This window comes from Clostridium sp. LBM24168, assembly GCF_052953915.1.
This window is the reverse complement of sequence record NZ_CP196861.1, coordinates 692,057-807,399: the sequence shown is the minus strand read 5'-3', so window position 1 is coordinate 807,399 and position 115,343 is coordinate 692,057. Positions and strand designations below refer to the sequence as shown.

At 31.4% G+C, this 115,343-nt stretch carries 104 protein-coding genes, 2 pseudogenes, 1 CRISPR repeat array and 2 riboswitches (2 of these 109 running past the window's edge); of the genes and pseudogenes, 35 read left to right on the top strand and 71 right to left on the bottom strand.

Annotated elements, in window-relative coordinates:
* The 14 genes from preA to ACSVC9_RS03860 all read right to left on the bottom strand — a co-directional run.
* Positions 1-55: the start of an NAD-dependent dihydropyrimidine dehydrogenase subunit PreA gene (gene preA / locus ACSVC9_RS03925; RefSeq protein ID WP_446899053.1), read on the bottom strand. Its footprint begins 1,178 nt before the window's first position; 55 of the gene's 1,233 nt are visible here — the first part of the coding sequence; it begins with the start codon at positions 53-55; its stop codon lies off the left edge, out of view.
* A gap of 3 nt (positions 56-58) precedes the next feature.
* A complete protein-coding gene (locus ACSVC9_RS03920) occupies positions 59-376 on the bottom strand; it encodes a hypothetical protein (protein WP_446899052.1) in 318 nt (105 codons plus the stop codon).
* 24 nt (positions 377-400) lie between these two features.
* Positions 401-1,768: a dihydropyrimidinase gene (gene hydA / locus ACSVC9_RS03915; protein WP_446899051.1), complete on the bottom strand. Its 1,368-nt coding sequence runs from the start codon at positions 1,766-1,768 to the stop codon at positions 401-403.
* Between the two features lie 47 nt (positions 1,769-1,815).
* Complete coding sequence (locus ACSVC9_RS03910; protein ID WP_446899050.1) at positions 1,816-3,303, bottom strand: NCS1 family nucleobase:cation symporter-1; 1,488 nt, start codon at positions 3,301-3,303, stop codon at positions 1,816-1,818.
* Between the two features lie 92 nt (positions 3,304-3,395).
* Positions 3,396-4,622, bottom strand: a complete 1,227-nt coding sequence (locus tag ACSVC9_RS03905) for an allantoate amidohydrolase (protein WP_446899049.1) — start codon at positions 4,620-4,622, stop codon at positions 3,396-3,398.
* Between the two features lie 60 nt (positions 4,623-4,682).
* The gene (locus ACSVC9_RS03900; protein WP_446899048.1) at positions 4,683-6,044 is read right to left on the bottom strand and encodes an aminotransferase class III-fold pyridoxal phosphate-dependent enzyme; all 1,362 of its coding nucleotides are present in this window, start codon (positions 6,042-6,044) and stop codon (positions 4,683-4,685) included.
* A gap of 31 nt (positions 6,045-6,075) precedes the next feature.
* The gene (locus tag ACSVC9_RS03895) at positions 6,076-7,224 is read right to left on the bottom strand and encodes an iron-containing alcohol dehydrogenase (protein ID WP_446899047.1); all 1,149 of its coding nucleotides are present in this window, start codon (positions 7,222-7,224) and stop codon (positions 6,076-6,078) included.
* 161 nt (positions 7,225-7,385) lie between these two features.
* Complete coding sequence (locus ACSVC9_RS03890) at positions 7,386-8,627, bottom strand: PucR family transcriptional regulator (protein ID WP_446899046.1); 1,242 nt, start codon at positions 8,625-8,627, stop codon at positions 7,386-7,388.
* 143 nt (positions 8,628-8,770) lie between these two features.
* On the bottom strand, positions 8,771-9,358 hold the full coding sequence (locus ACSVC9_RS03885; RefSeq protein WP_446899045.1) for a protein kinase: 588 nt from the start codon (positions 9,356-9,358) through the stop codon (positions 8,771-8,773).
* Between the two features lie 67 nt (positions 9,359-9,425).
* Positions 9,426-12,632 (bottom strand): carbamoyl-phosphate synthase large subunit, encoded by a 3,207-nt coding sequence (carB, locus tag ACSVC9_RS03880; RefSeq protein ID WP_446899044.1) that lies wholly within the window; start codon positions 12,630-12,632, stop codon positions 9,426-9,428.
* The gene (locus ACSVC9_RS03875) at positions 12,619-13,698 is read right to left on the bottom strand and encodes a carbamoyl phosphate synthase small subunit (protein ID WP_446899043.1); all 1,080 of its coding nucleotides are present in this window, start codon (positions 13,696-13,698) and stop codon (positions 12,619-12,621) included. Before ACSVC9_RS03875 ends, carB begins: the two co-directional genes overlap by 14 nt.
* Positions 13,699-14,030: 332 nt before the next feature.
* A complete protein-coding gene (locus ACSVC9_RS03870; RefSeq protein WP_446899042.1) occupies positions 14,031-14,375 on the bottom strand; it encodes a hypothetical protein in 345 nt (114 codons plus the stop codon).
* A gap of 129 nt (positions 14,376-14,504) precedes the next feature.
* Positions 14,505-15,953: an MDR family MFS transporter gene (locus ACSVC9_RS03865; RefSeq protein WP_446899041.1), complete on the bottom strand. Its 1,449-nt coding sequence runs from the start codon at positions 15,951-15,953 to the stop codon at positions 14,505-14,507.
* A gap of 25 nt (positions 15,954-15,978) precedes the next feature.
* Positions 15,979-16,887, bottom strand: a complete 909-nt coding sequence (locus ACSVC9_RS03860; protein WP_446899040.1) for a ribonuclease Z — start codon at positions 16,885-16,887, stop codon at positions 15,979-15,981.
* 122 nt (positions 16,888-17,009) lie between these two features.
* On the opposite strand from ACSVC9_RS03860, the gene ACSVC9_RS03855 reads away from it, so the two are divergent.
* Positions 17,010-17,999, top strand: a complete 990-nt coding sequence (locus tag ACSVC9_RS03855) for a biotin--[acetyl-CoA-carboxylase] ligase (protein WP_446899039.1) — start codon at positions 17,010-17,012, stop codon at positions 17,997-17,999.
* 64 nt (positions 18,000-18,063) lie between these two features.
* On the top strand, positions 18,064-19,236 hold the full coding sequence (gene iadA, locus ACSVC9_RS03850) for a beta-aspartyl-peptidase (protein ID WP_446899038.1): 1,173 nt from the start codon (positions 18,064-18,066) through the stop codon (positions 19,234-19,236).
* On the opposite strand, the gene ACSVC9_RS03845 is transcribed toward iadA, so the two are convergent.
* Positions 19,226-19,939, bottom strand: coding sequence for an ATP-binding protein (locus ACSVC9_RS03845; protein ID WP_446899037.1), 714 nt, complete (start codon positions 19,937-19,939; stop codon positions 19,226-19,228). The two genes, iadA and ACSVC9_RS03845, sit on opposite strands and share 11 nt — an antisense overlap.
* A 120-nt stretch (positions 19,940-20,059) precedes the next feature.
* Here ACSVC9_RS03845 and ACSVC9_RS03840 point away from each other — a divergent pair, with 120 nt between their 5' ends.
* The 4 genes from ACSVC9_RS03840 (at position 20,060) to ACSVC9_RS03825 (ending at position 24,871) form a co-directional block, all read left to right on the top strand.
* Complete coding sequence (locus ACSVC9_RS03840; protein ID WP_446899036.1) at positions 20,060-20,737, top strand: Crp/Fnr family transcriptional regulator; 678 nt, start codon at positions 20,060-20,062, stop codon at positions 20,735-20,737.
* An 860-nt stretch (positions 20,738-21,597) separates the two neighbouring features.
* Entirely contained in the window at positions 21,598-22,428 is an 831-nt protein-coding gene (locus tag ACSVC9_RS03835) for a methyl-accepting chemotaxis protein (protein WP_446899035.1), read from the top strand.
* Positions 22,429-22,478: 50 nt separating this feature from the next.
* A complete protein-coding gene (locus ACSVC9_RS03830) occupies positions 22,479-23,132 on the top strand; it encodes an HAD family hydrolase (protein WP_446899034.1) in 654 nt (217 codons plus the stop codon).
* Positions 23,133-23,242: 110 nt separating this feature from the next.
* Positions 23,243-24,871, top strand: coding sequence for an IS1182 family transposase (locus tag ACSVC9_RS03825; protein WP_446897624.1), 1,629 nt, complete (start codon positions 23,243-23,245; stop codon positions 24,869-24,871).
* Between the two features lie 182 nt (positions 24,872-25,053).
* Here the strand turns inward: ACSVC9_RS03825 and ACSVC9_RS03820 are convergent, their stop codons facing one another.
* Genes ACSVC9_RS03820 through thiS form a run of 4 tightly spaced genes read right to left on the bottom strand, consistent with a single transcriptional unit; the run spans position 25,054 to position 27,804 of the window.
* Positions 25,054-25,671 (bottom strand): thiamine phosphate synthase, encoded by a 618-nt coding sequence (locus ACSVC9_RS03820; RefSeq protein ID WP_446899033.1) that lies wholly within the window; start codon positions 25,669-25,671, stop codon positions 25,054-25,056.
* Positions 25,672-26,781 carry a 2-iminoacetate synthase ThiH gene (thiH, locus tag ACSVC9_RS03815; RefSeq protein ID WP_446899032.1) on the bottom strand — a complete coding sequence of 370 codons (1,110 nt, stop codon included), beginning with the start codon at positions 26,779-26,781 and terminating at the stop codon, positions 25,672-25,674.
* A gap of 11 nt (positions 26,782-26,792) precedes the next feature.
* Positions 26,793-27,557, bottom strand: a complete 765-nt coding sequence (locus ACSVC9_RS03810) for a HisA/HisF-related TIM barrel protein (RefSeq protein WP_446899031.1) — start codon at positions 27,555-27,557, stop codon at positions 26,793-26,795.
* A gap of 52 nt (positions 27,558-27,609) precedes the next feature.
* Positions 27,610-27,804: a sulfur carrier protein ThiS gene (gene thiS / locus ACSVC9_RS03805; protein ID WP_446899030.1), complete on the bottom strand. Its 195-nt coding sequence runs from the start codon at positions 27,802-27,804 to the stop codon at positions 27,610-27,612.
* A 163-nt stretch (positions 27,805-27,967) separates the two neighbouring features.
* A riboswitch (TPP riboswitch) is annotated at positions 27,968-28,076 on the bottom strand.
* Positions 28,077-28,251: 175 nt separating this feature from the next.
* Between thiS and ACSVC9_RS03800 the strand changes: the two genes are divergently transcribed.
* Entirely contained in the window at positions 28,252-28,830 is a 579-nt protein-coding gene (locus ACSVC9_RS03800; protein ID WP_446899029.1) for a GNAT family N-acetyltransferase, read from the top strand.
* A gap of 14 nt (positions 28,831-28,844) precedes the next feature.
* Positions 28,845-29,738: a DUF2156 domain-containing protein gene (locus ACSVC9_RS03795; protein ID WP_446899028.1), complete on the top strand. Its 894-nt coding sequence runs from the start codon at positions 28,845-28,847 to the stop codon at positions 29,736-29,738.
* 48 nt (positions 29,739-29,786) lie between these two features.
* On the opposite strand, the gene ACSVC9_RS03790 is transcribed toward ACSVC9_RS03795, so the two are convergent.
* From ACSVC9_RS03790 to ACSVC9_RS03775, 4 genes are all read right to left on the bottom strand, one after another.
* The gene (locus ACSVC9_RS03790; protein WP_446899027.1) at positions 29,787-31,445 is read right to left on the bottom strand and encodes a glutamine--tRNA ligase/YqeY domain fusion protein; all 1,659 of its coding nucleotides are present in this window, start codon (positions 31,443-31,445) and stop codon (positions 29,787-29,789) included.
* 161 nt (positions 31,446-31,606) lie between these two features.
* Entirely contained in the window at positions 31,607-32,248 is a 642-nt protein-coding gene (yidC, locus tag ACSVC9_RS03785; protein WP_446899026.1) for a membrane protein insertase YidC, read from the bottom strand.
* 38 nt (positions 32,249-32,286) lie between these two features.
* The gene (locus tag ACSVC9_RS03780) at positions 32,287-32,523 is read right to left on the bottom strand and encodes a hypothetical protein (RefSeq protein WP_446899025.1); all 237 of its coding nucleotides are present in this window, start codon (positions 32,521-32,523) and stop codon (positions 32,287-32,289) included.
* Positions 32,524-32,611: 88 nt separating this feature from the next.
* Positions 32,612-33,688: a M24 family metallopeptidase gene (locus ACSVC9_RS03775; RefSeq protein WP_446899024.1), complete on the bottom strand. Its 1,077-nt coding sequence runs from the start codon at positions 33,686-33,688 to the stop codon at positions 32,612-32,614.
* 520 nt (positions 33,689-34,208) lie between these two features.
* Here ACSVC9_RS03775 and ACSVC9_RS03770 point away from each other — a divergent pair.
* The 5 genes from ACSVC9_RS03770 to ACSVC9_RS03750 all read left to right on the top strand — a co-directional run bounded on the left by ACSVC9_RS03770 (position 34,209) and on the right by ACSVC9_RS03750 (position 40,191).
* The gene (locus ACSVC9_RS03770) at positions 34,209-34,763 is read left to right on the top strand and encodes a hypothetical protein (protein WP_446899023.1); all 555 of its coding nucleotides are present in this window, start codon (positions 34,209-34,211) and stop codon (positions 34,761-34,763) included.
* A 1,300-nt stretch (positions 34,764-36,063) separates the two neighbouring features.
* Entirely contained in the window at positions 36,064-37,263 is a 1,200-nt protein-coding gene (locus ACSVC9_RS03765) for a MerR family transcriptional regulator (RefSeq protein WP_446899022.1), read from the top strand.
* 42 nt (positions 37,264-37,305) lie between these two features.
* A complete protein-coding gene (locus ACSVC9_RS03760; RefSeq protein ID WP_446899021.1) occupies positions 37,306-38,484 on the top strand; it encodes a DegT/DnrJ/EryC1/StrS family aminotransferase in 1,179 nt (392 codons plus the stop codon).
* 22 nt (positions 38,485-38,506) lie between these two features.
* The gene (locus ACSVC9_RS03755; protein WP_446899020.1) at positions 38,507-39,628 is read left to right on the top strand and encodes a DegT/DnrJ/EryC1/StrS family aminotransferase; all 1,122 of its coding nucleotides are present in this window, start codon (positions 38,507-38,509) and stop codon (positions 39,626-39,628) included.
* Positions 39,629-39,882: 254 nt separating this feature from the next.
* The gene (locus ACSVC9_RS03750; protein ID WP_446899019.1) at positions 39,883-40,191 is read left to right on the top strand and encodes a hypothetical protein; all 309 of its coding nucleotides are present in this window, start codon (positions 39,883-39,885) and stop codon (positions 40,189-40,191) included.
* Between the two features lie 587 nt (positions 40,192-40,778).
* Positions 40,779-43,116: direct repeats of the CRISPR family, unit length 30 nt; unit sequence ATTTAAATACATCTCATGTTAAGGTTCAAC.
* Between the two features lie 422 nt (positions 43,117-43,538).
* Here ACSVC9_RS03750 and ACSVC9_RS03745 read toward each other — a convergent pair.
* The 8 genes from ACSVC9_RS03745 to ACSVC9_RS03710 all read right to left on the bottom strand — a co-directional run bounded on the left by ACSVC9_RS03745 (position 43,539) and on the right by ACSVC9_RS03710 (position 51,969).
* Positions 43,539-43,685: a hypothetical protein gene (locus ACSVC9_RS03745; protein ID WP_446899018.1), complete on the bottom strand. Its 147-nt coding sequence runs from the start codon at positions 43,683-43,685 to the stop codon at positions 43,539-43,541.
* 362 nt (positions 43,686-44,047) lie between these two features.
* Complete coding sequence (gene cas2, locus ACSVC9_RS03740) at positions 44,048-44,332, bottom strand: CRISPR-associated endonuclease Cas2 (RefSeq protein ID WP_446899017.1); 285 nt, start codon at positions 44,330-44,332, stop codon at positions 44,048-44,050.
* A gap of 19 nt (positions 44,333-44,351) precedes the next feature.
* Positions 44,352-45,356 (bottom strand): type I-B CRISPR-associated endonuclease Cas1b, encoded by a 1,005-nt coding sequence (cas1b, locus tag ACSVC9_RS03735; protein ID WP_446899016.1) that lies wholly within the window; start codon positions 45,354-45,356, stop codon positions 44,352-44,354.
* Positions 45,357-45,382: 26 nt separating this feature from the next.
* Positions 45,383-45,877 carry a CRISPR-associated protein Cas4 gene (gene cas4 / locus ACSVC9_RS03730; protein ID WP_446899015.1) on the bottom strand — a complete coding sequence of 165 codons (495 nt, stop codon included), beginning with the start codon at positions 45,875-45,877 and terminating at the stop codon, positions 45,383-45,385.
* 17 nt (positions 45,878-45,894) lie between these two features.
* Positions 45,895-48,483 carry a CRISPR-associated helicase Cas3' gene (gene cas3 / locus ACSVC9_RS03725; RefSeq protein ID WP_446899014.1) on the bottom strand — a complete coding sequence of 863 codons (2,589 nt, stop codon included), beginning with the start codon at positions 48,481-48,483 and terminating at the stop codon, positions 45,895-45,897.
* A gap of 18 nt (positions 48,484-48,501) precedes the next feature.
* Complete coding sequence (cas5b, locus tag ACSVC9_RS03720) at positions 48,502-49,242, bottom strand: type I-B CRISPR-associated protein Cas5b (protein ID WP_446899013.1); 741 nt, start codon at positions 49,240-49,242, stop codon at positions 48,502-48,504.
* A 3-nt stretch (positions 49,243-49,245) separates the two neighbouring features.
* On the bottom strand, positions 49,246-50,184 hold the full coding sequence (locus ACSVC9_RS03715) for a type I CRISPR-associated protein Cas7 (protein WP_446899012.1): 939 nt from the start codon (positions 50,182-50,184) through the stop codon (positions 49,246-49,248).
* A complete protein-coding gene (locus ACSVC9_RS03710; protein ID WP_446899011.1) occupies positions 50,185-51,969 on the bottom strand; it encodes a hypothetical protein in 1,785 nt (594 codons plus the stop codon).
* A gap of 181 nt (positions 51,970-52,150) precedes the next feature.
* Here ACSVC9_RS03710 and ACSVC9_RS03705 point away from each other — a divergent pair, with 181 nt between their 5' ends.
* Together ACSVC9_RS03705 and ACSVC9_RS03700 are read left to right on the top strand one after the other, a co-directional pair.
* Complete coding sequence (locus tag ACSVC9_RS03705; RefSeq protein WP_446899010.1) at positions 52,151-53,005, top strand: transposase; 855 nt, start codon at positions 52,151-52,153, stop codon at positions 53,003-53,005.
* 38 nt (positions 53,006-53,043) lie between these two features.
* Positions 53,044-53,457, top strand: a complete 414-nt coding sequence (locus ACSVC9_RS03700; RefSeq protein ID WP_446899009.1) for a transposase — start codon at positions 53,044-53,046, stop codon at positions 53,455-53,457.
* A 168-nt stretch (positions 53,458-53,625) separates the two neighbouring features.
* Here ACSVC9_RS03700 and ACSVC9_RS03695 read toward each other — a convergent pair whose 3' ends face one another.
* From ACSVC9_RS03695 to ACSVC9_RS03680, 4 genes are all read right to left on the bottom strand, one after another.
* Entirely contained in the window at positions 53,626-54,336 is a 711-nt protein-coding gene (locus ACSVC9_RS03695) for a CRISPR-associated endoribonuclease Cas6 (protein WP_446899008.1), read from the bottom strand.
* Between the two features lie 1,071 nt (positions 54,337-55,407).
* Positions 55,408-55,746 carry an HI0074 family nucleotidyltransferase substrate-binding subunit gene (locus ACSVC9_RS03690; RefSeq protein ID WP_446899007.1) on the bottom strand — a complete coding sequence of 113 codons (339 nt, stop codon included), beginning with the start codon at positions 55,744-55,746 and terminating at the stop codon, positions 55,408-55,410.
* Between the two features lie 227 nt (positions 55,747-55,973).
* A complete protein-coding gene (locus ACSVC9_RS03685; RefSeq protein WP_446899006.1) occupies positions 55,974-56,561 on the bottom strand; it encodes an EAL and HDOD domain-containing protein in 588 nt (195 codons plus the stop codon).
* A gap of 32 nt (positions 56,562-56,593) precedes the next feature.
* On the bottom strand, positions 56,594-57,202 hold the full coding sequence (locus ACSVC9_RS03680; RefSeq protein ID WP_446899005.1) for an EAL and HDOD domain-containing protein: 609 nt from the start codon (positions 57,200-57,202) through the stop codon (positions 56,594-56,596).
* Positions 57,203-57,492: 290 nt separating this feature from the next.
* Here ACSVC9_RS03680 and ACSVC9_RS03675 point away from each other — a divergent pair, with 290 nt between their 5' ends.
* Entirely contained in the window at positions 57,493-58,686 is a 1,194-nt protein-coding gene (locus ACSVC9_RS03675) for a multidrug effflux MFS transporter (protein WP_446899004.1), read from the top strand.
* Positions 58,687-58,812: 126 nt separating this feature from the next.
* Here ACSVC9_RS03675 and ACSVC9_RS03670 read toward each other — a convergent pair whose 3' ends face one another.
* Positions 58,813-59,220, bottom strand: a complete 408-nt coding sequence (locus ACSVC9_RS03670) for a GNAT family N-acetyltransferase (protein WP_446899003.1) — start codon at positions 59,218-59,220, stop codon at positions 58,813-58,815.
* A 340-nt stretch (positions 59,221-59,560) separates the two neighbouring features.
* Here ACSVC9_RS03670 and ACSVC9_RS03665 point away from each other — a divergent pair, with 340 nt between their 5' ends.
* Positions 59,561-59,944, top strand: coding sequence for a helix-turn-helix domain-containing protein (locus ACSVC9_RS03665; protein WP_446899002.1), 384 nt, complete (start codon positions 59,561-59,563; stop codon positions 59,942-59,944).
* 865 nt (positions 59,945-60,809) lie between these two features.
* Here ACSVC9_RS03665 and cas6 read toward each other — a convergent pair.
* The 3 genes from cas6 to ACSVC9_RS03650 all read right to left on the bottom strand — a co-directional run bounded on the left by cas6 (position 60,810) and on the right by ACSVC9_RS03650 (position 61,886).
* Positions 60,810-61,217, bottom strand: coding sequence for a CRISPR-associated endoribonuclease Cas6 (gene cas6, locus ACSVC9_RS03660; protein ID WP_446899001.1), 408 nt, complete (start codon positions 61,215-61,217; stop codon positions 60,810-60,812).
* 30 nt (positions 61,218-61,247) lie between these two features.
* Entirely contained in the window at positions 61,248-61,547 is a 300-nt protein-coding gene (locus tag ACSVC9_RS03655; protein WP_446899000.1) for a hypothetical protein, read from the bottom strand.
* 213 nt (positions 61,548-61,760) lie between these two features.
* Entirely contained in the window at positions 61,761-61,886 is a 126-nt protein-coding gene (locus ACSVC9_RS03650; protein WP_446898999.1) for a hypothetical protein, read from the bottom strand.
* A gap of 10 nt (positions 61,887-61,896) precedes the next feature.
* Between ACSVC9_RS03650 and ACSVC9_RS03645 the strand changes: the two genes are divergently transcribed.
* Positions 61,897-62,505 (top strand): Ig-like domain-containing protein, encoded by a 609-nt coding sequence (locus tag ACSVC9_RS03645; RefSeq protein ID WP_446898998.1) that lies wholly within the window; start codon positions 61,897-61,899, stop codon positions 62,503-62,505.
* A gap of 51 nt (positions 62,506-62,556) precedes the next feature.
* On the opposite strand, the gene ACSVC9_RS03640 is transcribed toward ACSVC9_RS03645, so the two are convergent.
* The gene (locus tag ACSVC9_RS03640) at positions 62,557-63,327 is read right to left on the bottom strand and encodes an alpha/beta hydrolase family protein (RefSeq protein ID WP_446898997.1); all 771 of its coding nucleotides are present in this window, start codon (positions 63,325-63,327) and stop codon (positions 62,557-62,559) included.
* 60 nt (positions 63,328-63,387) lie between these two features.
* Entirely contained in the window at positions 63,388-64,566 is a 1,179-nt protein-coding gene (locus ACSVC9_RS03635) for a PucR family transcriptional regulator (RefSeq protein WP_446898996.1), read from the bottom strand.
* A gap of 443 nt (positions 64,567-65,009) precedes the next feature.
* On the opposite strand from ACSVC9_RS03635, the gene ACSVC9_RS03630 reads away from it, so the two are divergent.
* The gene (locus ACSVC9_RS03630) at positions 65,010-66,425 is read left to right on the top strand and encodes an MFS transporter (protein ID WP_446898995.1); all 1,416 of its coding nucleotides are present in this window, start codon (positions 65,010-65,012) and stop codon (positions 66,423-66,425) included.
* A 66-nt stretch (positions 66,426-66,491) separates the two neighbouring features.
* Here ACSVC9_RS03630 and ACSVC9_RS03625 read toward each other — a convergent pair whose 3' ends face one another.
* Both ACSVC9_RS03625 and ACSVC9_RS03620 read right to left on the bottom strand, forming a co-directional pair.
* The gene (locus ACSVC9_RS03625; RefSeq protein WP_446898994.1) at positions 66,492-67,877 is read right to left on the bottom strand and encodes a hypothetical protein; all 1,386 of its coding nucleotides are present in this window, start codon (positions 67,875-67,877) and stop codon (positions 66,492-66,494) included.
* Positions 67,878-68,017: 140 nt separating this feature from the next.
* Positions 68,018-69,316: an FAD-dependent oxidoreductase gene (locus ACSVC9_RS03620; protein ID WP_446898993.1), complete on the bottom strand. Its 1,299-nt coding sequence runs from the start codon at positions 69,314-69,316 to the stop codon at positions 68,018-68,020.
* A gap of 663 nt (positions 69,317-69,979) precedes the next feature.
* Between ACSVC9_RS03620 and ACSVC9_RS03615 the strand changes: the two genes are divergently transcribed.
* The 3 genes from ACSVC9_RS03615 (at position 69,980) to ACSVC9_RS03605 (ending at position 73,142) form a co-directional block, all read left to right on the top strand.
* Positions 69,980-71,128 carry a pyridoxal phosphate-dependent aminotransferase gene (locus ACSVC9_RS03615; RefSeq protein WP_446898992.1) on the top strand — a complete coding sequence of 383 codons (1,149 nt, stop codon included), beginning with the start codon at positions 69,980-69,982 and terminating at the stop codon, positions 71,126-71,128.
* 15 nt (positions 71,129-71,143) lie between these two features.
* A complete protein-coding gene (locus ACSVC9_RS03610) occupies positions 71,144-72,124 on the top strand; it encodes a hydroxyacid dehydrogenase (RefSeq protein WP_446898991.1) in 981 nt (326 codons plus the stop codon).
* Positions 72,125-72,200: 76 nt separating this feature from the next.
* Positions 72,201-73,142, top strand: a complete 942-nt coding sequence (locus tag ACSVC9_RS03605) for an AEC family transporter (protein ID WP_446898990.1) — start codon at positions 72,201-72,203, stop codon at positions 73,140-73,142.
* 39 nt (positions 73,143-73,181) lie between these two features.
* Here ACSVC9_RS03605 and ACSVC9_RS03600 read toward each other — a convergent pair whose 3' ends face one another.
* From ACSVC9_RS03600 to ACSVC9_RS03525, 16 genes and pseudogenes are all read right to left on the bottom strand, one after another.
* Positions 73,182-73,877 carry a metallophosphoesterase family protein gene (locus ACSVC9_RS03600; protein WP_446898989.1) on the bottom strand — a complete coding sequence of 232 codons (696 nt, stop codon included), beginning with the start codon at positions 73,875-73,877 and terminating at the stop codon, positions 73,182-73,184.
* A 60-nt stretch (positions 73,878-73,937) separates the two neighbouring features.
* Positions 73,938-74,645, bottom strand: coding sequence for an arginase (locus tag ACSVC9_RS03595; RefSeq protein ID WP_446898988.1), 708 nt, complete (start codon positions 74,643-74,645; stop codon positions 73,938-73,940).
* Positions 74,646-74,746: 101 nt separating this feature from the next.
* Positions 74,747-74,896 carry a hypothetical protein gene (locus tag ACSVC9_RS03590; protein WP_446898987.1) on the bottom strand — a complete coding sequence of 50 codons (150 nt, stop codon included), beginning with the start codon at positions 74,894-74,896 and terminating at the stop codon, positions 74,747-74,749.
* Between the two features lie 68 nt (positions 74,897-74,964).
* Positions 74,965-75,714, bottom strand: a complete 750-nt coding sequence (locus ACSVC9_RS03585) for an alcohol dehydrogenase catalytic domain-containing protein (protein WP_446898986.1) — start codon at positions 75,712-75,714, stop codon at positions 74,965-74,967.
* Positions 75,715-75,760: 46 nt separating this feature from the next.
* The gene (locus ACSVC9_RS03580) at positions 75,761-76,171 is read right to left on the bottom strand and encodes a class II aldolase/adducin family protein (RefSeq protein ID WP_446898985.1); all 411 of its coding nucleotides are present in this window, start codon (positions 76,169-76,171) and stop codon (positions 75,761-75,763) included.
* Positions 76,172-76,214: 43 nt separating this feature from the next.
* Entirely contained in the window at positions 76,215-77,024 is an 810-nt protein-coding gene (locus ACSVC9_RS03575) for an HAD-IIA family hydrolase (RefSeq protein ID WP_446898984.1), read from the bottom strand.
* Between the two features lie 78 nt (positions 77,025-77,102).
* Positions 77,103-77,798 carry a hypothetical protein gene (locus ACSVC9_RS03570; RefSeq protein WP_446898983.1) on the bottom strand — a complete coding sequence of 232 codons (696 nt, stop codon included), beginning with the start codon at positions 77,796-77,798 and terminating at the stop codon, positions 77,103-77,105.
* 38 nt (positions 77,799-77,836) lie between these two features.
* Positions 77,837-78,394 carry an iron-containing alcohol dehydrogenase gene (locus ACSVC9_RS03565; RefSeq protein WP_446898982.1) on the bottom strand — a complete coding sequence of 186 codons (558 nt, stop codon included), beginning with the start codon at positions 78,392-78,394 and terminating at the stop codon, positions 77,837-77,839.
* Positions 78,395-78,415: 21 nt separating this feature from the next.
* Positions 78,416-79,407: pseudogene (locus tag ACSVC9_RS03560) on the bottom strand (glycerol-3-phosphate dehydrogenase).
* 79 nt (positions 79,408-79,486) lie between these two features.
* On the bottom strand, positions 79,487-79,876 hold the full coding sequence (locus tag ACSVC9_RS03555) for a hypothetical protein (protein ID WP_446898981.1): 390 nt from the start codon (positions 79,874-79,876) through the stop codon (positions 79,487-79,489).
* A 17-nt stretch (positions 79,877-79,893) separates the two neighbouring features.
* Positions 79,894-81,723: a sigma 54-interacting transcriptional regulator gene (locus tag ACSVC9_RS03550; RefSeq protein WP_446898980.1), complete on the bottom strand. Its 1,830-nt coding sequence runs from the start codon at positions 81,721-81,723 to the stop codon at positions 79,894-79,896.
* A gap of 203 nt (positions 81,724-81,926) precedes the next feature.
* Entirely contained in the window at positions 81,927-83,201 is a 1,275-nt protein-coding gene (locus ACSVC9_RS03545; protein ID WP_446899794.1) for a LysM peptidoglycan-binding domain-containing protein, read from the bottom strand.
* 98 nt (positions 83,202-83,299) lie between these two features.
* On the bottom strand, positions 83,300-84,220 hold the full coding sequence (gene cysK / locus ACSVC9_RS03540; protein ID WP_446898979.1) for a cysteine synthase A: 921 nt from the start codon (positions 84,218-84,220) through the stop codon (positions 83,300-83,302).
* A gap of 20 nt (positions 84,221-84,240) precedes the next feature.
* Complete coding sequence (locus ACSVC9_RS03535; protein ID WP_446898978.1) at positions 84,241-85,383, bottom strand: trans-sulfuration enzyme family protein; 1,143 nt, start codon at positions 85,381-85,383, stop codon at positions 84,241-84,243.
* Position 85,384: 1 nt separating this feature from the next.
* The gene (locus ACSVC9_RS03530; protein WP_446898977.1) at positions 85,385-86,017 is read right to left on the bottom strand and encodes a class I SAM-dependent methyltransferase; all 633 of its coding nucleotides are present in this window, start codon (positions 86,015-86,017) and stop codon (positions 85,385-85,387) included.
* 466 nt (positions 86,018-86,483) lie between these two features.
* Positions 86,484-88,253, bottom strand: a complete 1,770-nt coding sequence (locus tag ACSVC9_RS03525) for a methyl-accepting chemotaxis protein (protein ID WP_446898976.1) — start codon at positions 88,251-88,253, stop codon at positions 86,484-86,486.
* 75 nt (positions 88,254-88,328) lie between these two features.
* Positions 88,329-88,412, bottom strand: a riboswitch (cyclic di-GMP riboswitch).
* Between the two features lie 250 nt (positions 88,413-88,662).
* On the opposite strand from ACSVC9_RS03525, the gene ACSVC9_RS03520 reads away from it, so the two are divergent.
* The 5 genes and pseudogenes from ACSVC9_RS03520 to ACSVC9_RS03500 all read left to right on the top strand — a co-directional run bounded on the left by ACSVC9_RS03520 (position 88,663) and on the right by ACSVC9_RS03500 (position 92,244).
* On the top strand, positions 88,663-89,184 hold the full coding sequence (locus ACSVC9_RS03520; protein ID WP_446898975.1) for a sigma-70 family RNA polymerase sigma factor: 522 nt from the start codon (positions 88,663-88,665) through the stop codon (positions 89,182-89,184).
* Complete coding sequence (locus tag ACSVC9_RS03515) at positions 89,174-90,190, top strand: DUF4367 domain-containing protein (RefSeq protein WP_446898974.1); 1,017 nt, start codon at positions 89,174-89,176, stop codon at positions 90,188-90,190. Before ACSVC9_RS03520 ends, ACSVC9_RS03515 begins: the two co-directional genes overlap by 11 nt.
* A 172-nt stretch (positions 90,191-90,362) precedes the next feature.
* A complete protein-coding gene (locus ACSVC9_RS03510) occupies positions 90,363-90,737 on the top strand; it encodes a GntR family transcriptional regulator (RefSeq protein WP_446898973.1) in 375 nt (124 codons plus the stop codon).
* Between the two features lie 15 nt (positions 90,738-90,752).
* Positions 90,753-91,621, top strand: a pseudogene (locus tag ACSVC9_RS03505) (ABC transporter ATP-binding protein).
* A gap of 215 nt (positions 91,622-91,836) precedes the next feature.
* Positions 91,837-92,244, top strand: a complete 408-nt coding sequence (locus ACSVC9_RS03500) for an ABC-2 transporter permease (protein WP_446898972.1) — start codon at positions 91,837-91,839, stop codon at positions 92,242-92,244.
* Between the two features lie 12 nt (positions 92,245-92,256).
* Here the strand turns inward: ACSVC9_RS03500 and ACSVC9_RS03495 are convergent, their stop codons facing one another.
* Positions 92,257-95,502, bottom strand: coding sequence for a DEAD/DEAH box helicase (locus ACSVC9_RS03495; RefSeq protein ID WP_446898971.1), 3,246 nt, complete (start codon positions 95,500-95,502; stop codon positions 92,257-92,259).
* 123 nt (positions 95,503-95,625) lie between these two features.
* Here ACSVC9_RS03495 and ACSVC9_RS03490 point away from each other — a divergent pair, with 123 nt between their 5' ends.
* The 3 genes from ACSVC9_RS03490 to add all read left to right on the top strand — a co-directional run bounded on the left by ACSVC9_RS03490 (position 95,626) and on the right by add (position 98,222).
* The gene (locus ACSVC9_RS03490; protein WP_446898970.1) at positions 95,626-96,570 is read left to right on the top strand and encodes a TerC/Alx family metal homeostasis membrane protein; all 945 of its coding nucleotides are present in this window, start codon (positions 95,626-95,628) and stop codon (positions 96,568-96,570) included.
* 53 nt (positions 96,571-96,623) lie between these two features.
* Positions 96,624-97,124 carry an amidase domain-containing protein gene (locus tag ACSVC9_RS03485; protein ID WP_446898969.1) on the top strand — a complete coding sequence of 167 codons (501 nt, stop codon included), beginning with the start codon at positions 96,624-96,626 and terminating at the stop codon, positions 97,122-97,124.
* A 69-nt stretch (positions 97,125-97,193) separates the two neighbouring features.
* Complete coding sequence (gene add, locus ACSVC9_RS03480) at positions 97,194-98,222, top strand: adenosine deaminase (RefSeq protein WP_446898968.1); 1,029 nt, start codon at positions 97,194-97,196, stop codon at positions 98,220-98,222.
* A gap of 31 nt (positions 98,223-98,253) precedes the next feature.
* Here add and ACSVC9_RS03475 read toward each other — a convergent pair whose 3' ends face one another.
* The 7 genes from ACSVC9_RS03475 to ACSVC9_RS03445 form a co-directional block, all read right to left on the bottom strand.
* Positions 98,254-99,771: a phosphomannomutase/phosphoglucomutase gene (locus tag ACSVC9_RS03475; RefSeq protein ID WP_446898967.1), complete on the bottom strand. Its 1,518-nt coding sequence runs from the start codon at positions 99,769-99,771 to the stop codon at positions 98,254-98,256.
* Between the two features lie 138 nt (positions 99,772-99,909).
* Positions 99,910-100,353 (bottom strand): Fe-S cluster assembly sulfur transfer protein SufU, encoded by a 444-nt coding sequence (gene sufU, locus ACSVC9_RS03470; RefSeq protein WP_446898966.1) that lies wholly within the window; start codon positions 100,351-100,353, stop codon positions 99,910-99,912.
* Positions 100,340-101,602 carry a cysteine desulfurase gene (locus tag ACSVC9_RS03465; RefSeq protein ID WP_446898965.1) on the bottom strand — a complete coding sequence of 421 codons (1,263 nt, stop codon included), beginning with the start codon at positions 101,600-101,602 and terminating at the stop codon, positions 100,340-100,342. The genes sufU and ACSVC9_RS03465 overlap by 14 nt, the downstream gene beginning before the upstream one ends.
* On the bottom strand, positions 101,599-102,771 hold the full coding sequence (sufD, locus tag ACSVC9_RS03460) for a Fe-S cluster assembly protein SufD (RefSeq protein ID WP_446898964.1): 1,173 nt from the start codon (positions 102,769-102,771) through the stop codon (positions 101,599-101,601). The genes ACSVC9_RS03465 and sufD overlap by 4 nt, the downstream gene beginning before the upstream one ends.
* 13 nt (positions 102,772-102,784) lie before the next feature.
* A complete protein-coding gene (gene sufB, locus ACSVC9_RS03455) occupies positions 102,785-104,191 on the bottom strand; it encodes a Fe-S cluster assembly protein SufB (protein ID WP_446898963.1) in 1,407 nt (468 codons plus the stop codon).
* 30 nt (positions 104,192-104,221) lie between these two features.
* Positions 104,222-104,968 (bottom strand): Fe-S cluster assembly ATPase SufC, encoded by a 747-nt coding sequence (gene sufC / locus ACSVC9_RS03450; protein WP_446898962.1) that lies wholly within the window; start codon positions 104,966-104,968, stop codon positions 104,222-104,224.
* Between the two features lie 170 nt (positions 104,969-105,138).
* The gene (locus ACSVC9_RS03445; RefSeq protein WP_446898961.1) at positions 105,139-106,296 is read right to left on the bottom strand and encodes a DUF4317 family protein; all 1,158 of its coding nucleotides are present in this window, start codon (positions 106,294-106,296) and stop codon (positions 105,139-105,141) included.
* Between the two features lie 300 nt (positions 106,297-106,596).
* On the opposite strand from ACSVC9_RS03445, the gene argC reads away from it, so the two are divergent.
* The 4 genes from argC to ACSVC9_RS03425 are packed head-to-tail and all read left to right on the top strand — an operon-like array spanning position 106,597 to position 110,967.
* Positions 106,597-107,637, top strand: a complete 1,041-nt coding sequence (argC, locus tag ACSVC9_RS03440) for an N-acetyl-gamma-glutamyl-phosphate reductase (protein WP_446899793.1) — start codon at positions 106,597-106,599, stop codon at positions 107,635-107,637.
* Positions 107,638-107,661: 24 nt separating this feature from the next.
* A complete protein-coding gene (argJ, locus tag ACSVC9_RS03435) occupies positions 107,662-108,882 on the top strand; it encodes a bifunctional glutamate N-acetyltransferase/amino-acid acetyltransferase ArgJ (RefSeq protein ID WP_446898960.1) in 1,221 nt (406 codons plus the stop codon).
* Positions 108,883-108,921: 39 nt separating this feature from the next.
* Positions 108,922-109,773 carry an acetylglutamate kinase gene (gene argB / locus ACSVC9_RS03430; RefSeq protein WP_446898959.1) on the top strand — a complete coding sequence of 284 codons (852 nt, stop codon included), beginning with the start codon at positions 108,922-108,924 and terminating at the stop codon, positions 109,771-109,773.
* Positions 109,774-109,785: 12 nt separating this feature from the next.
* Positions 109,786-110,967: an acetylornithine/succinylornithine family transaminase gene (locus ACSVC9_RS03425; protein ID WP_446898958.1), complete on the top strand. Its 1,182-nt coding sequence runs from the start codon at positions 109,786-109,788 to the stop codon at positions 110,965-110,967.
* A gap of 242 nt (positions 110,968-111,209) precedes the next feature.
* Here ACSVC9_RS03425 and thiI read toward each other — a convergent pair whose 3' ends face one another.
* Both thiI and ACSVC9_RS03415 read right to left on the bottom strand, forming a co-directional pair.
* Positions 111,210-112,352: a tRNA uracil 4-sulfurtransferase ThiI gene (thiI, locus tag ACSVC9_RS03420; RefSeq protein ID WP_446898957.1), complete on the bottom strand. Its 1,143-nt coding sequence runs from the start codon at positions 112,350-112,352 to the stop codon at positions 111,210-111,212.
* On the bottom strand, positions 112,349-113,485 hold the full coding sequence (locus tag ACSVC9_RS03415) for a cysteine desulfurase family protein (protein ID WP_446898956.1): 1,137 nt from the start codon (positions 113,483-113,485) through the stop codon (positions 112,349-112,351). The genes thiI and ACSVC9_RS03415 overlap by 4 nt, the downstream gene beginning before the upstream one ends.
* A gap of 155 nt (positions 113,486-113,640) precedes the next feature.
* On the opposite strand from ACSVC9_RS03415, the gene ACSVC9_RS03410 reads away from it, so the two are divergent.
* Positions 113,641-114,360 (top strand): polysaccharide deacetylase family protein, encoded by a 720-nt coding sequence (locus tag ACSVC9_RS03410; protein WP_446898955.1) that lies wholly within the window; start codon positions 113,641-113,643, stop codon positions 114,358-114,360.
* Here ACSVC9_RS03410 and ACSVC9_RS03405 read toward each other — a convergent pair.
* Positions 114,344-114,820, bottom strand: coding sequence for a hypothetical protein (locus ACSVC9_RS03405; protein ID WP_446898954.1), 477 nt, complete (start codon positions 114,818-114,820; stop codon positions 114,344-114,346). The genes ACSVC9_RS03410 and ACSVC9_RS03405 overlap by 17 nt on opposite strands.
* 21 nt (positions 114,821-114,841) lie before the next feature.
* On the bottom strand, positions 114,842-115,343 hold the 3' portion of the coding sequence (locus ACSVC9_RS03400) for an HAD family hydrolase (RefSeq protein ID WP_446898953.1). Its footprint extends 155 nt past the window's final position; only the last 502 of its 657 coding nucleotides appear in the window; the start codon falls outside the window, past its right edge — the gene reads right to left on this strand; it ends in the stop codon at positions 114,842-114,844.

Genomic DNA, 115,343 nt, shown 5'->3' with positions numbered 1-115,343 from the left:
AAAAAAATGGGTTTTTACATTCTATTCCACAGAACTCTATAGAAATATCATTCATTTTTTATACCTCCTCTAATAATTTTCCATTGCACAAAATTTCTTGTACTATTCTCAATTTTATAGAGCCGTCAATTTTACCCCTTATACAATTTCTTTGGCAATACATTACATTATTGCAAGCTTCGCCACAAGGTCCTTTCTTTTTGAAGCTTTCAATAGACTTCATTAAAGCTCCTTTGTAATTTTTAAATCTCAAGGACATTATAATAGAAGCAGGATCTTTTCCTGCAGGACACATCTTACTGCAAGGTGGATCATAGCATAAAAGACATCTTGATGATTCTTCTATTAATTTAGTAAATCTCATATTATTTGCCATATTGAAAGCCTCCTAAAATCTACATTAATTTCTTCTTTTTCTTTTTATAAATTTTCCCCATCCAGGTTGTCCAATAAATTTTCCATCTTTAAATATCAATTTTCCTCTAGAAAATGTCATTACAGGGTATCCTTTTAGCTCAACGCCTTCCCATATCGTATAATCCACATCAGAGTGCATATTGTCTTTTGAAATAATAAAATCTTTATTTGGATCATATATTACTATGTCAGCATCTCCTCCTACAATAATACTTCCTTTTTGTGGCGAACAACCATATATTTTAGCAGGATTTGAGGAACAAATTTCAACTACCTTATTAAATGAAATCCTACCTTTGTTTGCTTCACTAAGCATATAAGGATACATATTTTCTATACCCATACATCCATTTGGTATCTTTGTAAAATCATCTTTTCCCCAGTCCTTTTCATATGATTGGAAAGGACAATGGTCTGTAGCAATAGTAGAAATATCTCCACTCTTTATTCCGTCCCATAATGCTTTCTGACTTTCAATTCCTTTCATTGGCGGTGAGCATACAAAATTCCTTCCATCTTCCCTTTTAAAAACTTCATTTGTAAAATACAGGTACTGTGGACAGGTTTCTGCATATATTTCATATCCCTCATCTCTTGCTTTCTTAACTTCCTCCATACCTTCTTTATTTGCAAGATGAACTATATAAAGAGGAGCTTTCAATTCCTTTGCCCAATGTATTGCTCTCTTATCTGCTTCAGCTTCTACAAATTCTGGCCTTGAAAGATAATGATACCAGGCAGAAGTTTTTCCTTCTTTCAAAAATTTTTCTGTTCGTATATCTATAAGATCAGGATTTTCAGCATGAACTGCTATTATAGCCCCTACTTCTTTAGATTTTTCTAATACTTTATATAACAGGCCATCATCTGCCATTAATCCTTCTTTTTTATAAACCATATATACTTTAAAACTAGGTATGCCATAATCTACGGCTTCTTTAAATTCATTTAAAACCTCTTGTCTTAGATCAGATATTACAACATGGAAAGCATAATCAACACAAGCTTGTGGTGCACACAGTTCATTTCTTTCCTCAGCTGTTTGGATTATACCATGACCTTTTTGTTGAAGCGCAAAATCAAATACAGTAGTAGTTCCTCCACAAGCTGCAGCTCTAGTACCCGCTTCATAACTATCAGCAGATATGGTGCCACCAAAAGGCATTTGGAGATGTGTATGCCCATCTATAGCTCCAGGAAGTACATATTTTCCTTTTGCATCAACAAGCTTCGCCTTACTATCAACTAAATTTGAAGCTATAGCTACAACTTTTCCTTTTTCTATACCTATATCAGCTTTATAAGTATCTAATGCAGTTATTACAGTACCATTTTTTATAATTGTATCCATAATTTATCACCCCTATTTAATAAAATGAATTACATTGTATTAGTCTTTTATTTCTCTGAAAATTCAACTTCACCTTGATCATTCTTTGAAAGTACATTCAACAAATAATAAACTACAAAGGAGACTCCAAAACCTACAAACCAAGCATAACTAAACAGTCCACTTAAACTAGGAACAATTTTTCCTATGAGTGCTGCAAAGATTCCCGCAACTAATGCAATAATTGCCTTTGGATTAAAGCCTTTATTATAGACATAGGAACCTTTTGTAAGATAAAGATCTTTAAGATATAACTTTTTCTTCTTTATGATCCAGTAATCACATATGATTATGGCAGCTACCGGTCCTAAAATCCCTGAATAAGTATCAAGCCAAGCATAAATATAACCACTCGGATCAGCCAGAAGTTTCCATGGCATTATGAGTATTCCTATTATTCCCGTAATAAGTGCACCTGTTTTAAAACTTATATGTTTCGGAGCTACATTTGAAAAATCATTTGCTGGAGATACAATGTTAGCAGCTATATTAACTGAAAGCGAAGCAACTACTATACCAAAAAAACCAATTAATATTACTATAGGATTAGTAAATTTAGATATTATTTCCACTGGATCCCAAATACTTTTACCATATATTACAGCTGTAGCAGAAGTTATTATTATTCCCATAGCGGAAAAAATTGTCATAGTTACTGGAAGTCCTATAGCTTGACCTATCATTTGCTCTTTTTGACCTTTCGCATATCTTGTAAAATCAGGTATATTCAATGAAAGAGTTGCCCAAAATCCAACCATACTTGTAAGAGCTGCCGGAAATACTTTCATAAAATCTTTCGTAGTACTTAATTTCCCACTTTCACTTAAAAGGGGACCAAATCCATGTGCAGATACCACCGCCCATGCCATTAAAATCAGTGCAAGGATTAATACAATAGGAGCCGCCCAATTTTCAAATTTTTTGAGCTGTTCCATTCCCTTGAATATAATCAGCATTTCCAAAGACCAAAATATCATAAAAGTTATCGCATTAGGTAAACTCAACCCAGCTATTTGAAAATTTCCTCCCAAGGCTTTCCATCCAGGTATCAAAGATGATACCAGCACATTCAATGCACTTCCACCAATATAGGTATTTATTCCAAACCATCCACATGCTACAACTGCCCTGAGTATTGCAGGTATATTGGCACCAAATACTCCAAAAGCTGCTCTTGAAAATACAGGAAAATTAATACCATATTTAGTGCCAGGATGAGCATTTAATAAAATTGGTATTAAAACTATTAGATTTCCAAGAGTAATAGTAAATAGGGATTGCTTCCAATTCATTCCCAGGGATATCAAGCTTCCTGCAAGCATATACGTAGGTATACAGTGAGCCATTCCAACCCAAAGGGCAGTAAAATTATAGGTGTTCCACGTTCTTTCTTTAGAAGGTATGGGAGCATTGTCATCATTGTACAATTTGCTTTCTTTTACTTCCGTATCTTGTATATCCAATTCATACATTTCCTTTTCTACTGGCTGTTCCATAATAAATCCCTTCTTTCCATATTTTTATTGCAACTCATAATATCTGTGTTAAGCAAAATTATGAGTTGCAGTTATTTTAATTTATAAAGTATCTACTTTTTATCGATATCAAGTATAGTTTGCAGCAGTACATTGGCACCCTTTAAGCAATTATCAAGTGGGGTTTTTTCTATTTCACAATGGCTGTGCCCACCAATGCTTGGAACAAATATCATAGTTACAGGAAGCATATCGGCTGCAAACTGGGCATCATGTCCAGGCCCACTGTACATTCTCATATTAGAATATCCATAAAGATTTGCATTTTTTTCAACTAAATTTACCAATTCTTTGTTGAAGCTAATAGTTTTACGTGCCCACAATTCCTTATAGCTAACTTTACACTTTGCAATTTCGGAGGGAATTTCTTTAATAATTTCAACTACTTGTTTTATAACCGCTGGATCTTGATGTCTTGCATCCAATGTAAACTTGACATTATCTGGTATGATAGTATGTACATTTGGTGAACAGTTAATCCTACCAGTAGTATAAACAAGCTTATCATCAAGCTTATCAAGTTCTCTGTGAAGGTATTGGATAGCTTCTGAAGCTGCTAAAAGAGCATCTTTCCTCATTTTTTGCGGAACAGTTCCTGCATGGCCAGCCTGACCTATGAATTCAAATTCATAGGTGACCATTCCAACAACACCTTCCACAACACCGATATCTTTTTTTGCAGCCTCAAGCACAGGTCCCTGTTCAATATGAAGTTCCAAAAGGGCCTTATAATCCTTAGGATTTATTCTGTTGCTTTTGTCACCTTTATATCCACTTTTATCCAAAGCTTCACCGAAAGTCACACCTTCAGTATCCGTTGAGGCTAGCATTTCCGTTTTATTAAATTTGCCTGTAATAACACCGGATGACATCATGGCAGGATCAAAACGTGCCCCCTCTTCATTGGTCCAAATCATCACTGTTATTGGATGTCGATGCGGGATCTTCTCCGTAACAATAGTTTCAGCTGCTTCCATTGCAGTCATTACACCCAAGATGCCATCATAATTTCCACCTTGTACCACCGAATCACAATGTGATCCCATTGCAATATGTGGAAGATTTTCTGACCCTTCAAAAGTTGCATATATATTTGCCATATCATCTGTTACAATCTTTCCCCCTAGCTTTTTCATGCGTTTGCAGAATTCTGCTCTTGCCTTAAGGTCTGCTTCTGATAAAGATAATCTTGTTATTCCACCTTTTCCTGTATCACCAAATTTGCTAAATGTAGTAATTTTATCTTCCATTCTTTTTTTATCACAGCTAATATTTTTCATTGCAATACACACTCCTTTTTACTTTTTTATTTAATCGTGAGAATTTTCTGTAAAATATTATTAATTATTTTCTATATATTTATCTACAAAATAAAGTATTTCATCTAAAATGCTCATTGCCTCTTCAAGTTCGTTTCTCTTTATGATAAGTGGCGGTGCTATCATAATACAGCTTTCATGGGAATAAGTTGAAAATCCTTTTTCCTTAAGCATACCTATAATTTTAGGCATTATTTCCTCTGGATCCTTCCCATATGGTACAAGTGGCTCTCTGGTTTCTCTATTCTTAACGAGCTCTATAGCTGAAAATAAACCTATATACCTTACATCCCCTACACTTACATGTTTATTCTTTATTTTTTCCAGCATTTCACCTAAGACAACACCCATTTTTTTCGAATTTTGTATCAATCCTTCTTGCTCATATACATCTATTGTCGCACATCCCGCTGCACATCCTAGTGGATGGGCATTATAAGTAAGTCCGCACATTAAGGTATTATTGTCAAAATATTCAGCTATTTTTTTGCTAACAATTACACCTCCGAGAGGAACATATCCACAAGTAATTCCCTTTGCAAATGTAATGATATCTGGCTCTACATTCCAATTATTACAAGCAAACCATTCTCCTGTTCTACCCCATCCAGTCATAACCTCATCACATACCATGATTATTCCAAATTCGTCACATAATTTTCTTATTCCTTGAAGGTATCCTTTAGGTGGGATAATTACACCATTGCTCCCTGTTATAGTTTCAAGAAAAATAGCTGCAATGTTCTCTGTACCCTCATATATCAATTGTTCTCTCAATTTACTTAAATAAAATTTAGAAGCTTCCTCTTCACTTTCAAATCTTATACTCTCTCTATAAATATATGGATCAAAAAATTTCACAAATCCAGGTATTCCAGGTTCACAAGTGTATCTTCTTGGTTCACCGCTTAAATTTGCAGCCCCAAAGCTTGCACCATGGTAAGATCTGTATCTTGAAAAAACTTTAAATCTTCCAGTAACCATCTTCGCTATTTTTATTGCATTTTCATTAGAATCTGCTCCTCCAAGAGTAAAAAATACTTTTCCCATATTTTTAGGTGCCTTTTCTACTACTTTAGCAGCTAACCTTGCCCTTACATCAACTGCATATGCAGGTCCCATAAATGGCATTTTTTCTGCCTGCTTTTTTATTGCATCTATAACAATTTTATTGCCATGTCCTATATTCAAATTCACAAGTTGTGAAGACATATCCATATATTTCTTTCCATTATTATCCCAAAAATAAATTCCTTTAGCCTTTGTGATAACAAGTGGATCAATCTTTTTCTGCGCACTCCATGAATGCATATTATATTTCTTATCATATTTTTTTATATTTTCTGCACTTATTTCTAATTCTTTGTTTTGTACTGTCTCCATTTTGTTCCTCCTCAATATACAAATTAAGATTTTAATATATTTTTTTATATATTTCTACAAGCTGTTCAACTCGAGGTTTTCTAGGATTAAGTTCAGTAGTCCTACTTTTCATAGCGTCTTGAGCCATTTTTTCAAAATTTTCTCTATCAACTCCAATCTCTTTCAATCTAGTCGGAAGTCCGGTTTCTAGAAATATATTTTTTATAGCCTCTATAGCCAAATAACTAGCCTCTCTTGTAGATTTACCAGATACATTTTCTCCCATAGCAGATGCCATAACTTTAAGTTTTTCCGCACATGCTGCTCTATTAAATTTCATGACTTCTGGAAGCAATAAGGCATTAGCAAGCCCATGTGGTATTCCATAATAAGCTCCAAGAGGCCTTGACATAGAATGAACAAGTGCGGTAGATGAATTACTAAAAGCAAGTCCAGCATACATTTGTCCAATAAGCATATTGCTTCTTGCTTCTATATCATCTCCTTTTAACACAGCCTTAGTAAGGCTATTGCTTATAATCTTTATTGCCTTTATGGCATATAACTCTGACATAGGCTGGGTTGCCTTTGATATATACGCTTCTATAGCATGAGTAAATGCATCCATGCCGGTTGCCGCTGTAACAGATTGTGGCATCATCAAAGTTAATTTTGGATCAAGAATTGCAACTTTAGGAATAATAAAATCACTAGAAATTAGCATTTTAATTTTTCTTTCATTATCTGTTATTATAGAAAACTTACTCACCTCACTACCAGTACCCGCTGTAGTTGGAACAGCTATTATCGGTACCGCGTCTTTTTGTGGAATTTTATCTTCATAATCAGTAATATCTCCGCCATTGGTAATTACCATGCTTATAGCTTTAGCTGCATCTAATGCACTTCCACCCCCAATTGCTACTATTACATCTATACTATTTTCTTTTGCAATTTTTACCCCATATCTTACAGTATCTACACCTGGATCGGATTCTACTTTATCAAAAACCACACAATCCAAATTTTCATCTTTCAAGCTATGTAACACCTTTTCCAAGGCTCCCGACTCCTTAGATGAGTGTCTACCTGTAACTATCATAACTTCTTTGCCAAATTTTTTAGTTTGCTTTCCAACCAGCCCTATCGAATCCTTACCATAAATTATATTTCTAGGACTTTGGAATATAGAATAGTTCAAAATATCACCTCAATTTAATTTACATTATTAATTATGCACATTATTAATTGATAAATTAATAATTAACATACATATAATTTATCACATTGTAAAATAAAATTATATGTCCACAGTGTACAAAGATATATACAAATTTTTGTACACTATAATTTTAGTGAAAGCTATATTTCCAGTAAATTTAAGAATATTCCAATACTCATACACAGTTTAATGTTAAATACTGTTTCTTCATCTTTTAAATTACATTGTAATATTTCTTCTATTCTTTTAACTCTATATTTCATCGTATTTCTATGAATATATAGCTCTTCTGATGTCTTTCCTAAATTTCTATTATTTTTTAAATATGCATTGAGAGTTTTAATTAGATAAGATGAATTTTTTTCATCATATTCCTTTAGTTTTAACAAATTTTCATTGAACAATTTTTTCATTTCATTATACGTATTCATCTCAAAAAATAGCCTAAATATACCTAGATCGCTATAGCTTACAATACAATTGCTTTTATTTAACCTCTTTAATATTTCTAAAACTTTTTTTCCTTCTGAAATAGCAGTTTTAAAATCGCTTAAATCATTACATAATCCGCCTATACCTATACTTACCGTAATATGATTTAATTTCTTATTAATTTCTTTCTTTATGGAATCTGCAATATGAACCATTTTATTTCTAATTGAACTATCCAACATTTTCTCGTTTTTATCCAAGGATACCATAAGGAAAAAGCTGTCACTTTGTACAACACAAAAATATTTTTTATTGTTCTTATATATTATTTCATCTATAATAGCCTGAATATAATTTTTTATATCCAAAACAACATCTTCATCCCCTAACTTATTAAATTTTATATATGAGCCGAAATCATCAATATTCACTACAATCGCACAATAATACATGTTTATACTATATCCATATAAAATAGCTCTATTTAAAACTTCATCAGTAATATCTATATCTTCAAAAATTATTTCTTTCATAAAATTATTCATGGACTCTTTTTGAATTTTTTTTGTAAAAATAGACCTGCAAATATTTTGAGTCACATCTATAAGCCTGATCTCAAATGGAAGCTCGAATATAGGAAAATCGATTTTATCCGCAAATTCTATAACTTCTTTGGGAGTTGATTTAATATAAGGTCCGACATTTATAACGAGTCCGGATAACTTCCTTAGATTTATCTCTCTCACAAATTTAAGTAATACTTCAGTATCATTGCCTATTACTACTCCTGTCATAAATAAAAGTTCTCCACCTTTTACATAGTCCACCGCATTAGGTATCTCAATAACATGTACCCAACTAATCACTTTATCCAGTCCACCAGCCCCTGCTACTATTTTCATTCTTTCAAGTCCCGGTAACTCCAATATATTTCTACAGGTTACAAACATATTTGTCACTCCTATATAAATCAAAAAAATTGTATATAAAATAAAAATATATCAATAATATTAAAAAATATTATTGATTATTTAAAATAATACACCATTTTATTATAACATAATAAAATGGTGTATAAAATGATCTTCCATATCTACTTTATGCCGCGTTTTAAATATCTTTCTATCCTGAAGCTCCAATCATCATAGACTTCGTCATATTCCTTATAGACAATATTTAAAAAATTTCCAAGTACTCCCAATTTGTTAAGTCCTTTCATCAAATGTCTTGGATAAATACAATTTTTTGAATAATTGTTTTTAGGATCAATGACATTCAAAAAAAATTTTTTATCTAAGTACAGATCCTTGCATCTTATGTCCAGTTTAGTAAACTTAAGTTTTTTAAATTCCTTTAAAAGTTCCACAATACTGTGCGCAGTATTGTAATCCAGCCCATTCTTCTTAATATAATAGTCCAATCTCTCACCTTTAGCATAGCTCCTCACAATATAGTGAGATCCATGAGAATAAATAGTTGGAAAATGCTTGCTTTTAGAAGTTTTTTTCAATATACTGTATTCATTTTCACATACAATTTTATTTTTAAAAATCTTAATTACCTTGTTATTTGGAAGTAAATACACTATACCATTGTGCCCTGCCCCTAAAAATTCCCCTTTTCTCAACAGCATCTCAGCCTTATTATCCAATTGAATATAGTAACCAGCTTTTTTACTCATAAAATTACCCTTTCCGATTACTGTTACTATATTCTATGAATAAATAGAGATTTAATTTACTAATACATCACTTATATTCTGAAAAAACCTCAATATCTTTTTCATCCCAATTGTTAGCATTGATATAAGCCATAGCTTTAAAGGTATCAAGGGATGTTATAACTTCTATATTTCTCTCAATTGCAGCTCTCCTTATGTGAAATCCATCCCGTCTGGAATCATTCCCCTTGGTAGGAGTATTTATAACCAAATCCACTTCTTCATTTTTTATGACATCTATTATATTAGGTCTTTTTTCTTTCATCTTTCTAACTTCTTTTACATTTATGCCGTTATTCCTCAAAAGCTTTGCTGTATTTTCAGTGGCAATAAATTTCCAACCCAATTTGTCAATTTCCTTAGCTATAGGTAAAAATTCCTGTTTGTCATGGTCGCTTATAGTTGCAAGTATAGTTTTAAATTTACTGTCAGAAAACATTTTTGCAGCCACAAATCCCTTATAAAGGGCTTCCGTAAGATTTCTCCCAACACCAAGCACTTCACCCGTGGATCTCATCTCCGGTCCAAGGGATACTTCTACATTGGGTAATTTCTGTGTTGAAAAAACAGGTACTTTTACTGCAGTAATATTAGGTTCCCTGAAGATACCAGTTCCATATTCCATATCTCTGAGTTTTTCTCCAAGCATTACTCTAGTTGCTATGTCTACAATGGGGACACAGCTCACCTTACTTATATAAGGCACTGTCCTGGATGCCCTCGGGTTCACCTCTATTACATAGAGATTATTTTTATATTCTATGAACTGTATATTTATCATTCCATGTATTCCTATTCCAATTGCCAGCTTTTTAGTATAGTCCAGTATTTTACTTTTCATTTCATTATTTATATTCGGGCTCGGGTACATTGTTATGCTGTCTCCAGAATGAACTCCTGCCCTTTCAAGATGTTCCATAATACCAGGTATTAAAATATCTTCTCCATCACATATGGCATCTACTTCTATCTCTCTCCCCATCAGGTACTTGTCTATCAATATTGGATTTTTCTTGTCTTTTAAAAATGCCTTTTCTAAATAGTAGGTTAATTCATTTTTGTTGTAGGTTATCTCCATACCCTGTCCACCAAGTACATAAGATGGCCTTACAAGTACAGGATATTCAAGTCTTTCAGCTTCCTTCAAGCCTTCCTCTATAGACCAGATTCCCTTTCCTTTAGGTCTTGATATTTCAAGCTTTTCAAGCAAATCATCAAATTTTTCCCTGTTTTCCGCAGTGTCTATCTGATCAGCCGTAGTACCAAGAGTCACTATATTCTTTTCCTTTAAAAATTCTGCCAACTTTATAGCAGTTTCACCACCGAATTGGAGTATTACACCATTAGGTTTTTCTTTCTCAATTACATTCAATACTTCTTCTTCTGTTATTGGTTCAAAATACAACTTATCTGAGATATCAAAATCTGTACTGACCGTTTCAGGATTATTATTTATTATAATAGTTTCCATGTTTAATTTTCTAAGTATTTTTATGCAGTGTACAGAAGCATAGTCAAATTCTATTCCCTGGCCTATCCTTATAGGACCGGAACCTATAACAAGTACTTTTTTATTGTTGGATACCTCAACTTCATCTTTCTCCTCATAGGTTGAATAATAATAAGGTGATAGTGCTTCAAATTCTCCTCCACAAGTATCAACCATTTTATAAGAAGGTCTTATATTCCATATAGTTCTCAATTTATATATTTCGTCAGGAGATACTTTAAGCATGTCAGCTATGCCTTTGTCAGAAAAGCCCTTTTTCTTCAGGATTTCAAGATACTTTTTATCCAGGTCATCTATTGTACTGTTTTTCAATTTTTCTTCCTGGTCTATTATCCATTTGAATTTGTATATAAAAAACTTATCTATTCCTGTTATTTCCGAAAGTTTATCTATCCTGTAGCCTCTTCTAATCATTTCAGCAAGTGCAAATATTCTCTCATCATCAGGATAGAATATTCTGTTTTTAAGTTTCTCCAGAGTAAATTCTCTAAATTTTTTATAATCCAGAGAATATGCCCCAATTTCAAGAGATCTTATACCTTTTAAAAATGCAGCCTCAAAATTACTTCCTATAGCCATAATTTCACCTGTTGCCATCATTTTTGTACCAAGTTTCCTATTTGCCCCCTGAAATTTATCAAAAGGCCACTTTGGTATTTTTACAACCACATAATCCAGTGAAGGCTCAAAACATGCAAGTGTCTTTTTTGTAACTGCATTTTCTATTTCATCTAATCCGTAGCCAAGTGCTATCTTTGCGGCAACCTTTGCGATTGGATATCCTGTTGCTTTTGATGCAAGCGCAGAAGATCTGCTTACCCTGGGATTTATTTCTATTACAGCATATTGAAAGGAATTCGGATTTAAAGCCAGTTGCACATTGCATCCGCCTTCTATTCCAACTTCATTTATTATATCTATTGAGGCAGTCCTAAGCATCTGATACTCTTTATCTGAAAGAGTCTGGCTTGGAGCTGTAACTATACTGTCACCTGTATGAATTCCAACAGGATCAATATTTTCCATATTACAAACAGTTATACAATTTCCAAAGCTGTCCCTCATAACTTCATATTCTATTTCCTTCCATCCTTTTATACTCTTTTCAATCAACACCTGACCTATAGAACTCAACTCAAGTCCCGACTCAAGTATATCTTCAAGCTGTTCTTCATTTTCAGCTATCCCCCCACCTGTTCCACCAAGAGTATACGCAGGCCTCACTATAACCGGATATCCTATCTTTTCAGCAAATTTTTTGCCACTTTTTACATCTGTTATAATATCACTTTCCACTATAGGTTGATCTATTTTATTCATGGTATTTCTAAATAATTCCCTGTCTTCACCTTTTTTTATGGATTCTATTGAAGTACCTATTATATTTACATTGTATTTTTCAAGTACTTTCTTTTCATGCAGTTCAACTGCAAGATTCAGTGCAGTTTGTCCTCCCATTCCCGCCAAAATGCTATCAGGTCTTTCAATTTCTATAACCTTCTCTACAAATTCCAAAGTAAGAGGCTCAATATATATTTTGTCTGCAACTTCCCTATCTGTCATTATAGTTGCAGGATTGCTATTTATAAGTACAACTTCTATTCCTTCTTCTCTCAAAGATTCACAGGCCTGTGTTCCCGAATAGTCAAATTCTGCGGCCTGACCTATAATTATTGGTCCCGATCCTATAACTAGTACTTTTTTAATGTTCTTATTTAATGGCATGACATTCAGTACCTCCCTTGGATGCATAACTTGCAAATTCATCAAATATATAATTATTATCCACAGGTCCTGGAGATGCCTCCGGATGGAACTGTATGGAATATACAGGCAGTTTACTGTGTTTCATGCCTTCTATAGTACCATCATTCAGACTTATATGAGTCATTTCCATATTTTCTGGAAGCTCACTAACATAATAGCCATGATTTTGAGAAGTTATATGAACCCTTCCACTTTTAAGGTCTTTTACAGGATGGTTACATCCTCTATGTCCAAATTTCAATTTTGCAGTACTTCCTCCAAAGGCAAGTGCAAGGAGTTGATGTCCAAGACATATTCCAACAGTAGGTTTACTAACTGCAAGTTCCTTTATATTCTTGATTTCATTTTTTAAATCACATGGGTCTCCTGGTCCATTGGATAGAAATATTAAATCCGGATCTATTCCAAGCACGGTTTCTACATCTGTATTTGCCGGAAAAACAGTTACTTTAAATCCTCTATCTACAAAATTCTTTATTATACTTTTTTTTACTCCGAAGTCCAAAACAGCAACATGTTTTCCTTCTCTACCCATTGAATATATATTTTTAGTTGTAACTTTTGATACAGCATCCCTATTTGAGAAAGAATTTATCTCGTCCTTAACCATGGGAAAATCCACATCTTTAATTGTTATAATTCCCTTCATAGTACCATTATTTCTCAGCAATTTTGTAAGGGCACGGGTATCAATTCCACATATACCCACAATCTTATTTAATTTCAAATAGTCATCAAGTTCCAGTTCTGATCTAAAATTACTGGATATATTACAATTCTCCCTGACTATGAATCCTTTTACTTTTGGAGTTTTAGATTCCATATCACTTAAGTTTATTCCGTAATTTCCTATAAGTGGATAGGTCATCGTAACAATCTGACCATAATAAGAGGGATCTGTAAGTATTTCCTCATAACCCGTCATGCCAGTATTGAATACCACTTCACCTACAGTATCTTTTAGATATCCAAAAGCTCTGCCCTCAAAGCTATCTCCATTTTCTAATATCAATTTTGCCTTCATAATATACCTCCTGTATTTTTACAGTAAAAATACACCCGAACATTAAAAAACAAAAAAGGCAATAGAAAAATCATTTAAAATAATTCTCCTATTGCCTAAACATCACTTAAATTTTTATATTTGGATATAAAATTATTAATTCCTTTAAATATATAAAAATAATTGACCATACATATACCTCTTTCTGGCCTCACAGGACCAATTTAAAGTGTATTTTTTACTTAAATTCTAATGACTATTCTAATTTAAAAACAAGTTAATGTCAAGTATAAAAAAGATAAAAAATAATCCAGGATAGAATCTATCTATCCTGGATAATAATAATCATATTTTTATACTTCGCAGCATTTTTCACTCTTGTTTACATTCTTAATTGTTGTTATATTTATAATCTCAGCCTGAAATGCTTTGAGTAATGCTTTTTCAAGAACTTTTTCATGATCAAAATTAGTCACATCAGTACAAATTGCAAACACTCTGTTTATATCACCATAAAGATTCTGATAAGTTAATGTAACATTAGGCTTATCATATTGGACATCTATTATTTTCAGTCCCCAGGAGATTTGAGCAAAATTGTCCTTCACTTCTAACCTAGTTAAATTTTCCAGTTTCTTTGCATCTTCAGAAGGATTTGTCACCATTATTAATTCATCTCCAACTTTGTATTTACTCATTCCAATCAACTCCTCTATATATTTTTAGCTTTATAAACTGCAATTACAATTGAGGTATTTCTTTAGTCTTATTATACACCCTACTATAGATCTAAGACAAGCTTTTTTGAGAAATTTTTAACAAAGTTTTTATATTTTTTTTAGCCCATTGGATAAATTAAGCGATAGAACAAGAATCACAACATCCAAAGCACACATAAATAAAAATATAGTATGCAATCCAAAATTCAATGAATTCTCTACAAGATGTTTTGATATAGTTGGCACTGATATCAAAGATGAACATATATTATTTGGATTTATATTGTAAGTACCCATTTTGCCAAGATATCTAATTATACTTAAATTAAAGATACTTCCAAAAATACTTACACCTATAGTTTGTCCCAAGTTACGTACAAGGGCGTTTGAAGCCGTAGCCGCTCCCCTCATATCATAATCCACTGAATCCTGTATTGCTATGGTAAGAATAGTAAAATTCAATCCAAATCCAATTCCAAGTATTGCTGAAAACAATATTACAAACAATGGAGAAGAATTTAGACCGAGAGTAACTAGACAGGCTGTTCCTAAAATTATAATAAAACTACTAAATATCACTATAACCTTTTCTCCGTATTTAACTATTTTATCCCCTATTAAAAATGAAACTAGAAACCATGTAACAGACATTGGTGCCATAGAAATCCCCGATATAGTGGCACCATATCCAAGTACATTTTGCATATATATTGACATATATACCCCTATTCCAATCAATACTGCCGATGATATAAAGCTTATTACATTTATTCTTATATTAGATTCCCTAAATATTTCGAAGGGCATGATTGGTTCCTCTGTCTTTTTTTCTGTTATATAGAACATAACAATTGATACTGTAAAAATCACTCCACAAACTACGGCTCTGGGAAATTCTATTTCATAATTATTATCGTCTGTCATGAAAGCCATAAGCAATGCTACAATTGCTGAAGTTAAAAAAATTATTCCATGGAAATCAATAGCTGCCTTTCTTCTTTCAAAGTTCTCTACAATACTTTTCTGAAGCAGCACTATTGAAATTATTCCAAAAGGTATGTTTATAAAGAAAATCCAGTGCCAGGACAATATATCTATTAAAGCTCCACCTACAAACGGTCCAATTAGGCTTGATATTCCCCATACACTGCTTAACCATCCCTGAACCTTCGCTCTTTCAGAAACAGAAAACTGATCTCCTATTATAGTGTAAGTTATGGTATATACAGCCCCTGCACCTATTCCCTGAATTGCACGGAAAGCCATCAATTCATACATGTTCCGGGATAAACCACATAAAAAACTTCCTATTAAAAATATTCCTATACCTATTGAAAGAATATCTTTTCTACCATAGAGGTCAGCTAATTTTCCGTAAATTGGAGTAGTTATAGAAGCTGTTAAAAGATATAGAGAAAACACCCAACTTACAAGCTGAAATCCATTTAAGTCTTTTACTATAGTGGGTACTGCTATAGTTACAACAGTATTTTCCACAGCAGCAAGTACCATGGAAACCATTACTGCAATAACTACTCCTCTTTTGGATCTCCCCATTTTACAACATCTCCTTATGGTTACTCTATTCAAAATTAAGATGTTTTTTCATTCCATCCTTACCTAGGATAGTGTTCTCAAAAATCTTTTTCGCGTTCTCAAGATAAATTTCCGGGTTTATCATCGATGGACTAAAATGGGTCAGCCACAATTCCTTTACTTCAGATTTTTTTGCAAGCATTGCTGATTCTCTAAAAAGCATATGTTTGTATTCTACAGCTTTTTCGTATTTTTCATTGTCACCATAAGTGCCTTCACATACAAATAAATCCGATTTCTTCACAAAATCTATCAACTCCGGAATTGGTCTTGAATCCGTACAATAAGAGAATTTAATTCCTCTACGTGGTTCTCCAAGGACCATATCACTTTTATAGGAAATGCCATTATAAGTTAAACTCTCTTCCCTTTGAAGTTTACTCCACAAATTCATTGGGACATCGTTAAGCAGAGCTTTTTCTTTGTCAAATTTCTTATTTCTCTGTACATATATAGAATATGCAAAACAATCTATTCCATGATCTACAGGTAATATACCTATAGTAAAGTTGTTTATTTTTTCACAATGCTTTTCTTTACCAAAAAGCTCTATCAACTTTATCTTATATGGAAGCTGAGGTGCTATTACCCGAAGTCCATTTACCACCTTTGATAACCCATAAGGTCCTATTATAGTCATGGGTTCCTTCCTTCCAGAATTAGCTATTGTCAAAAGAAGTCCAGGCAGTCCTGCAACATGGTCAGCATGAAAGTGCGTAAATAAAATTACATCTATATACTTAAATCCCAACTTATTTATTTTCAAGCTTAGCTGAGTTCCTTCTCCACAATCTATAAGCAATTTTCTACCATTGTATGAAACAAGCATAGAAGTTAAAAACCTATCTGGAGTTGGCATGCCTCCACCACAACCAAGCAAGCATAAATCCAACATAATAAAACCTCCTGTCATACTAACTTCTAATATAAATTATAAACCATCATCTATTAAAATTGTAATATGAAATTAAATTATAGTATAATACCATTAGTTAGTACAAGAAAAGGATGATTTTTATGAAAGAATCTATATTAAATTTACTAAAAGAAAATAAGGATACTTTCCTTTCCGGCCAGTTAATAAGTGAAAAATTAAAAGTTAGTCGTACAGCCATATGGAAATATATAAATATACTGAGAAACGAGGGTTATAAAATAGATTCATCTCCTAAAAAGGGATACAGACTAATATATTCTCCAGATATACTGACTTATGATGAAGTAAAATGCATACTTCACACAAACTGCATCGGGAAAAATTTTTTCTATTTTGACAGTATAAATTCTACAAATATGAAAGCAAAAGAGCTGGCTGAAAAAGGTGAACCACATGGAACTGTTGTAGTTTCCGAAGAGCAGACTATAGGTCATGGAAGGCTTGGACGAACCTGGATTTCTCCAAAATACAAGGGTATATGGCTTTCCATAATTTTAAGGCCTGAAACTGCACCCATAGATGTTCCTAAGATAACTCAGATAGCTGCAGCTGCCGTTATAACTGCTTTAGGCGAATTAAAAATAGATGGAAGTATAAAATGGCCAAATGATATAATCATAAATCACAAAAAAGTATGTGGAATACTTACTGAAATGAGTGGAGAACTCAATAGAGTAAATTATGTAATTGTAGGCATAGGTATAAATGTAAATCTGGATAAGGAAGATTTTGAAGATAATACAATAGCCAATAAAGCTTCTTCTTTAAAAATTGAAACAGCTTCTCTAATTGATAGGAAATTTCTTCTAGGAACATTAATAAACAATTTTGAGAAACTATATATGGAATTTAAAAAAGAAGCTACTGTAAAATCATCAATAAGTATATGCAAAGAACATTCTGCTGTACTTGGACGTGATATAAGGATACTATCCAGTGGAAAATCATACTTTGCAAAAGCTATAGATATTGGAGAAAATGGTGAACTTGTAGTCAAGTATCCAGATGGATCCATAAGAAATATTATATCTGGAGAAATATCCATAAGGGCATTAAATGGATATATTTAAAAACAGTATAAGTATAAAATTTCTATTAATAGACATAGTATAATAAAGGGGTGTTGTTATATTTATGTTACTCATTAAAAATATAGAAATATTTTCTCCAAAATATATAGGGAAAAAAAGCATACTTATATGTTTTGATAAAATAGCCTATTTATCCTCCAAAATAAATATACCAGACAGGAATTTTCCAGAAATCACTATAATTGATGGCAGCAATTTAACTGCTGTTCCAGGTATCATCGACCTTCACATGCATATAAATGGTGCTGGTGGTGAAGGTGGTTTTACCAACAGAACCCCTGAAATGAATCTTACACATTTTACTACAAATGGAATTACAACCTGTGTAGGTCTTCTAGGTACAGATGGAATTACTAGAAGTATGGGAAGCCTAATTTCAAAAGCAAGGGCTCTTGAAGCCGAAGGAATAAGTACATATTGCTGGACAGGATGTTATGAAGTTCCCACAAGAACGATTACTGATACGGTAAGAGGTGACATAATCCTAATAGATAAAATAATAGGTGCCGGTGAAATAGCTATATCAGACCATAGGGGAAGCTATCCTTCTTCCCATGACCTAGTACATATTGCAAGTGAAACATGTGCAGGAGGACTTCTCTCCGGAAAATGCGGTATACTTCACATTCATGTAGGAGATGACAAAAGTGGATTGAAACCTCTATTCGATCTTATAGACAGTGCAGAAATTCCCATTGAAAATATTCTCCCAACTCATTTAAACAGAAATCCACTTCTTGTAAAACAGTCCCTTGAATATGCCAAAATTGGAGGATTTATAGATATAACCACAGGAATAAAAAATGAAAATAATACATCCGTATCCGCATCAGAATTGTATACATCGATGTTAAAAGAGAATATCTCTCCTTATCATATAACTATGAGTTCCGATGCTGGAGGAAGTATGCCCATATTTGATGGCAATGGTAATCTAGCAAAATTAACTGTTGGACTTCCTACTACAGACATGGAGACTATAAGGGAATCGATACAAAGAGGAATATCACTTGAAAATGCCATTATACCATTTACTTCTTCACCAGCACAACTTTTAAAATTAAAAGGTAAAGGCCAAATAAAAGAAGATTTTGATGCAGATATACTGCTTTTAGACAAAAAGTTGAACCTGTACTGCGTAATAGCCAAGGGTAAAATTATGGTGAATAATTATAGGCCTGTAATTTATGGAACATTTGAACATCCTAACGCATGATATTTCCATCAGTTGAAACAATAATCTCTCTATATGGAATTATTACCTTGGATCTCAACATTGCATTTTTTACTGCATTTACAATCCCTTTGCAGCATGGGACCTCCATTCTGATGACAGTTATACTTTTCAAATTGCTATTTGAAATAATTTCTGACAGTTTATCCTCATAGTAAGATATATCATCTAGCTTCGGACAACCTATAACCGTAATATGTCCTTTTATAAAATCCTTGTGAAAACCTGCATAGGCATAGGCAGTACAATCTGCCGCCACTAAAAGATCCGCATTCTTCAAATAAGGAGCCCTTGTATTTATAAGTTTCAACTGAACCGGCCATTGTTGTAATTCAGATACATTATTTTCTACATCATTGACTTTGTTACTGACTCTTAAATTAACATTGCTTTCCCTATTTATTGTTCTAGCTGCCGTTCCAGGACATCCACAAGGTAATTTTTCCTTTTCCCTCTTCTTTTTTATAACCAACTTTTCGTCATAAGCTTTACTTTCCCGTTCAATTATTTCTATTGCACCTGTAGGACATTCAGGAAGGCAATCCCCCAATCCATCACAGTATTCATCACTTATAAGCTCAGCTTTGCCATCAACCACCTTTATCGCACCTTCATGGCAGGCATTAGCACACAATCCACATCCATTGCATTTTTCTTTATTTATATTAACTATTTTTCTTATCATCACAAATTCCTCCTCAACATTGATTTTATGACTTTATTATAATAAAATAAATATATAATATCAGTAACTAATGTTACCATAATCAATAAAAATTCAAATCATTACAGTGGAGTACAAATTATGGATAAAATTATAAGCTCATTAAAAAAGTGCATACTGATGAAAAATTTTTCTGACAGCGAAATAACTAGTTTATTAAATAAAATACCACACACAATTTCTAATTATTCAAAAGATGAGGTTATTGCCGTAGAAGGTTCAAATTGTTCAAGGATAGGTATAGTACTTGATGGAAATATTGAGGTTCAGAAACTATATGCTTCTGGTAAAATTGTTACCATAAGCAAATTGGATAAAGGAAATATATTTGGAGAGGTTATAATATTTTCAAATAAAAATACTTATCCTGCCACTATAATTTCCTCAAACAATTCGGACATAATGTTCATATCAAAAGAAAATATATTAAAACTCTGCAGTATGTACTCCATTTTTTTAAATAATTTCATGACACTTCTATCGAACAAGATATTAATGTTAAACAAAAAAGTCAAAAATATGTCTTATCAGACATTAAGACAGAAAATTGCATCATATCTTTTAGAAGAGTATTCCTCTACAAAAAACTTAAAAATAAAATTAAATATAACAAAAAAAGAAATGTCCAATCAGCTCGGAATACCTAGACCCTCATTGTCGAGGGAACTTATAAATATGAAAAATGACAACTTAATTGAAATGGATAAAAATATAATAATCATAAAGGATATAGACTCTATGAATAATTTATTCTATTAGAAAAGGGAAAATGAAGTTTTCATTCTCCCTTAATTTTATTATCAAAATATTATTGTATAAATCTAACAGAATCTTCTGCCGCAACCGCAGCAACATACCAGTAATATCAATATTATTATACATTCGCTTCCACCGCCAAAACATCCACAGCCTCTGCCTCTGTGTCTATGACATCTATGCCTGCAGCATGACATAAAAATCCCCCCCTATCATCCAATTACCATGTTCTTTAATTTCTAATCCAATGTATTTAAACATATTTTATAAACAGAAGAGGGGCGTATTGTCCCTCTTTAAAAGTTAATCATATAAAATTTATCATTTTGCTAATATCTGTCTCCACAGCTAACTCCACAGCATAGTATCAGTATTATTATTATTACTAATACTCCTCTGCTTCCACTACCTGATCCACATGAACGTGACATAAAGACCCCTCCTTATCATCTTGTATTAAGCTAACTTATTTTTAATCCTTTGTTCAATTCCAGTATATTAGTGAATCTTATAAAATGTTACTTTCTCCTAATAGTCTCCACAGCTAACTCCACAGAACAGTATCAGTATTATTATTATTACTAATACTTCTTTTCCAGATCCACATCTTTGTGCTGAATAATCGCCTTTACATCTGTGTGACATAATAGACCCCTCCTTATTTTCTTAAATATTTATTAGGTATCCTGATTTTTCATCATGTGTTCTATACTTCTATAATATTAATTGGAGCAATAAATGTGACTTTTTATACAAAAAACAGCCTAAAAATTAATCATGGACAAATCGACTTACAACCTTTAAAATTATATTTGATGAATTACGTATTTTAAATTATGGTTTAATTTGGGGTGATATAAATAATGGAAAACACTATTGAGATCAATAACAACTTCCAACAGGCTTTTAATATTTTAATGCCTTATATGCATTACTTTTTCGATGATGAAATAGCTTTTACTATGTCAACAACTACTAACTTCATAAAAATAGTAAATAGTGAAAATATAAATATGAATGCAAAGCCCGGTGATCCTCTAAGGCCAAAGGGTGCTGCCTACGAATGCATAAAGGCTGGTAAACCAATAGTAACAATAGTTCCAAAAGAAACTTTTGGCGTTGAGATAAAAGCTATAGGAATACCAGTAAAAGAAAATGATAAGATAATAGGAAGTGTAGTTTTAGTTAAAAGTATGAAACGTCACTATAAATTCCTGGAAGCATCCAAAATACTGTCAAAAGCCATCGACAATATTTCAAAAGCCTGTGAAATTATAACATCGGGTATAGAAAAGTCGGTAATTTCTAACGATAATATATTATCCGAAGTTAAGGATGCTGCAAACAAAACAAAAAATACAGATGAGGTACTAAATTTTATAAAAAATATAGCTTCCAAAACAAATCTTTTAGGCCTCAATGCCGCAATTGAAGCTTCAAGGGCAGGAGAAAGCGGAAAGGGCTTTACTGTAGTTGCAAACGAAATACGAAAACTTTCAAGTTCTAGCAATGAATCTGTATCTCAAATAAATTCCACACTTAAAGAAATAGAGAAATCAGTAAATAATATATCTAATGGGATAAATTCAACTTCTGATACATTTAAAGACCAATTTTCTCAAATTCAAGAACTAAATTCTTCTATAAACAATCTCACTGTATTGGTTGACAAGCTTAATGAAATATCCGAATAGCATATTTAAAATTTTTTTATCTTGTTCAGACTAAAACTGGAGGAATTAAAATGAATTATTCGGGAATTATTTTTGACCTTGACGGAACATTACTAAATACATTAGATGATCTTGCCAATTCAATGAATATTGTATTGAAAAAACATGGGTTTCCAATTCATGATACCAAAAAGTACAATTATTTTATAGGAAATGGTATGGAAAAATTGGTAAGACGTACTTTGCCAAAAGAAATTATAAACGAAGAAATGGTAAAATTGTGCCTATCACAGCTTAAAGACGAATACAACAAAAAATGGCATGAATCAACAAAACCATATGACAAAATAGAGGAACTTTTAGATAAACTCGTTTCTGAAGGTATACAAATGTCTGTTCTATCAAATAAACCAGATCAATTCACTAAAATAATGATTGATAAATTTTTCGGACTAAATCGTTTCAATATCGTATTAGGTTCACGTGATGGTGTTCCAAATAAGCCAGATCCACATTCAGCTGTTGAAATATCATCACTCTCAAAAATCACACCATCTAAATATTTATATCTTGGAGACACAGGCGTCGATATGGAAACAGCCAATAGTGCAGGCATGTATGCCGTAGGAGCTACCTGGGGGTTTAGATCATCAGATGAATTATTGAAAAATGGTGCAAAACTACTCATCAACAATCCAATAGAACTTATGAAACTCATAAAATAGATATAATAAATATGGGGCTGTCGCACTAAAAAAAATTAGTGCGACAGTTTTTTACGTAAAAAATAAATCTCCCACTCGGAAGAGTGAAAGATTTATGGTAAAATTAATATATGACTAAATACATTAATTTACATAAAAATTATACTTCAAATCGTGGAAATTATCAATTAAAACTTCCATTAAATATTGATTACATGATACCAGATAATGATTCGGTGCATTTGCTAAGTCAGTTTGTAGAGGAGATGGATTTAACAGATTTGTATTCGACTTACTCCCGTATGAGGGAGAATCAGGCAACACCGCGTCAGATGCTGAAGATTGTACTTTACTCATATATGAATCATAATTATTCATCAAGAGAAATGGAGAAATCATGCAAAAGAGACGTGAACTTTATGTATCTCTTAGAAGGTTCACAAGTACCGGATCATTCTACATTTGCTAGATTCCGCAGCCTTCATTTCGCTCCATGTTCAGAAACAATCATGGCCGAAATGACAAACTTCCTTTATGAGATTGGAGAAATATCAGGTGATGCTGTATTTATTGACGGTACAAAGATAGAAGCTTGTGCAAACAAATATACTTTTATCTGGAAAAGATCAGTTTCAAAAAATTTAGCCAGACTGCTTTCTAAATTAGCTGATTTTGTGGCTGAATGTGAAGAACTGTACGGACTAAAGCTTGTATATCAAAATAAGGTAAAAATAAAGCACGTAAAAAAGTTACGCAAGAAACTTTACGCCTTGAAGCATAAAGAAAATATACAGTTTGTACATGGATCTGGCAAAAGGAAAAATCCAATTCAACGTTCTATTGAAAAGCTTGAGGGATATCTTAATAAGCTGAAAGAGTATACACAGAAAATCCATACCTGCGGCAAGCGTAACAGCTACTCGAAGACGGATAAGGATGCAACTTTTATGAGGATGAAAGAAGATGCCATGAAAAACGGTCAGCTAAAACCTGCATACAATGTTCAGCATGGAGTAGATTCTGAATATATAGTATGGCTTACTGCAGGCAACCAGAGCACGGATACAAAAACGTTGATTCCATTCATAAAAAGCATGGAGAACCTCCTGTATTTTAAGTATTTTAAAATTACTGCTGATGCAGGTTATGAGAGTGAAGAAAATTATGTTTATGTTAAAGCGAACGGACAGTTATCATATATAAAACCAGCAAACTATGAAATATCCAAAACGCGTAAATATAAAAATGATATAAGCCGGATAGATAATATAGATTATAACAAATCTGGCGACTATTATACCTGTAAAAATAATAAGAAGCTAACAGTAAACAGGGTACTAAAAAGGAAAAGCAGGACTGGTTATATAAGTGAGAAAACAATCTATACATGTGAGGATTGCAATAACTGCCAGCATAAAAGTAAATGTATAAAAGGACATAACAGCAAAATACCATTGGAAGAAAGGGTCAAAAATCTTGAAACTTCAAAGCTGTTCAACATGCTCCGCAAAGAGAATCTTGAAAGAATTGTAAGTGAAGAAGGCTGCGAGCTAAGAATGAATCGAAGTATCCAAGCCGAAGGCTCCTTTGCAGAGATAAAACAGGATATGGGATTTCGTAGATATCTAAGTAGAGGTAAACAGAATATTTTGGCGGAAAGTATTTTGTTAGCGATGGCACATAATGTCAATAAGCTCCATAATAAAATTCAGTCAGATAGAACAGAAAATCATCTTTTTCCACTTAAAAGTAGTGCTTAATTTTAAAATCTTAAAAAGCCTGTGAATCAAAAAAGCCTTAATAGAAAAGTCTTATTAAAGTGTACCATTTTTTAGTTATAGAGTTTGTGTTGCTTTAAATTATCATGAAAATTTCTATAAAATGTTAAAAAAGGCTGTCACATTAGCATAATTTTTATGCTAATGCGACAGCCCCATATTTATTAGCTATTAATTTTCATTGCATAAGACATTATAGCCGCTCCATAGACTTCGGTACTGAAGACATCTTCAATATTATGAGGTCCAATGCCTCCTATTGCAATTACAGGTATATTCACACTTTCACTCACTCTGCTTAAAAAATTCAATCCTTTTCCTTCAAGACCCGGTTTGCAACTAGTCTGAAATATATTGCCTGCCATTACATAATCTGCTCCTGATCTTTCAATTTCTATGGCTTCACGAACACTATGGATTGAAACTCCTATTTTTATTTTTTTATTTTTTAGGAAATCTATCTCACTACTATTCTTCTGCATGGCTTTAAATTCTTGAAACCCCACATGGAGTGCAAAAGCCTCAAGACATAAAGCTGCCTTTGCATTTCCATTTATTATGAGTTTCTTTTTATATCTATCCGATATAGTTTTCACCTTTTTACCCATTTCAATAATTTCTTCATAACACAAATCTTTTTCCCTAAGCATTATAGCATCTGTACCAAATTCTGCGCATTTTTCCAGCACATTATAAAAATATCCTTTCGGTACAAGATGTCTATTTGTAACTGAAATTATCTTTTTATTCCCCTTTAGCTTGAAAATATCCTTATCTCCCATTTAACAATACTGCCAGTCCTTGAATATCGGATTATACCCTTGTTTCTCTATTTCATCCTTTATTTCGTCAACTGACCTGGCATCAGATATTATAAATTGGCCTTCTCCTTTATCCTCATTGCTCAATGAATGTCCACCAACCTCGGTAGTAACACCTGCAGACATTTTTGTAACTCCAAGTGGAATAAGATTATTTCTCATCTGCTCGCCTTCCCTTGTAGTAATATTAATTCCTGCCCTCTGTAAAAATATCTTATATGCAAGAGCAGCTTGTACTAAATTCTTGTCAGTCACTTCATATATTTTAATCGGACTTCCAGCATGGGGTCTTATTCTAGGAACAGACATGCTTATTTCAACAGATGGATAATTTTTTGAAATGTACGCTGCATGAACTCCAGTTAAAAACACTTCATTTCTCCATTTGTAAAGTCCAAGAAGTGCACTCATCCCAACAGAATGTATTCCTGCCCTACATCCTCTGTCAAGTGCCTCCAGTCTATATCTGTAGTCTCTCTTCTTGCCTGCAAGATGCACGGTTTTATATACATCCTCATTATAAGTTTCCTGATATACGGTCAGACTATCTGCACCAAGTTCTACAAGCTCCCTATACTCATTTTCCTCAAGCGGATATATCTCAAGGCATATGGAATCGAAATATTTTTTGAGTATTTTAACAGCTTCTTTAAGATATTCCATTGGGCAATGATATCTAGACTCACCTGTAAGCAATATTATATGTTTCAATCCTGTCTGTGATATTGCTTTAGCTTCTCTGTCAATTTCCTCATAGGTCATTTTCTTTCGGGCTATTTTATTTTCCACATTGTAACCACAGTAAATACATTTATTTGTACAATAATTTGCAATATACATAGGCGTATATAAAACTATGCTCTTTCCAAAATTTCTTATACTTATTTCTCTAGCTTTTCTAGCCATAGGCTCCAGATATTTTTCTGCTGTCGGAGATAAAAGTGCTAAAAAGTCTTCCAATGAAATTCTATCTTTCAAAAGTATATTTTCTATTTTAGAATCTGTAACACTTTCCAAAAATCTATCAAAATTAAAATTTTTATATTTCTGTATTTCTTCATAAATTCCCATTATATTTCCTCCTATCTCAAAAATCCTGTGAGTGGAGAAGAAGCTGCTGCACTTTCTCTTTGGGCACCAAGTTTTGCAATATATGCTTGTCTTCCAGCTTTTACTGCATATTTAAAGGCTTCTGCCATGAGTACAGGATCCTCCGATGTAGCTATAGCAGTATTTACAAGTACAGCATCTGCTCCCATCTCCATGACTAGAGTTGCATCAGAAGGTTTTCCTATACCTGCATCTACTATTATAGGAATATCTATTTCGTCTATAAGTATCCTAATCATTTCTTTGGTCCTTATTCCTCTGTTTGAACCTATAGGGGAACCAAGAGGCATAACAGCCGCTGCTCCAACATTTACCAGCCTTTTCGCATCTGAAAGATCGGGATTTATATAGGGAAGTACTACAAATCCGTCCTTAACAAGCTCTTCTGTTGCCTTTATAGTTTCGATATTATCCGGCAGAAGATACTTATTGTCAGATACTGCTTCTATCTTTATCCAGTTTCCACATCCAGCAGCTCTTCCAAGCTTTGCAAGCCTTACTACTTCATCTGCGGTTCTTGCTCCTGATGTATTCGGAAGTAAAATATATTCCTTTCCTATAAAATCTATTATGTTTTCTCTCCTTGAGTGCATATCAACCCTTCTAAGTGCTGTAGTTACTACATTAGTTTCTGCACTTTTCAATACCTCCGGCAATAATTTATCCGAAGAATATTTACCTGTTCCTAAAAATAATCTGCTGCTGAGTTCTTTTCCTCCAATAATTAACTTATCCATAAAATACCTCCTTTATATAATTTTCAATACAATTGTATTCATCTCTATAGATTTAACCTCCACCTACAAAACGTATTATCTCTACTTTTGAATTACTGTCCAATTTAATATTCCCAAATTGGCCTCTATCTGCAATTTCCATATCCACTTCTACAGCTACATTATTGGAATCAATATTTAAAGTTTTCAAAAGATCTAAAATTGTTATTCCAGCTTGAAGTTCCATCTTTTCTCCATTTACGATCAATCTTCTCCCTCCTTACTCATCATATTAATATTCGATTTCATGTAAAATATAGGAAAAAGGAAACATATAAAAATGTTTCCTCATAATCTAATTTAAATATACCCTAAAAGATAAAAAACACAAATTCCAGGAGAATCTGTGTTTAAAACAATTTTTGCCATATATTTCACATATATTATCTCCCTACGTTGGCATTACCCAAATCAGGTTATGAGGATAAGGAATAACATTCCACTCTCAGGTCATCAATATGACCTCTCCATATAGTTTATTCACTTGTTATTATTTTATATATATATTATAGCATAGCAAAAAATTAAATCAATATTAAAAATCTGTAGTTTCATTTGAATTGTAGTTTCATTTGAATTAATGTATATGTATAAGTTATAATTTATATAAAATTATTATCTATTAATTTTAATTTTTACAAGGTGGTGTAATATCTTGATAAAAGATTTGCTAAAAGGATCTAAAATTATACTAACTGCTTTTAGAGATGATGACTTGAAGATATTTGAAACATGGTATAATGACGTATCATTTTTGAGGAACTACGATATGATATCATCTTTCCCCATGTCTCTATATGAATTAAGGCCTATGATAGAAGATGTAAAAAAATCTTCCGATAAATTTATATTTGCAGTAAGAAATATCTTAAATGGTGAATTTATAGGAGTAACAGGCTTTGAAAATATACTGTGGAACAATGGAACTGCCACCATATATATAGGTATAGGGAGCAATTCAAACCGCGGACTTGGCATAGGTAAAGAAGCTCTGAATCTCACTATTGAATTTGGATTTGAGGAACTCAATCTTCACAGAATACAATTAACTGTATTGTCTTATAATATACCTGCTATAAAATTATACGAAAAGGTCGGATTCAAAAAAGAAGGAACTTACAGAGAATTTATACATAGAGATAATAAAAGATATGATATGTACCTGTATGGGATTCTGAGAAATGAATGGGAGTCCAATCATTTACAGGATAAATCCACCAATAAATTTAAATGACAAGGAGAATATTTATGCTAGAATTTAATCCCCTAACTATGAATGACAAAAATTTTTTTGACAAGTATCTACATAATTATAATTTTACTACCTGTGAATATTCTTTTACAACTTTTCTCATATGGAGAAAAGCATGTGATATAAGTTATACTGTAGTAGATAATGTTCTTATAATTAAAAAAATGGGTTTTGATGGAAACTACTATTTTATGCAACCTATCGGATATACAAAAGAGAATCTCAAATATATAGTAGAAATACTAAAAAAATATTCGGCAATAAATAGCATGCCCTATTTATTTGGAGATGTAGAAGAGAGCTTTTTAAATGATCTAAGAGAACTATATGGAGATAATATTCATATAAAAGAAGACATAGATAATTTTGACTATATATATGACACTCAGAAATTGATAACATTGTCCGGGAAAAAACTGCATTCAAAGAAAAACCACTACAACAAATTCATAAAATCCTATAATTACACCATAAAGGACTTTTTCGAACCGGGAGTCAAAGAAGATTGTATCAAAGCTGCTAAACTATGGTATGATTTAAAAAATAGTGACAATAAGTACTTGTATCACGAGCTGGAAGGTATAAACGAAATAACATGCAACATGCAACAGCTTAATCTAAAAGCAATGGCTGTATATGTAGATGATGAAATATCTGCATTTACAATAGGTGAGAAAGTAAATTCAGATATGGGAATAATACACATAGAAAAAGGACTTACAACTATAAATGGAATCTATACATTTGTAAACAAAGCATTTGTAGAAAATTACCTGAACGATGTAAAATATATAAACAGAGAACAGGATTTAGGACTTGAAGGTCTCAGAAAGGCAAAAAAATCCTATCATCCAGTAAATATGGGCAAAAAATACTGTATAAATCTATAAGTAAAATGTAGATAAGCATAATTTCAAGCTTATCTACATTTTAGTATCTTATTTTTTTATTTTAAAAGAACTCTTCAATGGAACAATCCTATTAAACACCGGTTTCCCATTTTCACTAAATTTAGTATCAACATTAAAATATCCATGTCTAAAAAATTGAAATTTTTGTCCAGGCTTTACCGATTTCATATTTGGCTCCAAAAAACCATGTAATATTTCAAGAGAGTTTTGATTGACATTGTCCAAGAATGAATCACTGTTCTCTTCTCCTTCGTCCAATATCAGAGGTTCATATAATCTTATCTCTGCAGAAATCGCAGTATTTAAATTTACCCAGTGGATAGTTCCTTTTATCTTTCTTCCATCGGGGCTGTTTCCCCCTCTTGATGCAGGATCATAAGTACAATGGAGTTCTACTAAATTTCCACTGTTATCTTTGACCACGTCAGTACATTTTACAAAATAAGCCCCTTTTAATCTAACTTCATTCCCTGGAAACAGCCTGTAATATTTCTTAGGGGGATTTTCCATAAAATCTTCCTGCTCAATGTAAAGTTCTCTTGAGAAAGGCACTTCCCTGGTTCCTGCTGAATGATCATCAGGATTATTCTCCACTTCAAACTTTTCAGTCTTTCCTTCCGGATAATTTGTTATTACAACTTTAATCGGTCTTAAAACTGCCATAGTCCTTGGTGCATTTTTTTCCAGATCATCTCTTAAAAAATAGTCAAGCATCTGAGAATCAACTATACTGCTTGCCTTGGCCACTCCTATAGCTTTACAAAACTTTCGGATTGATTCGGGAGTATATCCCCTTCTTCTGAGTCCTGCAATTGTTGGCATACGTGGATCATCCCAACCATCTACAAAGTTTTCATCTACAAGTTTTTTGAGTTTTCTTTTGCTCATGACTGTATTTGTCATATTGAGTCTTGCAAACTCTATCTGTTTGGGTACATTTTCCATTTCACATTCACGCACTACCCAGTCATATAATGGCCTATGATCTTCAAATTCAAGGGTACATATTGAATGTGTAATACCCTCAATTGCATCCTCCAATGGATGTGCAAAATCATACATTGGATATATACACCATTTGTCACCTGTATTTTGGTGAGAAGCATGTGCTATACGGTAAATTACAGGATCCCTTAAATTAATATTTGGAGACGCCATATCTATTTTTGCCCTAAGTACTTTTTCTCCGTCCCTGAACTCTCCATTTTTCATTTTCTTAAATAATTCCAAATTTTCATCTATTGTTCTGCCTCTATAGGGGCTCTCTTTTCCTGGTTTTGTAAGTGTTCCCCTATACTCCCTTATTTGATCTGCCGTTAAATCACATACATATGCCATTCCTTTTTTTATAAGAAGCACAGCTCGTTTGTACATTTCGTCAAAATAATTTGAAGCAAAATGAAGCTCATCCCATTCATATCCAAGCCATTTTACATCTTCCTTTATAGATTCCACAAATTCCGTATCTTCCTTTATAGGATTCGTATCATCAAAACGGAGGTTGGTTCTTCCGTTAAATTCATCCGCTAATCCAAAATTCAACACTATTGATTTTGCATGACCTATATGTAAATATCCATTTGGCTCCGGTGGAAATCTGGTAATTATATTTTTATATTTTCCTGATTTCAGATCATCTGCAACTATGTTTTTTATAAAATTTGAAGTAACTTTATTATCGATCATAGAATCATTCCTTTTCTATTAACTTATTTATTTCAACGCAATAGTATTTTAAAATTGCATTTTATTTATTATTATGTCCAGATTGGTAAATTATAAAAGAAAACAATTTATTGATTAAGCAGAATAAAAGGCATCTTAAGTCAAAAATGCCTTTTTAATTTCTAAACAAGACTCTTGTTTCTCACATACACCCTAAAAACTACATCTTCTATAAAAGAAAACATATTGGAGGTTATAAAATATATTCCTATAGCTATAGGTGCTTTAAAAGTTATCATAACACCTACAAATACTGAGATCAAAATACCTGCTCTATTTGATTGCACCTGCTTGTATATATTAAAATAATCTACATAATTTATGAGAAATGGGAAAGTGGATACAGCTGAATATATTAATGGGACAATATAGTAACTGTCACTCATTTTTATGGAAGCAATCCATGGAACAAGCATGGAACTTGCAGCTACTGGCATATTTATTACAGTACTGTACAACACCCATATTACAGGAAGCTGTATAAATGTAATAAGACATCCAAACATATTTTTTACTCCGTCTTTATAACATTTTTCAATCTCTTCCTTCATTTTTTCCTTGTTGTGCTTGTATTTGGACTTCAGCTTTTCTATCTTTTCACCCATTTTTTGTTGCTTTAACAAACTAAGCTTCTGATTAAAAGACAGTGGTGAAAGCATGAATTTTATAAACAGTGTCAATACTACTATTGAAATACCCCAGTCTCCTGTAATCCCAAATATATATTGCAACAATACAGCAAAAGAATTCAAAATAATGTTCATGTTTTAACTCCTTTATTTGAAATTTATATTTAAGAACACTATTTTAAATTGGGCTCCACACAAAATCTCCATATTTCATATTTTTCGTAACATACATATTGATCTATGGACAATTTTTTAATATAGCCAAGTGCCTGTATAACAATACTATTTATAATATTGCTTTCAATTACTTTTTTAAAGCTTTCATATATATAGGCTACACCCACAAATATCATTGTTATATATATGAAAATCGTAACAAAATTAACTATATTTACAAAATTTATATCCATAATAGATAACTCCCTACAACATAGTACAGATAAGTACATTATATATATTACAATATTTAATTCTCATATGCAACCAGTATACCATACACTATTTTACAACCATTATATCCTTGCTGTATCTGTTCAATACCTCACATCCATCCTCTGTAACCATGACAAGATCCTCTATTCTTATGCCAGCTTTACCTGGAATATAAATGCCGGGTTCAATTGAAAATATCATTTCAGGCTGTACTCTTTCAAAATTGGCAGAAGACACATCCCCAAGATCATGGCACTCAATTCCTATAGAATGTCCTGTCCTGTGTGTAAAATATTTTCCATAACCTTTACTCTCTATATAATTTCTAACAGCCAAATCTATATCACAGAACCTTTCTCCTGGTTTAACTGCAGCAATTCCCCTTTTATTTGCTTCCAGCACTACATTATAAATTTCCTTACTGATATCAGGTACATATTTATAAAATACAGTTCTGGTCATATCAGAGCAATAGGAATTTTTAATGCACCCAATATCCATAATTATACTGTCTCCTTCATTTAACGTGGAATTGTCACTTTCATGATGTGGATCAGTGCCATTTAATCCATAAGCAATAATTGGATCAAAAGAAAAACCATCTGCCCCTATATCTTCATATATACCTTCCAGAAGCCTTCCCATTTTCTTTTCAGTATATTTTTTTGGAATCAGTTTTATGAGCTTTCCCATGGCAATATCGTTTAATCTAGAAGCTTCTCTCATATAGTCCTTTTCCATTTCATCCTTACGCATTCTTATACTATCCAATATTTCAGATCCATTTAAAAAAGATTTACCACTTTTCAATTCCATAAGTCTGAGTAAAAATTTAGCAGGCCAGTTTTTATCTATTCCTACAGGTAAATCCTTGTCTATATATTGGGACATAATCTTAACCCCATCATCCGTATCCTTAAGCCATATTTTCTGTACACCGATATCCTCACTCAACGGAAACAATTCATTTATAAACAACTTATTTTCTCCATTTATATTTAAATAAAGTGCCAACAACCTCTCTCCTGGGTGTATCCACTTTCCTGTCAAATAAAATATAGATGCAGGATCAGATACAATGAGCTGTGGTACATTTTTGAGCTTCATAAGCTCTAACACTTTATCAAGTCTATTTAAATTCATTTCATATTCCTCCCTACTACTTTATAATAAATTAGATACAATAATCTCATTATAGATTTCTTCCTTTTCAAACACAATATCTATATTAAGGACAATTGTGCATTATATTACATTGTCTAATAGGGTATTTCTATAAACTTAGCATTTCTAGCAATTTATCTGTAAACTCTACTTTAAAATTTACAGATTATATTCTCATCTTGTGGTCATTTTTATCCCCTCGTTACATCGAAAGTAACCTTCTGTCCTTCATCAAGAAATTTATAATCATCTTAATCTATTTGAGAAAAGCGTGCAAAACATCTTTTTCATTTTCTCCATTAAACCATTTGATTGTACCCGTCATATAATAAGTACCTCCAAAATTTTATTTTTTAAGCTCTTGTAATAAACCTATCAAATAAAATTTCGATATTAATGTCCTTTTCGACATGATTTATTTAAATTTTTATATAGTTTAAGAAAATATTAAGGAAACAGACTTAAAATTATAATAAAAATATCGAAAGGAAGTGTAATTATGTCTAATGACATTAGCTCGTTAATTTCATACTTATACAGCAACAGTATAAATACAGGTAATCAAATTTTCCAGAACCCACTTTTAAGTTCAGATGATGATTCAGATACAGATGATTCGATCTTCAATTTAGGGATGGATTCAATTCAACTTAGCTCCACGGCATTGAACACCTTAAATTCATTGCAGGCTTCTAATACTAATAACATATTTAACTCCGCACTAGATAATTTAGTAGAGAATAACACTATTACCCAGGAACAAGAAAATTCTATTAAGAATGCTTTTTCCTCATTAAATACTACCTCTTCAACTTATTCAAATACTAGTTCACAATCTCCATTAGATAAACTTGTATCAAACGGTATTATTACTCAGGATCAGGAAGATTCTATTAAAAATGCTTTATTATCTTCCCGTAATGAGGAAATACAAAAACAAGCCCAACTAATATCTGCAAATCCTATATTATCAAATAACCCTGAGTTACATTTAAATTCTGATTTATATCAGCAAAACAATGATTCCAATAACCCAATCTTAAATGAATTATAGGTATATAGAAATTTAATAAGAAAATAAAAGCCTAGGGTAAAAAATAATTATATGATCCCCTTAAAGTAGACATGATAAATAACCAAAACTACTTTAAGGGGGTTTCTGTATGTCTAAAAAACAAAAATACTCTTTTGATGAAAAGTAAAAGCATGTGAAGATTACATTAATGGTAAACGTTCTTTACCTTAATCAGCAATAATAGCAAGTTTTATATTGTAATTAACGAACCTTTGTAATACAGCTTCGTATAATACTGATCATCACGTTTCAATTTTATCATTTCCAACTTTTCTTGACACAAAATAAGCACCCTAAATAACGGATGCTTATAAAAGGAGATCTATTAAAACATAACCTAGTGGTGGTTGCACTTAAACTCAATATGTCCTGCAACCGTAGACACTTGCTTACGTAAATAATAGAGGGAGCTATTATTTTTAAGTTTTTCTAAGGTATTTCCCTGATGTACTTATTATTTTATAAGATATTTGTTGCAATTCAATGTCATATTTATTAATTGTTTGTAACAAAATGTTATATCTTCGGATGAAAAAATAAACACCCGATATCTAATCAAGTGCCCACTTTTTCCTCTAAGTATTTTACTTAGGACATATATAATTATATATGTAATTTATTACTATAAAAAGTATTAAATGTTAAATAACTGTTAAATGACCTCCAATATTACATTTTGGCAGTATTTTAATTCATCATATAGGTATTTTTTCATGACTTAAAATTCTTTTCGCGATAATTTTTCCAGCATCTATCGCAACTTAAGCAGCAGCGAGTGGCAAAATTAGGGCAGTGACCGGCAGCTGTATATCCACTGGCAGTTGGTTTGGAACCATTGGCTATATTTTTTAGCCAGTTAACCATATGTGTTTTTATTGTTATTAATTTCAAAAAATCACCTTCAATTTTATATAAAGTTAGGTTGTATGGATATTATAACATTTCGTGTTAATAAATTCGGTAACATCGGTAACGTATAATATAAATTATTTCATCACGCTAACCCAATTCTCCTAATCAGCAATATTTTCAATTAACCTAAGCCTTCTTTTATTTAACTGCACCTTGAGTTATATTGAACTTCATACCTATTATGAAGACTTATCTCCATGTAACAATGATATATTTAGAGATACTAAGAATTTCATAGAAAACATATTTTAAAAATATTTTTTGACGAATTTTTGACGAATTTTCACAAATACCATTATATAAGGTGCTAAATAAACCATTGTACATTACGTTACGTAATGTGCTAATATATTCTAGGAGGTGCAAAATGTCCGATAATAAGTCTCCCTTGTTTACTACGGGAGAATTTTCAAAAAAAGCTAATGTTACTCTTAGAGCTCTAAGATACTATGACAAGATAAATCTGTTGAAACCATGTGGTTATAATAAGTCAGGCCATAGATTATACAGTAGATCAGACTTTGGAAAGCTGCAAAAAATTTTAACATTAAAGTTCATAGGACTTTCTTTGAAGGAAATAAAGAAAATAATGAATTACGATATGGAAGACAGCGACTTGAAAAAATCCCTGGAAATACAGAAGGACATAATGAAAGAGAAAATAAATCATATGGAAACAGTAATAAAATCCATAGATGAGGCCATATCCATGCTGGATATGAACAATACATTGAACTGGAATAAATTTATAAATATAATAAATATAATAAATGTGGATCAGCAATGGATGAGTCAATACGAAAATGCCTCCAACTTAAGGGCAAGAATAAAAATTCATGAACTATTCAGTACAAATAAAGAGGGATGGATGCACTGGTTCTTTGACCAACTCAATGTTGAAGAAAATTCCAGTATATTGGAACTTGGCTGTGGTGATGGTGAACTATGGCAAAAAAATCTAAACAGGATACCAAAAAACTGGAAAATAGTTTTAACTGACTTTTCTAAAGGTATGATAAAAGATGCCAGAACAAATCTAGGGAAAAATTCTAAGAGATTTATTTTCAAAGTAGTTGATGCACAGAAAATTCCATTTCATGATAACTGCTTTGACATTGTGATTGCAAATAACATGCTTTATCACGTTTCAAACATAGATTCTACATTTTCTGAAATACGCAGGGTGCTTAAACCTCATGGAACAGTATATGCATCTACTGTTGGGAAAAATCATATGAAAGAAATGAGAGATATAATCAGCACCTTTAACTCCAAGAAGCTGACTTTTAATAGCTGGACTCTTACGGAAAACTTTCAACTTGAAAATGGTTTGAAAAAGATGAAAAATTGGTTTAAAAATATAAACCTGAAAAGATATGATGACAGTCTGAAAATAACCGATGAATCAGCTCTCATAGACTATATATTCTCAATGCCCGGGAATAAAAAAAATACATTTTCAAGAGATGAACTTAAAAGTTTGACAGATTTTCTACATTCTGAAATAATAAAAAATGGCTGGATATATATAACTAAAGACACAGGATTCTTCACTGCCCATCCATGATTTACTATATTAATTTTCTAATATTGAAAGGATATGATTTTTATGAATAGAAAGATTCCATTTTCTCCACCTGATATAACACAAGATGAAATAAATGCAGTAATAGAGGTATTAAAATCAGGTTGGATAACTACCGGCCCTAGAACTGCGGAATTTGAAAAACAGTTGGCAAAATACTGTGAAGCAAACCATGCAGTAGCAGTTGGAAATGCAACTGCCGGATTGGAACTTCTTCTCCAGGTATTTGACATAAAAGAAGGTGACGATGTAATAACGACACCATACACCTATACGGCAACTGCAAGTGTATCCATCCACAGAGGAATAAAACCTACTTTTGTGGATGTGAAAAAAGGTACTTTCCTTATAGACATAGATAAATTATATGATGCTATAAAGCCAAATACAAAGGCCATATACTCTGTAGATATTGCAGGAGTACCTGTTGATTATGATAAAATTCACGAAGTACTTAAAGCAAAAGGTCGTGAAGACATACTCCTTGTAGCTGATTCCGCTCATGCATTCGGTGCAAGCTACAAAGGCAAAAAAGTTGGATCACAAATGGATGCCCATGTATTTTCCTTCCATGCAGTAAAGAATTTAACTACAGCAGAAGGTGGTGCAGTAACTTTCAATGATAATAAACTGCTTGGCAAAAATGATCTTACAAAAGATCTTAAACTGATATCCCTTCACGGTCAGTCAAAAGATGCACTTTCAAAGATGAAAGCAGGTGCATGGAAATACGATATAATCTATCCTGGATATAAATGCAACATGACAGATATAAATGCTGCTATAGGTCTTGTTCAGCTTTCCCGATATGAAAACATGTTAAAAAAGCGCAAAACAATATTCGACATATATACAAATGCATTGAAAGACAAGGACTGGGCAATAATTCCTTTTGAAGGGGAAAATGATACTGTAACCTCATACCATCTATATACACTCAGACTAAGGAACTTTAAAGAGGAAGATAGAAATGAAGTTATAAAAGCCATGGCGGATAGAGATATCGCAACCAATGTACACTTTACACCACTTCCAATGTTCACTGCATATAAAAATCTTGGATATTCAATAAAAGATTATCCAAATGCCTATAAGCAATATGAAAATGAAATAACTCTTCCAATGTATTCTACACTTTCAAAAGAAGATGCAGAATATGTTGTAGAAAATCTAATAGATGTTGTAGAAAAAATTAAAAAATAATATTATAAGGTGGATTAAATATATGAAAGTTAATTTTTACAGTCCTCAAAGAGAATATCATGAAAAAAAATTAGAATTTGACAATGCCATATCAAAAGTACTTGAGAGCGGAAATTTTATACTTGGAAACGAGGTATCAAGCCTTGAAGATGCTGTCAAAAAATATACCGGAGCAAAATATGCAGTAGGTGTGGCATCAGGTACAGATGCCCTGGTAATAGCTTCAGATATACTTGGTTTCAAGGATGGGAAAGAGGTAATAACCTCTCCTTTTACATTTCTTGCATCAGCTTCCTGTCTTGCAAAACACAATGCAAAACCTGTATTTGTAGACATAGATGAAGATAGCTTCAGCATGGATCCGGACAGGATAGAAGAAAAAATTACAGACAAAACTATTGGAATACTTCCCATACACCTGTTTTCCCAAATGTGCAATATGGATAAGATAATGGGAATAGCTAGATCGCACAACTTAAAAGTACTTGAAGATGCAGCAGAAGCCTTCGGTATGAGATGGAAAGGAAATAGTACAGAATTTAGGCATTCCGGTACTATAGGCGACATGGGTATATTTTCATTTTTCCCTACAAAAACTCTGGGCTCCTATGGCGATGCAGGAATGATAGTCACAAATAATGATGAACTTGGAAAATTAGCTAAAATGTTCAGAGTACATGGTGCCTCCAAAAAATATCACTATGATTATATAGGTTATAATTCAAGACTGGACACAATTCAGTCAGCAATACTTTTAGTCAAACTTAAATACATCAACAATGCAATAGAAAAAAGAGCTGCCGCTGCAAAGTTATATGAAGAAAGACTTTCTGACTGCCAGTACATAAGATTCCCTAAAATAAAAGAAAATCAGCATGGAGTTTATTATGTATTTAATATACTTGCAGAAAATCGTGACAAATTAGCAGAATATCTAAAAGATAATGAAATAGGCAACAGCATTTACTATCCAATACCTCTTCATCTTCAAAATTGCTTCAGTTATCTCGGCTATAAAAAAGGAGATTTCCCGATAGCTGAAAAACTTTCACAAGAAGTCATAGCTCTTCCAATCTATCCTGAAATAACTGAAAATGAAATAGATTTTGTGTGCGATACTATAAACAAATTCTATAAAAAATAAGCTTAAAACATACAAAATAAGAAATACTTATAGAAGTTTTGACATGCTCCTCTCACGGTATACAGTTAAAAATAGAACTGTTTATCCTAATTGGGTGGAGCATATTCTTTTACTGTAATACTCCTCTGATAATATCTTCATAAAATCTACACACTAATTATGTATTATTAATGTATAGAAGATAATTATTCAATTTATAGATGATATATTAGGTAATTGAAAAAATATTAACTATACAAGTGAGGGGTAATAGCATGTTAAAAATCGACAATAAAGCTTTAAACTATGTTAAAGATAAAAATTTATGTTTTGTAACATCTGTTAGAAATACATCAATAGATTGTGATTGTGGAAATGTCCATAATAACGTTAAAATCATTAAAATTAAAGTTGTGTTTGAAACTGAAGTAAGAGATAAAGAACTGTATGATATTTATGAATATAAAGGTATTAAATTGTTCGTATTAAAAACTCTAAAGGTTACGGACAATATAAATATCTATCAAAAACCAAAGTTACTTTTCATGAAACCAAAATTTGGGCTTAAAGGCGTTACAGCTTAAGGAAAATAGTAGCCAGCACAAACTTATAAAAAATATTATGGTTTATTGCCTCAATATCAGAATTTTCGTAGCCTGGGTTTCCATTTCAATAAAATACTATCACTGTTAGCAAAATTATACTGACGGGTATGGGCATTTTTGATCTTTTTCTATATGAGAAACCCTTCCTTACGTTATTTTTGTACTCGTAAACTCTACAAGAATAGTAGTCTTAAAACAGTACTTGACCGTACTACACCATTTATACGTAATTTTAATCAATGAACTCTTCTATAAAAATCTCAAAAGAATAAATTACGCAAATTTTAAATAAATCAGAGTATTCCAATATAAGACTTAAAATATCTCAAAAATCCACTTGTTATATTCGAAAAGATTCAAGCCCTTTTCATCCAAATCTAGAATTAAAGGGAAGAATATATTAAAGAGATTTTAATATCAATAAAACAAATGAAAACTGTATGCTGATATAGCTTGTATACATATCATAAAGATATCTTGTACTGACTTGAATCGGTTATGATTTCTTCCAAAAGCTATAAATTCTAAACTTGCTTTATTATTCTACGACAGCATACTGATTCTACATTTAAATACATCTCATGTTAAGGTTCAACATCCATGGATATACTGTTATGGTTTCACCACTAATATTTAAATACATCTCATGTTAAGGTTCAACCCAAATCCCTTAATACTACTTGCCATACTTGTAAAAATTTAAATACATCTCATGTTAAGGTTCAACTCTCCTACTGCTACACTTCCACTATCTGGATCTACGTTTAAATACATCTCATGTTGAGGTTCAACGCTTTTTCTAAATAATGCCGAAGGCCGGATTCATCATTTAAATACATCTCATGTTGAGGTTCAACTTTACTGCATACCAAAGAGCTCCATCATCATTATTTAATTTAAATACATCTCATGTTAAGGTTCAACGCCACCGCTTTCTTTGGACACCAGTGTGGACATCCCATTTAAATACATCTCATGTTAAGGTTCAACAATATATTTCCAGTTAAATCTAAATTCTCTTCTTCCATTTAAATACATCTCATGTTAAGGTTCAACGATTCTGTTATCAACACATTCACCTTTTTCATCATAATTTAAATACATCTCATGTTAAGGTTCAACTCCAATTCATAATGGGTGGTATTATTTCATTTCCTTTATTTAAATACATCTCATGTTAAGGTTCAACGCATCATAATCTTTAGATACCTTTTCATCATTTTTATATTTAAATACATCTCATGTTAAGGTTCAACTTATTTTTATACATAATTATAATATATATTTATAATATTTAAATACATCTCATGTTAAGGTTCAACCTTATCCTCTCCCAATTCTTTAAATAAATCATCATAATTTAAATACATCTCATGTTAAGGTTCAACAAGCAGAAAGTATGCTCGTCAATAAACTTTTTGAATATTTAAATACATCTCATGTTAAGGTTCAACTATCAGTTATCCCAAAATATTTCAATACTTCAATAATATTTAAATACATCTCATGTTAAGGTTCAACTCTGTCTGCAAATGCCCATATTCCAATAGATGTGCAATTTAAATACATCTCATGTTAAGGTTCAACTACGCAACAAATGATTTCTTAGATAAATTATGGAGGATTTAAATACATCTCATGTTAAGGTTCAACTATATATAATGTTCCTGTTCTTTTTGGATTAAAAAAATTTAAATACATCTCATGTTAAGGTTCAACTCCATCTGTGTTAAATATGCCCTTCATTATTTTATATTTAAATACATCTCATGTTAAGGTTCAACCTAGAGAAGCAAGGGTGAATTCATTCGTAGCAGAATTTAAATACATCTCATGTTAAGGTTCAACTAAAGCAAATCCCAGATAATGACTTTGAAAACCCAAATTTAAATATATCTCATGTTAAGGTTCAACTTTTAGAAAAATATTTAAAAACTTATAGAATTCCCTATTTAAATACATCTCATGTTAAGGTTCAACGAGATAGGACTATGTCTTTTGTTTCTCCCTTTATTTATTTAAATACATCTCATGTTAAGGTTCAACTATAATCCCCGAATGCAACAATATACAATGGACAAGATTTAAATACATCTCATGTTAAGGTTCAACGTAAAATAAACAACTGCTTTATTTACTCTCAATTTATTTAAATACATCTCATGTTAAGGTTCAACGCGAGTGCAGAACCAAAAGCTTTTATCCCATTAACAATTTAAATACATCTCATGTTAAGGTTCAACATTCTGATAAGTTTAATATCATTTTCCTTACAATACATTTAAATACATCTCATGTTAAGGTTCAACTCTTTAAATCCACCGTCTAAGTTAACCTGTATTGTAATTTAAATACATCTCATGTTAAGGTTCAACTTGTGTTTCAATTTTAGCCTTTATATTGTCAATTTCTATTTAAATACATCTCATGTTAAGGTTCAACTCCTTATGCTTACAGTTTTCTCTTTTAATTTTGTGTATTTAAATACATCTCATGTTAAGGTTCAACTTGTTCTTTGCTTCACTATCTAATCTTATATCTATAATTTAAATACATCTCATGTTAAGGTTCAACATCTACAAAGCTAGTTATATCAAAGGCTATGGGGTAATTTAAATACATCTCATGTTAAGGTTCAACAAGGAAAAAGAAACTGTTAAAAAATATAGCTAGCTGATTTAAATACATCTCATGTTAAGGTTCAACTATTTACTTCTCATGTTGCTCTCACCCCTCTATCTGATTTAAATACATCTCATGTTAAGGTTCAACGAGCCTTGAAATCACAGTATCAGCAGGCTAACGAGAATTTAAATACATCTCATGTTAAGGTTCAACTCTTTTACTTTCCCTGAAACCATCTCTTTATTTTCAATTTAAATACATCTCATGTTAAGGTTCAACCAGTAAAAAAGCTATTCTTTATTTTTATTATAACCCTACACATATTGAAAATAAAGGCATTTTATAAAAACTTTCCAACCTGCTACGATATTTTTTATTTCTGCAATAAAAATGTCTACAAACTTACTTATATCAATTAATTATAGAATATTCAATAGTAATATAGGTTGGAAAAATAATTTATGATATGATGTACTTGTAAAAGTACATTCAAATAGGAAATAACATGTCAATAGAATATACAGCTAATATAATAGTGAAGAAATCTCTATTGAAAAAATAGACATCAAAATGATAGCAATTTTAACTTTTCTTTTTTTACATGATTATTAAACCTTACTACAAAAAAATGAGCAGCCTGTGGGCTGCTATAAAATATAGGTATAACAATAATATGGGAAATTTGTTCTTATGAACTTTTATTATAAGTCGTTATTATATGAAAAGTTGCAGGGTTCACCATCACAATTCAAAGCTACATCGTCATTTTCAGTTGCGAATATTTTTTTCCCTTCTATAACATCTTCATGTATTCTTTCCTCTGATTTTAAATTTCTTCCATCTTTCATAAATATTACCTCCATTTATTTAATTATATTAAAAATTAAGTTCTAATCGATAGCTACTATTTATTAATTATTATTATAGCATATGAGCAGAAATAATCAATACCTTTTTGGTATATTTTATTTAAAAATTAAATTTATACTAATAAGTTTAGGATTAAAATATTAAGCTAATCGAGGTGTATCATATATTAAAATTGAATTGTACAAAATAACCATTTCTTATTTTTTATTATAAAAAATAAATCAGTACAAATAAAGAATTTCCCAAACACTTTGATTTTTTAAAATAGAGTAAAAAGTGTCTCAATCTATTTCAACTCAAAATATTGAAACACTTTTAAAATTCAACTTGGTTGGAAAAATCATAGTATCAGATTTTCGGTATTATTTACATTTACTCCCAAAGTTTCTTCATCAAAACAACTGTCATTTATAAGTTTTATTATTGTTACAAAATCTGTTCCCTCCACGATCTTGTTCAATTCACTTTTCAATTTTATCAATTTTGAAGGAGTTATAGCTCCTCTAAAAACAGAATTTTGATGGTGATGAAAATATTTCTTACATATTTTAAATACCTTGTTCACCCTTTTTTCATTTACATCATAAAATACAAAGGCGTAATTGAAATTAAAATTTTTCGCCATAAAGCACTGCCCCCAATTCTTACATCATATTCTTTAAACTAAAAGGTCTAAAATCCTCGCCTTCCACCAAATATTTTATAAGCTTGTATCCATCCAATTTTATAGCTGTCTTGTAACTTATCTTTCTCTTGAGTTTTTTATGATCAAAAACACTTTCAAATCTCTGTTCAATAGCTTGTACAAATATTTTCTTTCCTTCTTCGTTTAAAAGACAGTAATTGTACTTTTTATCAAAATGCTTGCCCACCTGAATCTGTTTCGTATTTACAAGTTCAAAAATTGTCCTGTAAACTATAGCAGGTTTGAAAACTTCAGATAGATCAAGGCTTAAGGAAAATCTACCCTCAGAGGGCTCATGCAGATAACTTATGGTCTGATTTAAATGGGTATTGTAAATCTGAGATACAGTCTTTGAATATAAGATGGAATTTCCAAAGGATATAAGCGCATTTATAGGGTTGTCCGGCGGCCTTTTCACTCTTTTATTGAGTATAAAATCCTCAGGAAGAATATATTTGAAATTCTCATAAAATCTCTGCCATATTTCACCTTCAATTCTCAATATCTGTTTTATGCCGAGATTATCATCTTCCATATATTCGGAAACCTTTTCTCTCATCCATTCAACAGTATCATACACTTCCTTTTTATCATGTCTGTAGTAATGATAAAGCACTTCACATATATTGTCAGCTATTCCCTGTACAAAAGTTTTTGCTATTTTGTTTCTGTTATTTAAAAATGCTTCTACTTGTTTTATGGTAACTTTGCCGCTTACCAGGGTTTCTTTAGGATAAAAGCTGCCACTGTAGTATCCATAATAATTGAAAAAGTGAATTACTATCCCTGCCTTTGCAGCAAAATCAAGAAACTTGCTGTTTACCGTGATTTCATTCATGCAGTATATTTCCCTTGTGGATTCTATAGGCAAATAAAAATTTCCTTTTTCATTATGAAATAAAACAGAATTATCTTTTCTCTTGAGTTCACCCATACTCATCAAATACTTAGTGCCGCTGGCCATGAAATTTCACCCTCCTACAATCTATTCTAAATATAACAGTATTCATAATAGGCACACTTCCTGCATCCTTTTACTTTTTTAACTTTAGGAGGCATGTCCTCTTCAAACAATTTTTCCATATTTGAACTCAGCTCTTTTAGCTTCATTTCATTTTCCACTGTAAGACTTACATATATTATCTTTTTATCCTGCTTATTTTTTTCCTGGAATTCAATTTTTCCCTTTCTATTAATTCCCTTGTTTTTCAACAAACTGAGATAGAACAACACCTGCCACTTCACCGCTTCTATATCTGCATCAGATTTTTTTATCTCTACCAGATAATCTTTTGTGATTTTATCTATTTTCACATTGTCTATGGATATTTCCGTATTCTTTTTTCCTTCGGATTTTAATTCATGAATTATCTTTCCTATGTGAACATCCTCACTATTGTCCTCCATGTTGATCCTACTGCCATGAAGCCAGCACTGCCTCTTGCAGTGAAAATAATAATTTATAAGCGTACCATTTATTTTCATGATGAATCACCCCGTAATCATATAAACAAATTTGCCTCATTATGAGTTTGTCCAATAAATATCTCCTGATTGAACCTGCCATCTTTTATATACTTCTCACCATCTGAAATGTAATATATGTCTCCAAGCATATCACTGTATTCCTGTGGCATTTTCTTAACTCTATATATAAAATAATTCAACTTGGAATTCACTTGCGACAACTTAACTTTCTTCTCGGCATAATCCATCTTATTGTCTATTATAAGAGATTTATATTCTTCCCATATTTGATCCCCATCAAGTACATTATTTTTTTCATCTTTTATTTTTCTAGATAAAAATATAGTATATTTATTCTGATTATCATCATCTATCAACTGCATATGCTTTTTTATCTCTCCAAAATCAACATCCTTCAAGATTTTAATAAAAGTACCATATCCATTGTCATTCAATTCCCTCTTAGCTTTCTCGATTTTAGCTATGACTTTTTCATAATACTTCTCAAAATCTTTTTCTTTCAACAACTCCTGGATCTCCTTACTAGCCAGCGTAAGTTCTTCCTCTTTTCTCACATCTCTTTTATATATAATTTTGCAATCATCCATTTTAAAGAATTTTACCCTGCCAATATTTAGACATGACCTGTTTATTCTTCCCATAAACTGCTCTTCTGCATCTAAAATAGATATGTTTTTATATCCAAGATCCATATCTATATCAACCCCGGCTTCAATAATCTGAGTTGATATTATAATTATTTTCTTGTCTTTTTCTTTTGCCTTTTTTATGACTTTGTTTTTGTCTGCTTTATTATCATCGGAAGTAATTATTGCAATTTCATGTTTACAATTTTGAGAAAATTTTTCATTAGACTTTATATAGTCGAAAAATTTATCCGCCCTCGTCTTGAATATGAATTCAACCAATATCTTGTTATTGTTTTTACTTTCATACTCTATATCTTTCAACAGATTTTCAAATTCCTCATCTTCATTCTCTCCCAGATCAATCATTTCAAATTTTACCCTGTCCTTGAAAAACGGATTTTTAAAATAATGATCTCTGTTCTTTATCAAATACACAAAATTGTCCACATCACTGTCTACAAGTTCATTTAATCGCGGCAACGTAGCAGACATTATTATAATTTTAATATTCAATATTTCTGAATACACACTTAAAAAATTTATTATTTCCTTCCATATGGAATTTTTATAACTCTGTATCTCATCTAAGATTATTACTGAATTGCACAAGTTCACAAGTGGAAATACCTCTTCCCTGTTTGTGCCAAAAAAGGAGTTAAACAGCTTTACATGAGTAGTTATGACAAAAGGATAATTTATAAAAATCCTGTTTATAAAAGACTTGTTATAGTCAACCTTTTTCCCAGTATTTAAATTAATTATATCACTGCAGTCTTCATCTACATCCCTTATCTTTATAGACGTTATGGAATTTATCACTGTCAAGTTTTCCTTTATCCTGTTGTCATTATTGAATATCTTCATCAGTTCATTTTCTGTCTGTTCCACCAGTGTATTGAAGGGAAAAATATAGAATAACTTATTTATGTTTTTATTTGACTGCAGTATCAATTTAGCAAGATTTACAGAAGTTATAGTCTTGCCTCCGCCAGTAGGTGCTTCAAGATAATATATATTTTTATCCTGGTTATCCCTATAAGTTTTCTCACTTTCAAGGGTTATCTGGGATCTGAGCTGGTTTATGCTTGTATATTTTCCATCCTTCACAGGATTTTTCCTATAAGCTTCTATGCTTTTAAACGTACTATAACTGTCTACATCCTCGCCAAACTTCCTTTTTAAGCCATCATCTATTATTCCAAGATCATTGATCTTCTCACCATTCATAAACTCAGAAGTGGCATAATAATCCGCTGCTGTAAGGATGGAAAATAGTAATTTTGAGTAGATGTATATGACAAAATTAAGTCTGTCATTCTTTTGAATACATTCATTCATATAAATTTTTGAACTACTCAAAGAATTATAAATAGCTGATTCTCCTAAAGTTTTCATATTTAAATCAGGATAGTATTCTTCTTTATCATAAGTTTCCTTAAAGTTTTCTAATTCGAATTTATAATATTTCATATCATCAAGATACCCATGATGTTTTGATATTATGTATCCATTCAAATACATAAAATATTTTAAATAGAATTTATCTTTTTCTTCAAATCCCATATTATTTATCCTGCTATTAAAATAGCTTACATAAATATACGCTCCAAGAAGGGAATGTTCTGATCCCCCTTCTGAATTATCTTCATAGAACTGATTTAACATTTTATCATATTGAAAAGCTGGATTTATTTTCCCAGTATCATGCATATATACTGTATTTGCTGCCATGTCTCTCCACATTAAAATTACATCCGAACTTCTATCAGCAAAAAGTTTATCTTGAAAGTTTTTAAATACATTATCGAGTTTCTTTTCATTACAGATAAATCTCATATATTTATACGTTAAATCTATATGATCGATAAGTTTTTCCCTTCTCTTTTTATTATTTCTATCTCTATGTGCATACATATTTGATATATTATTTACATTTAATTGAAAATCAAAAAGCTTTACCCTATCAAAATACACAATAATTCCTCCTCACTCTCAAAAAAAACATAAATTATACTTTGTTTCTAAATCTTTATATACACTTATATCCTTTTTCTTTGATTTTACATCCATATTTGTAGCCACAAAATATTCAAACTTATATTGATTCAATTTACTTCCCAATTCAACAGGAAGATATTCTGCATATTTCCATGCTGTATCATCTTCTTCATTTGGATACTTATTAATATGAAAATATTTACTTTCAAACAAGCTATCAATCTTATTGTAATCTTCAGTTTTTAAAATTTCTGTCTTTTTAACTTCAGTAATATCAGCAAAATGATCGTTTTTACCTAGATAAGGCAAAAATACAGCTTTTTTATGCATGAGCATATCTGCAAATTTTTTTGTAATCTCGTCTATCATGACATAAACCATCCACTTAGGATTTTGCAGCCACTGCTCCTTTACCACAAGATTTCCACCAGCCTCCAAGCTCGCATATCCCACAGAATTATTAAAGGTCTGAACTTTTTTTGTTATATAACCATGTGTATTGAGAGGTACTACTGCAATTTTAGAATCTTTAAGCTTTTCATAGAATTCAGGATAAATATTATTTTTAAAATCCCGACTCTGTACATTATAGCCTCCAAGTCCAAGCACACTTCCAATTATACCGAGAAGGGCTATCTTATGTATATTGCCATATGTAAAATAATAGTAAGTATTCACATCTGGCTTTTTAAAAAATGCAGTTTTTCCAGAAAGCTTGAACCTAACTACTTTCATTATCTAAACCTCTTTTCTTGTAAAAATATTAATTTTTTTAGCTCCTTCCGGTACATTGTTTAATTTCAATTTATAGTTATTATAGTAAATTTCTATGCTTTTAATATCTTCTTTGATCCCCTGTAAAATTCCATTTAGTTCTGTTGCAAAAATAATTGTATTTTCCCCATTTTCATCCTTACTAAATTTCATAAACTGAGCTAAATTGGGAAGATAAATTTTCTCATCTGTTTCTATAAACAATCCAAATTCATTTTCACAACCTGCCTTTGAATTGGTATTAAGTGCTGTAGCACCTACAAGAGCACCTTCCTTAAATTTTCTATAATCTTCCTCAGTATATCCTTGTGTAATCCCCATATCCACATAATCTTTATAAGAAATTGGATTTATATAAAAGGGGTAAAGATAATGAGCTTCATCACTTACAATCTTTGTACCCAAGGTACTTTGATTGGCTTCTTTCGCTTCTTCATTATTCTTTACCTTTCTGTCACTCCTGAAAGGGGACAATATCTGCTGTTCTTCCGTGCTAGAATCTCCATATACATTGAATCCCTGTCCAATTTGAACTGCACCAGTTATGGATATATTGTTTCCTTCTTCTGCAAAAGTAGTTCCAAAAGATTTCACATCTAATGCAGAAAAAAGATTTTTAATTACCTCTTCACTTTTATCTTTTTTTGTGAGATTAGTATTGAAAATCTGGTTATATCTTTCTTCAAGGGACCTTGGCCTCATTTTATCTTTTTCAGTTTTAAATGACTTCATATAAAGAATTTTCTCGCCTAAATCATCCCAATATTTTTTAATACTGTACTTTAAAGCCTTATCGCTTCCAAATATTGACCCGTCACTTATACTTTTGGGGAATCCACTGAAATCAGCATTCCAGTTTGCCATAATTGATTTTATTCCAATTAATCCATATACTCTGTTCATTTAATTTTCCTCCTCATTTATATTATCATTTTTTTCATCATTGCCATCAGAATCATCTTTAGATTTTTTATATATCAAATTAGGACACAAAAAGCCAGCTATTATAAGATCCTTATTTATTTCTTTTTCCGGTTCATAACCTAAAATCATATAATACATATTTCTAAATTTCACAGAAGGTATAATTGCATAATCATATTTAACAAATAGACGTCGTAATTTTTCCTTTATAACTTTGTCACCTGAAGCATTCAGTACAGGATTTATAAAAGAATAATTCTTGTTATTCGATTTATTTAAGCTGTAGAAATACTGCAGCAGCTGTCCTATACAAAAATAATATTCCCTGTCACCATCAATTTCTACCTTGTACTCTATGTCTCTTTTTATATTTATCTTTTCATCCACAAATTTTCTAACATCTTTAATGGTATTCGCCATTTTATCCCCTCCATTTTCATCTCTAAAATAATCCAGCAATGCATGTCTTAAATTAAATTGATTTACAGCCTTATTTATAGTACCTTGATTTATGGAATTGCACAAAAGTTCCAAACTCATCTTATCCCAGAAATCTTTTACGAGAAGTTCTTCGCCTTTATAAAACCAAGTATAAAATCCATATCTATATTTTAAAAGTGACTCTTTTACCTTGCTGTCATTTAATTTTATTTTCTTTGCATCTGTAAACAAATTATTCTCCAGATATTTATTGAAAAATACCTCATTAATAATATCCTTCAATCTTCCCACATTGTTCAAATTTCCCTTAATTAATTTAAAGTCCTTACCTATACCATTTTTCAATATAGGCGAAATTTTTAAAACTTTCCTAAGCTTATACTTATAATTGGTTATGGAATCGCAGTCGGTAATTTCAACTTCTTTTCCCTTATTTAGCCTAAGAAAATATCCTCTAAAATCTTTTTCTATATTTTTCTTGCTTTTAATTTCATCCTGCTCTGCATATATATAATTTTTACCATCAGATGCACAATTCATAAGATAATCAAACAATTTTTTCTCCATAAAAATTTTCTGCGAATCCACAAGCATCGGGAGTCTGCATTTTCTTGTCTTATTATCAATGTAAGGTTTTTTAGAATTCATTCCCATATTGAAATCTGGCAATCCATAAATTTTATTATTTATTTTTACATTGTAATCTGTCTTATTATAAATGTTAGGTATAAAATATCTCTCACTTTCCTTTTTATATTCGCCTAAATCTGTGTCATAAAAAAGCTTAATATATGTTTTGTCAAGTTTAACGTCATCTCGTTTCGAAATTTCAAATATATTTCCTTTTATCCAATTTTGTATTTTATTTATCAATTCTATATCCGGTTTTCCATACTTTTTCTCAACTTGCAAATAAAGCTCCCTGCTTTTGGGTTTTTTATATTTAGTTTCAGGATTTTTTAGTACTCTATAATAGCCATCAATAATTTCGTTATTCAATTTTCCCTTAATTTCATCAAGATTTTCCTTTTTCACATAAAAGCTATACATATTATTACTATGTATTACTTTTTTACGGTCAAGAGCTTTATCTACATTCAAACCACTTAAATAATCTCTATTTACAAAGTATTTATAAATTTCTTCTGTTCTATCAGTATCTTTATCTACATGAAATATTTTCAAATCTTCTGAAGTATTTTTTAAAGTGAATTTTATATAATCTCCTGGAGTAAGAATATAATTATCTGCAACTAAATCTTTGCCACATTTATCATATTTGTCATATTCACTGATAAATACATCATAAATTTCATTTATCAAATACAATCACCTCCAAATTATCTGATATATTAGCCTTGAGCATAACTCTAAGGCACTCATTTCTCTAGCCCGATAAGGGCTATTTTTTTCTATCACTAAAATTTATATCATAGGATTTCCTCAACTTTTGTCGAATTTTTAAAATATCACATAATAAAAACACTAAAAGGAGGAAATCTCTATGTACCAACGTCAAGAAATCTTTAATATAATTGAGCTTTTCACTTCACAAAACACAATAAACTTCTACACAGATATTTTTGAAAATATTAATTTATCTTCATTACCCGATAGGGTTCCTTCCAAATACGGACCTGTCGGTTTCTCAAGACACGCTCTTTTCAGAGCTTTTATAGTCATGAAATGTGAGAAGTTTGCTCAAATTACTGATCTTAAAGATTTTTTAGAAAATAATTTAATCATTGCACAACTTTGTGGCTTTGACATTCTTAAACCACTTCCTTCATACAGGACCTTTCAAAGGTTCATAAAGAATATCGAAAACTCTTGTTTGAAAGAAATTATGAAACATCAGGTAAATACTCTCAAGAAACTTGGCTTTATAGACAACAACTTTATATCTGTTGATACAACTCCAGTTAAAGCAAACACTAAACTTAATAACCCTAAATGCTTCGCATCAAACAAATTTTCAAAGAAGAATAATCCAAAGTCTGATAAAGATTGTAAACTTGGAGTACATACTGCAAATAATTCCATGAACGTTAAAATCAATGATAACTCCAATAAATCAAGTAAGAAATATGAATTTTACTGGGGTTATAAAAACCACGTTATCTGTGATGCAATATCCGGACTCCCTATAGATGAATATACAAGTACTGCTGATATCAATGAAATTTCTACCTTGACTAAATTTCTTTCAGGTACAAATAGCTGGTTTTCACTTAATGGAAGTTATGTTGTCGCAGATAAAGGCTATGATTCAAAGTTAAATCATAATTTTATAAAAAACAACTTGAAAGGTCTTGCCTTTATTGCCATTAACAAAAGAGGGAAAAAAATCCTAAATTAACTTCCACTGGCAACATTATTTGTCAAGGCGGTCTAGCCATGCATAAAGATGGACGACAGTATTTTGATTCATACATCAAGCAAAAATTTTGCTGCCCATTTAAAAAATCTAAAGATGATTCACTGTGTCCCTGCAAACATGAAAAATATTTCAATGGCAGGAAAAACAGAGGATGTATCCGTTATATCAGCAAAGGTACTGACTACAGGGCTTCAATTAATCATGAGTCTAAATTTTTTAAAACCATCTACAGCCTGAGGACAGAATCTGAAAGATATAATTCCAGATGGAAAAAGCTTAATAACGAAAGAGCTTATGTCAGAAATATAAATTCTGTATCAAACTTAAATACTGTAGGACATATATGCCTTCTGACAACTGCGATAGCAGCTATAAAATCTGGTAACTCTGATAAAACCAGATCCCTATCGGGATTAAAAAGAATAGCTTAATTTAAAACCTATTATTTTTTAGCATCAACTTTTACCCTAGGGATACTCTGCCAATTTTTATATTGTAATTAATTGTAAAGTATATTTTTCATAAAAAGCTGTAATTTTTATTCTTCAATCAATAATATTTCCTTTTTCTTGTATTTAATTTTTTAGTTATGTTCATGTCTATCTGATATATTGGTAATTCATGAAGCCATATCCTCTTGGACACATATCAGCTGCTCCTGTCCCAAGAAGAATATAGGCAATACTTTGAGCATCACTATTTGTTTCAACACTTAGAGTTACTTTATCCCCAAGAATTCTCTTTCCTTTGAAATCAACTGCTATAGGTTTTTTATTATCTATTTTCATATAGTTGAACAACTTTAAATTTTTGTCCAGGCACTCTCCCGTTAAAACCTCGTATTTTTTTATACTAGTTGTCCTTATGTACTCAAAAAATTCATCCTCAGTATATCCATTCCTCCAATATATAATTTTTTCACTGCCAGGCATTTTCACCATCAAGGGAGTTATACTATAAATTCTATCTATAGGTCTTTTATATATGTTTTTGCTCTGGCATGTAAGTACTTTTAACTTTGACGTATATTCATTTGCTAAAAATTTTAAAAAATGATCTCTTAATTTAAAACCTATACATCTCAATTGGAAATTATATATACAACCTTTTTCATATATTTTAGTTTTCATATTCAACGGATACAGGCTGTTAAAACAATAGTTTTTCATTTTATTCTCTTCATGAAAATTCTTTAAATCTTTATTCCTATAAAAAGAATTGTCGATTAATTTACTCAGAGCCTCCAAAGCTTCTTCTACTGTAATATTTTGTAGAATATACACTTTAACATTTACCTCATGTACCTCCATAATCCGCCTCCATTTAATTGTATTTTATATAATTAGTAGTAATTAACTATATAATATTTCATTCGATTATTTTTTGAAAATTCCTGCTGTATTAGGAAAATTCTTTAATCATAAAAAATAGTTTATAGCTAAAGCCAAAAATTATCTTGTTAAAATATGATTAATTTTTATTGATAGAATTACACTAAAAAATTGGATGACCCTCTTAAGAGATAATTTGAGATATTAGCTCACAAAATTTTAAATAAAACAAATATAGTATCACTCAAGTGCTAAAAGTACCACTTTTTTCTTATATGTCTTAATTGGATCATCACTTTTAAAAATAATCATATCTATTTTTTGCAAACAAATATGTTCATAACTTTTTTAATATTTTATTTTTCTTTCAACCTTACTATTTTTTCATTAATACCTGATAATCAGCTATCATAATAAATTTATCTGAATTATAAATACTAATTGTACCTTATTGTATTTTCAAAGTCTTTTGTATATATTTTAGAACAATTTGATATCTTTACAGATATTTTTTCACTTTATATTGTTTCAAATTTTATCTATTATTATCAAAATTTATTTTTAATGATTACGTTTATTTCTACGTCTTTTATTAAACTTAAAACTTGATTGAAAAGGATAATCACTAATATTATATATATTTTAACCATTTTTATCAGCCCCCTTATTATTTATATCATTATATGGATATGTCTTTATTACATTATATATTACTCAAACTGATGCATTAATTGAATATATTTGAATACATAAAATTAATTACTACTGTTACAACACTTGTTATGGTTCAACAAAATTTATAAATATATATTACTCAAACATTTAAAAACATCTCATGTTGTGGTTTAACTATTTTAGTCTCTCTTTAAATACATTTCATTTTAGCTTCAAACATAATTCCAAATTATTCTTAAACTGTTCAAATATTTTCTTTTGTTTTTTTGTTGCTTCCGGTTTTAGTATCCAAATTATCATTTTCATCATAATCAATCATACCTGCAATTTCTTTAGGTATAGGTATCATTTCTTATATAAAAGATAATATCAATGTTATAAATACTTCTTCCCCCTGTCAACTATTTTATCTTTAAGCTCATTCAAGGCATCCACATATTTGTCTTTTATATTTTCACTGATTTCTACGGCATTGCTCTCACTATACATATGTGATGTGGAATTTCTGTCTTTAAGCATATTTATCCATAATTTCTCATCTTCAATTAATCCTGCCGAAAATGCCTCTCTCAATACAGATTTAGGAGAATTTAATCCTATTAGCCCCTCATCTTCAAAAACCTCCTTCAAGGTTTTCCATGCCAATTCAAATGTAAACTCAAACCTCTGGATTAATACATCCCTTAAAAGTTCATTTTTCCCATCATATTGCAACAATCGTTTCTCCAGTCCGTTTAATATACTAATAAAGTTACTTATAATATCTCATATTAAAAATTTATCTTATATAAAATAACTACTTCTTGTTTTTATTATATATCTTAAAAACTCATAGATAAAGTGTTATTTTTAAATTTTCCCATATGTTCTTTATTTTTGAAGATAAATATATAAGATCATATAGACTTTAGTTTAATCCACTAATAGAATATACAGATTCTTTATAAATCCGGGATAGCCTCATTCAACCATTTGATAGTTTTAAGATATGAAATAGCCAGATCCTCTTTATCAAGATCAAGATAAGCTGCCATAATTATACTTCTTTCCCATTCTCCTCTTTGATACGCAATAGCTATATCAAGTATTTTACTGTAGTAATTTTCTTTCCTACCTAACAATGCATATTTGACTTCCTGTGGTACCATCAGCTCATCCAATATCTCATATAATGGTTTTTGTAAAATCACATCCATGAGAGACATAATTCCTGTCAAATATGCATTAAACTGATATTGAGATGATTTTTTACTTTTCTTAGCCAACAACTCTGAAAATTCCGCTCTAAGCAGAGATTCAATCATAATTATTGAGGGCCTATCATTACATATGGGCTTCATGCACACAAAATATATCCATTTTTTTATATCTCTCTCACCTAATAGAGTTATAGCTTGCCTTATGGAAATAATCTTGTCTTTAAAAAAATACTTTGCAGAATTTATCAATTTTAATATATCATATGATAGTGAAACATCTTTTTTTATTAAATTTTCAACGCTTTCTACAGAAAATTCTTTAGAATTCAATTCTTTCAGCAGATTTAAATAGATTACTTTATTTACAGGTATTTTTTACCTTTTATTATTTGTGGTTCGCTAAAATAATATCCTTGAAAATAGGAATATCCAAGTGATACAGCCTCATCAAAGTCTTTCAATGTTTCGACTTTTTCAGCTAGAAATTTCAAATTTGGATTTATACTTTTTACTGTATTTATCACTTTTCTTCTCTCGACTCCCTTGGTTATAAGAAAGTCAACTTTTATAATGTCCACTAATTCAATAAGTTCAACATACTTGTCATTAAATACAAAATCATCCAGTGCAATTGTAAATCCACTTCTTTTTAATATCTTACAAGAATCAATAATTTCTTCTATAGGGCTTACATTTTCCAGAATTTCTATTACTACATTTCTAAATGAAATAATGGAGTACAAATCTGATTTTAAAATATTTTTTGTAAAGTTTATAAAAGCCTTTTTGTTACCAACAATTTTGCACATTCCAATATTAATTAAAGTATTCTGTATCACTTTAATAGTGGCTTCATCTCCATCACTAAAGTTATATCTATTGCTCCTGTCATTACTTCTGAATAGAATTTCATATCCTATTATATTTCCTGATTTATCCATAATTGGTTGTCTTGCTAAAAAAGTATCCATTTAATCGCCTCCCAATTTAAAAAATACCAGTTACTAATAATTGAGATCATATCCCTATTTATCTAGATTTTCACTACTAAATTTAAAATATAGATTAATATATTATCGACTTTTCTGCCATAAAATGAACAAATTATCCGAAGCTCAAAAAAATTTACATTAATCTAAAAACAGCTATATAACAATCTTCACAAGTGACTTTATAATATTAATTAAATTTAACTCTATTGTTATTATTATAACTTTTTATGTTAAAATTAAATGGCCAAATAAAAAGGAGAACGAAACTAATGAAAAAAGAATTTTTTAAGCTCGCAGTTATATTAGGAATTTTAGCTGGATTAGGACCGCTTGTAACTGACTTATATATTCCATCTCTCCCAACTGTATCAAAATTTTTTAATGCCTCCACTTCAATTACTCAATTAAGCTTGACTACCAGTTTACTTGGTCTGGCCATTGGACAAATTATCATTGGTCCTATAAGTGATAAAACAGGTAGAAGGAAACCTCTGATTTTATCATTGATTATTTTCACATTCTCCTCCTTGCTGTGTCCTTTAACTTCATCAATTTATTTTTTCATTTTGATGAGACTTTTACAGGGCCTTGCAGGAGCAGGTGGCATTGTCATATCAAGAGCCATGGCAAGAGATATTTATTCTGGAAAACTTTTAGTACAATTTTTTTCAATGCTCATGTTGGTAAACGGAATCGCACCCATAATCTCACCTGTGCTAGGTGCACAGCTTCTTAAATTTGTTAATTGGCAAGGTATATTTTACATACTCGCAATTTTAGGCCTTTTATTATGTATAATGGTATGGGCAGGTATAAAAGAAAGTTTATCGATAAATATGCGTTCAATTGGAAATTTGAGAAATAACTTTGTAGGATTAATTCATCTTTTTAAAGATGAGATTTTTATAGGATACACTTTTATTCAGGGCTTTATTCTAGCTGGAATGTTCGGATACATTTCGGCATCACCATTTGTCATTCAAGATATTTACGGTCTATCTGCCCAGCAATTCAGCTTATGTTTTGCCATTAATGGACTGGGAATTGTCACTATGACTCAGGTCACAGGACATCTTGCAAAAAAATTCCCCCTCAATAAAATCTTGGGCGGAGGATTGTTTATTTCTCTTTTAGGAAGTTTGGTGCTGTTTGGTATGACAATCATAAATGGTCCATTAATTTCCATACTAATTCCACTTTTTATCGTAATATCCTCCGTCGGTACCATTACAACAACTACAGGTTCACTGGCAATGGAACCCAAAGGGGATGAGGCCGGCAGTGCTTCTTCTCTACTGGGATTCATGCCATTTGCATTGGGTGCATTAGCTTCTCCTCTGGTTGGAATAGCTGGAGAAAATACATCTATTCCCATGGGTATTGTAATTTTATTTTGCAATGCAGCAGCAACCCTGATTTTTATTTTTATTATTTCCAAATACAAGAAGCAATTGAACATTTAAATAATTACTACTGTTTTAAAAAATATGATCTGTCCTATATCCTATATATAGGCAGATCCATCTATTAAATGTTTGACTCGTTATTTTATACATTCAAATACTTTTCTGAATTAAAATATCTGCAAATCATATTTTTTTTAAAAGACATATAAGTTTTGTATTATCAAACTTAAAATATCTATAAAACTCAACAGCATGAGTATTATGTTTATCAGCCAAAAGCTGCATCCTCTTTGCTTTCTTCAAAATTGCCCAATTTTGTATGTTCAAAAGAAGTTCTCTTCCAATAACCTTGCCTTGTATAAACACTCTGTTAACTACTACATCTTCTACTAAAACAGATGCTGCTCTTTCAGCTGTGGAGATCAAAATTTGTCCTGAAATCATCCCTACAACTCTGCCATCTAAATCTGCCACAAATATGCGCCTGTTATTTAAATCTTCCAGCATCATTTCCAATCCCTGCTTTTGTTTCCCATTATCAAAAACAAAATTCTCCTCAATTAAAAAAAGTTCTCTCAACAACTCAATCATTATATTAATATCGTCTTTATGAGCTTACCCTATAATTAAATTATTTTTCAAAATAAGGCCTTTTTTTCAATTTATTACAAATTTATCGAGTCTAATATTTGAACTCTAAGCTTCCATATTTAAAAACTTAAAATAATATTTTATGTTCAGATTCAAGCGGCTCATCTAAAAAACAGCGCAGGATTAACTAAATATATCTTTTCAAACTTTGAGTTTCAATTCCTAACTAGATACTCTAAAAACAAAAATATTGATTTTGTGATATTTTTATGTTACTATTGTAAAAATGCAATTTTGTAAAAGCAGTAAACTGAAAATGAATAAAAGGAGAGAATTAATTATGGCAAGAAAAAACATAAAAAACTTATATCTTTCAACTACTTCGGATGAAGTAAAAAAGAATATCGAGAATGGAGGAGATGTTCTCGTAACCTCAAATTTAGATGTGTTGATAGCAGAAAGAGGACTTGATTATCAAAGATTGGCAAATATTTCTAGTATAAGAAACATGACAATTTCAGATATAGCAAGCTGTAGGAAGTCAAAAATTTCATTAGATCATATAATCAGCATTATGGTAGCTTTAAGAATTACTGACATTAGAGACATAATAAATATAGAGTTCAAGCCAGATGTAATTAAACAATTTAAAGAGGAAAGAGATAAATGGGTAAAAGAAGGAACGGTACCACAACAGGTATTAAGACAATTAAACGATAAATAAAAAGAAGAGCCAGTCAAATAAAATTTACCCTAAGTCAAGTACATTTTAGAAAAAAGAGACTAAAAGGAATACTATTATAGATGTGATTTGATGGTATTTTTTTCTATACTTTTATGGGATATTCATCAGCTTTCAGATAATAAAAATACTGTTCAGGTAGCCATTGATAATAACAAAAGGACTCTACAAAGCGAACTGTATTCCTCCCTCGTCTTCATAGGTATCCTAAAATCCCATCGAATATAGAATACATCAGCTCGTACAAAATTGCAATATCCAGAAAAATCTATGGAAGAATTTCAAAAACCAATCTCAGATCACAAATTAACTGAAAGCATAAAAATTGTCGACCCCCGGTAATTTTTACTCTATTCAGGGTCGACGACAAAAAAATTTAATACAAGTTTTAAAACATTTTTAACCAATCTCATCTTAAGGTTTAGCATCTTGCGTCCGTAATTCAAGGAAATAGGTGTTTACATTTAAATACATCTCATGTTAAGGTTCAACTTGTTTATTGTATCCAGGAGCCACTGCCATACTTTAGATTTAAATACATCTCATGTTAAGGTTCAACTATGAAAAATAACCATTCCTTATTTTTATTATATGCCTTAAAATCGCATAAATAAAGAGTTTATCCAAAAATTTTCCAGTCATTTTTAGTTTTCCGAAATCAATATAAAAAAGCAACATAAAATGTTGTAAACCAACGGTTTTCGCTATCTTCATTCATAAATTAAGTTGGAAAATATGTCTACAATATTTTTAAGAATAATTATATAAAAACATAAGAAAATTCTCTGCATAGTAATTTACTTATGTTTTATTTATAATCCCAAGGAGTAAACTGTCAGAGAATAGCTTACTTCTTTATTTCAACGCATCCAAAACCTTGAGAATTTTTTGACCCAATTCCAGCATTATAAGCTATATCCATAAGTTCCTTTGAACCTTCAACTAAAAATTCTCCATCCCATCCTTTTATAACATAATCCTTATAAATAACTACTCTTTCCTTTAGCTTTTTTCTGTTAAGAGGACTTATGGAAAAATCATATTTTATGGGCAGCTTATCATAATAAGCTTCATATTTATGTATTAAATTTTTTCTTATAAGTTCACTAAATTCATGTTCTAGAGGATTATAATAGTAAGTTTTATTTCCCGCATAATTTTTGAAAGTACTGTACATAACTATGGGAGACTTTGTGTAAACTTCTTCTCTTTCAGAAATCCTATTATGTACAGTCTCAATTGAATCTACTTCCACTATATTATTTCCAAACCTAAAATTATCCTTTTATATAACATTTAATGCCAGGTAACTTAAAAACTTATTTTCTAAAGATGAAATAGTAAAATGTGCATTGTCAAAAAAATCTATAGTTTTTCTTTCCCTGTTTATTTTAAATTTCCCATATATCTTAGAAAATGTAAACAACTTATACTTTCTTTTTCCAATCTTATATCCACAGTCATGTATAAATTTTTGATAATTTTCATCTCCAAGCCAATCTAATATAACCGCCTGAAGTGTATTATTGTAATGTATAGGCAAACTTAACTTTTCCTTAAACCCTAAATTTATATTCAATCTCATACTTTATCAGCTCCAATTAATAGATCATGTATTCAATTTTTTTAATTTTGAAAGGATTTATGAACATTACTAGAGAATATTTATTAGAAATCATGTATTCATGTTTATCACTTATAACAACAAATTCAAAATACTTTAAAATCACTAAAATCAGCAAACCAAAATATTCTGTATTATTATATTAAGGGAGGGTCCTCAATTCATATGAAAAACTTAAATAAATTTATTTTTTACTTCATATGCTTTTATATCTTTTCTATTACTCACAACATCAAATACCGCATCTGCATCATACGGTAATATAAAAGAAACCAGTTCTACAAAAATAGGTATTAACAATACATTTATAATGGCAGAAAAGGAAGATGTATCAACTGATAAAACCTGGTCTATCAAATTTTCAGATCCAATTGACAGCTCTTCTTTAAAAGATTCGTCAATCTATATAATGAACAATGATAGCGACATAATAGACACAAACTTAAAATGCCAAAATGATACTGTAGCTGTATCTCCTACCGCCAATTATTCACCCTATACCGAGTACTTCCTTTATATAACCAAAAATGTAAAATCAACCTTGGGGAAGCAATTATCCAGCAACACATGCCTGCCTTTTACAATCAAAGTAGATGCTCTGAAATTAAATGAAGACAACAATAATGAAACCATAAACATAAAAAAAGGAGATAAAATACAGCTGTCTTTGACAGAACATGTTGATGGGGCTTATTACTGGATATTCAGACAGAATTTAAATACCAGTATATTAAAAACAATATATGATATAAATATCAACACATCTCCATCAAATATAATAGGAAGCAATATAAAAAGGTCCTGGCTCATTGAGGCTATAAATTCTGGAAGTACAACAATAAATCTAGAAGAACTTCAATTTGGAAAAGATAGGACACAATATTCAAGCAAGTTTCATCTAAATATCAACGTAAATTAAAATAATTTAAAAGAACACCTGCTCGTACAAGAATAGAAAGATTGGAAAATATCATATTATAAATCTTTCCGCAAACCATCTTATATAATTTATGAGACTATTCAAATACTCAGGGCTGTCATAGCAATGATCGGAACCCTTAACAAATTTAAGTAGAGTTTTTCCTGAAATTATATCTTCTAAAATTATAGAATAGACTGGTGGTACTGATTTATCTTCATCTCCATGTACTATAAGTGTATTTTGACAGACATTCTTTGCACATTCATAAAAATTATAGCTGAATATATCATCTACCACAGTTTTTTCTATCACCTTGCCATCAACATCAAACAAACCACATTCCATAAATTTTTGAAGTTTCTCTCCTCTTATCTCATGTATAAATATATCATACAAATTTATTGCAGGACTTACAAATATGGCATTTCTTATTTCTTTACGATGTTTACTGCATAAAACAAGTGAAACAACTGCTCCCATACTAAATCCAAGAATATTTATATTGTTCTGATCTATATAATCAAGCTTCTTGACAAATTCAAGTGCATTTTCACAATCTTCAATTTCACTGGATAAAGTCATATTCTTAAAATCTCCATCACTTTCCCCACTTCCAGTAAAATCAAATCGTACGGATGCTATATTAAATTTTTCCAGGCTTCTTTCTATTTTCACGAACATAAAATTATGCTCCATTCTATTTCCTGAAAGTCCATGACAATATATGATGCATGGAACTTTTTCACTGCATTCCGGCTTGTTTATAATTCCCCTTATATTTTTCCCATATAAATTTTTTACAGTAAAATTTTCTATCATATCCACCACATCATTTAATTTTTAACTCGTCATTATTCGACGAGTTAATTGAATTATTGTTTATCCAATAAAATAATCATGAATAAATATAGCTATAGAAAAACCAATTCGTGAATAATAGTCTCTAAAATCCACATTACATAATTTACTTATTTTATTTAATCTATTTTTAAGTGTATGTCTGTGTATGAAAAGCTTATTTGCAGTATTTGTTATATTACACTCATTTACAAGATAGAGTTTTAAAGTTTCTAAATAGGAACTTTTGTGAGCTTCATCATAATCTATAATAGGCTTTAAAATATTTTGAGCAAATTTAACTGAGTAATTACTATAATGCATTATTTCAAACAGTTTAAAAAGTTTTATATTTTCAAAAGCACAAATTCCCTTTTTTGCTCCAATCTTATTTAAAGTCTGTTGACTTGACATTGTATTATCAAAAACATCCATCATATAATCAATATTTTTAAGCTCACTTACACCTACGAGAAAATTTATTTTAAGCTCTTCAGATATAGAATTTAATATCTTAGAAATATCAAAATTTATATCCTGAAATAAGATTCCTCTTTTTAGTAACACAATAAATAATACTTTTTCTCCAAACCATTCCATCTTTACTTCTTCGCTTTTACTGACTAAGTAGCTCTTTATTTTATCAATGCCCTTTAATAATATGCTGTTTTTTGATTCGTTATCATCCATATAGTTTACTGAAATCATAAAAAAATATACTTTTGATTCACCTTTTATTTCCAGCATTCTAGTTATATAATTATATGGACCGCTATTTACAATGTGAGTAAGCTTGTTTCTAAGATTTATAAAATCAGAATCATTGTTAGCATTTGACTGGAGATTTATATTTTCCAGTAATACATGCATAATATGTGAAAAAGTAAGATTTGATGGAAGTTCTATTATTGGGAAATCATATTTATTTGCAGAATCCTTAATGTATTCCGGAATTTTGTCTATATAATATCCAGGTTGTATAGCCATACCACAAAGTCCCTTATTTTTAAGTCTTAATATTATATCCTTGTATTGATCTTCATTGTCAATATTATATCCTGTTGTAACAAGTAATTCTCCCTTCTGAAGCGAATCCAGAGCATCAAGTATCTCCATCAAATTAACCCATAGGACCTCATTGTCGATCCCTTTGTCCCCTGCTACTATTCTTGCTCCCTCAAGTAAATTAAATTCTATTATGTTTCTAATGAGAAAAGCCAATAATATTCCTCCCTATTTAGTTAAAATTCATCTCATATCCTTCAAGTCAATAACGGACCTGCACTTCCCTCTATATTTATTATATCATCTATTTTAAGGCATAATACCTTTTGTATAATATGTCTCTAATATCTATAATTTTCCCAATCGATTCATTTCCATAATAAAATTTTAAATTTTCACTTACAAAATTATTAATTTATCAATTTATCTAGTTAAATATTATTATAATGTGTTTATATTCTATAAACAATTTACTGTATGTACTTAAATACATAATATGATTATACATATTGTACATAATTTAAAAATTTAAGATAAATAATCTACAACATAACGTTATTATACATCAATATTTAACTCTAGATTTAGTTTGACACACAAAAATATTTAAATTAAAATGTACTGTATCGAATTCACACAGGAAAGAGGTTAAATTTTGCATGAAAGAAAAAAAAGACAAATTAAAGATACTAATTGTAGTATTAATGGGGCCTCTCGTAGCAACTATAGATGCAAGCATAGTAAATGTAGCTCTGCCTGATATGGCAAGTAAATTGTCTGTTGGCATAGACGCCATACAATGGGTTGTAACAAGCTATTTGATTGTGATATCAGCACTAATTCTTATATTTGGCAGAATAGGTGATCTGATAGGCAAATGCAAAGTATTTCATAGAGGATTTATGATATTTTCATTCGGTTCCCTTCTATGTGCATTGTCCAATACAATTCAATTTCTCATAATCTCAAGAATAATTCAGGCCATAGGAGCAGCCATGATAATGTCCTCAAATCAGGGAATAATAGCTGAAACATTCTTACCCAATGAAAGAGGAAAAGCTCTTGGGTTGTCTGGATCCACAGTTGCCATAGGAACCATGCTTGGTCCGCCAATTGGTGGTTTTTTAGTACAATTTTTTAACTGGCAGTCTATATTTATTATAAATATACCAATTGGAATAATTGCATTTCTAGCTGGTATAAAAATATTACCGGAAGACAATAAAAACGGCAATCTAAAAGATTTTGATTTGGTCGGATCTTTTTTATTTATGATATCTATTGTATGTATTTTCTGGGCACTTTCCAGTGGAGAAAAACTTGGATGGAGTAATATTTACATAATATCTTCTTTTACTATTGCAGTTTTATGCATAATAGTATTTTATTTTGTAGAGAAAAAGCTTAGACAACCTTTGATGGAATTTCCCATGTTTCAAAACAAGTTATTCAGTGTAAGTTTATTATGTGCTTTTATATCTTTCACAATAATATTTTCCCACAATATAATTTATCCATTTTACCTACAATACTTGATAAAGATATCACCTGCCCAATCAGGTCTTTTTATGGTAGTATTCCCGATATTCGCTGGAATATTTGCACCATTGAGCGGCTATATATCTGATAAAATAGGTGGGGAAATTCCCACATTCCTAGGATTATCTTGCACTGTTATAGGGCTTCTAATACTGTCTTCATTAAATTCAAATTCCACTTATTTTCATATAATATCGGGGGTTGCTATATTAGGCATAGGAAATGGTCTCTTTCAATCTCCAAATAATTCATTGATCATGTCCTTGTCTCCCAAAGATAAGCTTGGCATAGCTGGCAGTATAAATGCTCTGGTTAGAAATGTCGGAATGGTATTTGGAACGGCTTTTGCAGTAGTTTTACTGTATAACCGGATGAGTTCAAAAATAGGTTACAAAGTTACTAATTTCGTATCATCAAGACCTGATGTCTTCGTATATGCAATGAAATTTATATATTTGACTTCAGCGGCTCTTTGCATATTGGCAATTATGCTTTCACTCTCAAGATTGATAACTATAAAAAGAAAGGCCATATAAAAACAAATACAAAAGCTAATGCTTTGTTTATTAAAACAACGACTAGCATTAGCTTCTTTTAATATTCTACATTATCAATATTGCCACTATAACGGTAGCTAAAAGTCCTGACAGTACAGGTATTAAATTTTTTCTAGCTAATTCAGTAGGCTTTACATTGCAGATTGCAGCTACAGGTATAACACCCCATGGAATTATAGTTCCACCACCAACCCATACAGTCGCAATCTGCCCTAGTGCAGCAAGAACTTCTTTATTTACATTTGCAGCCGTTGAGAAGGTCTGAGCCAGTGCTCCAACAAGAGGAAGTCCTGAAAATCCCGATCCATCCAATCCAGTTATGCCACCTATTATAGCTTGCATAAAAGCTATAGGTACTTTCGACATTGGTATTATACCAGATAAATATATTCCTATATCACTTAAAAGCCCTGTTGCATTTGGTCCCAATACCTTTTTTGCGATATCTTCACTTCCCATAAAAAAGAATGCCGCTATCACAATTACAGGAGCAAATATCTTTATACCAAAGATAAAGCCTTCTTTTACATTATTAGTTATTTTTTCTAAAGACTCAGACATCTCATTGTGCATAACACATACTACACTCATTATTATTATTGCAGTTCCACCTACGAGTGCAGTTGCATCTCCACCAACTATTTTGTACTTAAGCATTAAAATTACATCAATTAAAAAAGCCAATGGAGTTACTATGGCAATAAATTTTGCCCCTGGTAAGGATTTAACTTCCTGAGTTAATGCAGCCTCATCAAAATTTTTCTTCTTTTCGGAATTTTCTGATATATTGTTCTTCTTAAGGTCTTTAACCATCATGACATATGATACTGTCACCGTTACTATAGCCATGGTAGCCCATAATGGCACGGTAGCTTTCATAACACTAAGAGTGCTGATACCAGCTGCTTTACCTGTGATTGAAGGCGCTCCCTGTATGAAAAAGTCTGAAGATAATCCCATTCCATGTCCAAATAAATTCATTGCTACAGCAGCCCATATAGCCGGCAGTCCTACTTCGATGGCCGCTGGTAAAAGTAATGCTCCAACAAGAGCAACGGCAGGTGAAGGCCAAATAAACCAAGATACAATGAGCATTACAATTCCTACTACAAAATAGGCCATTTTTTTACCTTTAATAACTTTTCTTATAGGTCTCATCATAAGTTCATCTGCACCTATATCACCTAATGATCTTGACATTGCTACAACCAATGATATTACAACTATAATTCCCAGGAGTTCCGTAGCTGACGTAACTACAGAATTATACATAATCTGTATTGATTTTAATAAATTATGTGAATAGAAAATTCCTATCAAAAATGTTCCAATGATACAGGGTAAGACTATTTCCTTTTTTAAAAATAATGTTATAATAATGACAATTGTCATTATTATATAAACATAATGTACTGCACTTAAAGCTACCATTATTATTACCTCCATTTTACAATTACTGTTTTATATATTCATAAATGGGCAAATTGTAGAATCATCACAATACCCCAAGCTGTATAGATCTAATATTGATGTGTTCCAGATTTCTGCCCATTTACTTTTAAAATCTATTTTTATAATTTAACCTTTAGCTTATTAGATTCCTTAGAATAAGAAAAAATATCTTTCAAGCCTAATTTTTCAACTTTATTATTGATTTCTTCTATATCAGTTGAATACAATCCTAAGTTTTTCATTCTATCAAAAAGTACTGAACCTGAAAAAGTGTACTTCTTTGCAAGCCCTTCTTCAGTTTTCATTTGTTCCCTTACATAGTCAATAGCTTCTCCTATTGCCAATTCATTGGGTATTTCCAATAATTTTTCTCCATTGCAGAATTTTACACTATTAAAGCCTGCAAGTGTTCCCGTCACTATAGCCTCAGTATGTCCAACAAGTAATCCAGCCTTTTCACCTGCACAGAACAGATTATTTATACCCTCTACTTTAAGTGCATTATCTCTTGGTGCCATAGCAAAAAATCTCATTGAATTCCCTTTTCCTCCGGCATATGGATCTTCATATCTGGCATTTTCAAAGCCTGGTATACGCCTTAATTTTTCAATATCATAAAATGGTGTCATCAATTTAGCATGTCCTGTATCTAAAAGAACTATATTTTTCTTGAACTCCTTTAAGGCATATTGCTGACAAGCTTTTATGTCAAGATGATCTTCTATAAGCTCATCCGGTATAGGTACAATTGCTACACCTTTGGTATCAAGTTCTTTTACTATTTCAGGGGATAATGATTCCTTATACAATTTACACGAACCACTCATAGCACCAATCTGTCCATTAGGTTTTTTACCTATGTACTCTTTTGTACCAGTAAGTCCGGTTAAACTTACTCTTCCCCCAAAACTAGGACATCTTAATATACACATAGCACATCCATTTCCATATTTGCTGCAGTTGTTCATTGGGCCAGCAGTTCCCGTCGTATCTATAAATACATCCCCATTGTAGACATTTCCTTCTGAATCTTGAATACTCTTTATAGAGCCATTTTCTACATTGGCCTTCACTATTCTTGACTTAAATACTATATCTATACCCATTTTTTTAAGCTGCTTCATTATAGCACCAGGGGTTGTTCCTATATCATATAGATTAGCATGTTGGTGTCCCGGAAAATTTATATTCTTGTGTCTTGAATTTTTATCAATAATTTTAAATATTTCTCCACCCCCCATAGCAATCAGCTCTTCAGTTGCAGTATAACGGCCATTATTTCTCATTATCCCCCCAACTAAACCCGTACCTAAAAGCATATCTGTTCTTTCAACAAGTATAACTTTTGCTCCACCTTTTCTAGCACATACAGCTGCTGCACATCCTGACCAACCTCCACCGACAATAACTACTTTCATTGAAAAATCCTCCTTAGTATATTTAAAATAGTTTTAATTTTGAATAATATGAATTTTGAATGATTTTATAAATCAAATTATTAATTTAGTAGTAATATATCATATTATTTTAATTTAATCAATAATTTAGTGAAAAAATTATTAAATATACAAAATATATTTTTTCTGTATATAAGTATTTTATTGGCAATATCTCTTATATAGTCTGCTTATCTTAAATCACATGAGATACATTATATATTATTTTATAGTTCAGGTTGTTTTTATATATAGTTAATATTACTATTTTATAATGTAATTTTTTACATGTACATAATGTATATTAATTATCTTTAATTACATACATATTGTTGATTGTTCAAAATTTAAAAATAAATTATAATAAATATAAAATAAAACTTTGAAATTATTATTAATTTATTATTTGGATTATAAAAAATTGACATTATTATAATTCACAAATATAAAGTTTAATTTATTACTTTATATTTATATAGTTTTAGATAATTAAATCAATACAAACAATTTATATTATTTATGTATTGATAATTTTTTAACATATAATTAATTATCAAAAATAACTAATTATATCAAATAGTGAAATAATTAATTCATATTTTACAAGTAATCATGCAAAATTTTACAATATAGGAGGAAAATTTTATGGAAGACATAATATCAAGAGATGTTCAAAATATTGAAATTTCAGGTATAAGAAAATTTTATAATGCAGTTCAAGATTACCCTGAAGCTATATCTTTTATTTTTGGTGAACCGGATTTTGAGGTTCCACAAAAAATCAGACAATCTATAAAGAATGCTCTTGATTCATGTAAAACAGGTTATACATCTAATTTAGGGATAATAGAATTGAGAAAAGAAATAAGCAGTTATCTAGCTGAAAAGGAAATTAAATATTCATCTGATGATATATGCCTTACTGTGGGCTGTGCTGAAGGATTGCTATGTGCTTTTAAAGCAGTAGTTAACGCTGGTGATACAGTATTAATTCCAAATCCGGGTTTTCCTTCATATAAGTCTATTGTAAGCTTATGTAGTGCTAGTTCAGTTTATTATGAATTTAACGAGGACTTCTCTATCAATATTAAAGATTTGGAAAGTAAAATAAAAAAATATAAACCAAAAGTACTTGTACTTTCATTTCCATCAAACCCTACTGGAGCCATATTAAATAGAGAGGATATGGAAAGCATCTATAATATCATAAAGAACAACGATATTATCGCCATAAGCGATGAGATCTACTGTGAACTTTGCTTTGACAAATATTATACTCCTATTCAGCATTCAGATATTAAAGATAAATTCATATTGGTAAGTGGATTTTCAAAGATGTTTTCAATGACTGGTTTGCGTATAGGTTATGCTTGTGCAAATCAGGAAATATTAAAAGCCATGATAAAAGTTCATTCTTACAATGTTTCCTGTGCACCTTCAATCTGCCAATGGGGAGCTCTTACCGGTCTTAAGGAGTGCAGACAGGATATATGCAACATGCGAGATGAATTTATAAGAAGAAGAGATTATATTTATCAAAGATTAATAAATATGGGTCTTGATGTTGTAATGCCTAAAGGTGCTTTCTACATATTCCCTTCCATTAAGAAATTTGGACTAAAAAGCAATGAGTTTTGCCTGAGACTTTTAAAAGAGGCCGGCGTAGCTGTTGTACCTGGAGATGCTTTTGGAGAGAAGGGTGAAGGTTATATGAGATTGTCCTATTCAGATAAAATCAAAAACTTAGAAGAAGGTCTAAATAGAATTGAAAACTGGATAAAAACTAATTTTTAAAAGGAGTGTTTTATAATGAATTATAAAGTTCTAATTACAGAGGACATAAATGTTAAGGGCAAAAATTATCTCAAGGAACATGGCTGCGAAATAAAAATAGCTCCAGACATATCAGAAGAAACACTTATAAAAGAGATTAAAGATTGTGATGCCGTATTGACACGTAATGCAAAGATTACTGAAAATGTCATAAAGTCAGCTAAAAATCTCAAGGCTATATCAATGCACGGTGTCGGAGTAGATGTTATAGATGTAGATGCAGCAACAAAATATGGTGTACAAGTTACAAATGCACCTGAATCAAATAAAAATTCGGTAGCCGAATATACGATAGGTCTTATTATTTCCCTTTCAAAAAATTTATTGCTCTATGATAAGGAGCTTAGACGTGGAAATTTTCAGATAAGACAAGTTCTTGGAATGGATCTCGAAGGAAAAACGCTTGGAATTATAGGTATGGGCAACATAGGAAGTCTCGTAGCTAAAAAAGCTTCAAAAGGTCTTGGAATGAAAGTAATTGGATTCAAAAGAAATATTAAAAATGTATTTCCAATGGACAATGTAGAAGTTACCTCAAATATAGATTACGTACTTGAAAATTCAGACTTTGTAAGTTTGCATGTGCCTCTTACAGATAAGACAAAAAAATTGCTCGGGAAAAGGGAATTCGATCTTATGAAGCCTAAGGCTTTCCTTATAAATACTGCTCGTGGTGAAGTTGTTGACAGCGATGCATTAATAAATGCTATCTCAAGCAAAAAAATTGCAGGAGCTGCAATAGATGTATTTGAAGGTGAGATACCTGCAAAAGATAATCCTCTATTTGATTTTGAAAATGTAATTGTAAGTCCACATACAGCAGCTTTTACAACTGAAACTATTGCTAGAATGTCTCTTCATTCTGCCATGGGTATAGCCGAGGTATTAAATGGTAAAAAGCCTACATGGCCTGTAAATACTATTGAAGATGTATTTGACTGTTTATCAGCTAAATAATAAAATAGATTAGTAATTAGCGCTTCCATCATTGGAAGTGCTATATTTTCAACTGCACTGTAAAAGGAGAAATAAAATGTTTTTTACATCAATAGGAAATGTATTCAGTATAGCAATAATAATAGTTATAGGCTATATTCTCGCTTATAAAAAATGGTTCAATGAAAATTCATCAGATCTAATAGTAAAAATTGTAATTAAAATTTCTCTTCCACCGCTTCTATTTAGTATAATGATGGAAAACTTTAATAGGGAACAACTTATTAGCTCTTTAAAAGGTCTAACAGTTCCATTGCTCTCTATATTTATTTTATATATACTAGGTTTTATTCTTTCAAAGATAATGCACATAAATAAAAAAAGAGAAGGTCTATTCATATCCCTATTTTTTAACTCGAATACAATATTCATGGGACTTCCTGTGAATCTGGCGCTATTTGGTCAAAAAAGTGTACCTTATGTACTCTTATATTATGTAGCTAATACAATATTTTTTTGGACCCTCGGTGTATATGAAATAAGTAAGGACGGGAGTAAAACAAAATCCCGATTTTTTTCTGTAAAGACTTTAAAAAAAATATTGTCTCCACCTCTTATAGGTTACATCACAAGTATTGTATTTATACTATTTGGCATTAAGTTGCCTGAACCTCTAATAAATACATGCAAATATCTAGGCAACATATCAACACCCTTATCAATGATATTTATAGGAATAACAATTTATTCCGTAAATAAAAGTGCTTTTAAAATATGTAGGGAAATAATTGGAATAGCTATTGGAAGATTTATAATCTCACCTACTTTAATATTTTTGTTATGCCTTTTAATTCCTATACCAACACTCATGAGAGATGTTTTTGTAATACAAGCTGCTATGCCGGTTATGACCAATTCCTCAATAATAGCAAAGTCATATAATGCAGACCACTCCTTTGCCGCCGTTGTAATAACCATAACTACTATAGCATCTATATTTATAATTCCAATATATATGTTAATACTAAACAAAATTTAGAGTTATCAATTTGATAGCTCAATTTTTTTAGAAATTATATTATTCAATTCCGGTTCTTATATTATCTATACATGAATGGTATATACCCTTCTTCTCCATAACATCTACAGTTTTTTTGTAGTCATAAGCAAATTCTATAATTTCGCTATTTACTTTATTTTTAGATATATCAACAAGCATATAAGTTCCATTAGGCCTTCCTATTTTGGGTTTTCCTATGCTTCCATCGTTTAAAAGTATTTTTGAGCCATAATTTTTTTCATATGGTATATGAGTATGCGCACAGATTAAAACATCTTCATTCAAATTTTTCATTACCTCTTCAGCCTGTCTTGATCCTTCTGTTAGATACTCATTTATAGCTCTAGTACTTCCATGAACAAATCTAAATTTTTTATCATTGAATTCAACGATCAGCTGTCTTGGTACAGATGCCAGATATTCTCTATTTTCAACTTTCAATTGTTTTGCCGCCCAGGGCATGCAAAATTTATTGGCCTCATTGTCCCTTATATAATTGAACTTTCCCTCTAAAACTGCAGCATCATAATTTCCAAGTATATTCAATATATGCTTTTCTCGTATAAGTTCAACAACTTCATTAGGATAGGGACCATATCCAACAAGATCTCCAAGACATATTATACTGTCAACCTTTCTGTCTTCTATATCATCAAGTCCCTTCTTCAATGCTTCCAAATTTCCATGTATATCTGAAATAATTGCTATCTTCATTTTAATCACCTGTTTTTATAATCTACTTAATAAAAATTATATCATACATTGGTAATCCAATTAAATACACATATAAATTCTATCAGCCAAAGTAAGTTTTTCCGGATGCCAGCTTCTCAAAGAACAATCTATAATTTTATATGGTATATTAAATAAATGTATAAATTTATTAAAAAAATCATCAAGCCACGGCGGTGTCCAACTTCCAGATCTGCATACATGAATTGTATCTATTTTTATATTTGATACATATTCTAATATGTATTCCAATTTTGGATAATCTATATTAAAATTGTTATTTATTTCGGAAAACTCTTCTTTATACTCCCTTGTATATGGACTATAAACTACATTTGCATTTTTTATGATATTATTTTTTAATAACTTTCCAAGCCAATTTGCACAATTAACTTCAAATTCAAGAGATTTAATGCCACCATATCCCAAATCCGAATGCGCATCAATATTAATAACGCTTTCACATTTGTTCTTCAAAGCTATATCATAAGAAAACTTATGTGAATCACTGACATACATCCTAGCACTTTTACTAAATTTAAAATATTTTCTCATATTGCCAATAAAACTATATAATTCATTACCTATCCTTATAGATCTTTCTATATCGTTTCCATTCCTTTTATTTTCAAAGTATCTCTTATACCATATGAGCATAATATTCCTTTTGTTTTCAATATAAGATCCACTCCACTTTTCACTTATAGGGATAAAATAATCCCAGTCTATACTCAAAAGAATTTTAGACATAAAAAACACCCCTTATATATTATGTTACAATAGTTATTTCTATTTAGAGGTGTTTTTTATATTTATTTACAATTTATTAATAATCTATAAAGACAAAATATTTATGGTTTTAATATTACTTTTATTGCTTCACCTGATCTTGTAAGATCTATTGCTTTCCTTATATCTTCCAACGGCAGTTCATGAGTCACGTACCTTCTTGCCTTCAATCTGTGGGAAGTTATAAGTGAAAAAGCCTTGCTAACTTGCAAATTACTATACCCGGAGTGTCCACATAATAACAATTGATTATAATGTACAATATTCGTATCAATATCAGTTAGTCTACCTTTTGGAACTCCTCCAAAAACACCACGGTCCCCGTTTTACATGCCATTGATACAGCCTGTTTTTGAGCATCGGTTGATGGACAAGCTACTATTACTTTTTCTGCACCCCATCCACCTGTTATTTCTCTAACCCTGGCAATAGAATCTTCTTTACTTGAATTTATAAAGTAATCAGCTCCAAATTGTTTCGACCTATCAAGCCTGCTTTCTGATTGTTCAATTGCTATTACAGTTTTAGCTCCTTTTATTTTGGCAAGTTCAGTATGCAGACTACCTATCGGTCCCAGACCAATAACGACTACAGTATCACCAAGAGTTACATTTATATTTTCCTGGCAGGCATATACAGATGATAGTGGTTCAGTCATAACGGCTTCTTCATATGAAATATCTTTAGGAATAACTAATGCCAATCCTTTATTTATTATTTCTTCAGTAAGAAGCATATATTCTGCATAATCCCCTTGTATGTTTGTACCAATAAGACCTAGATTGTCACATAATCCATCCAATCCCATTCTACAAGGTTTACAATCATGGCATGGTACTACAGGTGAAATAAATAACTTATCCCCATTTTTAAATTTCTTTACATTTCTTCCTATCTGAACAACTTGCCCACTAATTTCATGACCAATTATTTGAGGATATTTCACTTTATAATGGCCAAAAATAATAGTTCTTATATCAGATCCACACAATCCTATTGCTTTAATGTGAAAATGTTCAACTACATTCATAAATTACAGCATTCTACTTATTCAACTTTATTTGAGATGGATATTTCTACTTTTGAATTTCTTCAACAGAAATCACTTTAGGTTCTTTTCCTCCATTTATCATTAGAGCTCTATAATATATCTCGGCAAGTTCCGCTACATAACACGCTTTCAGGAATGCTCCCCTTGGATTTTCACCTACGGTCAGGACTCCATGGCTTTCCAAAAGCAGTGCATCTGCTCTCTTAATCGGCCTTATGACACTACTCGAAAGTTCGGTTGTACCAGGTGTACCATATGCTGCCACAGGTACTATCCCATCCTTTAAATTTACACATTCATAAACTATTGATGGTATCGGTTTACCTATTACGGCAAAAGCTGTAGCAAACTTTGAATGAGTATGAACTACAGAATATACATTTCTTCTCGTCTTATACACTGCAGCATGCATCAAAAATTCACTGGTTGGTTTCACCTTAGTCTCTATTTCAATTACATTTGCATCTATATCAACAACACTATTGATAAATCTCTATTAATATTTTTCCTACATCACCCAGTGAGTTAAAAATAAGTGTTGGTTGTATATCTGATTTAGCTATGTCGTCAAGCTTTGCTTCACCCGATAAAACAAGAATAGTTACAGAATTATTGCCTCTTCCAATAGCTATATCTGTATAAAGCCTGTCTCCTACAAATGCAATTTCATCCTCGTCAAATCTAGTATTGTCAAGAATATACTTCAATGTATGATAGGAAGGTTTACCAAAAAACTCCGGTTTTACCCCAGTTGAAGCTGTAATCATAGAACATATTGACCCGCAATCTGGAATAAATCCATGCTCCACCGGACAATTGAAATCAGGATTGACACCTAAAAAATCAGCACCATTTCTTACAAAATCGCAGGCTTTACTTACATTTTCATACTCCATTGAAGTATCAAACCCCACAGCAACAATATCAGCATTATATGTAACTAAATCAATACCTGCTTCTATAAAATCATCCTTCAGATACTTATTGCCCAAAAGAAATATCTTTCTACCAAACATGTTTTTCTTTATATAATCTATAATCACCTGATTTGAAGTGAGTATCATATCCTCTGTAACATCAAATCCCATTTTTCTAATTTTATTTACATAAAATTTCGAATTTTTTGAAGAATTGTTTGTAAAAAACTTAAATTCAATTTTGTCCTTTCTTAGTTCTTCTAGAAATTTCAGAGAACCGTCCAGTATTCTATTTCCAAGGTAGACAGTGCCATCAAGATCAAGGATAAAACATTTTAATTCCTTCAATATAGTTTTCATCATATCATCCATACTTATCTATCACCCTCCATCAACCTTCAATTTTAAAATACTTCTGGAGTAGAAATACCTAATCCAGAAATATTTAATTCAGTTGTAATAAACATCTGCCACATAACTGGCCGCCTCATCCAGCTTTCCTATATCTTCAAGCAACTGGAAGATACCATATCTCTTGCGCATATCTTTTGCAGCAACGAAACTTTTTATGAAGAGTTCTCTGTCTATTCCTATATCCCTGGGATTCCATAAGGCAACAGAGCTTTTCAGTATATTAATTATATTTTCCGGTTCTGGAACATTGACATTACAAATTTTATCTATATCCTTCCACTTTTCAAGTATCTTTTTCATCTGGATTTTTCTTTCTTCGGGCTCAAAATTAATACTATCCTGTTTAAATTCAATAATATTTTCTACACTTTTCGTGTATACATACCTTATATTCTGAATCCATTTACTCTTATCAAGATGAAGGTAGTCTCCTTTTTGAAATATCCTTTTGATATCCAGATTTCTCATATATCTATATGCATAACTTACAACCCCAACACCGACCCCCATAGTATTTCCATGAAGCCACTTTCCCCCATCTTTTCTATTCATGAAAATCATTTCATAACAATGGGCCAGCTGATGCTCGGAACCTGATGCAGGTCTTGAAGCCCCTACCATTCCGATAGCAATTCCTGATAAAATAAGTGCATCAGTTATGTTTTTCACAGTTTCTGCCTTTCTGCCTGCAAGACCTGCTGCAGCTTCTTCACATTTCTTTACAGAATTCATAACTAAGTCCTCAATCTCAGCACAAATATACTCACCATTCATAGCATCCGCATCGGCGCCTCTTTCATAATATCTATATCTGCTATGACGGCCATGGGATATATTGCATCATAAGTAACCTTAATATTATCACATATAAGAGGCGAAACTACTGAAGCATAACCATTCATTGAAGGCGCTGTTCCAACTATCAGATAAGGTATTCCTACCTTATAGCCTAAAAACCTAGAAATATCATTTACGGTACCGGAACCTACTGCAACAATAATTGCCGTGTCTCTTGGTATTTCAATAAGAAGTCTTCCAAGGGCGAACTCATTTGGCAACAGATTCTTTTCATTAAATACGTATTTGCTTACTTTAAACCTTTTCCCAAGCAAGTTCTCAACTCTTTTTCCCGCCACTTCAATTGTATGGATATCTTCTACAATAAATACTCTCCTACCTTCGTAGTCCTTTATTATCTCCAATATTTTATCTATAACACCACTGCCAACCTCTATATTTTGTATCTCCACTCTATGAGTTCTGACACATGAACACTTATAGTTGAGTCCCGGCATTTCTTCTACACCTAAATTTGATAAGTCTTTCATATACGTCCCTCCTTCAGATCCCTACATCATTTCCGTCTCAAAATCAGTCCATGGAATATCACCTGCAGCAGACCCATGATTTATGACATTATCAATATGCATTAAAAGTGGAAAATCATTAAGCTTGACAGCTCCTTTTTTTGCCATATTCAAAACGACATGTGCAGTACGGGTAGCAATTACTATTGATTCCAAAGTCTCTCCTTGCAATTTTTTCATAGCTTCCTCCATGGAAAATCCCTGCCCAAGTAAAATTCCAATTTTACGAGTACGTCCACCAAACACAGTCAAGAAGATGTTTCATTTCTTTTATACCTTGTCCAAAAAGTCCAGCTTGTGAATTATAGTGTTCTTTTCCAGATCCATCACGCTCAATAGCTAATCCAATAGCCAGTGATACTCCAAGTGCATAGGCATTTTTAAGTGCAACTGCACACTCAACACCTATAACAATCTCTAGACAGACTTATATGATAATATGGAGCCTCAAATACACTTTTAAGCATTCTAAGAATGTCCATATTCTTTCCACAAAATGTAACAACAGAATGATCTTTATCAGCAAGTTCGTAACTAGTACATGGACCACCTATGGCATTTATAGAAAGCTTTTTATTGCAAATGAGCTTACTTTCAAAATATTGTGGATAGCTAATCAAGGATCCATACTCTTTTTCAATCATTCCTTTTGTTATTGAAAGAACAGGAATATTTTCAGGTATGATAGGTATTATATTGTCTGCGAACCAATTAACCCCAAAACTACTAACTCCACATACAACAATATCTGCTCCATCCGACGCCTTATTTAACTCACCAATTTGATAATATTCAATTCCTGTCTTAGGCAGCTGATGCTTTAATGTGGGATGAAAGCCTGTAGATTTTGCTGTATTTATTATCTCTACATCTAACGGACTGCCAACTAATCTGACCTTATTTCCATTCTCAGTTGCAGGAAAAGATAACGCAGATGCCATTTGTCCGGATCCAATAACTGTTATAACTTTCATAGTATCACCTCCATATTAATTACATCTTTTATAATATCTGAAATATATTAACTACTATCCAATTTAAAAAAATTCCCCCCTAAATCCAGGCTTGAAATAGTTGAGGTACCTTTAGGTATAGTAAAATGTGCTTGTTGTGCCATCTAGGTAAAAAATTTATATCTGGAATTTCTGGATTTACAGTTCCTACTATTGCTATAACTTTTTTTCTGAGTCTTATATTATTTATTTTATCAGATAAACTTCCATATTCTTCAATAAGCCCTAATGGAATTATTTCTATATTTTTACATTCTATTTTTCTAAGTTTATCTGATATTATCTTCTTTATTTTTAATGCGGTTCCTATTCCAGTAACACATGTAGTAATTATAACCTTTTCTTCTATATTAGAATTTACGATATTACTTATAAAGCTTCTTGGGAGTGCTCTTTCTAAATCCAATAATGAATCAAAAACTGATTCCAAAGTTGATGTACTCTGAACTAATTTTCTGAAATATATATTTTTTCGGATTTTTCGTCCAAGGACATGGTTATAGCTTCTCCATGCTCTATTCCCATTATTGACTTAGAAATTTCAAGCATAGCTTTTGATACCTCTCCATGCGTAACTATAATAACTCCAACTTTACTTTCACTTATACTTTTTTCACTATTAAAAAATTTATTTAAATATAGAGCTATAAATCCAGCTTCATCCTCTGGGAAATTCGTTTTTAATTTTATATTTATTATATTTACTATTTTTAGTGCCATTTTAAACTCTTTGCTATATTTCACTTTTATAATCTTAAGTTTGGGATTTACAATAGCTTTTCCCGTTCTCAATCTTTCTATGGCAGAACTTATATGAAGACACAATACATTGTAGACTGAGAAATCAAAATTTTTTATCTCCGAAATTAGCACCCCTTTTATATCATCTACTATATCTATAATTTCTTTTCCGACTATATCTTCCAGCAACTGCTTAGACATGCCTGAATATCTATTTACTATATCATTTGCATAATTTCCTACTTTTTCCTCTAGTTCTTCCGATAGTATATTCCTAATATATTTCATGGATCTTCCATTATTTTTTAGTTCCTCTATTCTTTTTTCAATAAATTCATATATATTATATTTAAATACACTTTTCTCATATATATATGATATCTGCTTCTTTATATGGGATGGAAGATTATCTATTGAAACATTCACTTTATCATAATCATTAGACATAAAATTTAGAAATGCCCTAGCACATATAACCTGTATATCCGATTTCAACTGGCTTATATTACCCGGGCATCTATAAAACAGAAGACTTCTTACAACCTCTCCAGATGCAATCAATTCTTTATTTATTCTCTGAGCTTCTAATTTAAAAAATCTACTTATAAGCTGCATTCTCTCGATTACAGGTCTTTCCTCTAAATTAGGTATCTCTATAAGAACCGGAATTCTTCTTCTAAACGTATTCATTAGATTTGATTCTATATTTTCAGCAGTTGTCCCTATTATCATTACATTCACCCGTCTTATAACATCTGTTTCACCTAATCTATTAAATTCACCCTTATCAATAACCCTAAAAAGTATTTCTTGCCCTTTAGGTGGTAATCTATGTATTTCATCCAAAAATAGCATCCCTGTGTCAGCCTTCTCTATAAGTCCCTCCTTATCAGAATCTGCACCTGTAAAACTTCCTTTTTTATATCCAAACAACTGTAATACCAACAATTGGGGATTATCAGCATAATCAGCACAGTTGAACACTATAAGAGGTATATTTCTTTTTCTGATCTTTCTAGCAAAAAAGTTCATCTGTTCAACTAGTTGACTCTTACCCACTCCTGTATTCCCTATTATTAAAGTATGGAGTCCATTCCTAGGATACATAACAGCTGCTTCTGCAAGTTTTATTACGTGATTCAAGCTCCCATTATTGCCAATAATATTATTAAAACAGCCATTCATTTTTTTATTTTTATACTTTTTTCTTTTCCTATTATCACTATTTCTATCATCTTTTATATTTTTAATATAGTTTCTATACCTATTTAGTCCAAATGTAGATATCCTAAATCCTTCTTTATTCAATTTCACACACAATTTTCTATAAGAAATATTTTTATCTACAGATAATATAGCATTTATAGTCTTTAATAGAATTTGATTTCTCCTCTTTAAATAACTTGGTATATTTGCCTGCTGCCTTAATTCATTTACCTTTTCTCTTGATATTCCGAGCATTTTTGAAATTTGTTCATCAGTTAAAGGACTTTTTCTATCCTCATTCTGTATTACAGAGATAAGCCTATCAATCATTTAAAATCACCTCTAAGTTTTTACTAGCAAATTTTATACCCAAATAACTGCAAAATTATTTACTCCTCACATTTAAATATATTTGACATTTTGGGATAAATTCCTTTTTTATATTATGCCATAGTCCACTATAAAATAAATTAACACGAAACAAGTACAGCACTAAAATCTATACTCATTTCGTGTATTGAGAAATCCATATATCAAATTACCTTTTCTATAAAGAACATATTATCAAGTACCTGCCAATTTTGAGGAAATGGCTGTCCTAAGGCCCAATAGCTCACACCTCTCAATCCATATTCACTGGAAAGTTTGTATTTTTCAGAAACACTTCTGGCATCTTCAAACCACACTACATGTTCTCTTCTTTCTTCATCTATATAATTATAATAAGGTGATTTTGATTTTTCATCAAATTTTATTTCAGCTCCAAACCTTCGTGCCCTGTCTATGGCTTCCTGATTTCCAATAGCTTCTGCAAATTCTCCGCCTGGTACATATGGCAGTGTCCACTCATATCCATAGAGAGGCATTCCCATAAATATTTTATTACGTGGTATTACACTTACTGCATAGTCAATTACTTTCCTTACCTCGTTAATCGGCGCTACTGCCATCGGTGGTCCGCCTGACCACCCCCATTCATAGGTCATTATAACTACAAAATCTACTATCTCACCATGTGCCCTATAATCATGAGCTCCATGCCAGGAACCTGTTGTTATGTCATAGGTTTTAGGTGCAAGTGCCGTTCCAACAATATATCCCATTGGGTGGAGCCTCGCTACCAACTTCCGTAGAAAATTATTATATCTCTCCCTATCCTCTGGCGGAATTCTTTCAAAATCTATAATAACTCCGGAATATGATTTAGACTGAAGAGCAGAAACTATATTGTCAATTAAATTATTCTGAAGTGATTGATTATTTAATATGTTGTGTATTAAATTTGTATCAAAATTATCGCCAGATATATTAGTTACAGACAAAAGTGGTGCAACTCTAAAATCTTTTCCAGAATTTATCGCCGCATCATCATTTAAAGGAGTAATTCCTCCATTACTGGTAACATGATGGCTAAAGGCAGTTAAGTAAGTTAAATATCTTGCAACACTACTTACTAAACTACTATCTCTTTCAGGATTTGTGGGTTGTATAAACGCATTAGTCTCTATAAATCCATAATTTCTAGCCTGTGCCGGTATTATAAGTCTCATCCCTTGATAAATTTGTTCTGGATTTGAAATATTATTCGCTGATATTATACTTTGCAGAGAAACACCAAATCTATTAGCTATACTCCAAAGTGAATCCCCCTCTCTCACTGTATACATCATTTCCTTGCCTGGAATTACAAGTGTCTGTCCTATAACCAGGCTTTGAGAAGGATTTAAATCATTCGCCGATATTATGCTTTGAGTACTAACTCCAAATTTTTGTGCTATTGACCATATAGAATCCCCCTGCAATACCACATATATATTCAAACTGGCAACCCCTTTTTATTTACTACCAGTAACTAATATATTCAAAGCATGTTTTTGTGTTCAATAAAAATCATAATTTAATATCCCTAGGTTTCAGAAAAGTATAAATTTTTACTGAAATATCTATCCCCTCTATCCGGAAATATGGTGACTATGTTTCCTTTGTCTATATTTTTCGCCAGCTTTAATGCAGCCGCAAGTGCTGCTCCAGAAGAAGATCCTACAATAACCCCCTCTCTTTTTGCTAATTCTCTAACTGTATTAAAAGCTTCATCATCATTTATTTTTATTACATCATCAACAAGATCCATATTCATAGTATCTGGAACAAAATCATTTCCAATTCCCTCGATATTGTACTTTTTTTCTTCACCACCACCTAATGTTGAACCCTTTGGATCTGCAAGAATTGCTTTTATATTCTTATTTTTTTCTTTCAAATATTTTGCCACTCCTGTAAAAGTTCCTCCACTTCCTGCACCAGCCACAAAATAATCTATTTTTCCATCCAGCTGTTTGTATATTTCATGGCCTGTAAAAATATAGTGTGCCTCGGGGTTGTCTTTATTTTCAAATTGACCAAGCGAAATAGAGTTTGGTATCTTCTCCAGTAGTTCCCTAGACTTTTCTATAGCCCCTCTCATTCCCTTATCCTCTGGAGTATGGACTATTTCTGCTCCAAGTGCCTTCATGAGAACCTGTTTTTCCACAGAAAACTTTTCAGGAACAACAAATATTACTCTATATCCCTTATTCAGTGCACCAAGTGCAATTCCAAGTCCAGTGTTTCCTGCTGTGGCCTCTATTATGGAAGATCCCTTTTTCAATTTTCCTCTCTTTTCAGCCTGTTCTATCATATAACTTCCTATTCTGTCCTTTACACTTCCGCCAGGATTAAAACTTTCAAGCTTAGCAAATATATTCACACCATTCTTTAAATCAAACTCATTTATTTTCAATATAGGAGTATTTCCTATCATTTCTTTTATATCATTATAAAAATCCATCAAAAATACCTCCAAAATGTTTACTTTGATACTTCTATTGCATCATTTAAATCTTTTATTAAGTCCTCTTTGTTTTCTATTCCAACCGACAATCTAACTAGATTATCTACAATTCCAACTTTCTGTCTTATTTCATAAGGTATAGCTGCATGTGTCATTGTTGCAGGATGACAAGCTAATGACTCCACTCCTCCAAGACTTTCTCCAAAAGTTATTAATTTTAGGCTCTTAAAAAATTTATTTATATTTATATCATCCTTTAATACAAATGAAATTATAGCCCCATATCCACTAGTCTGAATCTTCTGAATCTCATGACCTGCATGATTTTTAAGTCCTGGGTAATATATCTTTTCTATATATGAATTTTCACTTAATAGTTTAGCTATATATTCCGCATTTTGCTCATGCCTATCCATTCTAACTGATAATGTCTTTATACCTCTTATCAGAAGCCAGCTATCAAAAGGATTCAGTATACCACCTGTAGAATTCTGAATAAAGTGAAGCCTTTCTGCAAGTTGTTCACTATTTACTACAGCAAGTCCAGCAACCAGATCACTGTGACCCCCCAGATATTTGGTGGCACTGTGAATTACTATATCTGCTCCAAGTTCTATTGGTCTTTGAAGATAAGGAGTCATAAAAGTATTGTCTACAATCGTCAATATATTCTTTTTTTTAGCAATTTCTGATATTTTTTTTATGTCCGTTATTGTCATAAGAGGATTGGTAGGAGTCTCAATATATACAGCTTTTACATCTTCTGTAATACTGTCTTTAACAGCTTCAATGTTACTTGTATCTACAAGCTTGAATTCCAGATTAAAATTTTTAAATATCTTATCTAGTACTCTGTAAGTTCCTCCATATACATTATCAGATATAATTATTTTATCTCCACTTTTAAATAGCATTAATACCGCTGATATAGCTGCCATACCAGAAGAAAAAGCAAATCCTGAATATCCACTTTCAATATCCGATATAAGTTTTTCAAGAGCTTCTCTAGTTGGATTTCCCGTTCTCGAATATTCATATCCTACATTTTCACCCAATCCCTTTTGTTTGTACGTTGATGTTTGATATATAGGAACACTAACCGCCCCAGTATTTTTATCTCCATCTATTCCTCCGTGTATTAATAAAGATTCAATATTCATTTTATTTCTCCCTTCGTATACCTTTTGCCATAAATATTCCTGGTTCTGTGCACTCACCTTTACTTGAATAACCTCTGCATTTGAGTCCTGTACTCTTTACCTGCACATTTGAAAATCCAGCTTTTTCTGCCCATCCTCTTATAAGTGAATGAGAGAATCCCAACCACTCATCATGCATTTCAGTTCTTGCCCATTCCCCATTGTGTTCTTCAACATCACATATTACAAATACTCCGTCTTTTTTGAGTACCCTGTACATTTCCTTTACGGCCTTCTCTGCATCTACTACATGGTGCAGTGCCATATTTATAAAAACAGCATCAATTGATTCATCAAAGAGAGGCAAATCCGATATACTCCCTTTTATAGGATATATATTTTTAATACCCTTCTCGACAGTTTCATTATGAAGCTGCTTCAACATGTTTCTTGAATTATCGATAGAAAATACCAGCTTTGCATCTATAGAAAGTGCCTGAGATATAAAACCTGTTCCACAACCTAGATCTGCACAGATTTTATCTTTTATATCAAATTGAGACAATGCTATATATTTTAATTTGTCTTCAAAATAATCCTCTCTTATTACATTCCATCTATCTGCAATTGAATCAAAATATCCTATAGAATTCATAATTATTCCTCCCACAAATAACTTTTTAAATAATAATTTAATATCACTTTTTGGATTCCGGAATCCAAAAAGTAAAAAATCTTCTGCCTCATTTCAGAGGCAGAAGATTACTTCCGCGGTTCCACTCTGTTTATCTTAAATAAAGGAAATCAATCCATTAAAATAAGACAACTCTTTTTTGGTACAATCATACCTCAATGCTTTAACGGGCATATACGCTGAAGTCTACTAGGCTTCAATTCAGAGCTCAAAGATGCACTTCGATTATCATTGACTAAGATTTCCTTTCATCCAGGAGAAACCCTCTCTAATAGTCAAATTATAATTTACTCTTCTCATCATCGCAATTCATCATTACTTCCACTAAATTAAACTTATAATACTACATATATAAAATTTAATCAAGTGTAAATTTTACTTAATTATATATTTATTTTATATTATACATAACCATCAAAAAATGTTACTATAATTTGAAATGTGATAGTTTAGAATTCAACTCATTCGAAAAATCTTTCAATTCATCAGAAAGCTTTCTTATATGACCGACATTCTGACTTACTTCAGAAGTTGACGCATTTACTTCTTCGGAGGATGCAGATATCTCTTCAGTTGTAGAAACTACCAGATCCATGGAAGAAGTTACCATATCAGTATTCTTATGAATATTATCTATTTTATCCACATTTTCATTAATTACTACAGGTATCTCTTGTACAAAAGAGATTACTTTATCCAAGGTATTTTTTGTTCCATTTATAGTTTCTATTTGAGATTTGGCGACATTTTCTGAATTTTTCACACTGTCCACTGAAATACTTATTGTAGAAACAAGATCATCAATCAAAATACGTATCTTATTAACAGAATCTGACGTATCATTTGACAACTTTTTAATTTGCTCTGATACCACAGCAAAACCTTTTCCTGCCTCTCCTGCCCTTGCTGATTCTATTGATGCATTTAAGGACAGCAAGTTTATTTCATTTGATATATTTTCTATAACATTCACTATACCAGCTATTTCATTAGATTTGTCTAGCAATTTACCGATTTTATAATTTATATCTTTAGATGAAGCTATTCCTTGTGAACTTTTATCTTCTAAATCAGCAAGCACTTTTATAATATTAGAATTCAGATCTGTAGCGTCTGAAGCCTTATTCTTCATGGCAATACTATTACTTCTTACTTTATCTATATTTTCAGCCAAAAATTTGATATTATCAAAGCTATCCTGTATATCCTTTGCAGAATTATTTATGGCAGAAGAAATTTGTTCCATAGCCTCTTTCACACTATTCGAATTTTCAGATGCAATATCTGAAGACGAATTTATATCTGCAATTTTATCATCTAACACTCCAGTTACTTCTTTTATTTTTATAAGTATATCTCTTATATTTTTAGTCATATTGTTGAATATATTTCCTATATATCCCATTTCATCATTGCTTTTTATATCTACTTCCACTTTCATGTTACCTTTAGATACCAGCTCCATAGCCTTGACTATGTTTTGTAGTGGATGTATTTTTTTCTTCATGATATTTATTATAAAAAGCAGTGAAATCACTATTAAAATTAAAGAAATTGTAATTATAAACTTTAATATTTTATAAACAGGCTTGTAAAAATCTGATTCATAGCACCCGACATTTACATACCAACCCCAAGGCTCGAAATAGGCAACAGCATTCATCTTTGCTCTTGTGGACTTTTCTCCCGGATTTTTCCATTGAAAATGTATTATACCATTATTTTTAGGATTGGTTGCCTCATCAATTATAAGATTTACTACACTATTTCCATTGCCATCTTTAATGTCTGAAATATTCTCGCCTTCTTTAAAGGGGTGCATCATTTCCTTGCCATTTTCATCAATGGCATACATATATGCCTGAACATTCATTTCCAATTTTGGATTAAGGTTTCTTGTTTTACCGTCCTTACCTTTTGCATTCAACATTTCTGTTTTAAATAATTCCTGGGCAGCATCTTTGCTCATTTTCCCAGAATCAACTTGTTTTTGAAGACTTTCCATCGTAGCCAAGCCCATTTGTATCTTGTTGTTGAGTGCTGTTTCTCCTAATTTAGTCAGGGCACTTTTAGCACTAAAAAATGATATTACAGATACAATGATAATTGAGAAAACTATTAAAATGAAAAATATTAAGTATGATTTAAGAAAACTTCTTTTAAGGCTTTCAACATGTAAATTACTATTTTTCTCCATTTGGTTTCTCCCTTTCTGCTCTTATTTTATCCAGTTTATGATTTTAAATATAAAAAAACAACAATTAAATACAAATTAATTGTTGGTAGGTTGCACCATTAACTCCCAATTCCCTAGGTGCCCAAATTAAGGGAATTCATCATAGTTTCCAACTTTATAGAAGGCATTTATAAAATTGATATTGTCATCATGTGAAAAAGTTTACTATATAAATGTAGAAAAGTCAAATTAAGATTTCATAACAATTTAAAATTAAATTTTCCTTTTAATCGTATAATATTACTTAATATACTAAAATAATAAAAATTTATTAAATAATGATAATTCAATTTAATTGTATTATAATATAACTAAAAACAAGAAGCAGAAAATCAATATATTTCGTCTAATATATGGAAAGGAGAGTAATTTGGATAACGAATTGGAAAGATTGATGAATTCTTATGGAAATGATGTACTCAGAACCGCTTTTGTATACCTTAAAGATAGACACCTAGCTGAAGACGTATTTCAGGAAGTATTCATAAAAGTATATAAAAACTTTCACAAATTTAATGGACAAAGTAGTGAAAAAACCTGGATATTAGCTATTACCATAAATACATGCCGGGATGTACTTAGAAGTTCCTGGATTAAAAGAGTACTGAGATTTCAAGATCCAGAATATGAAATATTAAATTTAAAAGAAAATTCCATTGATATAGATGATAAGGCAATTAAAAATATAGAGTACGAAGATTTATTAAAGAAAGTTATGAATTTACCTAAAAAATATAAAGAAGTCATACTTTTATATTATTATAACGAACTGTCTACACCAGAAATAAGCCAAACTTTAAAAATACCTGAGGGGACCGTAAGAAGTAGACTTTACAGGGCAAGGGATTTATTAAAATATAATATAGGTGGTACTATTGAATATGAGGGATAATATGAAATTTTTTAAAGATATAGTTAATTCATCTTTGGAAGATATACATGTAACAGATGAATTAAAAGAAAAAACTTTGAATAAATGTAAAAAGGAAAACAGAATAAGAATACGCCCTACCTATGTTGCTGGTATATGTGCTGTATTTATAGCTTTTGCAACTACAGGTTATAATTATCTTTTTCCTAATAAAATAAATAAGAAATATAGCCTTAATATATCTGCTACAGAAAGACAATTAGAGAATTTGGGGAATTTAATAAAAAATTCCATAATCAATCCATCTCCAAATAATGCTACTTTGAAGAATAATAAATATGCCTATGATAAAAAATATACAAAGAAAAGTGCAAAATCTGAAGATTTAAAGAATGCTAACAAAATAAATGATAAAATAGATACAAATTTAAAAAATAAAGATATATTAAATCCTGAAAAAGATAGTACTGCTAAAAATGACAAAACAGAAGATAAAATAGAATCTAAAGATGAGCAATCACAAATTTCATATGATACTTCCAAAAATAAACAGCCGGATGAAAGTGAAAATGTTTCTTCCAATCAAATTAGTACTGAAAAAAGCAGTTCAGATAAGAGTGAAACCGTGGAAAAAAATGATTCTAATTCTATCTCATCAATTTCACCTCACCTTATGAATATGAATTCTGTTGAAAACAGCTTCGGACAGAAAGTAACTACTCCATCCTATATACCTGATGGATTCAAACTTATAAACATAACTATACCTGATAATGATAATGAAAAGTTTGTAAAGATGAATTATACCTTCAAGGATAAACATTTTACTATACGTCAGGACAGAAATATCGATTTTAACAACAATATAGGCGAGAAATTATATATAACTGGAATTCGAGCTTATTCTTCCTGGGTTGAAAATTGCAGCGAATTGAGAATAGCATTGAACAAGGACAATATACAATATGTAATTCAGGGAAATATTTCAAAAGATATATTAATTAGTATAATTGGATCAATGAATTAATATTTATAATTGCAGAATTGCACGGGCTTGAAACATAATAGGATGGTTATTATATTTCAAGTCTTTTATATTGCAACTTTTCTATAAAGCATTGACAAAAATTTTATTATTGTATATACTGTATATATTCTTATATATACAGTATATATTGTTTTTAGAGGGAGCAACAGCTATGAATATACTTATTTCCAATATATCCAAGGATCCTATATATGAACAAATCACAAAGCAAATAAAAGATAGTATTATAAATGGAAATCTATCCGAGGGTGAACTTCTACCTTCTATAAGAAATCTTGCAAGAGAATTAAAAATAAGCGTTATAACTACTAAAAGGGCATATGAAGAACTTGAAAAGGAAGGATTCATTGAAACCGTGCCGGGAAAAGGTTCTTATGTATCATCTCAGAATAAAGATCTTTTAAAGGAGAAAAAAATCAAATCCATTGAAGATAAACTTATTGAAGCTATAGAAGATAGCAAAATACTAGGACTCAAAAAAGAACAATTAAAAGAAATGATTGATATTTTATATGACACCATATAGGCAAGGAGGAAAATAATGGATAATATTCTGGAAATAAAAGATCTAAGCAAAATCTATAGGGGATTTATTCTTGGCAATATAAGTTTTAATCTCCCAAGAGGATATATCATGGGACTTATAGGTCCAAATGGTGCTGGGAAAAGTACTACTATAAAGCTTATAATGAATCTTGTAAAGAAAAACTCAGGATCCATCAAGGTTTTTAATATGGACAGCATAAGTCATGAGAGACAAATAAAACAGAAAATAGGCTTTGTATACGATGAAAACTGTTTTTATGATGACCTGACTTTAGTTGAAATGAAAAACATAATAAGGCGTTTTTATAAAGATTGGGACAATGATATTTTCAATAAATACATGTCCGATTTCAACCTTCCTGTAAGGAAAAAGATAAAACAACTTTCAAAGGGCATGAAAATGAAATATTCTCTTGCAATTGCACTTTCACACAATGCAGAACTCATATAATGGATGAACCTACTTCAGGCCTCGATCCAGTATTCAGAAATGAAATGCTCGACATCCTATATTCAATAATACAGGACGAAAACAAGTCCATATTGTTTTCCACCCATATAACTGCTGATTTGGAAAAAACAGCAGACTATATAACATTTCTGAATTCGGGCAAAATAGTTTTTTCAGATACCAAAGATAATATTCTCGACAATTATAAAATTGTAAAAGGAAATAAAAGCCTGCTGACATCTGATATCAAAAACTATCTCATAAGTATAAAAGAAAACTCCTTTGGTTTTGAAGCACTTACACAAAATATGGAGAGTATTAAAAAATTTTCTAAAGGAAAAGTATTTTTTGAAAAAGCAAGCTTGGACGATATTATGGTGTATACGGTAAATGGAGGTAAGAACAATGATTAATTTGATTTTAAAGGATATATTGATACAGAAAAAAACTTTTATAATAATTATACTTGTTTCATTATTAACAAGTATTAATTTCAAGGATGATACCTTTCTCATATTTACATTTATATCCAATTTTTTGCATATGCACTCGTAACTGGAACTTTCTATAAAGATGAAAAAGCAAATGTTATGCTTAATAGTCTTCCTATAAATAGATTACCATAGTTATGTCAAAATATATATCCATATTGATATTCGGACTTTTGGGTATACTTTCAGCATTTATACTTCAAAACCTTATGCAATCCTTGAACATAATACACCTATCCGGCAAGATGACCGTAGAATATATATTGGGAAGTTTTGCAGGTATACTGCTTTTAAGCTGTTCCGTCCTGCCATTATACTTCAAATATGGTTATGCCACCGCAAGATATGCAGTTATAGGTCTGTTTCTTGTCATATTCTTTGTATTCACCACAATTGGGAAAATACAAAATATTAAATACATCACAAATTATTTAGGCAGTCTTCCAGATAGCATAATTACTGCTGGTATCGTAATCTCAATGTGTATCGTATTTCTAGTATCCTTTTATATATCCTATTCGATATATAAAAGTAAAAATTTTTAAGAATGAATTCATCTATCTAAACAGTCCTACTATTTCTTCTTCCGACAATGAGGAAATTCCATGACTGCCAGAGAGTTCATCCCCAAGCAAACTATCTATGAGTTTTTTCTTTTCCTTTTGAAGGAGTATAATTTTTTCTTCTATAGTCCCTCTTGCCACAAGCTTTATGACCTCCACTGCATGTTTCTGCCCTATCCTATGAGCCCTGTCTGTAGCCTGTTCTTCTACTGCAGGATTCCACCAGGGATCAAAATGAATTACTACATCTGCAGCGGTAAGATTTAGTCCGGTTCCACCTGCTTTTAGGCTTATCAAAAATACTGAATTGTTACCCGAATTAAATTCTTCAACCGTCTTAATCCTTTCTCTTGATGATATAGATCCATCCAGATAGCTATATTCTATACCCTCTACAGTTATTTTACTGCAAATATTTCTTAAGACAGACGTAAATTGTGAAAATACAAGTATTTTATGTCCTTCACTCACTCCTTGTGTAAGAAGTTCAAGGAGAGTTTCCATCTTTGCACTGCCGCCTTCGTAATTTTCCATTACTATGGATGGGTCAAGACATAGCTGCCTAAGTTTTGTTATATATGCAAGTATCTCAATTTTGCTGTTATTAAACTCATTGTCTTTTACTTTTTTTTCAATAAGCTGAAGTACATGCTTGGCATAAGTTCCATATACCTTCTTCTGCCTGTTAACCATATCTACCATAATAGTCTTCTCTATTTTATCAGGAAGTTCCCTTATAACATCTTTTTTTCTTCTACGGAGAATAAATGGCTTTACAAGTCTATTTAAATCCTCTATCACTATCGGTTCTTCTTTGAACCTCTTGTAATACCTCACACTGAATCTCTTCTCATCATAAAGATATCCCGGCATTATAAAATCGAATATAGACCAAAGCTCCATAACTGAATTTTCTATTGGAGTACCTGTAAGTGCAAATTTCCTCCTTGAATTTATTTTTTTCACACTTTTTGCACTCTCAGAACGTGGATTTTTTATATACTGCGCTTCATCCAAAATACAGTAGTCAAACTCAATATCTTTATATATATCCATATCCCTCTTCAGAAGATTATATGTAGTTATAAAAACATCATACTCACTCATATGGTCTATAAGTTTCATTCTCTCTTTTTTTATTCCATTAACTGCTGCTATTTTCATATCCGGAGCAAATTTTCCAAATTCATTTATCCAATTATATACAAGTGATGTGGGAACTACAATTATTGATCTACTTCCTATATTAGACATCAAAAAAGCAATGGTTTGAAAGGTTTTGCCAAGTCCCATTTCATCCCCCAGTATTCCACCAAACCCAAGATAGTCCAATGTTTTAAACCAATTATAACCTATTTTCTGATATTCTCTGAAATCTCCCTTCAAATTTTTTGGCTTGTTAAATTCGAGAGTATTTATATTTTTCAATTTATTTCTTATCTTTTCAAGTTCTGATTTCCCTTTTATATATCTTACTTTATCCTGGTTTATACACTCATCTACATAAATAGCTTTATTCTTTGGTATTTCTATACAATTGTCATTTATGCTTTTAGGTGCCACTGCATCCAGAAGTTTTAAAAATTTTTTCAATTCCAGTTCCTTTAGATCAAGATACTCTCCACTTTTCAATTTGTAGTATTTGAGATTGTCTCTAAAGGCTTTCAATATAGATGTTGTATCTTTAGGTGATATATTGTCTATCTCAAATTTCATTTCAAAATAGTCGTATTTTCCATTTTTAATACTAGCAGTTATATTTTTTGCTCCGATTGATCTAATTCCTTTAAAATTTTCAGAGTAAAATACTTCTCCAATTTCCTGAAGTTTTTGTACCTGGCTCTTGAAAAATTCGAATATACAATCATCTTCCTTTAAAAAATAAAACTTTTCCTCTCTTCTCTCAAAACCTAGTGCTGTCAGCAATCTTACAACTTTCATTTCTCTTCTGGATTCTCTATATACCACCTTTTCTGTACAATCTTGAAATATATTGAATTCAAAAGTTCCATACTTGACTTTTACAATCAGTATAATATTCCTACCCTTTTTATCAAAATAGAATTTAAACTCACATTTCTCATTTACTACTTTGCTTCTTATGTTTTTTGACAATCTTACATTACTAGAAAGCAAATTAAGTTGTGGAATTAGCCTTCTAAGTACGGTTTCCTCTTTAGAAGATGGAAATACAACTGACCTTGCATTGCTGAATACAGTAATATAAGGTCCTATCCTTACACAGTATTCTGGATCAGGAATATATATATTTAAGCCATAAAAAAATACACTATTCCTAGAATCTAGCGAAATAGGAATCCCATTTTCCACTTTGAGTACATAGTTCCCTTCTATACTTTTTAAATCAAACTCTACAGGAGGAGCACCTTCCACTATTTCAGTCTCTACACACCTATATAAAAATCCTTCCTCAAGATAAACCTTATGTTCTCTTATTACGCAAAAAAATTCTCTTACCAGATAATCAGGTATGTGTATGTATTTCCCTTCTATATTTGATTTTCTTATTTTACTACGATATGTATAACTTCCTTCTATACTTTTCAACGTCTGAATAAAATTAACAAGCATTTTGTCCTTTACACTTAACTTATTTTCTTTCATATTTAGTGTAAAATTTTTTCCATAAGTTACAGGAAAATTATTGTACAGTGAAAGCAAAAATTGATCTATATCTTTCAAGACATACAGACTGCTTGAACCCATAGAACTAAGCCCTATTTTGAATTCAGCAGATAATTTGTTTTCCCATTGATTTCTTCTTATATAAACTTCTATTTTTATTTCTTCCCTATCTTCTCTATCATTTAGAAGTAGAGATAAAGTATCTGTATGCAGTTGAAGTTTAGCAATATCTTTATCCTTTAAATTGTAACTATCAAAAATGGGGTTCTTCACCAAATCATCTAAAGCTTTGTAAAATGTTGCTATTAAATGCTTGCAGCAGTAATTGGTTTTTCTGAATTCATTATTTTCATAATCCTTACAACTGCAATAGGTTGAAAGTATACTTTTATCTGAAGCATCTATTTCAATTTCCGTTTTATATTCATTGAAAAGATTTTCCGAAATAACATTGCCTTCTATAAAAATAAGGCTATCCTCATTTTTAATATTCAAAGAAGAAACAAGGTCATTATCAATAACTCTTATTCCATCAATATGATTTTTTCCACTTATCTGCTCATTAAATACTTGAAGTAATTTATCCCTATCCATAATATCACCTTGTTTTATTATAGCATAACAAAATCAATGATTTTACCTTCATAATTATAAAGTATATAGTATTTAATAACCGTTTATAAATAAAATATATCAATTAAATATAATATTAATAACTTGATAATATGCAAAATCTATGTTATTATATTTACCATAATAAATAGATTTTTAGTAATTTTAAGTTTTGGAGGTAAATTTATGTCTACAAAAAAAGCACTGCTGCATTTAAGTTTCTGGGTAGGACTGGCTATTATATTCAATATTGGAATTTATATTTTCATGGGTCAGGAAAAAGCTCTGTCCTTCTTAGGGGGATATGTTATTGAGCAAAGCCTTAGTCTGGACAACCTTTTCTTATTTTTAATAATATTTGAATGTTTTGCCATAAAACCACAGTATCAAAAAAGAATACTTACCTACGGAATCTTTGGTGCAATAATATTAAGACTTATATTTATAATTCTGGGGGTTACTGTTATCAACAAATTCCATTGGATGCTATATATATTTGGAATAATGTTGATAATAAGCGGTATAAAAATGATGGTTAAAAATGATGTCGTAGTTAATTTCAAACGAAGCAGAATAATTCGACTGCTAGACAAAATCATTCCAGTTTCAGAAGAGCTGGATGGGCAGAAATTTTTTACAAGGAAAAATAAAGTACTTTATGCAACTCCGCTTTTTGCAATATTGATACTAATAGAAGCTTCAGATATAATTTTTGCCATAGACTCTATACCTGCCATATTTTCTATAACCACTGATCCATTTATAGTATATACTTCCAATATATTTGCAATATTAGGTCTCAGAAATATGTACTTTTTACTTGAGAAACTTCACAACAAATTTGCTTATGTTAAATATGGTGTCGCTTGTATATTGATGTTCACAGGAATCAAACTTTCCATTACATTTTTCCATATAAATGTTTCTGTAATGACTTCACTGGCAATTATATTCATAATATTAGCAATCAGTATTATAACTTCCATTTTTTTGAGCAGGAAAAAAAGCTCATCTCACGATGACAAAACTTTTACAGATATTGCCGAATAACTATTTAAATACAATCATACATTAATACCAGAATCAATAATTGTGGAGAAATTATGTATTATAGAAATATTTCATATTATAAAAGAGTTAATGCTGTAAGCTATGCATCAAACTATGCTGTAATGCCAAATCCCTCTTATAGATACTTTTCCGTATACGGCAACAACGGCGGTGATTGTACAAACTTTACATCCCAGTGTCTAAGAGCTGGAGGTGCTCCGATGATTTTTTCAGGCAGAAATCAGTGGTGGTACAATAATAGGGCTTCTTCAGTTTCTTGGGCTGTAGCCGGATCTCTCTACTGGTATCTTAAAATAAATCAAGCAGAAAAATTATACGGGGTTAAAGGAAAAGAAGTCAATTCCGTATCAATGCTTGAACCAGGTGATCTTATATTTTATGAAAACATCAGTGGTAAAATACAGCATTCGGCAATAATAACTTCATTTCATGACAGTTATCCTCTTATATCCCAACATACCCCGGACGTCTTGAATATTCCCTATGAAAAAGATTGGGCGTCCAAAATGCATTTTATGAAAATATCATTGTAAATTATGTTGTCATTATATATTATTTCAACTATAATTTATATTAAAATATAGATTATTGGAGGAAATATAATGAATCTGGATAAACTTCTTCTGGATATTCCTAAAACAGACTTGCATTGTCATCTGGATGGAAGTATAAGACCTTCTACAATGATAGATATTGCAAAAAAAGACAAAATTAAAATTCCAACTTATGAAATAAACAAATTTAAACAATATACAGGTATATCTGGGAAATGCTCTTCTTTAAAAGAATACCTGGATAAATTCAATATACCGATAGAAATCATGCAGAATTATGAAAATATATACAGAATTACATTGGAGCTTCTAGAAGATTCAGCAAAACTCAATATAAAATATATTGAAATACGATTTGCTCCTTTCAACCATACAAAAAATTTATCTGCATATGATGTTATAAAAGCGGCACTTGAGGCAATAAAATATGGGTTTAAAAAATACGGAATTATGTCTACTTTAATTTTATGTGCCATGCGTCATGAACCTCCAGAGGTAAGCCTAAAATTGACGGATATTGCAAAAGATTTTCTAGGCATGGGAGTCACAGCCATAGACCTTGCCGGCAACGAGGATGATTTTCCTCCCGAAATACACAAAAAAGCTTTTGAAATGGCTAAGTATTATGGTCTGCACAGAACTGTACATGCAGGTGAAACAGGAAAACCCGAAAATATAATAAAATCTATAGAACTCCTAAATGCTGAGAGAATAGGTCATGGAGTATTTGCTTTCAAAGACAAATCCGTAGTTAAGTACTTAAAAGATCACAATATTCCCCTGGAAATGTGTATTACAAGCAATGTAAATACATCCGCAGTTTTTTCCTATAAATCTCATCCAATAAAGTTATATTTGGATAATGGGCTTTTTATAACCGTAAATACAGATAATACCACTGTTTCAAATACAACTATAATTGATGAGTTTAAATACCTTGTAAAATATCAAAATTTTACTTGCGATGATATAAAAAGAGCTGTAAAAAATGGCATTACAGCTTCTTTCCTTGAGGGAAAAGATAAAAAGAAACTTCAATTACAACTTTCAAATTTCCTGAAAAACTGGGATTCCTAATCATATACTTTTTAGAAATCCCAGTCAATGCCTATTTTATACTTGAAAAATCAAGTCTGTCATATTTCTTTAAAAACTCTAGCAGTTTTGATGTTATAAGCATCGTTCCTCCATCTTTGTCAGATTCTATATTCAATGGCATTACGGCTTCATGAAGAGATAATCTAAGAAGAAACCATCCACATCCATTTGCTTCATTACAGTTTATCCTTACACCTTCATAATTTTTGGGTTCGAGACTCCATCCATCTACACCATTCACAAATGTTCTTAGATCTTCCAGCACCCTGGCTCCATATTTTTTAAATTCATTGCAATTAACTTTTATCCTATATTCTACACTTTCACGAGGTATTTCCAAATTTGAGATAATGTCTGAAATTGTTTTATCTCCTTCATTTTTCAATCTTGCCATCTTTATGAGTATTTTTGAAACAAGATAGGCACCATCATCCAAAAAATAATTTTCCTTTAATGCTGCATGTCCTGAAGTTTCAATAGCAAAATAGCACTCTTTGTTTTCCTGGTTAAATCTTATGGCCTCATTTATGACATTTCTATATCCCCTTTTAAACCTATGATGAACTCCACCATGTGATTCAATAAATTTTTTAAGTCCATCGCTTGTAACCGAGTCCGTAACTATTATGGAACCCGGATGTTCTTCAAGTACAATAGCCGATGCAAGTGCAATAAGTGCATTCCTGTTTATCTCTCCGCCCATATTGTCCACCACCGCGGCCCTATCAACATCTGCATCGAAAATAATACCAAGGTCTGCAGAATTTTTAAGTACTGCATCCTTTATAGAATCCATAGCTTCTTTTTTTTCAGGATTAGGTATATGATTTGGGAATCTTCCATCCGGTTCGATAAACTGACTTCCAACTGTATCTGCACCAAGTTTCTTTAAAACCTTTTCTACAAAAAATCCTCCCGCCCCATTTCCTGCATCTACAGCTATCTTGAATCCTTTGAGCGGCTGTATTCTGTTAACTTTGTCATCTATTCCATCTATTATTTTATCTATTAGAAATCTGCTGTAATCATCCATTAAAGATCTTCCTACTACTCTTCCATCTTTAATTTTTTCTGGAAATTGTCCACTATCGGCAATAGTAAGTAATTCAATTATATCACTGCTTTCAAAGCCTCCATTATCCGTAAAAAACTTCAGTCCATTATAATAATAGGGGAGATGACTTGCGGTTATTTCGACTGCACCATCTACTCTATAACTTTTAAATACAGTGCTCATAAACATTGCAGGTGTAGAACAGAGTCCGCAGTCAATTACACTGCATCCAAGCTCTTTAATTTCTCGTGTCAATGTTTCTTTTATTCCACTGCTTGTTATTCTTGAATCCATACCTATCGATATACTTAAATCCTCCAACTTTTTATTTTTCCTGGAAGATATAAATATTGCAAATGATTTAGCTATTGCAGAAACCATATCATATGTAAGATTTACATCTCTATCATTATTTTCTATTATAACACCTCTAATATCCGTACCATTTTTTATATTTTCCCATTTTCTGTCCATCATGATACCTCCTGATACTGTTTAATTAACATATTAATTGTACTATATTATCCTTGCATATTGTAAAATTTTTATACAAAAAGCTGTTAAAACTGATTAATTTCAATTCTAACAGCTACTTATATCGTAATATAAACTCTATTTTTTCTTATTTCTTTTTTTTATAGCTTCTTCTAAAGTATGCCATGCAAGCACAGCACACTTTACTCTGGCAGGCATCATTGAAATATTTTTAAGTGCTATTGCATCTTCAAGTTTTTCAAGTTCTTTGTCATCTGTAATCTGTTTTTTTATCATTCCAATAAAAGTCTTTACATAGTCCACTGCTTCATCAACAGTCTTACCTTTTATCAAATCTATCATCATAGATGTAGATGCCTGAGATATGGCACATCCACTTCCCTCATAAGCCACATCATCTATAACATCACCCTTAAACTTCATGGAAAGAGTTATATCATCTCCGCAACTTGGGTTGTGTCCTCTCTCTTTCAGATCAGCATCTTTTATTTCTCTTTTATTGGTAGTATCTTGATTATGCTCTGTTATTATTTCTGAATATATAAGACTAAGATCGTCCATATCCTAACCACTTCCTTACATTTTTGACTCCTTCTATAAATGTATCTATCTCCTTATAAGTATTATAAAAATAGAAGCTCGCTCTTGAGGAAGCCTGAATTCCAAGATATTTCATCAGGGGCTGTGCACAATGGTGTCCTGATCTAATTGCTACACCATAACTATTCAAAACAGTTGCAACATCGTGCGGATGCACATCTTTTATATTGAAAGATATGATACCTCCTCTATCTTCTACATTTTTAGGACCATAAACTGTAACATAATCTATATCCGAAAGTTTGTCAAGAGCATATTTTGTAAGTTCCCTTTCATAAGCCTCTATATTTTCAAGTCCTATGGAATTCAAATAGTCAACAGCCGCTCCTAATGATACTGCTCCTTCTACGTTTTGAGTTCCTGCTTCAAATTTGAATGGAAGCTCTGCAAAAGTAGCATCCTGCTCTGTAACATATTCTATCATATCTCCACCTCTTAAAAATGGAGGCATTTCTTCAAGAAATTTTTCTTTTGCATAAAGTACACCTATTCCCATGGAAGAAAGCATCTTGTGTCCTGAAAAAACAAAGAAGTCAGCGTCAATATCTTTAACATCCACTATCATATGTGGTACGCTCTGTGCTCCATCTATTACAACTACAGCACCCTTTTCATGGGCATATTTTGTAATTTCTCTTACTGGATGTTTTGTTCCAAGTACATTCGACATCTGTGCAACAGCTACTATCCTTGTTTTATCTGTAATTTTCTTCTTGTATTCCTCCTGGGTAATTTTACCATTGTCATCGGTATACATGTACTTTAATACCGCACCCCTAACCTTCGCCACCATTTGCCATGGAAGTATATTACTGTGATGTTCTGAAATAGCTATTACTATTTCATCACCTTCATTTATAAAATTCAATCCATAGCTATATGCTATCAAATTAAGTGATTCTGTGGCATTTCTCGTAAAAATTATTTGAGAAGCCTTTTCGGCACCTATAAACTTTCTTACTTTTTCGCGCGCTTCCTCATAAGCCTCGGTAGACGTAACCCCTAGATAATGAGCTCCTCTATGCGGATTACCATTTAAATTTTCATTGTAATTTTTTACAGCTTCCATAACAGGGATAGGTTTTTGGGTTGTTGCCCCATTATCAAAATAGACCAGATTTTTTCCGTTTACTTTTATAGATAATATCGGAAAATCCCTTCTTATTTTTTCCACATTTATTTTTTTTATTTCTATATTTGTATTACTCATCTTACGAGCCTCCTTATAAGTTCTTCAGACAAGAAATTTTTTAAATCCTCTGCCGGTACCCTATCAAAAATCGGACTAAACCTGGCCTCTATAACAAGTTTTTCTGCCTCACTATAATTAAGTCCTCTACTCATTAAATAAAAAAGTTGATTTTCATCTATTTTACCCACACTTGCAGCATGCTGTCCATCTACATCCTCTTCCTGGCACAGTAGCATTGGGACGCTATCGGTTTTTACCGTAGGATCTAGGAGGAGTACTTCTTCAGCTTGTGAGCCTTTTGATTTTGAGGATCCTCTCCTAAAATCTATATTTCCTTTGAATACTTTCCTTGCCCTATCCTTTAAAACCCCTTCTATAATCATATTACTATTACTCTGCTTTCCAAAATGATTAGTAGTATAATAAATATCCTGTCTTCTATCTCCATCTACCAGATAAGCTGAATATATATCGGCATTACTGTGATCTCCATTTAAATCAGAGTTGTAATTTGTAATATTTATACCACTGCCAATTTCTATTGTAACCCAGTTTACTTTAGCACCAAATTCAACCGATGCCATATTTGAATCAAAATGCGTAGATAAGTCGTTCATCCTCTGAATTTTTATGACATTCACTTCCGAACCTGCTTTTGCAAATACTTTTGTCAGCCCATTGTGAAATGCCTTTATATTATTATCTTCTGTAAAATAATCTATCAATAATGTAATTCTGCTGTTTGGTTCTGCTACAATTATATTATTGTCTATAACTGTTGAATTATTATTATCCAAATTAAAATTAAGTCTAATATATGAATCTACTAGCTTGTTTTCCGGAACTTTTATAAATATACCTGAATTAAATCCATTTTCAGCAAGTCTTACGAAATCTTTTGATACAGAAGATGCCTTTTTAAAGCTTGGATAATCACAGAAACATTCATGCCTTGCAGCATCTTTTGTAGAAATTACGGTAACTCCATTGAAATTTTCAGATTTAAAATCTATATAATCTTTCTTATATGGTTTTATTTCTGGAAGTCCATAATTTTCTATATAAAAATCATTTAGACCGAGATGCCTCCATGTAGGAACATAGGCCTGATTTAATCTAAAATCCTTTTTCTTTTCAAAAGCAGAAATTATATCTTTGTTTTCTTCGAAACTATCTTTTCTGTCCATTGTACTGTACCTCCTATCCTATTGTTCCCTTTAATTCTAGCTTAATTAGATTATTCATTTCAACAGCATATTCAAGAGGAAGTTCTTTTGCAACAGGTTCAACAAATCCGGTTACTATCATACCCCTTGCCTCTTCCTCAGTAAGTCCTCTGCTCATGAGATAGAAAATCGCATCATCACTTATTCTCCCTATCTTTGCTTCATGCCCTATATCCACATTGTTATTTGCAACACTTACAATAGGCACTGTATCCGATCTGGATTCACTATCAAGCATAAGAGATTCACAGGATACACTTGACTTTGAATTTACTGCATTACTTGTGGAACTTAGAAGTCCTCTGTAAATTGAAACTCCACCATCCTTGGATATTGACTTTGAATTTACTGTAGATGTAGTATTTGGAGCCGCATGAACTACTTTTGAACCTGTATCCAGATACTGTCCTGCTCCTGCAAAAGTTATACCTGTAAATTCACATTTCGCTCCTTCTCCCCTCAATATGCTCATTGGGTAAAGCATCGAAACCTTGGAACCGAAAGATCCTGTTACCCATTCTATATGTCCATTTTTATCCACAGCCGCTCTTTTAGTATTCAAATTGTACATATTTCTGGACCAGTTCTCTATAGTACTGTATTTCAAGGTAGCATCTTCTCTTATATAACATTCAACACATCCTGCATGAAGATTGTTAACATAGTACTTAGGCGCCGAACATCCTTCTATATAATGTATTTTTGCTCCTTTTTCTACTATTATAAGTGTATGTTCAAACTGTCCTGCCCCCGGTGCATTTAATCTGAAATATGACTGTATTGGAATGTCAACCTGAACACCTGCGGGAACATACACAAAGGACCCACCCGACCAGACCGCTCCGTGCAATGCTGCAAATTTGTGGTCAGTTGGCGGCACAAGCTTCATGAAATGTGGTCTTACCAAATCTTCATAATCTCTTATAGCCGTTTCCATATCCATATACAGGACACCCTGTTTTCTAAGTTCATCACTTACATTATGATAAACGACCTCTGAATCGTACTGTGCACCAACTCCTGCAAGTGACTCATGCTCTGCCTTTGGAATTCCAAGCATATCAAAAGTCTGTTTTATATCTTGTGGTACATCCTTCCAATCATGTTTCATACTCGTATCAGGTCTGACATAAGTAACTATATTATCCATGTCCAGGTCTTTTAAATCAGGTCCCCAGGAAGGCATTGGCATCTTATTGTATATTTCAAGAGATTTCAATCTGAATTCCCTCATCCAGTCAGGGTCATTCTTTTCTTCTGATATCTTTTCTATTATCTCCCTGGTAAGTCCACTATCACTTTTATAACTGTAATTATCCTTATTTTTTATATCATAAATACTTCTCTGTACATCTTCTATATATGTTTTATTTTTTTCCAACAAAGAACACCTCCATTTTCAAGCACTTTATTAAGCTAAAGCCTTGAATGCATCATATCCATTCTTTTCTATTTCCTCTGCCAGAGAATCATCACCTGTTTTAACTATTCTTCCATTCACAAGTATGTGGACGTAATCTGGCTTTAAATACTCTAAAATACTATTATGATGTGTAATTATAAGTACTGAATTTTCTTCTGTCCTAAGTTTACTTACCCCTTCTGATACTATTCTTACTGCATCAACATCAAGCCCTGAATCAGTTTCATCAAGCATGGCAAGTTTAGGCTCAAGCACAGACATCTGTAGAATCTCATTCTTTTTCTTTTCTCCTCCAGAAAATCCTACATTTAAATATCTCTGTGAATACCTCTCATCTATTTTTAAAAGTTGCATCTTTTCCTTTAATAATCTTCTAAAAGCCAATATACCGCTCTTTTTTCCAGTAACAGCAGACTTTGCAGTACGCAAAAAATTTTCTACTGTTATTCCCTGTATCTCTTCTGGATACTGAAATGACATGAATATACCAAGTCTTGCCCTCTCATCAACTTTCAAGTCATTTATCGATTTTCCTTCAAATAATATATCACCGCCGGATATGGAATATTTAGGGTGGCCCATTATAGTATTTAAAAGAGTAGATTTTCCTGCACCATTAGGTCCCATTATAGCATGAACCTCTCCCTTTCCAATTTCCAGATTCAAGCCTTTTAATATTTCCGTCTCTCCAACTTTTGTTTTTAGATTATTTATTTTTAGCAGTTTATTCTCCATTTTATCTCTCCTCTATATCCGAGTATTTAACTCTTATTTGATATCAAAAAAATTTAAGTCCTAACTATACAACCATATCAGACTTAAATGCTCAGAATTATTTCTATTTACATTCTACTATTTATTTGAAAGATAATCAACAATATTAGATAATTTATTCAAAATGCTTGTTAATAATCTTCATTTTCAGTTTGAATGTTCAAACCATTTATAGTTACATCTTCATTCAACACTATAAGAAGACACTTTCTTCCTTCTTTATCCCTTATTTGCTTTATAGAACTCAAATTTCCCGGAGTTATCGTTATATTTATATTATCATTTTCTATTTTTATAGATTTGCTTTCAAAATCAGGGACTATATTTTTTACTTTGAATTCATAGTTGCCTCCACATATTTCTTCAAATGCACTTTTTACAAGTTCCCTACTTTCAACTCCACTTTGTTCCAGTATATTTGAAATTTCTCGCATGTCTATCTTGGCTTCTTCCTCCTCATCTTCCGATTCCTGAAGCTTATCATTCATATTCTCGTATATTCTCTGCATTACCTGCGGTTTAATTTTATTTTCCACAGCGGTTTGAATTATTGCATTAAAACTCTGTTTTTCTTCTTCTGATGTCGGTTTGATACCGCACCCAAGAACATCTTCTACAAAAGATTTATTCAACTGCTTCGACTTATGTGAATAGTAAATCAACTTATTCACATTTACATATCCGGAACTAAAGCTTGGAAACATGAATCCATCAAGCGGGGAATTTAAATTTATGGTTACATCTAGGACAGAACTGGCTTTAAATTTCATCTCTGAATAATCAAATTTTAAAACTTTTTTAGGGACATCTACTTTATTTATACTGCAAAGTATAAATTCAATAGCTTGAATATATTCTTCTTCATTCTCTTCTTCAGGGCTTTTTTTCTTATTTGCTTTATAATATTCAGTTTTAATAAAATTGATTACTATGTCAGCATCATAATTAAAATTCTTTGCAATTCTATCAACTATCCAATCTGCAAATTCTGGTATACTGCTTCCACCACTCAGAGCATTATATAATACCTGCTGGGTTTCATTTGTCTCCTTTCCCAAGAAATCAAGTTCAAATATCTTTGAATCTATGGTACCTGTAAGTACCTTTTTAAAATTATTTAAATATAGTTCTCTTGTTTCAATATCCATCATTTCAAATGGCACAAGCTCTTTAGTTATTGTTTCTCCATTGTCTTTTTTTAAATATACGCTATACACTTCCTTAATAGGCATTGCATAACTCTCAATCTTGAATTCTTTTCTTATATCTGATAAATCTTTTTTATTCATTTTATCTCCTTCATTTTCCAATGTATATAATTATTTAAGGTATACCTTAAATAATTATATACAAAACTCCATTTAACATACAACTAGAATAACAAATATTTTTTCAAATATAAACAGCATTATGTATACTTATACAGTAAATTTTATAAATAATCACTACAATCGATTAGGCAAATATATATTGAAATACAAGTTACTGTATCCTAAAAAAAATTTCATATTTTTTATAGATATTATTGCATAATTATTCATAAAGTCTTATAATAATAACTATTATAAGTAGTTTTGGTAAAGGGGGTAATTAAATCGCTACAGGTTGGAATAATAGGCGGTACGGGTTATGTAGGTGCTGAACTTGTGAGACTCTTATCAAATCATAATAAGGTTAATATATCATCTATATCATCCGTCAGCTACAAAGGGAAAAAACTTTCGGAAATATATCCGAATTTTTATAATTTGAATGAATTAACATGTGAAGATAGTGATACTGTAATAGAAAAAAGCGATATTGTATTCATAGCACTACCAAATGGTCTAAGCGAGAATATAGCTCAAAAAATATTGAAAAAGGACAAGTTATGCATAGATATGGGGGCCGATTTCAGATTCAAAAGTAGTTCTACCTATAAAAAGTGGTATGGTAAGGACTTTGATATACCTGATATACATATGAAATCTGTATATGGTCTTCCCGAACTCAATAGAGAAAAGCTCAGAACTGCAAGACTTATAGGAAATCCCGGATGTTTTGCTACTTCGGTTGAGCTCGCTCTTCTCCCTCTTATTTCTAATGATATAATAGAGGAAAAAGGAATAATTTCAGACTCCAAATCGGGAGTTACAGGACGTGGAAGAGGATTAAGCGAAGCTTCACTTTTCAACAACTGCAATGAAAATTTAAGCGCATACAAAATAGCAAAGCACAGGCATACACCTGAAATAGAAGAAACTTTAAATTCTGTTTCCAATAATGAAATAAAGCTTACATTTATTCCTCATCTTCTTCCAATAAATCGTGGAATTTTATCCACTATATATACCACGCCCAAAAAAGAAGTTGATATAAAAAAGATTCATGGAGAATATTGTAAATTTTACAGCAGCGAGCCTTTTGTAAATGTACTCCCATTAGGGGAATCAGCAAAGATAAATAATGTGAGGCTTTCTAACTATTGTCAGATTTCGCTTCATTACGATGAAGAAAATGGAAAATTAATATTGATATCCTGTATAGATAATATGGTGAAAGGATCGGCAGGACAGGGTATTCAAAATATGAACATAGCTTCAGGACTCGATGAAACCGATGGTTTAAGTTCTGTACCGTCTATATTTTAGTACTTAAAAGGAGGATAATCTAATATGAATTTCAGAATTGAAGAAGGTGGAGTTACTTCACCCAAAGGATTTAAATCTTCTGGAATAAGTGCAGGTCTTAAAGCCGTGGATAAAAAAGATCTAGCCTTGATTTATTCAGAAAAAATGTGTAATTCTTCAGGAGTTTATACACAAAACAGAGTAAAAGGTGCCCCTGTATTAGTAACCATAAGGCATTTAAATAACTTTAGATCCCAGGCCATAATTGTAAATAGTGGAAATGCAAACACCTGTACAGGTGATACAGGTATAGATAATGCAGAGAAAATGTGTAGTTACTGCGCAGACCTTCTCAATTTAAAGTCAAATGATGTACTTGTTGCATCTACAGGTGTTATAGGCGTACAGCTCAACATGTCAGCTATACAAAAATCCGTTCCATCTCTAGTGAGTTCTTTGAGTAAAAGCGGATATAGGGATGCCTGCTTTGCAATAATGACTACGGATACTGTTCCCAAAACAATATCACTTACTTTTAAATTACATGGCAAATCTATAACAATAGGTGCCATGACAAAGGGTTCAGGAATGATACATCCAAATATGGCAACTATGCTTGCATTTATTACTACGGATGCAAATATATCTCCTCAGCTTTTAGACAAAGCCTTGAGAAAAGCTGTAAAAATAAGTTTCAATAGAATTTCAGTAGACAGGGATACTTCTACAAACGACATGACTCTTATAATGGCAAATGGAATGGCTGAAAATCCTACTATAGAAAAAGAAGATGAAGACTATAAAATATTTTCAGAGGCCTTGAAAACAGTAACTGTTCACCTTGCAAAAATGATGGCAAAAGATGGTGAAGGTGCTACAAAACTGGTTGAATGTAGAGTAACAAATGCACCGGATGAAAATAGTGCAGAAATATTGGCCAAATCAGTAATATGTTCCAACCTTGTAAAAACTGCCATGTTCGGTTGTGATGCCAACTGGGGAAGAATCCTAGATGCTCTTGGCTATGCAGGTGTGGATTTTGATGTAAATAAAGTACAATTATCAATAAAAAGTTCCAAAGGTAAGATAGAAGTATTTAAAAATGGCTATCCTACGGACTTTTCAGAGGATATCGCAAAATCCGTATTGTCTGAAGATGAAGTCCTGATACTTGTAAATATGAATTCCGGTTCCTGTGTTGTTTCCTGCTGGGGCTGTGATTTAACCTATGATTATATAAAAATAAACGGAAGTTATAGATCCTGAAACTTAAAATAATAAGTTCTTTAAAGGAGGAACACGATTTTGGATCACAATGAAATAGCGGGAGTCCTTGCTGAATCACTGCCATATATACAAAAATACAGGGGCAAAACACTAGTGGTAAAATACGGTGGAAACGCCATGATAAATGAGGACCTGAAAAAATACGTTATAAATGACATTATACTAATGAAATGTGTTGGAATAAATATTGTAGTTGTACATGGCGGAGGTCCACTTATTTCATCTTATTTGAAAAAATTGAACAAGCAAAGCAGATTCATAAATGGATTGAGATATACAGATGAGGAAACAATGAATATAGTTCAAATGGTACTATGCGGGAAAGTTAACAAGGATCTTGTCAGTCTTATTGAGACCAATAATGGGAAAGCCATAGGTCTATGTGGTATAGATGGTTCCATGATAAAAGCCAAAAAGCTTTTAGATAAAGAAGATCTTGGTTATGTTGGCGAGATTACAAGCATAAATACGGAAATAATTCAAGATTTAATAAGCAATGGCTATATACCTGTAATAAGCAGCGTAGCTCTTGGTGACAACTCTAAAACATACAATATAAATGCAGACACCTGTGCTTTCAAAATTGCATCTGCCCTGAAAGCAGAAAAATTAATACTTCTCACCGACGTACCTGGTGTTATGGAAAATGTAGATGATGAGTCAAGCTTAATTTCAAAATTAAATCTTGATGAAGCAAAAACACTCTATAAAAATAATATTATAAAAGGCGGAATGATACCTAAACTAAATTGCTGTATAGAGGCAATCAAATCCGGTGTAAGGAGAGCACATATTATCGATGGAAGAATACCCCATTGCCTTCTCCTCGAACTCTTCTCAAAAAAAGGTATAGGTACCATGATTTATTAGGAGGAAATTTATATGGATTATTTATCTTATTCAAAGAAATATCTTATGGATACTTACGGTCAGCTTCCTATAGTATTTACACATGGAAAGGGCTGTAAACTCTATGATACTGAAAATAAAGAATACTTGGACTTTACATCTGGAATTGGAGTTTCATCACTTGGTTACGGAAATGAAGACTGGATTAAAACTGTAACAGATCAGGTTAAAACTCTAGCCCACACTTCAAACATATTTTTGAACATACCATCTTTGACATTGGCCAAAAAACTTACTGAAGCCTGTGGAATGAACAAGGTATTTTTCTGTAATTCAGGGGCTGAAGCCAATGAATGTGCCATAAAGCTTGCCAGAAAATATAGTTATTTAAAATACGGCGATGGACGTTCGACTATAATAACTCTCAACAAAAGTTTTCATGGGAGAACCTTAACTACATTAAAAGCCACCGGTCAGAAAAAGTTCCATAAATATTTTGGCCCATTTCCCGATGGTTTTAAATATGCAGATACGAATATAAAGTCTTTAAAAGAAGTTCTTGACACCTCTGTATGCGCCATAATGATGGAAGCTATACAGGGTGAAGGTGGAGTAAATCCCCTTTCTACAGATTTTATAAACAAGGTATATGAAATAAGCAGAGAAAAGGATATACTAGTTATATTTGATGAAGTACAGTGTGGCATGGGCAGAACAGGTAAAATATTCGGCTACAAAAATTATAATGTAGAACCGGATATAGTTTCCACAGCCAAGGGTCTTGCGGGTGGTCTTCCAATTGGTGCAGTACTGTGCAATAAAAAATTGGAAAATACTTTCGTACCTGGAGATCATGGCTCAACTTTTGGTGGCAATCTAGTAAGTACTGCCGGCGCAAACTGTGTAGTTGACAAACTTACAAGCCCGGGATTTCTAGATGGAGTATACAAAAAAGGTCTTTTTATAAAAGAGTTTTTTAAAAAATCCAATTCCAAAAATATTTCAGAAGTCAGGGGAATAGGTCTTATGATAGGAATACAGATAAACTCTGATAAAGCTTCCGAAATTCAGAAAAAAGCTCTTGAAAAAGGCCTTCTCGTATTAACAGCTGGACCAGATGTAATAAGACTGCTTCCTCCACTTGTAATATCAAAGGATGAACTCGAATATGGTCTAAATATACTGTTGGAAACAATAAATTCGATAGAATTATAAAAAAATGAGCGTCAACTCATTTTTTATAATTCTACAAAAAGTATTGATTTATTAATATATATATATTATAATATCCTATATCAAGTAATATTAATTATTGACTAATAATACTACTTGTAATTAATGTAATTAGGATATACAATATATCCTAATCTATTCACACTACCCCCCTATATATTGTTTTGTTAGTAATAACAAAAGGGAATAGATAAAATTCTATTCCCTCTTTTTTCAATATAGGATCATTTGAAAATCTCCACTCCGTCAACGGCCTTTCTCACAAGTTCCTCAACCTCAAGCACACGCTCTGCCTTTCTTATTTCATCAACTCGCGGTTTTGTCTTTGGGTGTTTGGGGACAAATATAGTACAACAATCTTCATATGGTAATATTGAAGTATCATATGTTCCTATTTTTCTCGCAATATCCATTATATCAATCTTATCCATTGCTATAAGCGGCCTAAAAACTGGTCTGTCTGCTACATCATTGCTAACTATCAATCCATCCATGGTCTGACTTGCCACCTGACCTATACTCTCTCCCGTAGTTACAGAATCCACGCCATGTTTTTCGGCAAGATTACAGGCAATTCTCATCATAAATCTCCTCATTATGATTGTAAGTTCATCCTCCCTACATTTTTCAATAATCTCCATCTGTATATCTGTAAATGGAACAATATACAGATTTATACTTCCTGTATATTTCTTCAATATATATGCCAGATCCTTTACCTTTTCCTTGGCTCTTTCACTTGTATACGGATGACTGTGAAAATATACACAATTCAATTTCACTCCCCTTCTTGCCATCATATAACCTGCAACTGGAGAATCAATACCTCCTGAGAGCATGAGCATCGTACTTCCGTTTGTACCATATGGCATACCACCTTCTGCTTTTATCCTCTCTGAATACACATAGGCACTGTCTCTTATCTCTACATTTATAAAAAAGTCAGGATTTTTAACATCAACTGAAAATCTTTCTGAATTTTTTAATATATATGCCCCTACCTCTCTGCTAACCTCCATGGAATTAATTGGAAATTTTTTGTCAGCCCTTTTCGTAACAACTTTAAACGTACTTCCATTGCATTTAAGTGCACTTGAAAGTGCCTGTTTTTCTATGCTTTTCATATCAGGGTCAATTTCATAGGCTATGCATATTTCAGATATGCCAAATACCTTTTTCAATCTTTTTATAGCTTCGTCTAAACTTTTACACTCTATAAACCATCTTCCCTGATCTTTTACAAAACTGTATTCAATACCATCCATAACATTCTTTATATTATTTATGAGTTTCTTTTCAAACTTGCCCTTATTCAATCCCTTCAAAAAAATCTCTGGTGCATATTTGACCAACAATAGTTTTCTCATATTTTAATTCTCCTTAAAAATTTCAAAGATTTGTCCAACACATCTATCGTGTAGTCAACTTCCTCTTTTGTATTAAATTCACTAAAGCTGAACCTAATCGCCCCTCTTATTTCTTCATCTTTCAATCCTAGTGCCTTAAGTACATGGCTGTTCCCGCTTTTTTTAGCTGAGCACGCGGAACCTGTAGAAACAAATATGTTATTATCTTCAAGCATATGTAAAAGTACTTCTCCTTTAATACCTATAAAGGACACATTTAGCACATATGGTGAATAAAACTCACCCTTACTGTTTATTTTTATATTAGATAATTTTTCTAATTTAGCTATAAAATAGTTTTTTAATTCAGTTATCCTGTTAAAATTATTTTCATATCTCTCATATATTATTCGTGATGCCTCTGCCAAGCCAGCAATTGCTGCCATATTCTCCGTTCCAGATCTAAAGTTCTTCTCTTGTCCTCCTCCATATATGAGTGGGTTTGGTCTGAGTCCACTTTTTATATATGCAATTCCAATTCCTCTGGGACCATGTATTTTATGCCCGCTTACAGACAGTATATCAATATTCAATTTTCTTACATCTATTTTATATTTTCCATATGCCTGAACTGCATCTACATGGAACTTTACTCTACTACTCTTGTTTTTTATAGCATTTCCTATTGTATCTATATCCTGTAAAACTCCAGTTTCATTGTTGGTATGCATTATGCTTACAATTACCGTATCCTTATTTATATTTTCCAGCAACTCATTTATATCTACCCTTCCGTATTTATCTACATCCAAATATGTTACTCTAACTCCCAATTTTTCAAGATATCTGCATGTATTCAAAACACTAGGATGTTCTATTGCAGTTGTTATAATATGATTTCCTTTGCTTACAAAACCTCTTATCAAAAAATTATTGCTCTCACTTCCACCAGAGGTAAATATTATCTCATCTCTACTACAATTTAACGTATCTGATATTATGTCCCTACATTCATTTATTTTTTTTTCGGCCTTTATTCCAAGTGAATATGCTGAAGATGGATTTCCATAATAATTCTTCATGGTGTATGACATTTTCTCTATAACTTCATTATACGGCCTGGTAGTAGCACTATTGTCAAAGTAAACTTCCAAAATTATTCACTCCTCATGTAATTCAACCTAATTATAACTTTATACTAAAATATAATATCACAACTGAAACAGTATAACAAAATCTATTTAATAAAATAAGTAATATGTGCAATACTAAATTATATCATAAAATTCACTGAAGGAGATTTTTAAACATGAAATTCAAAAACATTGTATCCTACACTATAATTGCCACAATTATATTAACCATATTATCAATTCCACAGAAAGTTATTTCAAAGGATAGAGGTAATACATGCCCAAATTTAATCTACCTGACCTTTGACGACGGTCCAAGTGATAAAATTACAAATGAAGTATTGGATATTTTGAAATCTGAAAATGTAAAAGCCACTTTTTTTGTAATAGGTTATAAAGTTAACGGAAGAGAAACTATACTAAGAAGAATGAGGGATGAAGGACATAGTATTGGACTACATACTTTTACCCACAATTATAAAAAAATATACAAAAACTCTGATTCATTTATAAATGAGATGAATCAAAGCGCAAAGTCCATAGAAAAGATCCTGGGGTTTTCACCCAAAATAATACGATTTCCATCTGGCAGCAAAGATCATATGGACAAAAACCTTCTAGATAAACTACATTCCCTAGGATATAAAATATTTGACTGGAATATATGCCTATCAGATGGGTTGGACCACAATACGCCGGTAAATAAACTATACATTGAAGGTACTTCAAAATGCATAAATCCAAACAAAGTATTTCTACTGGCTCACTGCAGTGGAAACAATCAGAATACATGCAAAGTACTTCCAAAAATAATTGAGCATTATAAATCATTAGGATATAAATTCATGACTATTACAGAAGATACTCCTGAGTATCATTTCAGGGCATCAAACTAAGCTTGTTATTGACCAGATCATACTCATAAACTTTGCCATTTGATTTATTCACATAGTACCATCCAATTGTGGCACCATGATCCTCCATACTGTCAAAGGCATGTATAACATAATATTCCGCATTATCCTTTATTTCATTATGGTCAAATGTAAAACTGGCATTAGGATTATTTCCTTTTACACGGTATTTTACTAATTTCACTGCACTACTTTCAGTAACAGCTATATTCTGGTTATTGTGGTTATTCGAGTTATTATCGCTGCTCTTACTTTCACTAGAAGGCTTTACCTTTTGAATTTTGTGAAGAGATCTTTCTTTCGAAATCTGTGTGCTCTTTTTGTCATTATTCTGTTTAATACTGTTATTGTTTTTCCTTGAAGTATAATAATATATTATACAAATTAATGTCACAACAAAAATAACTATGAAGATAATCAGTCTTTTTCTCTTTTTACTCATAAAAAAACACCTCCCCACAAATTATGAATTTAAATTATTAAAATCAATACTCTCCAACGAATCAACTACTAAATCGGCTTTTGACAAATCCTGCTGTCCTGAATTCAAATTTAAGAATCCAATACAATACATTCCTGCACTTTTAGCAGCTTGAATCCCATTTTTAGAATCCTCAATAACAACACATTCCTTCGGCAAGACACCAAGCAATTCAGCAGCTTTTAAAAATATATCCGGTGCGGGTTTACTACGTTTTACCTCATCTCCAGTAATAAGATAGTCAAAATATCTATTCAATTTAAAATTGCTAATTATAATTTTTATAACATCCATAGGGGAAGATGAGGCTATAGCAAGTTTCAATTTATTTTTATAGAACTTCTTTATCAACACATCTACTCCAGTTATAGGTTTTATATTTGAAGTACTTTTTAAATCTTTCATATACAAGTCTCTATCCATTTTCACAAGTTCACCTATAGAATAGGACAAATTATATTTACCTTTAATGATTTCCCATACA

Bases quoted from the DNA above. Each gene is read 5' to 3' on its own strand.
- ACSVC9_RS03830 (WP_446899034.1), top strand. From the start codon at position 22,479: ATGAATTATTCGGGAATTATTTTTGACCTTGACGGAACATTACTAAAT.
- ACSVC9_RS03585 (WP_446898986.1), bottom strand. From the start codon at position 75,714: ATGAATGTAGTTGAACATTTTCACATTAAAGCAATAGGATTGTGTGGA.
- ACSVC9_RS03865 (WP_446899041.1), bottom strand. From the start codon at position 15,953: ATGGGGAGATCCAAAAGAGGAGTAGTTATTGCAGTAATGGTTTCCATG.
- ACSVC9_RS03410 (WP_446898955.1), top strand. From the start codon at position 113,641: ATGAAATTCAAAAACATTGTATCCTACACTATAATTGCCACAATTATA.
- ACSVC9_RS03465 (WP_446898965.1), bottom strand. From the start codon at position 101,602: ATGAGTAATACAAATATAGAAATAAAAAAAATAAATGTGGAAAAAATA.
- ACSVC9_RS03670 (WP_446899003.1), bottom strand. From the start codon at position 59,220: ATGATTGAGTTGTTGAGAGAACTTTTTTTAATTGAGGAGAATTTTGTT.
- ACSVC9_RS03905 (WP_446899049.1), bottom strand. From the start codon at position 4,622: ATGAAAAATATTAGCTGTGATAAAAAAAGAATGGAAGATAAAATTACT.
- ACSVC9_RS03795 (WP_446899028.1), top strand. From the start codon at position 28,845: ATGCTAGAATTTAATCCCCTAACTATGAATGACAAAAATTTTTTTGAC.
- ACSVC9_RS03770 (WP_446899023.1), top strand. From the start codon at position 34,209: ATGTCTAATGACATTAGCTCGTTAATTTCATACTTATACAGCAACAGT.
- ACSVC9_RS03570 (WP_446898983.1), bottom strand. From the start codon at position 77,798: ATGAATTCTGTAAAGAAATGTGAAGAAGCTGCAGCAGGTCTTGCAGGC.
- ACSVC9_RS03495 (WP_446898971.1), bottom strand. From the start codon at position 95,502: ATGGATAGGGATAAATTACTTCAAGTATTTAATGAGCAGATAAGTGGA.
- ACSVC9_RS03840 (WP_446899036.1), top strand. From the start codon at position 20,060: ATGGATAAAATTATAAGCTCATTAAAAAAGTGCATACTGATGAAAAAT.
- ACSVC9_RS03515 (WP_446898974.1), top strand. From the start codon at position 89,174: ATGAGGGATAATATGAAATTTTTTAAAGATATAGTTAATTCATCTTTG.
- ACSVC9_RS03625 (WP_446898994.1), bottom strand. From the start codon at position 67,877: ATGGTAGCTTTAAGTGCAGTACATTATGTTTATATAATAATGACAATT.
- sufU (WP_446898966.1), bottom strand. From the start codon at position 100,353: ATGGACGATCTTAGTCTTATATATTCAGAAATAATAACAGAGCATAAT.
- sufD (WP_446898964.1), bottom strand. From the start codon at position 102,771: ATGGACAGAAAAGATAGTTTCGAAGAAAACAAAGATATAATTTCTGCT.
- ACSVC9_RS03695 (WP_446899008.1), bottom strand. From the start codon at position 54,336: ATGGAGGTACATGAGGTAAATGTTAAAGTGTATATTCTACAAAATATT.
- ACSVC9_RS03765 (WP_446899022.1), top strand. From the start codon at position 36,064: ATGTCCGATAATAAGTCTCCCTTGTTTACTACGGGAGAATTTTCAAAA.
- ACSVC9_RS03920 (WP_446899052.1), bottom strand. From the start codon at position 376: ATGGCAAATAATATGAGATTTACTAAATTAATAGAAGAATCATCAAGA.
- ACSVC9_RS03475 (WP_446898967.1), bottom strand. From the start codon at position 99,771: ATGGACAGAAAATGGGAAAATATAAAAAATGGTACGGATATTAGAGGT.
- ACSVC9_RS03405 (WP_446898954.1), bottom strand. From the start codon at position 114,820: ATGAGTAAAAAGAGAAAAAGACTGATTATCTTCATAGTTATTTTTGTT.
- ACSVC9_RS03575 (WP_446898984.1), bottom strand. From the start codon at position 77,024: ATGGATGATATGATGAAAACTATATTGAAGGAATTAAAATGTTTTATC.
- ACSVC9_RS03860 (WP_446899040.1), bottom strand. From the start codon at position 16,887: ATGTTGGATTTATGCTTGCTTGGTTGTGGTGGAGGCATGCCAACTCCA.
- ACSVC9_RS03595 (WP_446898988.1), bottom strand. From the start codon at position 74,645: ATGTCTAAAATTCTTTTGAGTATAGACTGGGATTATTTTATCCCTATA.
- ACSVC9_RS03780 (WP_446899025.1), bottom strand. From the start codon at position 32,523: ATGGATATAAATTTTGTAAATATAGTTAATTTTGTTACGATTTTCATA.
- ACSVC9_RS03755 (WP_446899020.1), top strand. From the start codon at position 38,507: ATGAAAGTTAATTTTTACAGTCCTCAAAGAGAATATCATGAAAAAAAA.
- ACSVC9_RS03425 (WP_446898958.1), top strand. From the start codon at position 109,786: ATGGATTATTTATCTTATTCAAAGAAATATCTTATGGATACTTACGGT.
- ACSVC9_RS03655 (WP_446899000.1), bottom strand. From the start codon at position 61,547: ATGAGATTGAATATAAATTTAGGGTTTAAGGAAAAGTTAAGTTTGCCT.
- ACSVC9_RS03825 (WP_446897624.1), top strand. From the start codon at position 23,243: ATGACTAAATACATTAATTTACATAAAAATTATACTTCAAATCGTGGA.
- ACSVC9_RS03910 (WP_446899050.1), bottom strand. From the start codon at position 3,303: ATGGAACAGCCAGTAGAAAAGGAAATGTATGAATTGGATATACAAGAT.
- yidC (WP_446899026.1), bottom strand. From the start codon at position 32,248: ATGAACATTATTTTGAATTCTTTTGCTGTATTGTTGCAATATATATTT.
- ACSVC9_RS03705 (WP_446899010.1), top strand. From the start codon at position 52,151: ATGTACCAACGTCAAGAAATCTTTAATATAATTGAGCTTTTCACTTCA.
- ACSVC9_RS03525 (WP_446898976.1), bottom strand. From the start codon at position 88,253: ATGGAGAAAAATAGTAATTTACATGTTGAAAGCCTTAAAAGAAGTTTT.
- cysK (WP_446898979.1), bottom strand. From the start codon at position 84,220: ATGGATTTTTATAATGATATAAAAGAAATGATAGGAAATACTCCTATA.
- sufC (WP_446898962.1), bottom strand. From the start codon at position 104,968: ATGGAGAATAAACTGCTAAAAATAAATAATCTAAAAACAAAAGTTGGA.
- ACSVC9_RS03565 (WP_446898982.1), bottom strand. From the start codon at position 78,394: ATGAAAGACTTATCAAATTTAGGTGTAGAAGAAATGCCGGGACTCAAC.
- ACSVC9_RS03885 (WP_446899045.1), bottom strand. From the start codon at position 9,358: ATGAGTAAAAAAGCTGGTTACTATATTCAATTGGATAATAAGGCTGAG.
- ACSVC9_RS03820 (WP_446899033.1), bottom strand. From the start codon at position 25,671: ATGGGAGATAAGGATATTTTCAAGCTAAAGGGGAATAAAAAGATAATT.
- ACSVC9_RS03445 (WP_446898961.1), bottom strand. From the start codon at position 106,296: ATGAATAAAAAAGATTTATCAGATATAAGAAAAGAATTCAAGATTGAG.
- ACSVC9_RS03645 (WP_446898998.1), top strand. From the start codon at position 61,897: ATGGCAGAAAAGGAAGATGTATCAACTGATAAAACCTGGTCTATCAAA.
- hydA (WP_446899051.1), bottom strand. From the start codon at position 1,768: ATGGATACAATTATAAAAAATGGTACTGTAATAACTGCATTAGATACT.
- ACSVC9_RS03550 (WP_446898980.1), bottom strand. From the start codon at position 81,723: ATGATTGATAGGCTTATCTCTGTAATACAGAATGAGGATAGAAAAAGT.
- ACSVC9_RS03510 (WP_446898973.1), top strand. From the start codon at position 90,363: ATGAATATACTTATTTCCAATATATCCAAGGATCCTATATATGAACAA.
- ACSVC9_RS03605 (WP_446898990.1), top strand. From the start codon at position 72,201: ATGTTTTTTACATCAATAGGAAATGTATTCAGTATAGCAATAATAATA.
- ACSVC9_RS03640 (WP_446898997.1), bottom strand. From the start codon at position 63,327: ATGATAGAAAATTTTACTGTAAAAAATTTATATGGGAAAAATATAAGG.
- ACSVC9_RS03620 (WP_446898993.1), bottom strand. From the start codon at position 69,316: ATGAAAGTAGTTATTGTCGGTGGAGGTTGGTCAGGATGTGCAGCAGCT.
- cas2 (WP_446899017.1), bottom strand. From the start codon at position 44,332: ATGGCGAAAAATTTTAATTTCAATTACGCCTTTGTATTTTATGATGTA.
- ACSVC9_RS03750 (WP_446899019.1), top strand. From the start codon at position 39,883: ATGTTAAAAATCGACAATAAAGCTTTAAACTATGTTAAAGATAAAAAT.
- ACSVC9_RS03745 (WP_446899018.1), bottom strand. From the start codon at position 43,685: ATGAAAGATGGAAGAAATTTAAAATCAGAGGAAAGAATACATGAAGAT.
- ACSVC9_RS03535 (WP_446898978.1), bottom strand. From the start codon at position 85,383: ATGAATATTGAATCTTTATTAATACACGGAGGAATAGATGGAGATAAA.
- add (WP_446898968.1), top strand. From the start codon at position 97,194: ATGAATCTGGATAAACTTCTTCTGGATATTCCTAAAACAGACTTGCAT.
- ACSVC9_RS03680 (WP_446899005.1), bottom strand. From the start codon at position 57,202: ATGGATACTTTTTTAGCAAGACAACCAATTATGGATAAATCAGGAAAT.
- argJ (WP_446898960.1), top strand. From the start codon at position 107,662: ATGAATTTCAGAATTGAAGAAGGTGGAGTTACTTCACCCAAAGGATTT.
- ACSVC9_RS03845 (WP_446899037.1), bottom strand. From the start codon at position 19,939: ATGATAAGAAAAATAGTTAATATAAATAAAGAAAAATGCAATGGATGT.
- ACSVC9_RS03610 (WP_446898991.1), top strand. From the start codon at position 71,144: ATGAATTATAAAGTTCTAATTACAGAGGACATAAATGTTAAGGGCAAA.
- ACSVC9_RS03675 (WP_446899004.1), top strand. From the start codon at position 57,493: ATGAAAAAAGAATTTTTTAAGCTCGCAGTTATATTAGGAATTTTAGCT.
- cas5b (WP_446899013.1), bottom strand. From the start codon at position 49,242: ATGAAAGTAGTTAGGTTCAAGCTTTCTGGAAAAACTGCATTTTTTAAA.
- ACSVC9_RS03900 (WP_446899048.1), bottom strand. From the start codon at position 6,044: ATGGAGACAGTACAAAACAAAGAATTAGAAATAAGTGCAGAAAATATA.
- ACSVC9_RS03855 (WP_446899039.1), top strand. From the start codon at position 17,010: ATGAAAGAATCTATATTAAATTTACTAAAAGAAAATAAGGATACTTTC.
- ACSVC9_RS03715 (WP_446899012.1), bottom strand. From the start codon at position 50,184: ATGAACAGAGTATATGGATTAATTGGAATAAAATCAATTATGGCAAAC.
- ACSVC9_RS03615 (WP_446898992.1), top strand. From the start codon at position 69,980: ATGGAAGACATAATATCAAGAGATGTTCAAAATATTGAAATTTCAGGT.
- iadA (WP_446899038.1), top strand. From the start codon at position 18,064: ATGTTACTCATTAAAAATATAGAAATATTTTCTCCAAAATATATAGGG.
- thiI (WP_446898957.1), bottom strand. From the start codon at position 112,352: ATGAGAAAACTATTGTTGGTCAAATATGCACCAGAGATTTTTTTGAAG.
- ACSVC9_RS03870 (WP_446899042.1), bottom strand. From the start codon at position 14,375: ATGAGTAAATACAAAGTTGGAGATGAATTAATAATGGTGACAAATCCT.
- ACSVC9_RS03835 (WP_446899035.1), top strand. From the start codon at position 21,598: ATGGAAAACACTATTGAGATCAATAACAACTTCCAACAGGCTTTTAAT.
- ACSVC9_RS03500 (WP_446898972.1), top strand. From the start codon at position 91,837: ATGTCAAAATATATATCCATATTGATATTCGGACTTTTGGGTATACTT.
- ACSVC9_RS03775 (WP_446899024.1), bottom strand. From the start codon at position 33,688: ATGAATTTAAATAGACTTGATAAAGTGTTAGAGCTTATGAAGCTCAAA.
- ACSVC9_RS03530 (WP_446898977.1), bottom strand. From the start codon at position 86,017: ATGAATTCTATAGGATATTTTGATTCAATTGCAGATAGATGGAATGTA.
- thiH (WP_446899032.1), bottom strand. From the start codon at position 26,781: ATGGGAATTTATGAAGAAATACAGAAATATAAAAATTTTAATTTTGAT.
- ACSVC9_RS03790 (WP_446899027.1), bottom strand. From the start codon at position 31,445: ATGATCGATAATAAAGTTACTTCAAATTTTATAAAAAACATAGTTGCA.
- ACSVC9_RS03630 (WP_446898995.1), top strand. From the start codon at position 65,010: ATGAAAGAAAAAAAAGACAAATTAAAGATACTAATTGTAGTATTAATG.
- ACSVC9_RS03665 (WP_446899002.1), top strand. From the start codon at position 59,561: ATGGCAAGAAAAAACATAAAAAACTTATATCTTTCAACTACTTCGGAT.
- ACSVC9_RS03810 (WP_446899031.1), bottom strand. From the start codon at position 27,557: ATGGATAAGTTAATTATTGGAGGAAAAGAACTCAGCAGCAGATTATTT.
- ACSVC9_RS03875 (WP_446899043.1), bottom strand. From the start codon at position 13,698: ATGAAGGCAAAATTGATATTAGAAAATGGAGATAGCTTTGAGGGCAGA.
- ACSVC9_RS03760 (WP_446899021.1), top strand. From the start codon at position 37,306: ATGAATAGAAAGATTCCATTTTCTCCACCTGATATAACACAAGATGAA.
- carB (WP_446899044.1), bottom strand. From the start codon at position 12,632: ATGCCATTAAATAAGAACATTAAAAAAGTACTAGTTATAGGATCGGGA.
- cas4 (WP_446899015.1), bottom strand. From the start codon at position 45,877: ATGAAAATAAATGGTACGCTTATAAATTATTATTTTCACTGCAAGAGG.
- cas1b (WP_446899016.1), bottom strand. From the start codon at position 45,356: ATGGCCAGCGGCACTAAGTATTTGATGAGTATGGGTGAACTCAAGAGA.
- ACSVC9_RS03890 (WP_446899046.1), bottom strand. From the start codon at position 8,627: ATGTTTGTAACCTGTAGAAATATATTGGAGTTACCGGGACTTGAAAGA.
- ACSVC9_RS03700 (WP_446899009.1), top strand. From the start codon at position 53,044: ATGCATAAAGATGGACGACAGTATTTTGATTCATACATCAAGCAAAAA.
- ACSVC9_RS03600 (WP_446898989.1), bottom strand. From the start codon at position 73,877: ATGAAGATAGCAATTATTTCAGATATACATGGAAATTTGGAAGCATTG.
- ACSVC9_RS03485 (WP_446898969.1), top strand. From the start codon at position 96,624: ATGTATTATAGAAATATTTCATATTATAAAAGAGTTAATGCTGTAAGC.